The following is a 97,730-nucleotide window of genomic DNA, read 5'->3' as shown; positions in this document are numbered from 1 at the left end:
TTGTGCTGGCGACAATAGCAAGAGTGAACCACCTGATCCCTTCCCGAACTCAGAAGTGAAACCTCTTTGCGCTGATGGTAGTGTGGGGTTACCCATGTGAGAGTAAGTCATCGCCAGCTCATTAATTCTAAAATCCCCCTGACTCCAAGAGCCAGGGGGATTTTTTTATGTGCGGGGAAATAGAAAATAAAAAAATCGAATCGAAAAAGGAAAAATAGTCATTTTATCGTCATAAAAGATGAATGTTTTAGTTGAAAAGATGACTAAATCCTAGAATATTTTTAACTTAATATTTTAAGTTACTTCGCTACATTCTGTATTTTCTTTGTTTCGAAATGCAGTTTTAGATTAAATCAATGATCAGCAGCAAAAATAATGATTTTTGAAAAAGAGTTATTCAGTTATTTTATCTTCAATTTCTTGATCAGTATTGGGCCATTCAATTTTCCTTCCTTACACGATCGTTCACAATGGTGATGGTATACATCATATTTTCTATTTCATATTTATAGTCCATTGCTAAATCAAGATTTTCCCCTTCTTTGAATTTACGTGTAATCATTGAGTTTGGAGACAACTTCAGACGATTTTGAATATCTGTAAAAGTATCGCCTAAACTGATTAATTGTCCTTCCTGGGTGCGTATAGAAGAAGTTTCATTTGCTGTATGGGTAAATGACATAGCAGTCAATAAAATGCATGGAAGTAATTTTTTTTAGCAAAATATGATCCCCGAAAAAAATTGTTATGATAAAAATAATAATGTGCAGCTAATATAAAGAACAAAATAAAGATATGTCCGCATAATAATTGTTACGAAAAATAATTGTTATTTATATTGGTAAACCAAGATGTAATTTTTTGAACTGTTTTGGATCTATCTGCTTTAGCTCGTGCTAGTCGATGATTTAATACAAGTATATTTATAGCGGGTTCAATAAAAAAGACGTAATATCATCTTTAAAATAAAGAGTTAAGCCCTAAAACCTACTGATAGGGTCGGATTTTTAGCAACATTCATAAAGCAAGCTAGAACTTTACTTAACCTTCGTCTCATTTAAAGCTAAACTATGATATTCAGCTGTATGTTCGTACTTGGAGTAAACTTATGTCGTGGCTTTCTTCGCTTAAATCTGTTTTTTCACCCTCACAGGAGGTGAAGGAGGAAGAAATCCAGAATGTGCTACAAGGCTATTTATTGCCAAATTCAAACCATGCACTGAAAGACCGAATTACCCAAGTCAATGTCGAAGGGCGAGTATTGCAAATAACCATTAATACTTATCCTGAGGAAGCAGATCATTTACAAAAAATACATGATGATTTGGCAGATGCCTTAGAAAAATGTGGTATCCAAGAACTCAATATGCATGTGATTCAGCAAAAACACGCACAAGGTGAAAGCTGTTCTAATCATGATCATGGAAAAGAAGGACATAGCTGTTCAAGCAATCCTCAAGGTGAAAAAGCAACTCCACAAGCTCAAAAACTTCCGCCTGTAGTGGATGCTTCAGGCAAAACAGCTCAAGCTGAAACAAAAAATGATGAAGATCCAAACAATCCACCCATTCAAAAACCGGCACCACAACAAAGAGATGTACCTAAACATCCACGTATTAAAAATGTGATTTTGGTTTCATCGGGTAAAGGTGGTGTGGGTAAATCGACCACCACTGTAAACCTTGCATTGGCATTGCAAAAATTAGGTTTAAAAGTTGGTGTTTTAGATGCTGATATTTATGGTCCAAGTATTCCAACCATGTTAGGTAATGCAGGGCGTACCCCGATGATTGAAGCGGAAAATTTTGTTCCAATCGATGCGTATGGTATGGCGGTTTTATCGATTGGACATCTAACGGGCGATAATAATACCCCGGTGGCTTGGCGTGGTCCAAAAGCTACAGGTGCATTGATGCAGTTGTTTAACCAAACCTTGTGGCCTGATCTGGATGTTTTGATGATTGATATGCCACCAGGGACAGGTGATATTCAATTGACCCTTGCACAGCGTATTCCTGTGACTGGTGCTGTCATTGTGACTACTCCACAAAATGTAGCACTTTTAGATGCAACAAAAGGAATTGAACTGTTTAATAAAGTTCAGATTCCTGTCATGGGAGTTGTGGAAAACATGTCGACACATATTTGTTCGAACTGTGGTTATGAAGAGCAGATTTTCGGTACTGGTGGTGGCGACAAGTTATCTGAACAATACAATATTCCTTTACTGGGTCGTTTACCTTTAAATGTTCAAATTCGTGAAAATGCCGATGCAGGTAAACCTTCTGTACTTGTAGGTGATGATGCGGCCGAAAGCTATATGTCGATTGCTCAAAAAATTGCAGACCAATTACCGAAAGTAGAGAAGCCACAAAATAGAATTTTCTAATCGCTGATTGAGTAGTCAGATTTAAAAAGCTCCACTTCTGTGGGGCTTTTTTATCGAGTGGGATTATGTTTTTTTTTGAAGTATAAGGTAATAGGATAAAGCTGTTTAGAAGCAGAGTTGATACTTCAATAATGCTTAACAAAAATGTCAAAATTGCGTTGTGGAAGATCATTAATCGCAGAGCGAAAACAAGTTGGCTCCGTCAGGAAAAATATCATAAAGTAAATTTTATAGGTAAAGTCAGTTGCAATAATGCGTCTAGTGACATTCTTATATTTAAAGGTGTGATGATTATTTGATATGACGACGACGGTTATAATGTTGAATAATATTCCAGCGCCAAAACAGCCGTGTAATTACAAATAATATCACGGCAAAAATTAAAGCTTCCAGCACTAAACCGGATAATAAAATTTTAGCTAAACTCAGGTCAATATGTCCTTCACCAAAGTGAGTGATCCAATAACTGATCTGATGCAGAACACCCAGTATCATATCTTGATTGATCATATTGACTTGAAACACTTGAGTACCTAACCAAAAACCAAGATATAAAATGGGAACAAGCGTAAAGGGATTGGTTAGCCAAGCGAGACATAAACTCACAGGTAAGTTGACTTCAAACAGTAAAACCGTCAGAACAATCAAAATACTGTGAAAAGGCAAAGGCAACATGCCCCAAAACGTGCCAATAAAAATGGCTTTTGAAATAGACTTTCTGTTCACATACCACAGCAAAGGATTTAAGGTACGTTGACCAAAAATCTTCATCAGTTTCATCTCCGCGACTTTATGAGGAGAGGGAAGCCATGATTGAAAGAATTGTTTTGCCATAAATATATGATACTTAGATAATAATGTGTTGTGCCTGAATAGACTACTTCAAAGCGGACCAAGTATGACTGAATGATGAAATGAATGCTAAAAAAATATTGTCATTGAAATTATTTTTAACAAATGACTATCTAGTTATATTGGTAATATACTTATTAAATATTTGATATATATTAATTATTTTTAATATTTTTAGATTTTTGAAAAGATATAAAATTGCATATTTGCTAAGTACAATAAACTAATTTACTCTTCGCGCACTCTATAGAGAGGTCGCATATGATTTCATGGCTGTTCATCGGTTTAGTGGTCACTATTTTATTGACACCGGGCCCAACAAATACCTTGCTTGCATCATCTGGAATTCAGGTCGGTGTGCGCCAATCATTGCAACTTATTCCCGCAGAATCATTCGGTTATTTAATATCTATTACTGTTTGGGGAGTTATTATTGGTACAGTTTCAAGTCAATTTCCTATTCTCCCGATACTTTTGAAGTTATTAAGTGCGCTGTATATTATTTTTCTCGCTATTAAACTCTGGAAAACAGCAGATATTGAAGCCAGTTATCATCTGCCGACCATTCGTGCACGTGAATTATTTTGTGCAACCTTATTGAACCCTAAAGCATTACTGTTTGCCTCTGCTATTTTTCCAAGTTCAGCGTGGTTAACACTGAATAATTATTTGGTTCATATTGGCATGTTTCTCATTTTAATTGTGCCAATTGCTTTGTTTTGGACTTTTATCGGTTCTATCTTGGCCACTAATAAAGTACGTTGGCTGAATCAATCTAACTTGCAAAAAACCGCTTCTTTGGTTTTGGTCAGTTTCTCTATTCCACTCGGATATTCTGCTCTTTTAAGTCTTTGAGATCAGGCGATGAAAATACACATTTTGTAAAAAATGACATCATCGCCTGATCATCATTTCCATTGCAGCCAATTTCAGTTAAAGTACAGCGCAATAATTGATTTAACTATTTTTGGATTGAAAGAATGGCAATTAAGTCTGATCGTTGGATTCGTGAAATGAGCGAAAATCACGGCATGATTGAACCGTATGCAGAAAACCAAGTGCGTTATGATGAAACAGGTGAGAAACTCATTTCTTATGGCGTTTCAAGCTATGGTTATGATGTTCGTTGTGCGCGTGAATTTAAAGTATTTACCAATGTCCATTCAGCAATTGTCGATCCCAAAAACTTTGATGATAAAAGCTTTATCGATATTGAATCGGATGTATGCATTATTCCACCAAACTCATTTGCTTTAGCACGTACAGTTGAATATTTCCGTATTCCACGTAATGTTTTGACCGTATGTTTAGGCAAGTCGACTTATGCGCGTTGCGGTATTATCGTGAATGTGACCCCGCTTGAGCCTGAGTGGGAAGGTCACGTAACTTTGGAATTTTCGAATACAACCAATTTGCCGGCGCGTATTTATGCGGGTGAAGGTGTTGCTCAAATGTTGTTCTTTGAATCTGATGAAGTATGTGAAACTTCATATAAAGACCGTGGTGGTAAGTATCAAGGTCAAACTGGTGTGACTTTGCCAAAAGCATAATCAGTATAAATAATTGAACAAGCGGATCATTTTGATCCGCTTATTTTTTGTGAGATTCATTCATCGGAAACTGGGTTCATTCGCCCAGTTTTTTTTGCAATTGGATTAATATTCAGCATAATAAAAAGTTATACAAACTTGGTAAGAACATTGTTGTAATGACAAATAAATAAAATAGATATACCAAGCTTAGGATGAACTAAAAAATAATGATGCGGAGCATCTGATAAAAAGGAAGGTCGTGATGACTCAAAGTTGGAATAATGCAAGATTTAAAAAATCTTGTTTGGCGAGTTTAATCGCAGTTTTGCTTAGCCCATCAATTTATGCACTTGAATCTTTATCGGATGACCATCTTGCTGAAACGACAGGTGAGGGAATTGGTTTAAGCCTTGAAAACTTCAAAATGGTTTTTCAAGCACCAAGTGACCGTTCAACTGCATTGAATAATAATGCAACAGGTTATTACGACACATCTACCGGATCAAGTTATTCACGAGGTATTGTGAATCCTTGGCAGAATGATACAGGTCTTATTCGTATTATTCCCACTGGTGAAAACTACCAGCAATTGTATGATACAGCATTCGAAAAAAATTATTCTGCAGCCTACAATAGTACCTATCAAAATACAGTCACTACAAATGCTACAACATATACAGCAATTCAAAATAGCGTGAATAACGATCCAGTTTTATATGCTGCTAAATATAATGAATTTTATTCAAGCAAATATGCAATTTATGAAAAAGCAGAAATAGATAAATATTGGGATAGAAGTAAACCTTTTAATGAGTATCAAGCCTACTACAATGCAACAGTAATTTGGTATGGGGCTGCTGAAACTGAACGCATGACAATAGCAAAGATAAAAAATGAAAAACCGGTTGTTGCTGATGCAACAGCTAAAGTTGTCACAGATACCAGAACATGGATCACTGCTGAAGCAATTAGGCAAGCTCAATTGTCTCAGAAAGATCCCATTGCTGAAGGGATTAAGGCGGGAAATGCTTCGGCTGTATCCTTAACAGCAGCACAAATCAGCAATAAAAGAACCAAGGCAGATATTTTCATTTATGGCTTGGCTTTATCCAAAAGTGATGGCTCATTAAGTACGCGTTATAGTAATCAGGGTTTTAACTGGGGCTCGACGGTTAACCCATGGCTATTCCGCGCAGGTACGGAAAAAGTAAGACAATTCAGTGCTGCAGAAAAAGACCTCGGATATATCGCTTTAGAGGCGCCATTGGCTACCGTAGTAGCAAATGAAGCAGACAATAACATTAAGCTGGGTTTCTGGACGGATATTTTTGCGCGCAGTTTTACTTCATCTAATTATGTCGATCCAAAGACTGGAGCGCCTAATGTGCCGGGAGATCTGCTGGTTTCAGAGCGTTTAAGACTGCAATTTGTTGCCAATGGTTTAAGTCTCAATGGCTCTCAATTCCGCCTGTTTCAAACCTTCACTTCTCCGACAAAGGATTATAGTCAAACTTTAGGTTTAGCCAGTCTTATTCGAATTAATACCAATGATACACCCGAAAATTTAACTACGGCTTCTACGAATCTAGATAGCAAGGGAATTCGTATCAGTACCGCGGCGAAGAATGATCAATCGGATGGTACTGCCTCAACACCAGCGTTAAATTCGTCTGCCGCACCGACCTTCCACGACTTGGAGGGTCTGTATATTTATAGCCCAAATATTAACTTGGTCTTGGGTACGATGGATCAGCCATTTATCGTGGCCTCAGATGGTAATAATATTATTCTGGAAGTCACACGTATTCCAAATGTAGCTGAAATTTATAATAAAATTTATCAAAATTATGGTTCTACCTTAGGCTCAACGTCTTTAAAAGGTTCAACTTGTAATGTTTATCAATGTGGCGAGGCGATCAAAAATGTATCGACTGATGCTTCTGCACTTTATCAAGGTCGTACAGCAACGCACAGCAGTATAGCTATTGGAAGTACCGAACGTATTCCGGGAACCAATCTATTGCGTGCGAAACAAGACAATAACTCAACCGGTATCATGTTTAAAAACGCCAATGGTGATATTAAAAATTATGGATCTGCCGTTATTGATGGTGTTCTGATTCAACACCTTAAAATTAAAACAACCGGTCTGTAAGGGAGTACAGGAATGCTTAAGAAAATCACACTTTTTATGCTGTTGAGTTCTGCATTTACTGTACATGCAGGTCTTGAAGCCATGAGTCCACAAGAGCTTAAAAATGCTGTGGGTCAAGGTGGGGCTGAACTGAGTTGGACTTTATCGTTAAACCATTTATATGCCACAGATATGACGAAAAATTCGATTTCCATCTTGGATGGTAATGGTAATCCAACCACAGTTTATTATTCACTTGATCCAAATGTATGTGGCGCAAACAAACAACTCTGTCGTTTAGCGATTGCACCGAATAATCATGTAGATGCTTTGGGCAATAAAAGATGGTTGGTGTTCAAAGGCATTCAAGGTACCTTGCAAATTGATCAATTTTCTATTGATGCTGTAACAGTCGGCAACAGCAGTAATGCAGCGCAAACTGCCATGCAAGTTACATTTTATGATAATAAGCCATTAAAAATACGTAACTTAGGTTTTGGTACGGTCGGTGTTGAAACGGGTACAGGCACAGGAGCCAATGAAGGCTATGCCAATACATCTACTTATACCACTTATACAGCCAAGACGATTCAAAATGATGGCTCTATTACTAATGTTGAGACGAATGTTCCAACATTTGATAGGAATGCAGAGAAAGGATTCATGGGGCTAAATATGCATGGCAACTTACATATGTCGGGTAATTTAAAAATATTTAGCTATAACTGTACTGGTGGTGTAGGCATTCGCTGCTAAAAGCTTCAGTGCATAATAAGGATATAAATATGATAAAAACGACAATGAAGCTAAATGTGCTGACGGTATGTATATGTCTTGCGCAACAAGGATACGCACTAGAGCAAATTGACGAGAAAGAACTGAGTAATGTGACGGGCCAGGACGGTATTGTAATCACGCATGAAGTGTCGCGTGTCAAAATTGAGCAAGCAAATTGGTATGATCCAAATCCGGCAGCAAATGTGCAAATGGGTTTAGGGCTACATAACGTGCAGATTGATGGGGTGAATAATAAGCCTATTATCAGCCAGGTTGAACTTGATGTGGATGGTGGAACATCTGGCGGTGCAGGGATTCGTCTTGCAGCAAGTGTAGCTCCATTTACAGCAACAGCAGATTTAGTACTGGTTAAAAACACCTGCACTACCAATCCATGTCAGCAAGCAGCAAATAGTTTACGTACTCCAGGGGTTAAATCTAATCAAAGTTTAGGTACGCTCGGAATCAGTACATCTACACCATTGAATTTTGTTTTGCAAACAACAGGCGGATTGTTTAATAAGTATGCGAAAGCAAGTGTCGATTTTCAATTAAAAAATGCTACGATTAGCCATAAATTAGGCCTTAATAGTCTTATTTTTAATGATTTTAATTTTAATTTTGCCGGTGACGGTTATATGTACATCGACCAAGACGAAGGGCTTGTGTTAAGTACATATAATGAAAATCAAAATCACTATGTTGATCTAAAACGTGTTACCGATACGACAGATGTTGCCACCGGACGTATTGATGCAACGAATCCAGGGGTAAATATTGATTTACGTTATAATACTCCAAGCAATGAACGTAAAAATATTATGCGTTTAGGTGCTTCCGGTGCAGTAACGAATGCCAAGTTGGCTTTGAATGGCAACCAAACAAAGGTTGCTAATTTTGAAGTCAATAACATGGTCAATGGCGTACTAATGAAAGAGACTAAAATAGCATCAGGCTATAATAGTGCGGGTAATGACCTTGGACTTCTTGGCTCTGGTGGGTTGCATTTAAGTTTAGCCGCTGACTTCACCAATGCATCTGATACAAATCTTCCTGCGTCGATGTCACCGACAACGCTTGAAATTGGGCATACGGGCAAAGGTAGTTATGCTATTGAGTTTTCAAATTTAAGACAGCTTACTACTCGGATCGCAGATGGCACATTACATAAGAAAAATGCGTATATCGACTTTGGTGACATTTATATTAATACCATAACAACAAAAACCCTTGATTTCATTGTTAATGAAAATATTCAAAAAACGCTTGCTGTTACCAGTCCCATACTGAAACAAACTTTAACCACCGCAGCTAATCCTAAAGATGCTATTTTAATTGCCGTTCGTGGTATGGATTTCCAATCCATTGCAGCAAAAGCGCGCATTATTTCAGATAATTCGTTGCAAAAATTGAATGGGAATGGGGGAACATGGGGGATTGGTATTCCAATTTATAATCTGAATACCAATGTTGCATTGTCTGCGGGTACCTATGGGGCAGCCAACAAAAATGGAATTGCTTACAATGTTATGGCATCTACAGAGGGCTATGGCATAGATTCCAAAACAGGTTTACCAAGTACCACGTCTATTATATTAATTGATGGTCAAAATGGGGTTCATAATGAACCTGTTAATTATTATGCTGGTTTTCGAAATATAGATGCTTTTTTCCAGTCTGACGGCGTTATTGGGTATGAAGATGAAGGAATTTATATTCGTGCCGATAAGTTATTAATTGCCGCAAAAGCGGAACTTGCGATTGGTCAATTACCTGGTTCAAAATATAATTGTGCGTCAGGTACTTACACTAAATGTGGTACTTATGTGCCGCATGATAATTTTTCGAAGCGTGAAGATGTAATCACGAATATTGCTTTTAAGCTTGATGGCAGTGGGGAGCTGTTAATTATTCCAGGCATAGACCCAACAACTGAGAATCCCGATAGTAATTTCTTAGCCTTCAATGCAAATTTTAAATTTAGACCCTTAAGCACAGCTGAGGTCGCTGACGTCACAAACTTAGGTAGTTATTTTAGTTTGACCAATGAAGATATTGATATAGACGGGAAATTAAAGACCTCTGCGATTCATTTTAACCGTATTGAAGGGGATCTTGCGATGAAGGCGAAAGTTCGTGTGAGTGCAGATACTATAACCTTTGATAACCAAGTTAAATTAAATGCTGGCAATAACATTGCAACACCATTTAGAACCAATTTTGCCATGTCGACAAATGGCAATATGCAAAATATCGCATCAGTCGCACTCACGGGTGGTACAATTCGTAGCACTTTGGGCATTACACCACGTTAAAATCAGGAAGATATAATAATGAAAAAGAAATTATTAAGTGGTTTAATTTTTGCTGCATTGAATCTAACCCATTATAGTCATGCAATGATTGCATTAGATGACAGTGAACTGTCGAAAGTTGATGGACAAGCATTATTAAATTTAGAAAATAGTTCAGATGTATCTCAAGGTTTAAATTTCCATAAATTAAGTATTGCGGCATTAATGGAATTGAACGTCAATATTAAAACCTTGCAGTTGGGCTGTGGTGGAACCAATAATAGTTATAAAGTCGGTTGTGACATTGATATTTCAAATGTTTCACTAAGTGGCTTAAATACCGGTAGCGATGCCAATGGTAGTCCTACATTTGGTAGTGATGGTCGTGCAGCAACCAGTGCGTCAATTACCAACCCATTTATTGAGTTTGCGATTAAAGGTACTAGTGCTGCGACACGTGAAGTTGCAGGCTTTCGTCTAGGTGCACAAAATATTATTGGCTTACTGACTTTAGGTACTGAAAACTCACAAAATCCAAGTGATGGGATTCAAAGTTTTACCGGCTATATGAAGATGGCGCAAACGGCAGGCGAATCAAGAACCAAAGCCACCAAATTTGGCTTGACAGAAAGTGAAAAAATTTCAGGTAATTTAAAGGCATTAGGACAAACACGTAAATTTACCAGTAAGCCAATTACAAATGGTCAGCAGACAGAAGGTCATACGGGCATTACCGTGCCATCAATGCGAGTAGAGTTTGTTATGCCTGAAACGATTGTGACGGGTACACGTATGAAAGCTGCTACGGTTTCAGGTATTCGTTCAAGTATTGCCTCCATTCCTTTAGCAGCGCCGACTGCAGGTTTACCTGCCAATGTAATTGGTACTCCAAATTTTGCTAATGACCAGCTTTTTGTGACCTTTGACCCATTGATTAGTCTTTTGGGCCTGAATGTAGGTGAGCATTCTTTCTTCAAAATGGATACAGGTTCTTCGCTTGATAACTTAAATATGGATATTACTTTCGTTCAAGCACTGAGTATGATTCACAATATTCCATTGAATGGAACAGGGGGATATCTATCATTACAGAATCAAAATATTCGTTGGCAAGGTGCTGATGCCGCAGATATAGCAAGACCAGGTTGGTGGATGTCATTTAAAGACCCAATTCAATTGGGCTATTTGCAAACACAAGATGAAGTTGATATTTCTTATGTACTGCCGCAAGTTGCTACAGCAATTTCAGATTTCTTATTAAAACCTGAAAACTTGATCAATGTGAGTTTGACTGAGGCTTTGGGAACTATTGCAGACGTTCCTGTGGTTAAAAAATTGAACATTAATGTGGGTGGTTTTACCAGCTATGACACTGGTCGACCTGCAAGTTTAACATTGCAGGATAAGATATTGAAAAACCAGGCAGTTCCTACAAACTGCTTTGGTGGACATAAATTCTGTTAATTTCTTTGTCTCATAAAAAATCCCGCCTTAGCGGGATTTTTTATCTCAAATCAAAATTATTTCGCAATTTTCGCTAATAATTCCTCTTTAGAGATATTCACGGATTCAGCGTCAGTACGACCTTTATATTCAAAGGTGCCTGCATCCAAACCTTTTTCACCAATCACGATACGATGTGGAATACCGGTTAATTCAAGATCCGAGAATTTTACTCCTGGACGTTCATTACGGTCATCTAAAATAACGTCATAACCCGCAGCTTGTAGTTCAGCGTATAGCTCTTCTGCCGCAGCTAAAGCACGTGGTGATTTATGCGCGTTCATTGGCACAATCGCAACATCAAAAGGTGCAATCGCAGCAGGCCAGATAATGCCTTTGTCATCAAAGTTTTGTTCAATGGCAGAAGCAACCACACGTGTTACCCCAATACCGTAGCAACCCATCGTTACAACTTGCGGTTTACCATCTTCACTCAGAACTTTACAGTCTAATGCTTCAGAGTATTTTTTACCGAGCTGGAAGATATGACCAACTTCAATACCACGTTTAATTTGCAGTGTACCTTTACCGTCTGGTGATGGATCGCCTTCAACCACATTACGTAAGTCATAAACTTCTGTGAATTTTGCATCACGTTCCCAGTTTACGCCAGTCGCGTGTTTATCTGCTTCGTTAGCACCTGCAACAAAGTCAGATAGTACAGAGGCTGCCCGATCCACAATCACGGTTAAGCCTTTTTCAACTAAACCTTGAGGGCCAATGAAACCTGTGGTTAAACCCAGTGCAGAAATTTGTTCTTCAGTTGCAAAAGTTAAAGGTGCAGCAATAGCGGCATGTTTTTCCGCTTTAATTTCATTGAGTTCATGGTCGCCACGAAGGAATAAGGCAACGACTGGAACATTGCCTTTTTCGTCCGCAATCCCTTGAACCAATAAGGCTTTAACTGAATCTTTGGTTTCAGTTTCAAGGAATGCTGAGACATCAGCAATAGTTTTTTGATTTGGCGTATCCACCAAAGTTAATTCTTTAGTCGGTGCAGCACGTTCACCAACAAGTACTGCTTCAGCCATTTCAACGTTGGCTGCATAGTCAGATTCTGTTGAGAAAGCGATATCATCTTCACCGCTTGATGCCAATACGTGGAATTCATGTGAACCTGAACCACCAATCGAACCGGTGTCTGCTTGTACTGGGCGGAAATCCAAACCTAGACGAGTAAAGATACGGCAATAGGTGTTGTACATCACGTCATATGTTTCTTGTAATGATGCTTGATCTACATGGAAAGAATAAGCATCTTTCATGATGAATTCACGTGAACGCATTACACCAAAACGTGGACGAATTTCATCGCGGAATTTGGTTTGAATTTGGTAGAAATTGATTGGAAGTTGTTTGTAACTTTTCAATTCGTTACGCGCAAGATCGGTAATCACTTCTTCATGGGTAGGCCCAAGCACAAAATCATTATTATGACGGTCTTTGAAACGTAGCAGTTCAGGACCATATTGTACAAAGCGACCTGATTCTTCCCATAAACTTGAAGGTTGAGTCACTGGCATGAATACTTCAAGTGAGCCAGCACGGTTCATTTCTTCACGTACAATCGCTTCAACTTTATTTAGCACACGTACGCCCATCGGCAACCAAGTGTATAAACCCGAAGCCAATTTACGAATCATCCCCGCACGTAACATGAGCTGATGTGAAATGACTTCAGCATCGTTTGGGGTTTCTCTTAACGTAGCAAATAAAAAGCGACTCGCGCGCATGGAAGCTGTCCTAAAAATTAAGCCTTGAAAGCCAAGATTATACAATAAAAAATGAGGTGAACATTTCTGAATGTCACCTCATTGTGATGTCATAAATTATGCCATGATTTTTCGTATTTGGCGCGTCATAAAATTCTTAAAGTCATCTAAGTAGGTAAAGATCACCGGTACGACCACTAAGGTTAATAGGGTAGAAGTAATTACACCGCCAATCACGGCATGGGCCATAGGTGCACTTTGTTCACCGCCTTCGCCTAGACCCAATGCCAGTGGAATCATGCCCATCACCATGGCACTGGTGGTCATTAAAATAGGACGTAAACGGGTTTTTCCTGCAGCAATAATGGCATCGTAACGATCTTCACCTCGATCCATGGCTTTCTTGATGAAGTCGATCAGCAGGATGGCATTTTTAGTGACTAATCCCATTAGCATGATAATGCCAATGATGGAAAATAGATTCATCGTTGAATTAAACAGGAACAAGGCAAGAAAGACCCCAATCAGTGATAGGGGGAGGGACGCCATAATGGCAGCGGGATGAATAAAGCTATTGAACTGTGATCCAAGCACAATATAGATAAATACAATGGAAAGGGTAATCGCAGTCATGGCGTAACCTGCAGATTCAGCCATATCTTTATTCGCACCTTGGGTGACGAAACTATAACCCGGTGGTAAATCAAAATTATCCTGAATCTTTTTAAGATCTTGCCCAATATCACCCGCAGGACGACCTGCAGTATTGGCTTTAACCAATACCTCACGTGCTAAATCGCGACGGTTAATTTGTGATGCACCTATACTTTCTTTAAACGATGCCACACTTGCCAATGGCACTAAAATAGGCTGACCCAAAGCATCGGTTTTTTGTGAGTTTAAATAAAGACTTTCGATGTCACTCGGTAAGCTGCGTTTATTTTCGGTCAGGCGAAGATTGACATCATACGTTTCCCCTTTTTCATCTTGCCAAGTCGTTACATCATCGCCCGCAAGCAATGGGCGAACCACATTGGCAATTTGATTGACTGAAAGACCTAAATCACTTGCAAGCAAGCGGTTAATATGAACAGCTAAGGTCGGTTTCGGTTCTTTAAGTGAGCTTTCAAGATCGACAATTCCGTTCACTTTAGAGATTTCTGCAAGAAAGCGATCCGAGATTTTTTGTAATTCATCCAGTTCCGGGCCTTTGATGGAAATAAGAACCGGCTTTTGCCCACCCGAAACCGTTTCATCGGCAGAAGCAACGGAGGTAATGGTAATACCGGCTACGCTTTGCAAGCGTTGACGAAACTCATTGTTGAGCTGTGTCAGGGTCTTATTACGCTCTAAACGAGGGGTTACACTCACCCGGATACTGACATGGTTTTTACCACGGTCAGTCACGCCGTTAATAATACTGTAAGTACTGCGTACATCCGGATGTTGGCGAATAATATGCTCAACTTGCAATAACTTGGCTTGTGAATATTCCAAAGAGGCATCCACTGGGGTTTCAAACTTAATCCGAATTTCGCTTTTATCTGGAACCGGAACAAACTCTGTACCCACCAGCTTGGAGAGTCCTAATGCACCAAAAAGTGAGGCGACTGCAATCAGGAGGGTAAGAATGCGGAAACGTAGTGCCAGTTTTAACAATTTTTCGTAGTAATGACTTAAATTATCCAGCTTGTTGGAGATCCAGTTAAAAAAGCGTTTGATTTTGCCGGGTTGCTTATTTGGATCATGTTTTTCAACCCAATGTGCAGAAAGCATAGGGTCAAGCGTAAAGCTGACAAACATTGATATCAGCACGGCAGCACTGACCGTTACCCCAAATTGATAGAAGAATTTACCAATAATTCCGCCCATAAATGCAACGGGCAAGAATACTGCAACAATGGTGAGTGTGGTGGCTAAAACTGCAAGCCCGATTTCTTTGGTGCCATCCAACGCTGCAGTAATGTGATCTTTGCCCATATCTGCATGACGGACAATATTTTCCCGAACCACAATCGCATCATCAATTAACAGACCAATACTGAGTGAGAGCGCTAATAGCGTCATCATATTGATCGTGAAGCCAAACGCCCAAATAAAGGTGAGTGCTCCGAGTAAGGCGATTGGAAGGGTTAAGCCGGTAATTGCAGTAGAGCGAAATGAGCCCAAAAACAGCAACACAATCAGAACGGCTAAAACAGCCCCTTCAATAATCGTGCGCGCAACATCTTTAATACTGCCGCGAATACTTTTAGAGCTATCCACCACGACTTTGGCAACGGTGCCTTGAGGTAATTGTTTTTCAATTTTCTCCATGGCTTTATAGGTGGCATCCACCACTTCAATGACATTGGAATCAGAGCTGCGCAAGATATCAATCGCTACGGCTGTTTTACCATTTAAATAGGCACTGGATTCTAAATCCGCTTGGCTATCTTCAATTTTCGCCACTTGTTTTAGGAAAATAGGCGCACCATTTTTATTGGCAACAATTAAATCGCCAAACGATTGTGGATGAAGCACCTTGGATTTGATTTCAACCACCAGTTCTGAGGTGGGTTGTTTCAAAGTTCCGCCCGGAACTTCAATATTTTCACCTTTTAAGGTGTTGATGAGCTGGTCTATCCCAATGCCGAAGCTTTGTAGTTTTTGTGGTTCGACTTCAATACGGATTTGACGTTGTGCATCACCGAGTAAATTGACAGCGCCTACGCCAGCCACAGTTTGCAATTGCGGAACAATGCGTTGATCCAAATAGGAACTTAAGTCGCGTAACGGCATGGTGTCCGATTCAAAAACAATCGACATCACCGCATTGGCTGTTGGGTCATAACGCTCCACCACAGGGTCCTGAATTTCATCGCGAAACCCGGCTGTGACGGTGGAAATTTTATCGCGAATATCCTGTGCTGCGACAGTAGACGAAACATCGAGATTAAACTCGACAATAATGGTCGACAGTCCTTCACTCGATTGTGAAATCACCTGTTTTAAGCCTGAAATGGTGTTGATTCTTTCTTCCAATTTTTTGGTTACTTCAGATTCAATCATTTCAGGAGATGCGCCGGGATAGCTGGTATACACCACCACAAATGGAAAATCGACATCCGGGAATTCTTCAACGCTCATCCGTTGCCAAGACGCGAACCCCAACACCAGTAAACACAACATCATCATGATGGTGAAAACAGGATACTTAACACTAATTCGGGTAAACCACATAACAGCAATCCTGTGCTTATTTTTATTTTTGAGTGATTATGACTTCTTGATGAAGGTCTTGGTCATTAAATTTAATACGGCTGATTTGGTCACCGGGTTGCAGTCCTTGAACCACGGCTAAATTGTCGCGATAGCGCTGTTCTAAAATGACCAGATTTACTTTTTCGATTTTTTTCTGGCGGATCACCCATACATAAGGTTTATCTTTCAGATTCTGGATCACATCCAACGGAATCAACTGGCCGTTAATTTGGGTAGAGGAAAGAATGCTACCTTCAACAAAGGAACCAATGCTGAGTGAGTTGATGGTTTCATTCGGTTTGGCAAAGAATTCAATTTGACGACTTGCAGGATCGGCAATTGGGGAAATACGGGTCAATACCGCCGTCAGCTGGGCAGGGTTCCCTTGAATGGTATATTCAATTTTTTGACCGACTTTTAATGCGGCCTGCATGTCACTGGGTAATTTGGCCTGTATTTCTAAATGATCAGGATCGACTATTTCAAATAGGGTTTGGCCAGCCGCAACCGTTTGTCCGGATTCAACCTCACGTTTGGTGATGACACCTGAGATCGGACTCAAGATGGTTCCATCACGATCGGCTTTTTGAGCAATATTGACATTGGCCTGTTGTGCGTGCACGTTTTCAAGTTGCGCCTGATAATCAACTGCTGCCTGTTCATATTCGACCTTGGAAATAAAACCTTGATCCAGTAAGCGCTTTTTTCGCTGCATCATGTTTTTTGCAAGACTGGCTTGTGCCTGAGTCGCGCTAAGATTGGCTTGAGCTTGCGCAAGACGTGCAGCATTATCTTGATTATTTAAGCGAACTAAAACCTGACCTTTTGAAACGGCTTGTCCCACTTGTGCATTTACAGCCGTTGCGGTCGCAGTCACTTGCGCCTGTATGCTGCTTTGATTTACTGCACGAAGTGTGCCGGTAAATGTGGTTTTAGCAACAGAGACCCCATCCTTGACTAAAACTAAATCTTGTTGAATTAATTCAATTTTATTCGTGGTTTGAACCGGCTGTTCTATTTCATTTTTTTGACAAGCACACAGCAGCAGGCTCAAACAGAGGGTGCTATAGGTTAAATATTTGTTGTTGTGGCTTAATTTAGTTCTTTTTATAATACGCTGTCCAAATAGCATGCAGGCAAATCCTTTTTATTTATCGTGGCATAAATTATGCCGTGTTATAACAAATGCAATTTATTCAATAGCTTTTAAACGATTGATGATTCTGTCGTATTCTAGCTGTGTATTTCGATAGTGCATTTGTAACGACTGAATACTTTCTTTTTTTGCTTCAATATTTTTTTGGTTGTTATCGAGGCTGTTTTTTAAAGTTGTTGGAAGGCTTTCGGCTTTACGTAAATATTCAATTTGCTGACGTTTGAAGTAAATCCGGTCATTTTGCAGCTGTTTAAGCTGGTCTTGTTGAAAGGAAATTTGTTTTTTAACGTGTCGCAATGCGTCATCGCGCTTGGTTGCAGCAATCTGACTGTTGGTATATGCCGTTTTAAGTTTTAAGTCAGCTGCATTTTGTCTTGCTTGTGCGGCACGTAGCGGTGCTTTTTTGATATCTGCTTCGGTGTTGTAAGCACGGTTACGTTGAATCACCTGCATGTTCTGGTCTAAGGCTTCATAACCATGGCGAATGTGATTTGGGGTTACATTGCTACTAATATTGGCAACGCCTTTACTGTCATAGTAACGATACCATGTCGCTTTAGCTGGAGCTTCGGCAAAAATAGCGATGGATTGAAAAAGCATCAAGACTAGAAACGTGAATTTTCTAGTCATTTTTTTTTGCGCAATGAAAGCAAGTTTTTGTTTAAACTGACTTTGCATTGAAACCCCCAAATTTAAAGTTGACTAAATTACTTATTTTAAAGTAATAAAAATGCTATATTAGACTCAAAATCATGAATAAAAAACCTCTCTTAGTCAAAAAAAAATCATTGATCGACGGAAAGTGTGAAGCTGTTGTTGAAAACCTTGAAAAATGAGTCTTTGGGCAGAAAATGTTCGTTGAAAACGCAAGTAAAGATATGTTAAAAATGTTTGTAACTTGTAATCAAACTTTCTACTCAAATTGTTTGTACATTCTAAAAATGGGAAGGGTCATTAAATGGACGATAAATTCCAAAATCTAAAAGTGATGGTGATTGATGATTCAAAAACCATTCGTCGTACAGCAGAGACATTACTTCAGCGTGAAGGTTGTGAAGTCGTAACCGCAGTAGATGGTTTTGAAGCATTGGCAAAAATTGCTGAAGCAAATCCGGATATCGTGTTTGTCGATATTATGATGCCGCGTTTGGATGGTTATCAAACCTGTGCCTTAATCAAAAACTCACAAAATTATCAAAATATTCCGGTCATTATGCTGTCAAGTAAAGATGGTCTATTCGATCAGGCTAAAGGTCGTGTTGTTGGTTCAGATGAGTATTTAACTAAACCTTTTAGTAAAGATGAATTGTTAAACGCAATCCGTAATCACGTAACAGCATAAGTTTATTTTTTGGGGAAAAGAAAGCATGTCACGTATCCTTATTGTTGATGATTCACCAACAGAAACATTTCGTTTTAAAGAGATTTTAACTAAACATGGCTTCGATGTTATTGAAGCAGCGAATGGTGCTGATGGTGTCACAATGGCACAAGCAGAGTTGCCGGATCTTGTGTTAATGGATGTGGTGATGCCTGGGGTAAATGGTTTCCAAGCAACACGTCAAATTGCACGTGGTGCTACGACAAAACACATTCCGATTGTGATTGTCAGCACCAAAGATCAAGCAACTGACCGAGTTTGGGGGAAACGTCAAGGGGCAAGTGATTATTTAACAAAACCTGTAGACGAAAAACAATTAATTGATGTGATTAAACAACACCTCAATGCAGGATAAGCTCTATGGCAGCTAATGGATTTATCGAATTACTTCGGCTTGCTAAACGTGGTAACAAAAACTACGTTTCAACTGAAAATGAAGTAAACCGATGGTCAGGCATTGCTTTTGAGATGATGGGGCAATATTTTGTTGCCCCTTTAGGTGAAGTATCTGAAGTGATTTATCCACCTAAATATACGCCGGTTCCGAATACTCAATCATGGGTAATGGGCTTGGCTAATATTCGGGGGCGGTTACTTTCAGTGGCTGATTTGGCTCAATATATTTCCGGGCATCGAAGTCAGTTTTCACCCACTCAAAAAGTACTGTGTATTAGTCATAATGACCATTATGTCGGTTTGGTTGTAGATCAAGTTTTGGGGATTCAACACTTTAATAAGAAAAGTTTCTTTTCTAAACACAGTGAGCTAGACAGCAATTTACAAGAATATTGTCAGGGATATTTTTATCAACATAATCAACACTGGCATGTTTTCTTATTTAGTCGTTTATTGCAAAACCCAAAATACATGAATGCATCTATAAAATTTATAAACTAATAGTCGCGCGCTGAAGAATGCTGGCGAAAGTCGGGGAGAAGCTGGATGGGCTTTAAACTTAAAAAGAAAAATACAAGTGAAGGCAGCAACCGTAAGGTTGGTAATGCTTTATTGTCAAAGATTCAATCACAAACTGATCAATTATCACGTGTATTTGGTGACAGTGAGAAGTCCAAACCCTTAATTTTGGGCGCAGCATTCTGTCTGGTCGTCGCAGTATTCCTGTTGCTGTACTTATTCTATAGTGTGCCGCGTAATAATGAATTAACACGTAGCGTCGGTGATTTACGTCTTTTGTCGCAGACGATTTCTCGTCAGGCAACTGAAGCGACGGCATCGGGTACTAAAGAATCGATTGATCAGTTAATTGAATCTCAAAAAAGTTTCGCAGAAAACCTTGAAACAGTAAAGGATATTCATCCGCAGACTCTAGCGTTGGGTGAAGTTGAAAAGCAGTGGAAAACAGTATCTGAAGGGATTGACTTAATTTCTTCTCAACAAAAAATGATTAACCAGCTTTATGATACCAATATTGCCATTGGTGAAACGATTCCGGGGATTCAGGCTGAATATAACTTGATGGTTGACCAAATGGCACGTCAAGACATGCCAAGTAACCAGGTAGTGATTGCGAAAAACCAGGTATTCATTGCAGAACGTATTCTTCGTTCAATCAGTTCGGTATTAACCGGTAGTGATAACTCGCGTGAGTCAGCAGACGACTTTAGTGCCGATACCGAAACATTCGGTTCTTATCTTGAAGCACAGTTGAATGGTAGTGCTGAACTTGGTGTGGAGCGTATTGCTGATCCAGCTTTGCGTGAGTCACTCGCAGGGATTAAATCTGAATATGATGATGTATTAAAATCAGCATCTGCGACGATTCTTAAAAACTCGACGCAAATTGTAAAAGTACGTCAAGCCTCATCTTCAATTTTTGCCCAAGCAGATGAATTGTTGGCCAACCTGAATAAGTTATCTGTCGGTTCAAGTTTGTCGATTGCTATTCCTGCACTATTTTTAATCTTGTGTTTAGTTGGCTTTTTGATCTGTGTATTTAAATTGCTTACATTACGTGGTCAAACAGATAAACAGCGTGTGGCTAACCTGCAAGAAGAGTATGACCGTAACCAGAATGCGATTTTACGTTTACTGGACGAGATCGCTGACTTGGCAGACGGTGACTTACGTTCATATGCAACGGTATCGGAAGACTTTACCGGTGCGATTGCCGACTCGATTAACTTCGCAATTGACCAGTTACGTGACCTTGTATCGCGTATTACCGAAACTTCTCACGAAGTTGCACAATATACGGCGAACACGCAGGGCATTACTAACCAGCTGGCTGAAGCATCAGAACACCAGGCGCAAGAAATTGCCGGTGCATCTGCCGCGATTAATGAAATGGCCATGTCGATTGACCAAGTATCTTCAAATGCTGAAGAATCAGCTGTGGTTGCGGAACGTTCCGTAAAAATCGCTGCCAATGGTGCAGATGTCGTACACCGTTCAATTGAAGGGATGGACACGATTCGTGAACAGATTCAGGAAACCTCGAAACGTATTAAACGTTTGGGTGAGTCTTCTCAGGAAATTGGTAACATCGTTGCCTTGATTAACGATATTGCCGACCAAACCAACATCTTGGCATTAAACGCTGCAATTCAGGCGTCGATGGCAGGTGAAGCAGGTCGTGGTTTCGCCGTGGTAGCCGATGAGGTACAGCGTCTTGCAGAACGTTCAGCATCTGCAACCAAACAGATTGAAGGCTTGGTAAAAACCATTCAGACGGATACCAACGAAGCCGTAATCTCGATGGAACAAACCACTTCCGAGGTTGTACGTGGTGCGAACTTGTCTAAAGATGCCGGTGTGGCACTGGATGAAATTCAAACCGTATCAAGCAACCTGGCGAAATTGATTGCCAACATTTCGGATGCTGCAAAACTACAGTCTGCTTCTGCAGGTCATATTGCAACCACGATGAATGTTGTACAGGAAATTACCTCACAAACCACAACGGCAACGTTTGATACCGCACGTTCAGTATCTGAATTGGCAAATATGGCCGAATCGTTACGTGAATCTGTAACTGACTTTAAATTACCTGACTAAGGTAATACGAAAGCTTTGGGGTGATGCGCCTTACTCTCGGGTATGGCGCATCAATAAATCACAGATAAAGCATCGACAAGATGAACTTAACCTCGAAGTTAGGTCTCGCGTGATGGTGACAATTAAGTTTGAGCGCCCTTCTTGGTGGCAGATAAACGTAAGAAGCCTAAGCTATGAAAGAAATATTAAAAAATTTAGTTGAAACGACTACGCTTCCTGAAGATAGTTATCTTGATCAAGATGCAGAAATTCTCGAAATTTTTGTAGAAGAAATCGAGGAAATCTTCGTTGAATTAAGTACTTTATTTCCGACTTGGTTTGAAAATCCCAATGATCAAGAAATTTTGACCACCATTCGCCGTCATTTCCATACGCTTAAAGGCTCTGGACGCATGGTAGGGGCTAAATCTGCCGGTGAAGTGGCTTGGGCAGTGGAAGACACTTTAAATCGTGTCATTTCAGGCGCCGTGCCCTTAGATACAACGGTTCAACGCTTCGCTCAAACCGTATTTAAAATTTATCAATATAAATTATATCCAATTTTTAAAACTGTTCAGCTGGCTGATATTGATTTGCGTCCATTGGTTTTACTGGGTCAGCAAATACAGCAAAGATTAAGTTTAGAACCTGCTCTGGAAGAATTACTGGCGCTTTCTACCAGCTTGACTGCTGAAGATGGTGTTACTGGTTTAGAGTTGAATGATGAAGCAGCAACTCAACGAGACACTGCAACAGAAACAAATAATGATATCGAAGAAACGGTTGCCATCTTCATTGAAGAAGCTGAAGAGCATTTAGCAACGATTGATCAGTTCTTGCAGAATGAGCATGAAAATAAACAAGATTATAATGCTCTCATTCGTGCTTTACATACCTTGCGCGGCAGTTCATCAATGGCTCAAATCGAGCAGATTTTTGAAGCCAGTACCAAGGCTGAGAATTTATTTAAAACCTTGTTGCAAGAAGAGATTGTTTCGACTTCGAAGCAAACGGCTTTGCTGATTCAGTATGCCGAATTTGTGCGTGATTATTTGCATACCCTTAGACAAGGTGAAATGCAGAAACTTGATGCGATTTATGAAACCTTTAATACTGCATGGAACAACTATGGCTTCACTTCAGCTGAACTAGATGAAGATGTGAATCCTCAAGGTCTGGTTTCCAAGCTGATCGCCTTGAATATTGATTTGTTACTTGATGCTGAATTCGAATTTGAAAAACGTGCCAAAGTTGAATATCCAGAATATATTCAGGCCTTAAGCGATCAAGCTCAACAGTTATTGGATCATACTGATAATCGTGCTGCGGTGGGTATTCACCAATTTACCAATGAATTAAAGTCAAGTTATGAAGCGTTGGTATTAAAGCCAGAGTTGCTCAATATTGACTATGCATATGAGTTGTTTGGACAAGCACACCAAGAATTTATTCATTTGTTTGATACCTTGGCCGCAGGGCAACGTGTCATATTAACCGATGAAGTTCAGAAAATATTGAGTGATCTTTCTGCCTTTGTTCAGCAAGACCTTGAACAGTTTGAAAATAGTAAATCTATCGTTGAAGAGCTGCTTGCCACAATAACAGATACAGCATCTACGACGGTTGATCTGGCACAGATTTCACAAAGAATGCGTTCTGATCGTGCTCAAATGCATGCAGCGGATGCAAACAGTGATTTCGATGCGGATTTACTGGATATTTTCCTGGAAGAAGCAGAGGAGTTGTTGGGTGGTATTGACCAGGATTTAAATACTTGGAGCAAAGATCCAGCCCATACCACTGCATTGAATAATTTAATGCGTTATTTGCATACCTTGAAAGGGGGTGCAAATATGATTCAAGCGACTCATATCGGCTTGATTTCACATGAATTAGAGTCAATTTATGAGCGCGTGATTCGTCAACAAATTACGGTTACGCCACAACTGATTAGTATTATCCGTTTAGTCCAGGATGACGTGTCAGATCGAATTCAAACCATTCGTGAAGATCATATTGACTACTCTGGTGCTCAATCGATTGAAATTTTGCGTAATATCCAAGAGATTGCGCAAGGCACGTTTGCGAGCACTGCCGTGCCTGAAACGGTTGCAGTAGAGAGTGTTGCAGTAGAAAATGTTGCTGTTGAAATCGAGGTCAATGAATTAGCAGAACCCGTAGCTGAGACATTCGCTTCAGAATTTGAAACAGAACAAGATGTTGTTTCTCAAAATGTTGAAACTGTTGAAGATCCTGAGGATAGTATTCGCTTAATTGCAGAAGAAACATTCCTGGAAGAAGCGGAAGAAATTCTAGAATCTACTGATGATTTATTAAAACAGTGGTTTGATCAACGAAGCGATCGTAGCTTACTGCTTCAATTACAACGTGCTGCCCACAGTCTGAAAGGTGGCGCGCGTATGGTTGAAAATGAACCGGTAGCTGCCATTTCGTATCAATTGGAAACCACCTTCGAGCAGTTCGCGGTTCATCACTTTAATTCAAATGCTTACGACTTATTATTACAAACCACGTTTGCATGGTTAAAACAGGCCATCTTTGAACGTGATTACAGTAATTTTGATAGTCTGAAATTAAGTTTAGAGTCGATTGGATTTGTTGATGTAACCGTACAATTGCCAAATCGTGTGACGCAATCTGATCTGTTAACTACACCGAAAACCTTTGAATTTGTTCAAGGTGATGGTGCTGAACCACCTGCAATGCTGGGTGAGTGGGACTTAAGTTCGCAACAAGACAACAGCAATGAAATGATCCGTATTTCTGCCGACTTGGTAGAGAAGATGATCGATTTGTCTGGTGAAAATTCAATTAACCGTTCGCGTATCGAAATGGACTTGGGTCAACTCGGCAATACCTTGAACGAGATGGAATTGGCGATGAAGCGTTTAGCTGACCAATTACGTCGAATGGAAGGTGAGTTAGAGTCACACATTATTGCAAAACATGGTTCAGAAAATTCACGCTATGCCGATTTTGACCCATTAGAGATGGACCAATATTCATCTTTAAACCAGTTGTCAAAATCATTGGCGGAATCTGCATCCGACTTGGTTGACTTTAAAACAACGTTGGCCGATAAAATTCGTGATACAGAAGGTCTACTGTTACAACAATCACGTATTCAAGCCGAGATTCAAGAAAGCCTGATGCGTACGCGTCTGGTACCATTTGATCGCCTATTGCCACGTTTACAACGTATCGTGCGTCAAACGTCGTCCACATTGAACCGTCCAGCAGAGTTGATTGTTCAAAACACTGAAGGTGAATTGGACCGTACCATTCTTGAGCGTTTGGTGACACCATTTGAGCATATGCTGCGTAACGCGATTGACCATGGTCTGGAAGACACTCACGTACGACAAGAAGTACAGAAGCCTGAAGTTGGGCGAATTGTCTTAAATATCAGCCGCCAAGGTACCGATGTACTGGTCTCGTTTAGTGACGATGGTAAAGGGATTGATGAGTCGAAGATTAAAGAGAAGGCTTTAAACTTAGGTTTAATCAAGGCTGATCAATTACTCGATAAACAAGAAATCCTGCAACTGATTTTCCATCCCGGATTCAGTACTGCGAAAGAAATTACCCAAATTTCTGGTCGTGGCGTAGGTCTGGACGTGGTTCAAAGTGAAATTAAAGCACTTGGTGGGCATGTCTCTGTAGACTCAGAGTTGGGCAAAGGAACAACATTTACCATTCGTGTACCAACTACAGTAGCGGTAAGTGATGCCTTGATGGTGAAAGCGGGCGATCAGCAATTTGCGATTTCACTGGCTCAAATTGAACGTATTGTCCGAATTGCACCTTCTACCTTGGACGAGTATTTCAATAGTAAAGAGGACTTCTTTAAAATTGACAATACCAATTATAAACTGCGTTATTTATCCGAGTTTGTTTCAAACCAGCCATTACCGCGTTTAAGTAGCATTGCGCATTCTTTACCGGTGTTGCTCATTAAAGGCAATAGCGGTCAAACCATCGCATTATTGGTTGACCAGTTGATTGGTTCGCGTGCACAAATTGTGGTGAAACCGATTGGTCAGCAATTCTCTAGTGTGGGGGTTGTTGCCGGGGCAACCATTTTAGGTGACGGTCAAGTTTGTTTGATTCTAGATGGTCAAAATATTGCTCGACAAATTCAGACTACACAGCGTCTTAAACATGCATTAGATCAGCGTGATCTGTCGCGTCATCATAATGCACGTCGTTTAATTATGATTGTGGATGACTCTGTGACTGTACGTAAGGTGACGTCACGTTTACTTGAACGTCATGGTTATGACATTGTGACGGCCAAAGATGGTGTCGATGCGATGGAACAACTTGAAAATGTCAAACCGGACTTGATGTTGCTGGATATTGAAATGCCACGTATGGATGGCTTTGAAGTGACGAATCTTGTTCGTCACCATGAAGTGCATCGAGATTTACCAATTATCATGATTACTTCAAGAACAGGTGAGAAGCACCGTGAACGTGCCTTCAGCTTGGGTGTAAGTCATTATATGGGTAAACCATTCCAGGAAGCAGAATTGGTGAGCAATGTTGAAAACTTGTTAGAGACCAGTCAGGGGTAAATAAATGAGCCAAAATCCTGTTTCAAACTCTGCTGTGAATCAAATGACACAACAAGAGTTGCATCACCTTATTACCGTATCGACTGGATTTATCGATGCGTATATTATCGATTGTCATGGTAAAGAGGCGATGTTGTTACCACAAAATATCGTTTTGTCCGCACTGGATAGTGCCACGCAAGTTCCATTTGTGGAATGGCATGAACTCAAGCTACCTGTCTATGCGGTGAATAATCCAGAACAGAAAACAGGGGTGGCTCTGGTCATTGAAGGCGATGACGTGAGTCAACGTTTTGCCCTGATGTGCAATAAAATGCCAAAAACCATTCGTCTACGTATTTCTGAAGTGGTCGATGAAGAACAGGCTTTAAATGATCCGGCGGTATTCCAATACGTACGTATGGCCGATCAAGTTTTTCATATCCCTAATCTGGCGCAAATTCAATCCTCTTTAGGATTGTAATTTTAGCGATAGCTCAAATATGAGTCACAAAAAAAGGAACTTAAATAAGTTCCTTTTTTTGTTTGACGGAGTTCTAGTTAGCCAACAAGCCTTCTAAAATCTGTTCGTAAATTTCAGCAAGCGGTTCCAAATCGGCCACATTTACATGTTCGTCAATTTGATGAATGCTGGCATTTAAAACGCCCAGCTCAAGTACTTGTGCGCCGGTAGGAGCAATAAAGCGACCATCGGAAGTACCACCACTGGTCGAAAGTTCAGTTTCAATCCCGGTGACATTGCGAATCGCATTTTTAGCCGCATTAACCAGTTCACCGACTGGAGTAAGGAACGGTAAACCTGAAAGCGTCCAGTCAATATCATAGTCAACATTGTGACGATCCAGAATTTCCAAGGTACGTGCTTTGAGTTCTTCAGCCGTGACTTCAGTTGAATAACGGAAATTAAACAATAAATTCATGGTGCCCGGAACAACGTTGGTTGCACCAGTACCAGCATTGATATTTGAAATTTGGAAAGAGGTGGCAGGGAAATATTCGTTACCATTGTCCCAAACGGTATCACACAGTTCAGCTAAGGCTTTAGAAGCAGTATGAATCGGGTTAATCGCAAGGTGAGGATAGGCTACATGCCCCTGTTTGCCTTTAACGGTTAAATTGGCATTTAACGAACCACGACGACCATTTTTAACAATGTCACCAAGTTGATTGGTGCTTGATGGCTCACCCACCAGACACCAGGTCATTTTCTCATTGCGTGCTTCTAAAGCTTCGACGACTTTTACCGTGCCGTTAATTGATGGACCTTCTTCGTCAGAGGTAATCAGGAACGCAATCGAGCCTTTATGATTGGGATGTTTAGCGACGAAGCGTTCAGAGGCAACGACCATGGCTGCAAGTGCAGTTTTCATGTCTGCACTACCACGACCGTAGAGCTTGCCATCACGAATTTCGGGTACAAACGGGTCGGAGTTCCAGTCGTCTAAACTGCCTGTTGGAACCACATCGGTATGACCTGCAAAACATAAAACTGGCGCTTCAGTTCCTTTACGTGCCCATAAATTATCGACATCTTCGAAACGCATCGGTTCAATGTTGAAGCCAATTTTTTCTAAACGTTCCGCCATAATGTTTTGGCAGCTATGATCGATCGGTGTTACAGAAGGCTGACGTAACAGTTGCAGGCTTAAATCAAGGGTAGCGGAAGATGTCATGCGATTTTCATCAGTCGATAAATTTGTTAGCTATAATAGGCGAATATGCCCTTGAATGTGAACGACTGCGATAAAATTGCCATAAAAAAACCCTATCTTGGACAGGGTTCTGTGTGCGCTAAAGACAAACTAGTTTTTGCGGATTTCTTCAGAAGTTTTTTCAGCAGTATTGGTTACGGCATCTCCGGCTTTGGATACATCTTTACCCATGCCTTTAAATGTATTACAACCGGTTAAAACAAACGCCAGAATAAGCGAAGCAGCCAGAATTTTTTTCATCATCATCTCCAAGTATTTCATTATTTTGATGTGGATTTAGGTTAATTAATACCCAACGTAAAAAATATGAGTTTTTGATGGTAGAAAAGTAATCAATTGTTATAAAAGTAGACATTTCTCATAAAGTTAACCATTCACTCTTTGAGAAAGCAGTGATGCATGTTTGAACATATAGAAATTGGACTTATCTTTTTGCAGATATAAACCATTGCTCCACCACTGTGCCGTATCACTACTGATCTGCAGTTGCGGGCAAATCCATTCTTGTCGTTGTAAACGATAAAAATGTGCATTTTGAGGAGGGACATGGCTTCCCCAATAGCCTAAACGTCGCTTGAGATTCACCCAAGTCGGAATAACTTGCTGGGTATGTTCAACAGGAAGATAGAGTTGACCTTTTAATATGGCAAAACGCTGATCAATTTGATGATCAAGTGCTTCCTCAAATTGAAATTGTTTTTGGCTAAAGTGATTTAATTTTCGAATTAAGGTGTCGCTACGGTTTAAGCCATACCAATACGCTAAAGAGAAATCCCGTTCAGCCAAATAATATTTTAAAGCGACCTCCCAGTGTTCAATCTGATTGGTTTCAGTATTGAGTAATAGAAAATCGAGTTCACCTAAGGTCTTGGGTCCCGCTATCTTTTGAATGCTATGACCGAGTAATTGATAAGAATGATAGGCTTGATCGAGCAGCCAAAACCAGATAAACATTTCAAAGCGTAGACCTAAACGGGTACTTTTAAGCTGTTGTAAAAAGACTTCTAATTCTTGAGGATGTTGATCTAAATAAAGCAGTCGTGAGCGATAATTCTGAAAATGCCTTGCCCATGTTGCATTGGAATGTAATTGAAAAGAATGCTTGAGTAGCAGTTCTGGTGGAATCGTCGCTAAAATATTCGGACTGGATACACAAAATGCCAGTTGTCGAACCAGTAAATTTTTAAATTGAAGCCAAGGTTCATCCAGATCAGAGGCTTGATTTAAAGCAAACATAGAAACACCCAGCGCAAAATTAAAAGTGCAGAATTACAACTGATAATAGGTAAAAACGCTTTATACTACCGCAATTAGTCGTGTAGGGCAGTGCTATGAAGATGTTGTTTTGGCGAAGTTTGGTGATGATTTTTGTCATCCTGGGCTTTATCGGTGCACTTATACCGGGTATGCCAACAACAGTCTTTCTTATTTTAGCCGCCTGGTCCGCCTCTCAAGGCTGGCCGCAAATGGATGCATGGTTACTCAATCATCCTAAATATGGTGCGACCTTGCGATCATGGCGTGAAAACGGCACTGTACCGCGTAAAGCCAAATGGTGCGCCAGTATCATGATGCTGATCAGCGCCATGATTATGCTGTTTACCCATGCGCCGTTATTGGTCAAGGTATTTACTGACTTAACCATGCTCACAGTTTCAATTTGGCTGTGGCTACGTCCTGAACCGTCGACTGAACAGATCAAATAAACAGAGTGATATCCATCATGTCATATACCTTAGAACAAGCAGATGTCTGGATTGATTTGGCTGAACAAAGTTTAACTTTGCCAAAGCATAATAAGTTTTATGTGATTTCTTCAGGTAAGAATGGGATCGGGGAGCAGGAAAATTCAGGCAAGACCCCTAGAGGTTGGCACAAGGTCGCACTCAAGTTTGGTCACGGTGCAGCTAAAAATGCAGTTTTCAAAGCAAGACAGGAAACTGGCGAAGTCTATGATGAAGCATTAGCGGCACAGTTTCCTGAACGTGATTGGATTCTATCCCGTATTCTCTGGTTAAGCGGTTTGGAAGAGAACTTTAATCAGGGTGAGGGCTGCGACACATTTAAACGTTATATCTATATTCATGGCACACCCGATACCGAACCGATGGGCATCCCAATGTCACATGGCTGTATCCGTATGCGTAATGATGATGTGGTTGAATTGTTCAACCTTATTCCTGAACAAGCATTGGTGTATATTTCTGAACACAGTTTGAATTTAATTGACTGTAAAACAAGCACAAACATCTAAAGCAACATCTCAAGAGATGAAAAGTGAAAACTCCGCTATCGATGTTGGCTAAAAAATAGCATTATTTCCCCATTGTTCAAAAAACATGAAATTTTTGAGTCAAAACTACAGTATGAATTTGTGGTTTTTTGCATAAAATTCTAAATAAATTACAGAAATTGTTTGTTTTTATAGCGATTAACCTATTTTTTAATCACTCAAACGTAAAAAACCAAAAACAGGCAGAAAAGCGTTTGACAGGCTGCATAGATTCTCTATAATGCACCACACAAACGATGAAGTCGTAAAGGGCGCTTAGCTCAGTTGGTAGAGCGTCTGCCTTACAAGCAGAATGTCGGCGGTTCGATCCCGTCAGCGCCCACCAAGCCTTTACGTTAAATGTTTTAAGTGCAGCGGTAGTTCAGTTGGTTAGAATATCGGCCTGTCACGCCGAGGGTCGCGGGTTCGAGTCCCGTCCGCTGCGCCATTTTCTAGATTCCTTGTTCTAGATTATGGTTACATCAAGCAAGATTTCTTTCTTGCGTCATAAAAATAGCCATGCTATTTTTATTCCTCAAGGGCGCTTAGCTCAGTTGGTAGAGCGTCTGCCTTACAAGCAGAATGTCGGCGGTTCGATCCCGTCAGCGCCCACCATATATTCTCCTTGCTCCAATCCTGTTTTTTTCATAGAATCTCAAGACTATAATAATTTTAAATATTGAAAAACTATGAGAAATCCATATCAACGCAAAGCTGCGTCCAAAAATCTAAATACCACCTATAATGCTCAAGACATCTATAAACAATTCATTGAAACAATTATTGCGCAAGGCTCTGTGAGCGCTTTATATGATGACGGTTGGGCTTTATGTGCGACTCCTACAGGTCAGCGCGCTTTAGCAGTTTGGCAACATAAAAGCCTGGCAAAGTTGCTGATTAAAGACAATTGGGAATATTATCAAATTCAGGATATTTCACTCAAAGATTTTGTTGAAAAAGTCATCCCTTTTTTACGTCAAGAAAATACCTGTGTATCGATGGATTTAACGCCTGAAGGACAGAATGTCCTGGTTGCCCCTGAAAAATTATTATTAGACATCAAAAATTATCTGTATCAGATTTATTTGCAAAAACCAGAATTATTTAAAGACACCAAATTGCCTATGCCACGTAGCATTCGTTTGAATTAATGTTTCTTATCCATTATTTTTAAGGTTGTTTACCGGTTTAATATTCATTAAGTAGCCATCCACTAATAAAGGCAAAGTATTCTCTCAACCAAGAGTTGTAGCGAATATACAATGGTGTTGGGGCGCTTATAGTGAGGATCTGCGGGTAGCCTTGATGTTTGGCTATGGCTTTGGCACGCAAAATATGAAAATCACTGGTGGCAATAACAATAGGCTGGTTCAGGCTAATCTGATGTTCTTTGAGCAGAGATTGGACATTAAGCAGATTTTCTTCAGTACTGGTGCTTTGATCTTCTAATAAAATTCGTGATGGATCTATTTGGTGTTGTTTTTGCAGATAGGCGGACATCACCTCTGCTTCAGTCATTTGCTCTTTAAAACCTAAACCTCCAGTCATGATCAGGATAGCTTCCGGATATTGCTTGGCATAGGCTGCCCCAACATCTAAACGCTGTTTTAAAGTTAGAGAGGGCTGACCATTTTCTATGCCACCACCCAGTACAATAATTGCGGCTGCCGGTTGGGATGTCGTGTTCTGCTGAATCGTATATTGCAGATAAGCGAAAAAAATCAGTAATGTGCTGAGCCATAGAAAGAATGCTGCCCAAGCACAACGCCACAAAGTCAGTCGTAATTTACTGGCTTGGATAAATCTTTGAATCCACTTAAAAAATATGGCATACAGGATTAAGCCGATACCGATAATCATCGGAAGAATAATGCCTAAATGGATTTTATCGAGTGAAAGTAACCATAAGCCATCGAGTGCCAATAAACTGCCTATGATAAAACTGAAGCTACGTTTTAGATGGTCCGACATAAGCTGGCTCTGGGTGAATGTTGCTGTTAGTTTAAACAATTTGTATGTTTTAAGTATAAAAAACCGAGCACTAAGGCTCGGTTTTTTATTGGCTTTAATATTTAGTAAACGTCACGACGGTAACGACCTGCTTGACGAAGCTGATCGACGGTTGCCTCACCTAGAATATCAATCAGTGCTTGATCAACATCACTGGCCATACCATCGATGCTACCGCAAACATAAATCACAGCGCCATGATCGACCCAGACTTTTAGTTCTTGAGCTTGTTCGCGTAGTTTGTGGTGCACATAGACTTTTTCTTCTTGATCACGGGAGAAGGCTAAATCAAGGCGCTGTAGCATGCCTGTGGTTTGCCAGGCTTCAATCGTGCTTTGATAGAAGAAGTCATGTTCACGTTGACGTTCACCAAAGATGAGCCAGTTTTGCGTATAGTTCTGACGGGTACGCGCATGTAACAAGCTCATTAATCCGGCAAGACCTGTGCCGTTACCAATACAAATGATTGGGCGATTGTCATGAATCAGATGGAAAGATTCATTGGTGCGAATACGCAGTGCAATCTGGCTATTTAATGCTGCATGTTGAGTCAGCCAACCTGAACCCAGACCCAATTGGCCTTGTGCATCTGACTGTTGACGAACTACCAAGCGCAGCACTTGTTGCGATGGAATACTGGCAATTGAATATTCACGCGAAGGCAACGTAGGAAGTTGTTCCAGTAAATGTTCCATGTTGGCAAAAGGTTCAACCTCAACAGTTAAATCTTTATCCCATAGCGCTTGTTCAATGCTGAGTTGTAACGAATCCACTTGCGTATGCGGCTGGATTTGATGCTTTTGCATAAAAGCTGTAATACGTTCAGCACTGTTGCCCGGTTGAATCTCTGCAATATCGCCGGCTTGCCAAAACACTTCATGGCTTGGTTTTAATTCGATATTAAAGGCAGGCGCACCTAAACTATTTGGATTGAGTAGATCACGTTTTGTGAGTGTCCAGGTATCGAATGTTTTTTCGATATTCATGGCTTGTAAGTCTAGTTTGGTCACTTTGGCTAAAGCGCTGTTCCATGCCTGAATCTGCTGATTATTGGCATTATCCACATCAATGGTGGCAAATAATTGCTGCGCACCATTTTGCTTTAACCAGGCATCAATTTCATGACCAAAACTACAGAAGGTATCTGGATATTCGCTCGAACCCAAAGCTAAGACAGCATAGTGCAGATGGTTTAAATCAACCTGTGATGAAAGTATTTTTTTGGCAAAACTTGAAGCTAAATCCGGGGCTTCACCTGTACCGTAAGTACTTGCCACAAACAAGACTTGTTCAGCATTTTTTAAATCATCTAGACTTAAGTGTTGTACGGATTTCACGGTTACAGGTTGATGAGCTTCTTGCAAGCTGGTTGCTGTACGCCAAGCCAGTTGTTCAGAAGTGCCGGTTTGAGTGGCATAAGCAATCAGCCAAGGTTTGGCATTTGGATCAATATTGGCAGCAGTTAAGCTATTACGCGCAGCTTGGGTCAGTTTCTTTTGTTTACGGCGTTTAAGATACAGCATCCAGCCTGTGACAAAGAACAATGGCATAGACAGAGCAGCTAACATGGCCAAGAATTGGTACACTGGACCAAAGAAGCTACCGCGGTGAACCGGCAACATACTGCTCATGATTTTTTCATTTAACTTTTTATCTTCATAAATTTCCATGTCTTTAATGGATGAAGTTTTATAGTCAAATGTGGCTTTATTCCGTGCACGTTCATGTTGTGGAATAGCATCAACAAAACTCAGTTCAACTTCGCCATTGGCTTTTTTCGGCAAATTGACGGTCAGGCTTGAATAATCACGACCGACTTGTGCATTAAATCCAGTCCAGGTTTGGCTTAGGGCAAGATTGATTTGCTCAGGGCTTAGACCAAGTTTATCACCACCTTCACCACGAGAACCTGGTTTAGAACCTTCTCGATCTTGGTTACTTGATTGTGTCTGTTCAGCACTACCACGTCCTTCACCGCTTGGGGTATTTCCGCCACGTTCACTGCGACTTTCTTTAGCACCACGCTGTGGAGCTTCACCTTTTGATTCTTTTTGTTGTTCGACGCCCATTACGCTATACAGGCCGCTACGCCACCAGCCATAAGACCAGGTTAAACCGGTACACGCGATAATCAGGAAGAAAATAACCACCCAAGTACCCACAACCGCATGTAAATCCCATAAGAAATTACGACCTTTAAGTTGCGGCTTAATCATCAGCCATTGTTTAAAAGAATGTTTTTTCGGCCAGCGCAGATATAGACCACTTAATACAAAAAAGATCAGCATCAGGGTACAAGCCCCGGTGATCTGTTTGCCGACTGGTCCGATGGTTAAATTGCGATGCAACTGCTCGATAAACTTAAAAAACTCTCGCCCTTTGATTTCTGGCAAAACTTCGGCAGTGTAGGGGTTAATCATCATGTTATAGCCCTTACGTGCACCTTCTTTGACAATATTTAGGCTAGAAGATGCAGTGGGGTCTTTGGCTACAGTGATGCTGTTAATTTTCATCTCTGGAGCAGCTTTATTAAAGTGCTGATACAGTTCTGCAGGTGTTAACTTGTCACGATTTTCAGCTTGTACGGTATAACTATCTGGATTCAGCCATTTTTGAATCGGTTGTTCATATGAATAAATGGCACCGGTAACCCCCATAATCGAGAGGATTAACCCAGCGCTAATTCCGAGGAACCAATGGATCTGAAAAAATATTTTTTTTAACATAGCTGAAAAAAGATGTGGGGGTGAATGGTATTAGCGCAAATTATAACTGAATTTTTGGCAAATCATATGGATTTTGCAGGTAATATTCATTCTCATTATCATTTATAGTTGGTTTATTAAAAAACCCCCAATAGTCTGGAGGTTTTTATACAAATATTTTTGATTACAGCAGGGCTTAAACCTGTTTAGCTTCGCCCACTGTTTCAGTTAAATGCTTACGAATGGTGTTGAATGAAAAATTCTTTGAATCCATACGTTTTGGCAGAATATAAGCACCTTGCTGACCTTTAACCTTGAAATTAATCAACATAAAGTCAGGTGTGTTATACCATTCATAAATATCTTTCCAGCCGATTGCACCCACACCTTCTTGCGCACCCATTTTTTGACGCATGATAATGCCGTGTGGTTGTACGCCTAAACGAATGCCTTTGATTTCCTGTACCGGGAATTCATTCATTTTACGTTTAACGTACCATTCCAAACCGAATTTACGGATTAGGAAGTATGCCACGACGCAGACCAATGCAACCCAACAAAAAATAGTCGAATAGTTCTTTAATAAGATAATACCAACAATAGATAGAGCAGCCACGACAGCCATAATGATCCATGTTTTCGTGCCGATTTTGTTGGTGCTACGCCAAATAGCAAGTTGAGCTTGACGTTGTTCAGCCTCTGAAATTTCATAGTTCACAGGCTGTAGGGTATAAGCGTATAAATTTTTCGTGGTCATAGTGAATTAACAAATTTAGAACTGTAAAAAGTTTAGCATTATTTATACCCATTCAGTGAGTATATTGTTCCAAAATCATGCGAATTATAATGAGCCTAATTCGGTGGCTTTCTCATCCCGGTCATAACTCAAACTTTGCTTTAAGCGACTGAGTTGATTCAGAATGCTTAACATCAAAGAGAGTTGCTGTAAAACAATCAGCGATTTCTGATCATCTTCATTATTGTGGGTTAAGCGTTGACGAATCGTGTTCAACATATTTTGTGCTGTCAGATCGGGAAATTCATCTTTTAATAAAGAACCCTGAATATCCTCTAAAGCCAAGTCTAAAAGCTTTAACACTTCTTGATCTTGGATTTTTTCACGATGCGCCCCGAGTGCGGCAATATAGCTGAGCAGGGTGTGATTCAAGCACAAGAATTCAAAAGCTAAAGTTTTTTGGGTCGGATCGAAATCAGGCTCAGTGGCTAAGGTTGAAATCAGGGAGGCAACTTCAGCATCATTATTATGTGCGGCACGACGGACTACACGATATTTCAAACCGTTATTACGGCCTTGTTTATATTGTTCAATCACTTCGGCTAAATAGTCACATTGTGCCGTGAGAGAGCGCTTGATGGTGCGCGACAGGCGACGGAACTTCCAGTCCGGGAAAATAAAACTGACCCCAAACCAGGCCAAAGCACAGCCAATTAAGGTATCAATCATGCGAGGTAATGCTGCTTCAAAGCCCATTCCATCCAGATTAAAGTTAATCAGCGCAAGAATGGTAATAAATGCGGTAGCTTGCGCATATTGTTTACTGCGCAATTCGAAGAACAGCACACCACTGAACACCAGTAATAACAATTGTCCTTCAATTGACGGGATAAAGTATAAAACTGCATAACCCAGAATAATGCCGACTAAAGTGCCGACAATACGCAAGCGTAAACGGCGTTTGGTGGCGTTGAAATTCGGCTGGCTGACAAAAAGAGCCGTCAGTAAAATCCAGTAGCCATATTCAATATTGGTCACTTGCACAAAAATATAGCCAATCAGCAAGACCATAGAGACACGAATTGCATGTCTAAACAGCACAGATTCCGGGGTTAAATGCTGTTTGATACGGATCACCACATCATTCCAGCCTTTTAAGTCATCATCTTTCAGCTGGTTTTCAATATGTTTGGCTTTATCAAACTTGATATGACGTTCTGTTTCTACATTGCGTAGTTGCGCATCAATCGACTTTAAATTTTGATACAGGGAAAACAGGGCATTGACCCAGACTGGGTCATATTGTTGTTCAGCGCGTAATTTCTCTAAAGAGAGTTTTAAATTGGCAAAAGCATGCTTAAAGCGCTGGTTATGCTGATAGGTTTCACGGTGCAAAATGCTGTAACTTAGATCTTTGCAGGCTTTTGCCTGAAGGTATAAAATCCGTTGGAAGCGGAATAAAATATCACTATGTTCAAAAATTTTAACCAGTTTTTGATATTCAATGTGCGCTGAATCGGCGCGTTCATGAATATCTTGTGCGACAAAATAATACTGCAAGCTGCGACGGGTATCTTTTTGCCCACGGTCACCCTTTAAACGGGTCAGGAGCGCAGTTTTCATTTCATTGAAAATGCCGACCAGTTTTCCATTTTCCAAAGACAGCTCAATCATGCTTTGTTGATAGCTGCTCGGCGTCATATCGACATCAAACAGGTTTGATTTAGCAAACAGAAAATCGCCGAGTGATGAATAACACTGCGACAATTTATCTTGCACTTGGCGAACAGGGAACAATAAAAAGCTGATCGTTGAAATCAGGCCATACCATGCAGCACCCGCAACAAGCAGCAAGGCTTGGGTATACCAGTTGTCGAATAGCTCAACACCCAACATAGAGTAAACGGAAACCACCAGACAGCCATAGGAAATGGTGGCATAACGGCGTCCTAGTGACCCCAGCAGAATCCAGCCAATACAGGAGACAATCAAGCCTAAGGCAAATAAAATCGGGTAAGGAAACAAGAAATAAATAGAACTGGCAGTAATAAAGAAACCGATATAGGTATAAATCAGGTTCATGATCCGAACCGAGAAACGGTCATCAATATCACTTAAACCTGCAGCCACTACACCCAGAGTTAAAGGAATAGTCGCCAGTTGTTGCCCCATAAAATAAGGCACAAAAGCCGTACCCGCAAATGCAATCACCATGCGCAGGTTATACATAAAGGTGGTGTTATACGTCGCTTGTTTAAGCCGCGTCAGCCAAGATTTCAAAGTTTATTCCTACCGCAAGGTGATCTGTGCATTGTGGAGTTGAATTATGTGATTTTTCACTCTCAATTCTGAGAAATAATACTATGTACAGTGTAAGCTTGTCTTCAAGGTAGCCATTTAAAAATTAAATATCAATATGTCTGAACAACAGTCTACTCAACAATATTCTACGGCATGGATTATGCTGTTGGCGTTACTGACTTCATTGGGTCCACTTTCCATTGATATGTACTTGCCGGCATTGCCACAAATGGCCAATGACTTTGGGGTCAGCACACAAATGGTGGCCAATACTTTACCTGCCTATTTTTTAGGTTTGGCATTGGGACAGTTGATTTATGGGCCTTTGAGCGATCGAATTGGCCGCAAAAAGCCACTTTATTTTGGTTTGGTGCTTTATATCGTGGCAAGCATGCTATGCGTTTTTGCGACCAATGAATGGAGCTTAATTGCGGCACGTATTTTACAGGCTGTTGGCGGCTGCGTCGGGGTAGTGATTGCTCGGGCGACCATTCGTGACCGTTTAGACATGCAAGCTTCGGCACAGGCCTTTGCCAGTATGATGATTGTGATGGGGATTGCACCGATTATTGCACCAAGCTTGGGTGCAATGGTATTAAAGTTCTTTTCGTGGCATGCCGTGTTTGTGTTTTTAACGCTGATAGGCTTGATCTGCTTGCTGTGCGTACACTTCTTCTTTAAGGAAAGTCTAACGCCTGAACGCCGTTTAAAATTGAATCTCAACCAGATCGGCAATTTATATGCTGCCATTTTTACTGACCGCAGTTTTAGATGGCCGATGCTGGCCGGCTGTTTTTCGGGCGGGGTGTTGTTTTGCTATATCAGTTCCTCAGCTTCGGTATTGATGGATAACTATGGCTTAGACCAACAACAATTTGCTTATGCCTTTGCTATTAATGCTTTTGGTATTGTGTTGTTGTCGACTGTAAATAAACGACTCGCGCATCAATTTTCAGTACTCAGCCGTTTGAAAATAGGCGCTGTGCTTCAGCTGATAGGCTCATCTATTTTATTCGTTGCCGGTTTAATGGGACAGATCCCGTTGTGGATTGTACTTGCAGGCATGTTTTTGGCGGTGTCCGGTATTGGCTTTACTGGACCAAATGCCATGGCTTTGGCGATGTCGGAACAAGGTTCGCGCGCAGGAACAGCCAGTGCCATTATGGGCAGCATGCAGTTTGCCTGTGGCTTGCTCGGTGGCGTGATCTTGAATTTCCTGATTTGGAGTGCACTCGTAAACATGGGCTTGGTGATGATCATGTTTGTAGCTGTAACTTTAGTGGCGATTATGAAATTAAGCCCGCCCAAACATTATGAGGAATCAAGCACCTAATATTGGAAAGAAAAGCAAAAATCGAATTAAAAAGAGACCTGAATGCAGGTCTTTTTTTAGATGAAGTGAATTAATTCATTCATCCAGTTTATTCGTCCAATTTATTCATCTAAAAACACGGTAAATTCTTCAACTGCAATACGCGGGGTAATAAAGGTATTTATCATATCGTCCGTATCAGCATAACCGAGCGCAACTGTACAGGCCAGTTCTTCATCTTCAGGAGCATTGAGTACATCCAGCACGATCGGGTGGAAATGATTCCAGGCTGCTTGAGGGCAAGTATCTAGACCACGCGCTTTGGCCGTGATCATGACATTTTGAATCATCATGGAAATATCCATTTTAGCACCAATGCCCATGACCTTATTCACGGTGAAATACAGGGCAACAGGTGCATCAAATAACTGGAAATTACGCAGTTGTTGGTGCGCCATTTTTTCTTTTTCGCCTTTCTGGATATTTAACAATCCGTATAAACCCCAGCCATTTTCACGGCGACGCTCAATAAAGGGTGAAATCCACGTTTCTGGATAATAGGCAAATGTTTCCTGGTATTGATTAGCAAGTTCTGGCTGGGTAAACAGTTCAATTTGTGCTTTACACACTCGCTGAACCATTTCATCACGTTTTTTCCCAGTCACCACATACACTTTCCAGGGTTGTGTATTGGTTCCTGAAGGTGCTCGACTTGCGACAGTTAAAATGTCTTTAATGATTTGCGGATTAACCGGTTTATTCAAAAAAGCCCGTACTGAATGGCGTGAAGTAATGGCATCATCAACATAACGAACTTGTTCAAAATTCATAAAAAATCCTTTTGAAATGAGTTTTTTAGCGCTTATGACTATATACATTAGTCGAATATTTGTACGTAAGACTTTGTGTAAATTTTTGCTAAGTTAAAGAATATATTCATAATTTTGTAATATAAATCTAAAAATAAGATTATTTTTTAATCATTGTTCAATAAAACTGATTTTAATCAAGTAGAGAACTTGGTAGATTGATGGCTACATATGGGTTACATATGTTGTACTTTTATAAAATTTTAAACTTTTTTCACTTTACTGATAAGCAGAAAATGCAATGATTTTTGAAGCTTTTTAAAATTTTAAATCATGATTTTTTATTGATTTGTTGAGTTTTTAAGGGTCATTTATGCACGGATGCGAAATATTTAAATAGGAGATTAGAATGAGTCGTTTACTCAACGGTAAATTTATGGCTAAAAGTTTAGCATTGGCAGTCACAGCTGTAATGGTAAGCACAGCGCATGCAGGTAAAGCTGAGCAACAACAAATTCAAGAACTACGTCAAGAAGTTGAAGCATTAAAATCTTTAATTCAACAGCAACATCAAGTTCAACAACAGCAGCAAACTCAAATTGAGCAAGTCAAAGCACAACCTGTTCCAGCACCAGCAGCTAAACCTGAATCAGCATTAACCGGCTTTAAAACTAAAGCGGGTTCAAGTGTAAACTTATATGGTTTTGTTCGTGGTGATGCGAACTACATCATTGAAGGTGCTGATGATGACTTCGGTAATGCTTCTAAAGCCGGTACTGTGGGTACAGGTTCATCTACTGTAAAAGATAAATTACGTGCAACGGGTAAAACGACACGTTTAGGCCTTGATTTCAATACACCTGTTGGTGATGCTAAAGTCGGTGGTAAAGTTGAAGTTGATTTTGCAGGGACCAATGAGGCATTGCGTATTCGTCATGCTTATTTAACCTATAATGATTGGCTGTTTGGTCAAACTACATCTAACTTCTTGTCGAATCATGCGCCAGAAATGATTGACTTTGCGACGAACATTGGTGGTGGTACAACACGTGTTCCACAAGTACGCTATGGTCTAAAACTGGCTCCAGCTACTCAGTTACTTATTTCTGCCGAAAAAGGTGATAGTAAAGCCTCTAAAAATATCATTGCAAATCCTCCAACAGATAATGTGACAGATTCAACAGTAAAATATAGCCTTCCTGCATTAACTGCAAAAATTACTCAAGGCTATGCTGAAGGAAAAGGCAATGCAACTGGACGTGCTTTAGTTGAGCATCATAAGGTTCAGGATGGAAATGATGATAAAACAGGTTGGGGTTTAGCCGCAGGCACTACTTTTGATGTAACTAATCAGCTTAAATTCACTGGCGATGTTTCGTACGTGGAAGGAAACAGCAATTATTTATACGGTGCTAATACCGCATATGTTGTAGATGCAAATGGCAACATTGAACAGAATAAATTTACTGCAGTTCAAGTGGGTGCGACCTATAAGTTTAATGAAAAATTACGTTCTACTTTAGCGTACGGTGCATTATTTGCTGATGATGATACTAATTATGCAAAAACTTTTATAGCTGCTGGAAATACAACAGCAAACAAAGAAGTTCAGCAGGCTTGGTTAAACGTTATTTATTCACCAGTTAAGCCTGTTGATTTAGGTTTGGAATACGTGAATGGTAAGCGTGAAGCATTTACAGGTAAAACATTTAAAGATAACCGTGTAGGCTTGATGGCAAAATACAATTTCTAATCTAGAAGTTTAGAAATACAGAATAAGAAAAGAGGCGAATAAATCGCCTCTTTTCTTATTTAAAGTTTGACAATATGAATAGTTATTTATTTAAAAAATTAAAACGTGAAAACCTAATTTTTAGTAATAGGCAAAATTGTAAATAAATAGAGACATTAATCCCCAAATCTGGATAATATATGCTCTTTTGAACATTGCCTGGCGTGATAGTATTATCATTGCTAAAAATGTATGTTTATTTCTGCATATCCTGCAGAAATAAACATGATATGGACTAGAAGCTTTAATTGAGACGATCTCTCATGAGTAAGCGGGTTAGTAGGGATTTAAGGAAATGTTCTTTCATTGAATTCCAAGAATATAATAACTTGCATCGTCTTTTTTAATATTTTTCATCTATATGAAAAAATGATCTCCTTGTCCGTAGTTTTATCAAAAATGAATTTTCTTTATTCCTTTTTGTTGTACAGCTTTTATTTTATTTGATCTTTATCAAATGGTTCTTGAGCTTCTTTGTTTCAAGAAAATAACAAGGCTATAGAACAAAAAGAATCCAACCATTTTATGGACAATGATGATGGAATTTACTTTTAATGCCTTTTATACGCTCATTGCAGCGGTAATCGTTCTTTTATTAGGACGGTTTCTTGTCAATAAAATTGATTTTTTAAGACGCTACAATATTCCCGAGCCCGTGGCAGGTGGCTTAGTCGCGGCGATTGCTTCACTATTTGTGCACAATATTTGGGGTCTCAGCATCTCTACAAGTAGTGAACTACAGACTAGCTTTATGCTGATTTTCTTTGCCTCTATTGGTTTAAGTGCAAACTTTGCCAAGTTAAGACAAGGTGGTTTGGGGCTGGTAATTTTCCTGGTTTGTGTGGCTTCATTTATTGTCGTACAAGACTTTGTCGGGATTAGTTTAGCAACTTTATTGGGAATTGATCCTTTAATTGGCTTAATTGCTGGTTCAATTACCCTGACTGGTGGGCATGGTACAGCGGGTGCCTGGGGTGAAATTCTAGAAGTTGAACACGGTATTCAGGGTGCTTTAGCCTTGGGTATGGCCAGCGCAACTTTTGGTTTGATCATTGGTGGCATCATTGGCGGTCCTTTAGCCAAAATGTTGATTAACCGTTATCAACTTGCTCAGCCGCGTAGTAATCAGCAAATTGAAGCCCGGGACTCAACACTCAATGCTGATACCGATTCAACTGAATTTACTCAATTTGAATATCCGCATCAGGTGCGTTTAATTACGGCTGATAATGCGATTACCACTTTGGGCATGTTCGCAGCATGTTTGGCCTTTGCTGAATTTATGACCGGCTTTAGTAAGGATACCTGGTTTGAGCTTCCGACCTTTGTATGGACTTTGGCCGGTGGTGTAATTCTGCGAAATGTTCTGGAAGGGGTATTTAAAGTTGGAATTTTCGATCGTGCCATTGATGTGTTCGGAAATGCCTCGTTATCGCTTTATCTCGCTATGGCCTTACTTTCTTTGAAGTTATGGCAATTGTCAGATTTGGCTGGCCCATTGGTGGTCATTCTGGGTGCGCAAACCTTAACCATGGCACTTTATGCGGCATTTGTGACTTTCCGCGTTATGGGTAAAAACTATGATGCTGCCGTACTTTCTGCAGGGCACTGTGGTTTTGGTATGGGCGCAACACCTACTGCCGTAGCTAATATGCAGGCCATTACCAATATGTATGGTCCTTCGCATAAAGCTTTCTTGATTGTTCCATTATGTGGGGCATTCTTTGTCGATTTAATTAATGCGACCGTCATTCAGCTGATTCTTAAGTTTTTTGTATAAGTCTGAATATATGTCTAAAAAGCCCTAGCTGACTAGGGCTTTTTTATCCCTCAATATTATAAAAAAGTCAGAATAAGTTGGTAGCCTATACAGCTGCCAATTAGGCACAACCAGACGGGAAGTTTGGTTTTAAGTAATCCAATGACCACTATAACAAATAAAAGATCAGTCAGTTGTACAATATAATGCTGCGCCATTTGTATGACCATACACAGCAGCAATCCCACCACAGCCGCATTGATTCCCACAACCGCATGCCGAATATAAGTTTGATTCATCAGCCACGACCAATAAGGCAGGGTTCCAAAAATCAGCAAAAAGGAAGGAATAAATATAGCCAAGGTAGCGATACATGCATTGAGTGCGGGAAATGGAGTTAAAGGTATTAACGCACCAATATAGCTGGCAAAACTAAATAAAGGACCTGGCATCAGCTGGGCAAAGGCATAACCTAAATCGAATTTTTCTGCTGAAAGTAAACCTGTGGCAACGAAATCCTGATGTAAAAAAGGCAGAATGATATGGCCACCACCAAACACCAGCGAAGCTGTACGATAAAAACTTTCAACACTTTGAGTGAACATACTGCTGTGTAGCCAGTTCATAACGGGAAAGATAAAAAAAGGCAGAATAAAAAGTATTAACCAAAGATAAGCATATGATTTTTTTGTAGAAGAAATAGCATCTGTTAAAGAAGAGGTTTCCACTTTATTTACTTTTGTGGGAGCAATTTTTTGTGCGAAGAATATCCCTAATAATGCCGCGATAAAAATCACAATGATTTGATTCATCGGCAGCGAAACCGTATAAATAAAGAGGGTGGAACAGAGCATTAAAATGTATTGCCAAAGTTGGGTACAAAAGCTGCGTAGCATTTGCCAGAATGCCCAGGCGACCACAGCCAAAACAATCAATTGAATACTATGAAAAAATGCTGAAGAAAGCAGGGGGAAAAATTGTTTGCCCAATAGTGCCACTATGGTCATCAGTAGTGCAGAAGGTAAAGTGAAACCCAGCCATGCGAGTATGGCACCCCAATAGCCTTTTTTTACATAGCCAATCGCCAAGCCTACTTGACTGCTGGTCGGGCCAGGTAAAATTTGTGCCAAAGCCACCAGTTGGGCGTATTGCTGGTCATCTAACCAATTTAACTGCTTCACAAAGGTGTGATGGAAAAACACCAGATGCGCCGCCGGACCACCAAATGCGAGGCAACCTAATTTTAGAAAAGTCAGGAAAATAGTGCGATAATGAAGAGATGGCATTGGCAATTTCACTAGGGTTAATTTTTTAAAGTCTAATATTTTTCGATGGCAGTTTAACGAAATACTACAATGTGAAAAACATATAGTTCTTAAACTGTACGACTTTTAAAAGATAAGCTTATTAATCTTTGGGTGGCTCATGATAAATATCAAATTTGGTTATATTGCTTTAGCGGTAGTGAGTGTAGTGGGATGCCAAAGTGTTCCACACGCTAAGCTTACTGTTGGCTCTACAGGCTTATCTGAGTCCCCAAGTGTAGATGCACAAGTACATGCTGATCGCATTGATTTTAAAAAATTAAAAAAACAGCAAAATCGTCCGGTTGTAGCCTTGGTACTGGGTAGTGGTGGTGCGCGGGGCTATGCACATATTGGTGTCATTCAAGTATTGGAACAACAAGGCATTCATCCTGATTTTATTGTGGGTACCAGTGCAGGAAGTATTGTGGGTTCAATTTATGCCAGCGGCAAAACTGCGGATGAATTGCGTGATATTGCTTTAAATATGAAAGCCAATGATGTCCGTGATGTAAAACTGGATATGAAAGGTTTTTTTGACGGTAAAAAAGTTGAAAACTACGTTAATCAGCAAGTGAATAATACACCGTTGGAATTGCTTAAAACGCCCATGTATGTAGTGGCGACAGAATTAAAAGAAGGCAAAAAAGTGGTCTTTAATTATGGCAACACTGGGCAAGCAGTACGTGCTTCCGTATCCATTCCAAGTATGTTTGTGCCCACTAAGATTGGTCAAGATGAATATGTAGATGGTGGTTTGGTCAGTCCTGTACCTGTGAATGTCGCGCGCGAGCTAGGTGCAGATATTATTATTGCTGTAGATATTCTGGCTCAACCGATATATACGGAAACCAGCAATGTTTGGGGCTTGTTCAACCAAAATATTAATATTATGCAGAACCATTTGGCCAGAGAGGAACTTAAACATGCAGATATTGTGATTCAGCCCGATTTAAGAGAAAAAGCACATATTTTTGATGTTAAAGGTCGTGAAATGACCATGCGAGCAGGTGCTGAAGCAGCACGAAATCAATTAAATTCCATTTCAACAGTATTCAATCAAAAGCATTATTATTCACCCGTGAATAAAATTCAGCAATTGAGTGCGCATGATTGAAGTTGTAAATAAACTGAAATAATGAGTGAGCCAAGAACAAGGCATCCATGTTTTTATCTAATTAAGTCTTGTTCCTGCTTGCAATAGTGTCATATGGAGTTGGATTTTGATTGAAAAACAATCCAATGAAGACTCATTCTATTGTAAAGATAAATTAATTAATTGATATTGCTAAATAAAATTAATTAAGTGGTTAAAAGTTTTATATTATATTATTTTTATATTAATATGTTTTTGTTCAATGATTTAAGTTTACCGCTGGGTGAAAAGTCAATAAACTTCATTTCATTAAAATCGATATGAAAACATATTTCTGTAAGGATCGTTAAATGAATAGCAGCAGTATGAATATAGAAAAAATTAGCATCGGGCATAAAGTCAAAATGGCCACTATGGAACATCTTGTTTTTACTGTGATTGCAGAAAATGCGGACGGTACATTAAGTATTGAAACACAGCTTGATCAGCAAAATGTACTCAGTTACGGTAATATTTCCAAAGAGATGTTACGTAAAATAGCTTCTTAATTTTATTTAATAAGCTGTATTTTATTTTTAAGCAATTAAATACTTAAAAGAATATCTGCAAATGGATTTGCATTGAGTTTTCATCAAACTGACAACATTTTTATTTTAAGATGGAATGTTTTTAAATGAATGTTGATGTGTTTTTTGTAATCAGGTTTTTGAGTATTTATTCTATAAAAACTACGATAAATTAAAAAGATAGAAAATACAGTGTGTTAAATAGATTGATATATATTTTTTTGAATGATGGTGAAATCACTATAAATAATAATGATGATTTTATTGCCGATTTGGACATTCTATTTCGTCGAAAAACGATATAATAATGACTAAATACTATTGTCTATCCAAGAGACTAGAGAACGCGATGTCCCCATTAGATCAAATTGCTCCAGCATTAGATGACCAGTCTGAATTAACTATGTCGGTTTTAATGACTCCAGATATGGCAAATTTTTCAGGTAATGTTCACGGTGGAACAATTTTAAAATTGTTGGATCAGGTCGCATACGCATGTGCCAGCCGTTATTCAGGTAGCTATGTGGTCACTTTGTCGGTCGATAAAGTCAATTTTAAAGAACCGATTCATGTTGGTGAATTAGTCACTTTCCTTGCCAGCGTGAACCATGTTGGGCGTACTTCTATGGAAATCGGGATTCGTGTAGAAGCGCAGAACATTCAAAAGCGTACAGTACGTCATACCAATAGTTGTTATTTCACCATGGTTGCTGTGGATGAAAATGGCAAGCCACAACAAATTCCAGCTCTAAATTTAGACAATGATTGGAAACGCTGCCGTTTTGAAGCGGCTGAACATCGCAAAGTGGCACGTCTACAAGAAAGTCATCATCCATCATGCAGTATTTATAAAAAAACTTCACAATGCTAATCAGCATTGAATGAAAAAGACCGCTTTGAAGCGGTCTTTTTTTTTAATATGAAAATGTGATTCTGGTCTATACAGCAGCCCTAAATCGGCATAATATAAAAAACGATACGTATCGTTTCGTTTTTGGGTGGTGCTATGACTGAAGTCGAGGTTGAGAAAACTTCACGCCGTAAGCAATGTATTTTGAAAGCTGTGATCGCAGCATTAGAAGAATATGACTACAGTCATTTAACTGTAGAAGATATTGCGGCACGGGCAGGGGTCGGGAAATCCACGATTTATCGCTGGTGGAAGCATAAGTCTGATTTGGTCTTTGATGCCTTCAAAGAACAGACCGCTTCAGTATTTGAATTGGATTTTCAGCAAAGTCTGCAATTTAATTTGAATCAGCAACTTTTAAAGTTATCGCATGCATTGAATCATCCGGTTGGGCGCGCCTTACTGGTGGTGATGGCTGAGCATCGTGAAGCTGCGGGTGAATTCTTTGAACAGTATTTATTACCGCGCCGTGAGCAAACCCGTAAGCTGATTCAAATTGCAATTGAGCGTCATGAAATTATTGCTGACTATCCTTTTGAACTGATGCTGGATGCGCTTTATGGGCCGATTCATTATCAAATTATTTTCTTCAATCGCATGCCCGATGCAACCTACATTCAAAATTTGGTACATCTACTCATGCAACCCGCACTTGTTCAAAAGTAGCCATGGCTACACAGAAAGTTGATCGTTATGACTACCACGAATACCGAGCGCTTATGGAACCGTTCTTTCATATTGTGTCTGTTCAATAACCTGTTTTTATTTACTTATTATTATGCGCTACTGACCGTTTTACCCATCTATATCATGAAAAATTTAGGTGGAACGGTCAAAGAAGCAGGTTTGGCACTGACTTTATTTCTGCTGTCTTCAATTGCAGTTCGCCCATTTTCCGGATTGATTGTTGAAAAACTCGGGAAAAAAATATCCTTTCGCGGTTCCGAATTTTTATTTGTTCTTTTTGCTTTTAGCTATTTGTTTGCCGATAGCATGTGGGCTTTATTGGTGATTCGTTTTATCCACGGTATTTGGTTTAGCATATTGACCACGGTAACCGTGCCGATTGCCAATGATTTCATTCCTGATCATCGTAAGGGCGAGGGGATGGGCTATTTCGTGATGTCGACTAACCTTGCCGTGGTATTTGGACCATTGATTGCATTAACCGTGCTGCAATTTACTGACTTTATCAGCTTGTTTGCAATATTGACTGCCGTGATTTGTCTGGGCTTTATTTTCTGTTTAATGGTTCCTGTACAAGAAAATAAACTCGATAAGTTAACCAATAAAGTAGAAGAAAAACCTTTAGGTTTTCATGACATTATTGAAATGCGTGCCGTTCCGATTGGCTTTGTGGCCTTACTGACTGCATTTGCCTATTCCAGCATTATGAGCTTCATTACCGCATATAGTGAATCCAAGGATTTACTGGCCTATACCAGTTTATTTTTTATTGTATTTGCAATTTCCATGATTGTGGTACGGCCCTGGGTCGGGAAAATTTATGATCGTAAAGGTGCCAGTGCCGTCATTTATCCTTCGTTTATTTTCTTTGCTTTAGGCTTGGTGGTGGTGAGTTTTATCTCAAACCAATGGATTCTCTGGCTATCTGCTATATTTATTGGGATTGGCTATGGTTCACTCTTTCCATGTTTTCAAACTTTGGCGATTCAGTCTGTGTCTAAGCAGCGAATGGGACATGCAATTTCGACTTTCTTTACATTATTTGATTTAGGTATGGCCCTTGGTTCAGTGATTCTGGGTCTGATCATTGCCTATTATGGTTATCAAATGACTTATCTATTCTGTGCGGTCATTACTGTGGCAACTTTATGTGTTTATAAATACACCGTTTCAGCATCACTTAAACAACCCAAATAAAGAGGTACGGCTGTGGAATTACGTCATTTACGCTATTTTGTTGCAGTGGCAGAAGAGCTGAATTTTACCAAGGCTGCACAACGGATGTGCACGGTACAGCCCTCTTTAAGCCAGCAGATTAAAGACCTTGAACAGGAAGTTGGAGTTCAGCTATTGGTTCGATCGAATCGAAAAGTTGAACTGACAGAAGAAGGTAAAGCATTTTTAAAAGAAGCACTGTTAAGTTTGGAACATGCTGAAAAAGCCATTCAGGATGCACGTCAAATTGCCAACTTAAACAAAGACCAGTTGAATATTGGTTTTGTGCCTGTGGCTGAAATGAAAATTTTCCCCTATATCATGCCGAATATTCGGGTGCATTTTCCAGAAATTAAAATTAACTTTCATAGTATGACCGATGCAAATCAATTTAAGGCACTCAAGAAAGGTGATATTGATATCGCCTTTACTCGCTATATTGATGAGTCCAGTGAACTTGAGCATGTACAAATTTTTAGTGAGCCTTTGGCTTTAATTGTGCCTAAAGATTCCGCGATTGCCGAGCAGCGTCACGTCAGTATTAAGAGTTTTAACAACCAGGATTTTATTATCAGTGATGAAATTGCTTCACCTCAGTTGCATAAAATTATTACCGATTTCTTTAAGCAATCCAAATTGAATGTCAATGTGGTACAGCAATCGACCAATATTTTATTGAATGTCAATTTAGTCGGAATGGGCGTGGGCTGGAGCTTAGTGCCTACTTATGTCATTCCATTGTTGGGTGACAAAATTGTCGTGAAAAATACCATTGAGCCTTTACCGATGATTGACCTGTACGTAAGTTACCGTAAAGGTCAAAAAAATGAAGTGATTGAACTGATTTTAAAAATCTTGAAAGAACAGTTTTATATGGGCTTTTTTTAAAGAATTGTCATGATTAACCGATGCTTTTTATAAAGTAGAAGCATCGGAGTCAACGTCATGCCTCACATCACAATAATCAACACATCATCTAAAACGATTTATACTTAAAACCTAAAACAACAAGACAGGTCGAATAAAAATGATGAAGCTGTATAACAATATCCAGTCCCGTGGTATGACCGTGATGCTTTTAGTAAAAGAGTTGGGTATAGAAGACCAGATTGAAGAAATAAACGTGCCCTATGAAAATATGCATCAGGCTGAATATTTAAAGATTAATCCCATGGGAAAAGTACCTTGCCTGATCGATCAAGGGGTCATGATTTCCGAAGTCGCGGCCATATTTACCTATCTGGCCGATAAATATAGTGAAAAAGGTTTAGCGCCCGCCCTGGATGATCCCAAGCGTGGTGCCTATCTGAAATGGATGTTCTTTGCTCATGGTCCTTTAACTGAGTTTATGGATTTAAAAGGGCTTAACGTGCCGGACGAGCAAATTGAACAAAGAAAACGGAGCCTGACTTTTGGTCATGAAGAGAGCGTATTGGCATTTCTAAAAAAGGGGATGCAAGAAGCAAATCCGTATTTGCTGGGTGAGAAAATTTCAGCAGCAGATTTATTTCTGGGTTATTGGGTGATTTTTGCCATCTATCTGAAAATATTGCCTTATCTGGATGAGTTCAAGCCGTTTATTCAGCTTCTGGCCCAGCGTGATTCCATGAAAGGTGTACCATGGTTGCAAAAAATCAATGATTAATTGACTTCTTTCATAAATCAAAAATATTCAATATTAGATTTTTTAAAATCAGCACGGCCTCATTTGATTGATTTAATTTTTTTGCCTTCGCGTAGGCAATCTTTCTACTTTTGAAAGGTCAAAAGTAGACAAAAACCTTTTGTTTCCCATACACGACTTCCTTGTCGTGATGGGAAACGTGTGGCATCCATGCCACACTCATGAATCCAATACCTACTAAAATCTATTTTTATTTTGGCATGATGAATAACTTGTAGTCATTGAAAATGATTTATGAAAAAAATCTAATATTGAAATTATTTGATCTATAAACAGGATCTAATTTAAATACTTAATAGAAGTTGAAATAAAAAAGACCACGCTTTCACGTGGTCAGGCCTCTGAATATGATTCAGGGAATGTATTTTTATATCTGCATTATTTTACATGCAGCTTTTTAAACAGTTGCTGGCTGACATGATCCAGAGTTTGTGGAATCGCAAGCGCTGCCACAAAACGGTCAGGACGTAAAACAACAACTGATTCAGACGTTTTACCAAACCAGGTACGGATATCGGTACCAATATCGCCAAGGGTAATTACGCCGTCAAATTTCTTGCGGTTTTCATTGCCAAACTGGACTTCAGGAATGACCTGAATAAATTTAACGCCTAATTTTTTCCAGACCTGCATGGTGCTCTCGCTGAGTCCCCATTGAGGATCTACACCCCAGGCAATAATTGCGAAGTCGTTGCCAATCACGTCATCCAGTAAAACCTTTTCACCAGACTCAAGTTTTACATGCGGCTGAATGAACATTTTACCGACTGGAGATTCCTTTTTACCATCCGCAAGCAAGGCGCCATCGTTATATTTCGGCATCGGTTTGAAACGCATTTCAAGCAAATACTGTTTAATTGGCTTGATGTAATTCAATGCGTAGGCAATACCATCACGAACAAAACCTTGCCATTTTTTAGGTGGCGCAAGTACGTGACCCGCCATCACAGAAAGATCAATCATCGCCTTGGCATGATCTTTACGTTCAATCTGGTAAGAATCCAATAAATCTGCAGTTGCTTTACCTTGTACTACTAGCGCAACTTTCCAAGCCAGGTTAAAGGCATCACGCATACCGCTGTTATAACCTTGACCTTGCCATACTGGCATAATGTGCGCAGCATCACCGGCAAGTAAAATACGGTCGACACGGAATTTATCCGCAATACGTGCATTATGAGTGTAAACACGTTGACGAATTACTTCAATATTTTCAGCATTCGGTAAAACTTTAGACAGCAATTTTGCAATATTTTCTGGTTTGCTTAACTCTTCCTGAGTTTCACCCGGCATAACCATGAATTCGAAACGACGGATACCATGCGGAAGTGCCGCAGATACATATGGACGAACTGGGTCACAGCACAAGTAAATGTGTGGTGTGGCTAATGGATCATTTTCAATGTCGATAACGATCCATTGGTTCGGTGCTGTTTTACCCTCAAAACCAATATTCAAAGTACGACGTACAATTGAGTTACCACCATCACAGGCAATTAAATATTTTGCTTGAACAGTTTCTTCTTTCTGGTTTTTATCTTGAATCTTAAGTGTTACGCCATTTGCATCCTGGGTAAAGTCATTGAGCTGACGTGAAAACAGGACTTCAGTTTTTTCGTATTGTTTTAAACCTTGTAGCAAGACATTGTCTACTTGAGGTTGAATAAATGCATTACGACGCGAGAAACCAAATTCACGGGTAAGTGGCTGAATATCTGCGAAACAGCGACCTTTAGGGGTCAAGAAACGCATCGCATGGTTCGGAGTGGTATGCGGCAAGACCTGATCGACTAAACCGAGTGATTGAATGGTACGTAAAGATTCATCATCAATACCAATAGCACGCGGGTAGTCAATCAAACTGTCCAGCTGCTCGATAATAGTGACTTGAACACCTTGTTTACTCAAATAGTTCGCAATTGTTAAACCAACAGGACCTGCGCCCAAGATTGCCACTTCAGTGGTGTAATTTGTTTTGTTGCTCATAGCGAATGTCCATTCAATCAATTCACATTTAAGTGTATTAACGGTGAAATTGAGGGGCTAAACAAGCTATGCCATAGTAGATATCTTGAATGAAAAGAAAACAGACGAAATGCTTATAATATTTTAAATAATTGAAAAATAATAAATATATGAATATTTAGTTATACGGTTTTTTAAATGAATGATCATTTTTTTCTATCATTCATAGGAGTCTTTGTTAAAAATAAAAAAAGCTGAATTATTTACATCATTCCGCTTATTTCACTCAATCATGAAATAAAAATTGCATGATGCAGGCATCAAACATAGGTGATGTATTGCTAAGCAACATAGAAAAAACTAAAGTGAGTATCATTCCATAAATTTGATTCATGAGTTTTGCTCACTGATGAATTGATCATCTCCACCTGAATAGCGAGTCTATTTTGAAACTGATTGCTCCCACTCAAGCTGTCCCTACGCATATCATTTCCGGATTTTTAGGGGCTGGAAAAACCACCTTGCTCAAGCATTTACTCAGTCAAAAGCCAGAAAATGAAGTTTGGGCGGTCTTGATGAACGAGTTTGGACAAATTGGTGTCGATCAGCAGATGTTACCGCAAACTCAAGGCTATGAAGTTAAAGAGCTGTTGGGAGGCTGTCTTTGCTGTAGTAGTCAATTACCGATGCAAATTGCTTTATCTCGATTATTGTCTGAAACTAAACCGGATCGATTATTTATCGAACCGACGGGTTTGGGACACCCTGCACAATTACTGGAACAGCTCACCGAACCACATTGGCAACAAAGTATTGCAATGCGGGCTTTAGTGACGGTGGTGGATGGCTCACGTTTGCATGATGCGGATTGGAGCACGCAAAACCTGTATGCAGATCAGTTAAAAGCTGCGCAGGTTATTGTGGTTTCTCATGCAGATCGCATGGATTTCGCAGATGATCAGGCTTTAGCAGCATTGAAGACTGAATATCAAGCCTATCAACAGGTCTGGCTGATGAGTGGACAGACTGAAATTTTGCTTGAGCAAATTGATCTGCCGTATGTAGGCACTGAACGCAAGATTCAGCCCTTACTTAAAATTCAAAAAACATTTTCTACCGGGCAAAGTCTGCCTGGGATTAAACAGTTGCCTTATCATTATGTCGAGACCGCGCAAGGCTATAGTGTGGCGGGTTGGAAATTACCCAAGCGTTGGCAATTTGATTTTTATCCTTTATTGGATTTACTTTGTGAACAAAAGAATTGGCTGCGGATTAAAGCAATTTTTAATACCAATCAGGGGTGGAAAACCTTTAATTTTAATCCGGAGCAATTTAATTATCAGTCTTCAGAAGAGGGCATTGATAACCGTATTGAAATCATTGTGCAAGATCAGCGCTATTGGCAACACTTTGAAGATCAATTATTTCAGTGTCAGCTGAATTTGGATGAAACGGATAAAACAACTCAGCAAAAGTAGTCCAAATCTTATATGCTAAGCGCCAAATTTGAGGACTTTTTTATGGCGCTTAAAGCAACGATTTATAAGGCTGATTTGAATATTGCCAATATGGATGATCATCAATATGCTGATTATCAATTGACCATGGCTCTACATCCCTCTGAAACCATTGAGCGCTTAATGGTGCGTATTTTGGCCTATGCGCGTTTTGCTGGTGAAGCTTTAGAATTTACCAAAGATCTGTTTGAAACTGATGAACCCGCTTTGTGGGAAAAAGACTTAACCGGTCAGCTGATCAAGTGGATTGAAGTGGGTAGTCCAGATGAAGACAAAGTCAAAAAAGCCAGCGCCCGTTGTAAGCAAGTTGCAGTGGTCACCTATGGTTCATCGGTTGATGAATGGTATAAACGCAACAGCAAATTAAAAACCTTAAGTAATGTTCAAGTCTGGAAGCTCTCTACAGCAACCACAAATGCGCTACCACAATTATGCGAACGCACCATGCAGCTACAGTTAAATGTCATGGATGGTGAATGGACGTTGATCGGTGAGCATGCGCAAGTCGTGGTTGAATGGGAACAGTTACAGTAAATCTAAGCAGGATGCGGGTTTTAGGCTTGCATCCTGAACACAAAATTGCGTATACCTGAAAATAATAAAAATGAAGAAGGGGAAAATACATGTCTCCTGATTTATATCGTTTGCTTATAGCCCTGGGGATTGGCGCCATTATCGGTGCAGGCTATAAACTGTTAAGTCTATTTGCCACCTTGATTGTGTTGAGTGCTTATTTTTCTGATCCATGTTCAAGAGCGTATAGAAGCCCTGAGTCATATACGCACCTATCGAATTTGTCCTGATTAATGCAAGACTTTAGATCAATATGAAGATCTATTTAAGGCTTATGACATGAAGGTGGTTCAGAGTGTGCAACATAAAACCGAACATCGAATGATTGGACGCTGGATTTTAATGGGTTCAGCTGAAAATCATAAAAAACTGACCGCTTATTTACTCAACCATTCGAATACTCAAGAGCTGAGTTTTTAAATCTGCACATTTTAAAGCATGAAGAATTCACCTGAATCCAGTTTATAATAGCCATTGAAAAATTTAGTACTCAGTTCAGGTAAATGACGATGACAAATGAATTAGAAATTATTGATTTAAAAGTGGGTGAAGGTAAAGAAGCCGTTAAAGGCGCGCTGATTACCACACATTACACAGGCTGGCTGGAAGATGGAACCAAATTTGATTCATCTATCGACCGTGGCAATTACTTTGAAACCGTGATTGGAACTGGTCGTGTGATTAAAGGTTGGGATCAGGGCATTATGGGCATGAAAGTTGGTGGCAAGCGCAAATTGCTTGTTCCTGCACATTTGGCGTATGGCGAACGAAAAATGGGTAAAATCATTCCTGCTAATTCAAACCTTATTTTTGAAATTGAGTTATTCGACGTAAAAACCCGTGATTAAAACTTATTAATTCTGATTAATAAACATCCTGCAAGATACAGGGATGGATCTTGCAAATACATGAAAAATTGTTTGAGTTTTCTTTTTTTATCGTTACATTCAGTAATAGCTAAGCGTAATTTAAGGATGATTCGCTTTTGTATAAGATCAACAGATTGATCCATTTTCTAAAGTTTTTCTTGGTATGTTTGTGCATATGCATGGGGCAAAAACATGCTTGGGCACAATATGATGCCGCATCTGAATCTTCTTTACAGCAAAAATTATTAAATGAAGTTCAATTTACAGAAAAGAGTACCAGCCTACTGAAGGGCGTATGGCAGTATCATCCTGAGCAATTTATCACTCAACCCAGTGCTGTTTTAAAATCTGAAACGGTAAATTTACCGATTTCCTTTAAACAGCTCACCGGCACCAATCAAACCTACGGTACTTTTATCGGCCATTTTAAAATTCCGAAGGAATATATTGGGCGCCGTATTGCTATTTTTATTCCCAATCAATATGGCGCTTACCGACTGTATTTGAATGGAGATTTCGTGCTGCGCTTAGGTGAAATTGGTAAAGATACAAAAACTCATCTCACAGAAAATGCACCCCGAATTGCCTTTATGGTTGTCAATAAAGAATATTTCACCCTGACCATTCAAGCCTCAAATTTTGATCCTTTACATGGTGGATTAGAAAATCCTATGCGGATTGGTATTGCGAAAACCATTACTCGACAGTTTGAACAGCTGATGATGAGTATTAGTTTGGTTTGTGGTGCAGTATTGGGCGTTGGCATATTTACTTTAATGTTTTCCATTTTTCAAGGAAAGATTGGGCGCAGCAGTATTCGGGTATTTGTGTTTGGTATTTTTATTTTATTCTTGGCCTTACATAATTTATTTTCTGCACCTTATGCCTATACGGTATTTACAGATATTAGCTGGATATGGGGAAGACGATTAGAGTTTCTATTTACTTATTTTGCAGTGGTATTTTTTCTGAGTTATATGATTTTACTCAATCAGCGTTATTTATATCCGATGATTTATTTTGTAGCAATGCTGGTGCTTGGAATAGATATTGTTGTAACTGTATTTACTCCCCCTGAAATTTTTGAACGTTTTGCATTTTATAGTTCAGTATTTAGTCTGGTTGTGATTTTAAATTTTGCCTATGGCTTTTATCTGACTCTAAAAAAGAAAGAGCAATATTCTACGATTAATTTATGGGCGGTGATTTTATTATGCGTTACTTTCGTCCATGATTTTTTATTGACACTCAATTTAATTGAGTCCTTTAATCTCTCATTTATCTCTACCAGTTTTTATGCATTGTTGGTTATGTTTCAGCAGTCAAAAAATTATGCTCAGCATACTCATCATATCGAGCAATTGAATAATAATTTACTTGAACTGAATAGCTCTTTAGATCAAAAAGTACAACAGCGAACCTTGCAGTTACATCAGTTGAATGAACAGTTAGAATTACAAATTCAAATTGATGCACTAACCGGAGCATTTAACCGTCGTGCATTAAATATTGAAATTCAGCGTTTATTTAGCCTGACAAAAAACCACAGTAATAGCACCTTGGCATTTGCCATGTTAGATGTGGATTATTTCAAAAATTATAATGATTGCTATGGGCATTTAAAGGGCGATGTGATTTTGCAAGATTTGGTTAAAATTATACAACAGGCCTTACCACCTTCAGCTTATGTGGCACGCTATGGGGGAGAGGAATTTGCGATTATTTTGCATAATGTTCCCAGTGAAGTGGTTTTAAAGGTATTGCAGCAGGTTTTAAATGCAGTAAGACAAGCACAATTGGAACATTTAAATAGACCCGACCAAAAACAATATGTGACCTTAAGCATGGGGGTATCCTGGATGGATCGAAATCATCCTTATGCCGATATTCATGAACTCATGAAGGCTGCCGATGTCCAGCTTTATGCTGCAAAGAATGCAGGTCGAGACCAGTACCAAGCACTTCGAGCTTAGTGATTTAAGTGAAGATAGAAATTTGACTAAAGCAATCGGTAGTTAATTCGATACGATGCGTATGTAAGTTTTAAAGCCATATTTTTGATAAAACCTTTATTATAAAATCTGCTTTTAATTGATCTTTTCTAAGCAAATTTGCATACGGCTTTCACATCGCTGATGCTCTTTAATACCCGATTGAATACCCGTAGGAATGACCTGAATCATGTTGCGGGGATATCTGGAAGATCTTTATTTTTTGCAGCTCTAATCCAGTATGGTTTTTTGTAAATTTAAGCAGTTTATTTAAATGTAATTATCTTGCTGAAAAAACAGACATATTGATGTGTTTTTTAAAACTTTTATTTCTAATTCATGCGTATTTTTAAGATTCATTTCAGTTTGATTTGATAAAAAGGCAAGTTGAAATAACTGAATGCCATACATCAGGAAAGGCAAGAACCACATTTTATTGATGGAAAATGTGTGATATTCAGAGAATAAAATGATTTTTTGAGCACCATATTAATGACTACTCGCTTGCTTTCAACATTGCTCTCCACGTCTCTTTCTGCAGTTTTGTGGCAGATTCCTCATTTAGCCTGGAGTCAAAAGCCAGCGCATAATCCGACACTGACCGTGATTGGTTATCATGAAATTATCAACACTGAAAATGCACTGATTCCTGAATATGCAGTGAGTACCACCCAATTTCAGCAACATATCGATTGGCTGAAAAAAAATGGTTTTCACTTTATTAATGTCGATCAGCTCATCCGGGTGCATCAAGGGAAATATAGCCTACCGACAAAACCGGTTTTATTGACGGTGGATGATGGCTATGCCTCTTTTTATCAAAATGCCTATCCGATTGTTAAAGCGAATAAAATTCCTGTAGTTTTGGCGGTGGTGGGTTCATGGTTGGAGCCCAAAGAAGATCAAAGCATCGATTTTTCAGGTGAGCAGATTCAGCGTAATGACATGCTGTCCTGGTCAGAATTGAAAGAGATGCAAGACAGTGGTTTAGTGGAAATTGCCAGTCATAGTTATAATTTGCATCGCGGTATTGTAGGCAATCCACAAGGCAATCTGGAACCTGCAGCTGTCACACGCTTATATGATGCTAAATCTGCGAGCTATGAAGATGATAGCCACTATCAACAGCGTATTTCTAATGATTTAAAACAGAACAACCAATTGCTGATTGCGCATGGTTTGAAATCACCACGGGTAATGGTTTGGCCTTATGGTCACTATAATATGCAAACCGTGAAAATTGCCAAACAACTGGGGATGCCTGTTGCCATCAGTCTGGATGATGGTGCGGATTCGGCGAAAAGTTCACTGGGTCAGCTCAATCGTATTTTGATTGAAGGCAATATGACCACAACGGATTTAGCGCGAGAAATTCAAAATCGTCAGCAACATTTGGGTGACAATAACCGTCCGCAAAAAATCATGCATATCGATCTAGATTACATTTACGACAAAGATCTGATTCAACAAGAACGGAATCTTGATCATCTGCTGGACCGGATTGTAGCGATGAAAGTGAATACCGTGTATTTACAGGCCTTTTCCGATCCTGATGCCAACGGTTCTGCAGATATGGTGTATTTCCCCAATCATTATTTGCCGATGCGTGCAGACCTGTTTAACCGTGTCGCCTGGCAAATTCAGACCCGGACTCAAGTGGGGCGTGTCTACGCGTGGATGCCATTACTGGCTTGGGAATTACCTAAAAATAATCCAGTTGCACAACATCTGGTTGAAACCCAGCAAAGCCAAGACTCAGAACATCTGAATATGGGCTATCGCCGTTTAAGTCCATTTTCACCCGATGCACGAAAAACTATTAGCGGGATTTATCAAGACTTAGCCAAGTCCGTGCCTTTTAACGGTATTTTATTCCATGACGATACCACTTTATCTGACTATGAAGATGCCAGTCCCGAAGCTTTGAAAGCCTATGCGGCGATTGGTTTGCCGACCGATTTAGCCGAAATTCGTAGCAATGATGCCGAGTTGCAAAAATGGACCGCTTATAAGACCAAGTACATTGATGACTTTGCATTGCAATTGGCACAACAAGTCCGTCAGTATCATCCTTTTTTACTCACCGCACGAAATTTATATGCGCAAGTTGCGCTCAAACCCTATGCGGAAAATTGGTATTCACAGTCTTTAGAACAGTCCATCAATCGTTATGATTTTACTGCCATCATGGCGATGCCCTATATGGAACAAGCCCCGAATAGTGATGTTTTTTATCGGGATATTGTCAATCGCGTGAAGCAATTTCCACAGGGAATCAAAAAAACAGTCTTTGAATTGCAGGCAGTGAACTGGCGAAGCAATCAAAAGGTTCCCTCAGATGAAATGGCAAGCACCATTCAATCTTTATATCAACAAGGTGTAATGCACGTGGCTTACTATCCCGATGATCCGATTCAAGATCATCCCAATACGCAAGTGTTACGTCAGGCCTTTGATTTGAAATCAAGCAAACTTGTTCCTTAAAGGAATTTTATATGTCAACGCTGCAGCATTTTTGGCATTCTGCTTTGCACTTTGTCTTTTATTATCCATTGTTTATGTCGTATTTATGGATGATGGGTGCACTGATTTTCTATTGGAACGAGCGACAGGATCCACCATATCAACAGCCTGAAGCACTGCCTTATTATCCTAAGGTGGCAGTGCTGGTGCCTTGTTTTAATGAAGGGGATAATGCTGAAGAAACCTTAACGCATGCCTTGGCACTAGATTATCCAAACTTTGAAGTGATTGCGATTAATGATGGCAGCTCAGACAACACCGCAGACGTTCTAGATCGATTAGCTGCACAGCATGAAAAGTTACGTGTGGTGCATTTGGCACAAAACCAGGGCAAAGCCATGGCATTGCAAGCGGGAAGCTTGCTGACTGATGCCGAATATTTGCTTGGCATCGATGGTGATGCCTTGCTCGATCCGCACGCAGCAACCTGGATGCTACGCCATTTTCTGCAAGATGAAACTGTCGCTGCTGTCACCGGAAATCCACGGATTCGTACCCGTTCCACCTTGATAGGTCGGATTCAGGTCGGAGAGTTTTCCTCTATCGTGGGGATGATCAAACGTGCGCAACGCAGTTTTGGTCGACTGTTTACCGTATCGGGTGTGATTACGGCATTTCGTAAAAGTGCGGTGCATGAAGTCGGTTATTGGTCACCGGATATGCTGACGGAAGATATTGATATCACCTGGAAACTGCAACGTGCAGGCTGGAATATTCACTTTGAACCGAATGCCTTGGTCTGGATTTTAATGCCTGAAACCTTCAATGGTTTGTGGAAACAGCGGCTGCGTTGGGCGATGGGTGGGGCACAAGTGCTGATTAAAAATATGGATGTACTGTTTAAACCGAAACTGAATTTTTTATGGCCATTACTGTTTGAACTGATCCTGACGCTGGTCTGGTCTTATTTAATGCTGTTTATGGCGATGATTTGGATCATTCACTTTATCATTCCGCTTGGAATCAGTGGCACGAGTTCACCATTTCTGCCTTATGGAACCGGCATGCTATTAGGGGCAACCTGTTTACTTCAGTTTGCGATCAGTAAATGGATGGACAGTCGTTATGAACCCGGACTCGGTAAAAATTACTTCTGGATGATCTGGTATCCATTTGTATTCTGGTTAATTACGCTGTCTGCCAGTATTGTGGCATTTCCAAAAGTGTTGTTGCGTCGTGACGGTAAGCGCGCACGCTGGGTGAGTCCAGACCGCGGGATGCGCAATTCAACTGTCCATAATGAGAGCATCAGCCATGAAAAGTAATACTTTAATTATTGATTTACGCCGTTTATTGCCTTGGCATAAACGCTATGCATCTAATACTTCTACCGCGATGATGTGGGCAGTATGGTTATTTTTATGGCGTCCATTGTTAATTGTAATTGGTGTAGTCAGTCTGCAAAAACAGCATGTCATTCATCAACTGTTTTCAGCTTTTGGTTTGGGGATTGAACATGGTGTGAGTGCATTATTGGCATGTGTGGTCGCATTATTATTGTGGACGAATTTTGTTCCTGCAAAAACAGTAAAGCCAAGCTCTGCCAAAAATATCTCCGATTATGAACAGCATTTTGATTTGCCTGTTCAGGACATTGAGCAGGGACGTCAACAAAAAGTTAGTGTGGTTCATCATGATGATCACGGTAAAATTATTCGGATCGAATAATGAAAGGTTGTTTGAGTTAAAGATTTTAAAAATCCCGAGTGAGTATCACACCCGGGATTTTTTTATTTGCTTGATGCATTTATACGGATGGAATAAGAATATAAAGACAATCCCACACATATTAAAAACAGTCCAAGAATTAAATCTGCGCCTAAAGTTTCATGATTGAGCCAGGTGCCCCACAGCGTGGCAAGTACAGGTGTCATGATGGTGATCAGCATCAGTGTAGTTGGATTAACGGTGTTGAGTAATTGATAATAAAAAATCATCGCCAGTACCGAGGAAAATAAAGCGCTATAGATCAGTGCAACATTGGTTTGCAATGAAGGGAGATCTGAGGGCATTTCTGACGAGAAAAAAGGCAATAAAGCACAATAGCCCAGCCATGATATCAGGGTTGCACCGGTCATTTGACTGATTGGATGGATGTTGGCAGCCACACCACGAACTGCAAATGCAGACAGTACATAAAGCATCATGGCGATGACTTCTAAAGCTATCCCGAGATGATTCAGGCGTATGTTTTGCGAACTTAAGCCCAGAGCAAAATACAGACCGAGCATACCCATCATTAAACCTGTGCATTGATAAAAACTCAACTTTTCACTTTTAAAAATACAGGTCGCCAGCAAGCCGGATACGAATGGGGCAATGCCGTAGATGATTGAAATAATAGCTGAGGGGACTTTTGATGCACCCATATAGCAGAAGGTCATGGAAGTAAACAAGCCCAGTGCGCCTGCCGCATAGCTGAGTAAAGCCTGCGGGTGCAAGGGTACTTTGATTTTAAAGTAAGCCTGACAGACTAAAGCAACTGGAATAGCCAAGCTAAATCGGATAAATAAGCCCCACGCCCAATGAATTTCATGCACTGTCCAAACGGCTGCCAATGGGGTCAGTGACCAAATCAGCACCACAGTAACAAATTGACCGGCTGTAGCGAAGCGTGAGGATCGGGTAAAAGAAGCTACAACCGGCTCAGACACTGGCGAGGGGAAGTCATTTTTATTCGATGGAAGATTCATTATTTATTTCCTTATTTTTAGGCATTAAAAAAGGTCGCTGTTGAGGCGACCTTTAGATATTTATTTTAGTGATTATTCAAAGAAATGATCACGGTACATATTCCAAGGCACCTCATGCAAAAAGTTCACACGTCGTGAAGCGGCTTTGTTGACTTGAATGTCCAAAGCGAGCCAGATCACAAGCGGATATTGAGGATATGGAATAGGTAACATAAAAGAAAAAGTCTCTGAATGAACATTTTTTATAGCATATAAATTTAAAAATTGTATGATTTTTATTCAAATTGTTTTATAAATATAAAGATAACAATTATTTACTCGTGAGAGTGTCGCTATGATAAAAATACTCTTGTGGTTGTGTCTTTTCATTGTGTTTATTGGGCTTTGGAAATTCATTTTTAAATTTCAGATCAATCAACATTTTCAGCAATTCAAAATCAAGCAGTTAGCAGATTTAGATAAACAAGCCGCTATATCAACAAAGCCATTATCTGCCCATGAAGCACGTATCGATGAAGTGGAGGAATACGAACAACAATTATTTGATGATATTTGCCAAATATTTTTTGAGCGCGAATTGGCTGAACGAAATTTGAGTCAGGCGCTTGTGGTTCAAGAAGATGTATTAAGAAAAATGCCAGCCAAAACCCAAACCCAAATTCGCAAGCTGGATTTGGCAGAATGGTCTATTTACTGGACTTTCTATGATCAGTCTTTGGAATATTATGTCGGACGTTATGGAGTGTTTTATACTCATGTTGACCGTTTTGGGGATGAGCATAAATTTGAAATGAAAGATGCACATAGCCACGTTTGATCAAAGTGATTCTCTTGAGTGCCAAATACTTTTAGCTAACGGATGATGTGCTCTACATCTTTATGCGCTTTGTAGCTGTTTTAAAATGCGTTGCTTCACTTGATCAAGATAGAATGGATCATCATTCAGGCGATACATTAAAATCGCCCCTTCATAATCTGCCAGACTTTGTTTGGCTAAAATTTTGGCTTCATTTTCTGTAAGCTGTATTTTAAATAACTGATAAAAAGCCATTTCCCAATCCTGAAAAATAGTACGAATTTTTTCTAAAATAGCGTTCGATTGATACAGGGCTTCAATAGAAAGGATTCCAACTAAACATCCTTTGACTCCATAACTAAAGAACTGTGCCACTCGTTGATGTAGATACTCAAAGTGTTGCGCGACTGACATTTCAGGACTTTCACTCAGTTTAAATAAATGCGTATTTAAGGATTTTTGGGTCAGTTCCAATACATCCATAAGTAAAGCTTCTTTACTCGGATAGTAATAGTAAAAAGAGGTTTTGCTGAGCCCACAGGCTTTGGCCAGCATCTCCATACTGGTGCCTGCATAACCCTGTGTCTTAAATTGTAAGGCACATAAGTGAAGAGTTTGCTCTCGGCTAAGTTTCTGTGGGCGCATTTGTATTAATCTCTATCCATTTTTTTGAGCAAGTAAATCATCAAAGCTGTGTAGAATCTCATCCCAGATTTTTTCCGAACCTTTACGGAAATAACCCATATGCCCAATCTGCTTAAGACCATAATCTTGTGCTGCAATATCAATAAATTGCATCGGAGCTTGGCTGTAATGTTGCATAAAAGCATGCCGTGAATTGGGTAAAGCCCAGTTGTCATCCATTGCAGATACTGCATAAATTGGCGTTTTGACCTGTGCATATTGCTCAATCAACGCGTGCTGTTCAGGGTCGGCAAAGAAATAGGTCGGATTTTTACACCATTTTCGCCACTGTTTATAAACATCAATCGGTAAATCTGAACCCATATTCAGTTTGCTCCAAGGCAAATAGCCTTTGATTGCAACCATCGGCGGGAAGATAATATTCCAGATCACCTGAACTTTGATCTTTTCTTTCAACGGCATATAGCCATGCCAGCCTGCACCTGTGCCAAAACAGTACATGGCAGTCACTTTATGATGATTGGGTGCCAAACCGAGTGCTTGCCCACCATAAGAATGCCCGACCATAAACAGCGGGATTTGATCTTGTGCCAGATAGTCAATCGCTCCAGCAAGATCCAAAGCACCCCAATCTAAATAAGACATCTTAAAACCTTTTAAATTTTGAGGTGCAGACTGTCCCACGCCACGATAATCAAAGCTTAAAACCTGGTAACCAAACTGAGTCACATATTCTGCAAAGCGGCGATAGAAGGCTTGTGGAACACCGGTTGCACTTGACAATACAATATTGGCTTTTAGGTCATGTTCAGGTGTGTAAAGTGTTCCAACAAGGGGATAACCATCGGTTGCCATGAATGATTGGGTACGGACGCTAAAGTGATTATTTTGTGGCTTCTGATTTAAATACGGCATAGCAAACTCGTTTTTATTGGATTTAGATGATTCACTTTTAAATTATTGACCTTTAAATTCGGGCGCACGTCGTTGCAGCATCGCCATGACACCTTCCTGAACATCTTGAGTTTTTAACAATGGGGTGAGGTGCTGTTGTAAATGAGCAAATGCTGTTTCTGTACCATGTACAGTGGCTTCTTTGGCAGAGGCCAGCGTGGCTTGTACCGCGAGTGGTGCAGCTTGAGCAATCCGTTCCGCCAGTTCAATCGCTCGATTGAGGGGAGCTTTAGTGGTAATTTCATTGATCAGGTTTAAATCCAGCGCGGTTTGTGCATCGAAGGTATCACCGGTGAGCAAGTAGCGCATGGCTTTAGCCCAGCCTGCCGCCTGTACAAATCGCACTGTTGCACCACCAAAAGGTAAAATTCCACGTTGCACTTCCATTTGTGCAAATTGGCTATTGTCCTGAGCAATCACAATATCGGCATTCAGCATCAGCTCGATCCCTGCGGTATAGCAATACCCCTGTACTGCAACAATCACCGGTTTTTTTCGCTGACGTCCACTGGTTCCCCATGGATTGATCTGTTGTTCATCGTAGCTAAATATGCCACTACTCAGCTTAGGTTGTAATTCCACCAAATCCAAACCTGCGGTAAAGTGATCTCCATGAGCGAAGATCACGGCACAGCGTAACTCAGGATGATCTTCATATTCGGTTAAGGCCAGTGATAAGTCATGAATCAGATGGCTATCAAAGGCATTTCTTTTTTCAGCACGGTCGAGTCCGATCAAGAACAGAGATCCGCGAATTTCCCGGCTGACTTTTCCTTGTTGTTGGGACATTTTTATTTTTCCAGCATGATCATTTTTTATATTCTTAAATGGTTGTTAGAAAACTGTCAAATCTGGGCAATCTATTTTTCAATTTGCATTGAAGTGACAGATCACAGTTCGAGACAGGGAGTGTGTCCGTCAGATTGTGCGATTGAATTGGTACAATTTATCTTGCGTTCAGCGCTATTTTTTCCATAATAGCAGCACTCTTTACCTGCCTGTTTATTGCTATGTCACCTTTAGAAATTGTTGCCGTCATTATCAGTCTTATTGGGGTGACATTGACCATTAAACGCAATATGTGGTGTTGGTGGTTTAATTTCGCAGCCTTTGTTTTATATGCTTATTTATTTTATGAATTTAAGCTGTATGGCGAAACCATCTTGCAGTTCTTCTTTATGGTGGTGAACTTTTATGGTTTCTACCACTGGTTGAAGGGAAAACAGCAAGATCATGAAATTCGGATTGAACCGATTGCCAAAAAAATCGTGATTTTCCAAATGTCACTTGCAGCAGTGGGCGGTTTAATTTTTGGGTTAACTTTAAAAAATTTTACCGATGCTGCGGTGCCGATGCTGGATTCGCAACTGGCAGCTTTTAGTTTACTGGCCACCTATTGGACCAGCCGTAAACATATTGCCACCTGGGTATTGTGGGTTTTCGTCGATATCATTTATGTCGGCATGTTTATTTATAAAGACTTATTCCTGACTGCGGGTTTATATGCGGCCTTTGTCGGTTTGGCCGCTTTTGGTTGGTGGCAGTGGGAACAAGTGAAAAAGAAACAGGCAATCACACATTTTAAGGGTGTATAAATATCTTTTTATAGCGCACTTGGACTGACTGCTATGCTGATTGATTTCATTCAACATCAATTGAAGCAATTTGATGAAATGGCAGCACGGATTCAAGCTGCGCCTGAAGATTATATTAACTTCGATTCAGTCTCTGATTTTTATAAGGCCGAATGGTTGAATGATTTTCCAAAAGGCACCACGTGGGCAGCGACAGGGCTGGATGATGGTGCTGAACAATTCTATGCGATCATTGAATACAGAAGCCATTTCCTCAGTATTTCCTGTTCCGAGCAAATTGAAGTACGTTATGGCGTACATGGTCAATAGTTCGGTATAGATGGTCAATGACAGCATCACTAAAATTCAATTAAATAAAAAGCGACAAAATGCCCTAGATCAGTGATGATCAAATGGTTTATAAGTATTCAAAACGACCAATAAAAAAACAAAGGATAGAAAAATGGCACATCGTTTTACTGTAAACTCTACAATTCAGGGAGTTTCAATTGATGAATTTAAACGGCTTGCATCAGATACAGCTTTGCACGAAGCAGTATGCAGACGTATTCCAGGTGAAAAATTAGAAATTATTGAATCTAAGATTCAGGGCGATACCTATACTTTACGCCGTGCATATAATTTAGATGTGAAGATTCCGGATATCGCAAAAAAATTAATTAAAGATGCTTTCCGTTTGAAGCGTACAGATATCACCAATTTAGAAGCTTTAACTTCGACTATAGAATTGGGTGCGAATCTGCCTTTACATGCGAACTGTGAACGTTCAGTAACAGGGGACGATCTGCAGATTCACATTACCTTAAATTGGCAGGTTAAGATTAAAGTCCCTTTGATTGCAGGCATGTTAGAAAAACATGCTGAAGGGGAAATTCGTAAATTCAGTGATCTGGAGATCCAGATTGTTGAAGATGAATTAAAGAAAAACCGCTCTGCTTAATAATAAAAAAACCTTTAATGAAGTAATGCCAGTCATTTACGAAATTGACTGGCATTTTTTATTTTGAATCCATCCTGTTATTTGATACGCGGAAACGTCATTCGCAACTGTACTTTAATGAAGAGTTTTTTCTTTTATTGTTCTTTCATTAATGATTAATCTTGCACTGGATTGTGCGGTGTAGAAATTGCAGATGCTACTAAATTCTGTTTTTCAAATTTGGTTCTATAAAGCATTGCAGTAAAGAACGAGACCAGGCACACCACCCAAATGTAATACATTGCGCCAATAGCGCGTGTACAAATAGTGCTAAAGTTTTGAGTTTAATCAATTGCTATCTATATGAAAAATCATTCTTTCTTCTGAGTGCGACAACTTAAATTTATGAATAATGACTGGTGATCTGTATGGATATTAGAGTCTTACAAAGTAAGGCAAAATAGAGAGGATGATGCCGGTGGTTGTTAGCATTGCGGTATTTTCTACAAAATAGGGGAAAATCATCAGTACTAAGCCACAAATCAAGGGCATAGTGACTTTTTGCTTTTTCCCATACAGAAAATAGCCTAAGCCTATAGAACTAAAAAGAACACCAAGAAGAAGTTGAGCTGTGGTCATTATTTTATATTTATAAAGGATTTGAGCTGATTATAACCAAGTAAAATTAAAATAGGCTTAAAAGATTTTACTTAAGAATCGCTAATCTTGATCTGCAGGAAAGGTGAAATACAAGGATTAAAATTGCATATGATCGATATGTTTTTAGCGTTAAAATTTATACAGAATCTGTGATTTAAAACAGTATTGGATTTGGCTTTATATCTCAGGCTATATCTACTAGGGAATGAATTTATGAGTACCATTTTACCTGTAGCACAGCGTGGGGAAACCATTTTGACCTTAACAGCGGCTGAGGTGGCAAAGTCTGAGCTGGATAGTGAATGGTTAAATCAACTTGCTGTAGCCATGCATGACACCATGACGGAACGAAATGGTGTAGGTATTGCCGCCCCTCAGGTTTATGTCTCTAAACGGGTGATTATTGTCGCTTCACGTCCTAATCCGCGTTATCTCGATGCGCCTGAAATGGATGCAGTGGTGATGGTGAATCCTGAAATTTTAGAAAGGTCTGAAGCAACTGTTCTGGGGGAAGAAGGGTGTTCCGGATGAACGTGGGAAAGTGGCACGAGCGGAAACTGTTAAAGTGCGTTATTTAACGCTGCAAGGTGAACAAATAGAAACCATCTACACGGGTTTTCCTGCAAGGATTGTGCAGCATGAAGTGGATCATTTGGATGGAGTGTTGTTTATTCAGCGGATATAAGTCTCAATTGTTTAATTTTTGTGCTATAAATATAAAGCAATAAAAATTTTAGAAATTATAAATATAGTAATTAAGTTTATGAACTTGTTTAGAAAAATACAGACACTGATTTTTCATTATTGGGGCAGATTTAGGTTTCATATACTCGAATCTGATAATTTAATTATTAACTGGCCTAATTTTGATAAAGGGGTATTGCTCCTGATTTTTGGGGCATTTTGTCAGGTCAGTGCAATTAAATGGTATCTGGTCAGCTATTTCTCTGCTGAAAATGCTGTCTGGATCAATGCGGACTTTTTTTTCATCCGTATTATCAGTGTATTTATCACTTTAATCATTTTTATCACTATAGTTGGGTTTAGCTTCAGATATAAAAGAAATAAAAAATTCCGGAGATTTATTTCTTATTTTTCACCCATGTTTTTTGGCGCCACCATGATTTATGCGGGCTATACCGTCGGTATTTATAGCCCCGCCACCATTGCAGGATTTGTCAATATTGTCCTGATTGGCTTGGTATTTTATTCACGAAAAATTATTTATAGTATTGCGATTCCTGCTCTTATTTTTATCGTCATTATTAGTTACTTAACTTTTAATGGGGTGATTCGTTACGCGCCTGTGTTTAGTGATGCACTTACGAATGGCGCGTTTTATCATAATGAATTCTGGATCGGAAGTATGGCGGAAGTTTATCTGCCGATCTTGCTGGTTTCGATTTTGTTTTTTGAAATTTTACTTTCACAATGGCGTCGGCGTGAAAGAAATATTAAAAGAATGAGCCAAACTGATGTGCTGACGAATGTGTTTAATCGTCGTTATATTGGCGAACAACTCACAGCTTTAGAACGCAAGAAAAAAACGGCTTATGCGGTAATTTTACTGGATTTGGATCATTTCAAACTCATTAATGACCAATATGGCCATGAAGTTGGAGATATGGTTTTGCAACGCGTTGCTACCATTTTATCTACCATTACACGGGAACAGGATATCGTTGGGCGTTTTGGTGGTGAAGAATTTATTCTGATTTTAAAAGAACAAAATTTACAGCAAGCGATTGAGATTGCAGAACGTTGTCGTAAAATAATTGAGCAGGAAAAAATTCCCTTAGAAACGGGAGATATTTTAAATATGAGTGCCAGTTTTGGTGTCGCCTTATCTGAAACCCATTTAAATAAAGAACAGACCATTCGTATGGCAGATCGGGCCTTATATTTGGCTAAACGGCAGGGCAGAAATCAGGTAAGAAACTATCTGGAGTTAAACTTAGATCCTGCTATTTAAAGATATATTTCTTGGGATTGCTGTCATGGAACAAATTCAATTTTCTTTGGGTCGAGATGCTGTCCAGTTTGACGTTAACGGACAGCCGTTTAAAGTTGCTAAAGGTTTACATGATATTGAGTCAGAAAGTATCCGATATAAAAAGCTAGATGCTTTGGCTTTAGAAAATATGATTTATAGGGTTGAGGAAATACTGGAACAGCTTAAATTTGATTATAAAATTCAGCGGGTAGCGGACACTTCTGATGAATTTATGCAACAGTTATCAGAACTGTTCTTTAACAATGAAACAGTCATAGACCGAATACAGCTTGAACATGCCTTTAATGAATTTGTCGACCATACCGAATATTATGTACAGCAGCTCAGTAGCGAGCATTTTTATCTATTTGTGTATTTCGTTTTTATACGAGAAATGATGCACCATTGGAATGTGGTGGAAATAAGAGTGGGTAAATTAGCAACAGCATTTCATTAAAAATAACCTCTTCCTTGCGGTGTAATATTCTTCATCTTTTTGATGGAAAGGTAATCCTATGATTAAAGTTAGGTGTACATTGAATTATAGCAGGAATAAAAAAAGCACCGAAATCAATCCGGTGCTTTTTGATAGAGGCTTTTCAATGGATGCTTTTCAAAAGTTATTTAATATGTTCTGCAATATCGGTAAAGATCACACCTAAACCATGCGCACCAGCATCTGGATAACCTAAGCTTCGCTCACCGACTGTTCCGGCACGACCCATACGCGCGACGATGTCTTTGGTTGATTCTGCACCTTGAACGGCAGCTTGCGCACCTAAGATAAAGTTTTCTTTAAAGGTTTTATTCATATTCGCAGACCACGAATCTGCACAAGGAACCAATGCATCGATTAGGGTTTTGTCGCCAACCACAGCCCCACGACCAAATGAGCGTTCACCTGTGGTTTGAATGCCTTTAACAGCGTCTTGTAGCAGGGCAGCAAAGTCGGCAACCGATAGTGTTTCTTTGCCATTAATTGACTTGCTTGCTGCACGGAAGGCTGAGCCCCAAATTGGACCTGAAGCCCCACCACAATGTTCCATAATGATCATGGAGCAGTTGAGTAAAAAGTCATCCATATGTTCAGCTTGCAAAAGCTCATTCCATTGACGTTTAAGCTGTTTAAAGCCTTTGGCAACACTCATACCGAAGTCACCATCACCCGCATGGGCGTCCAGCTCACAAAATGGCACTTCATTTTTAATGATGCAGGCACTCATCACATTGATCACATAGCGCATATTTTCAATCGTAAATTGTTCATTCACAATTTCAGCGTGTTCTGTATGGGTTTCAATTCCTGTATTTAATGTACGTTCCGCTGTTGAATCGTTGGTCGAAAACTCAATGGCTAAGGCAGCGGAACCATCCATTTTAAAGGCCGGGGTATTAGCTTCTGCATCTAAATAGGTTTTAAGTTCATCATCCAAAGCAAGTAAAGATACTGATGCACCAGCCATATCGATACTGGTCATATAGTTACCGACAAAGGTACGGTAAATCTGAATCCCTTTGTTTGCCAAGTGTTGGCACACGTCTTGGTTGAACAGATACAGTTCTTGTGTCGGTGTTGCCCCAAAGCCGTTAATGAGTACGGCAACTTCGGTTAAATCAGGACGATCGAGGAGTAGATCATCGACAATTCGTTGCGCCAATTCATTAGAAGGCAGGATTTTTTCACGACGGATGCCTGGTTCACCGTGAATGCCCACGCCGTATTCCATTTCGTCATCAGCCAATGTAAAGGTGGGTGTTCCTTTGGCAGGTACTGTACATGAGTTAAAGGCAAAACCTAAGCTGGTGACATTGTCCGCGGCTTTTTGCGTGATTTCTTTGACACGTGCCAAGTCATAGCCTTTTGATGCAGCTGCGCCAGCAATCTTATGCACAAATACTGTGCCGGCAACACCACGACGACCCACAGTGTATAAGCTGTCTTTAACTGCAATATCATCGGCAACTTTGACGTAGTCGACTTTGATGCCATCATCGACAGCAAGTGCAGCACCATTCTGGAAATTCATCATATCGCCAGAATAGTTTTTGATGATCATCAGTACGCCTTTTTCAGTCGCAACTTGCTGTAAGGCTTTATAGATCTGAATTTGCGAAGGGGATGCAAAGACATCACCGCAAACGGCAGCATCCAGCATGCCTTGTCCCACAAATCCTGCATGTGCAGGCTCATGACCGCTGCCACCGCCACTGATTAAGGCCACATTTTGGTGTTTTGTTTTACGTGAAATAATTTTAGATGATTCATTGAATGCGAGTTCTGGGTGTGCCAGAACAAAGCCTTTGCACATTTTGACAACGATGTTTTCAGCACCGTTCATTAATTTTTTCATTGAAACACCAATAGTTATGAATTTGGGAGATAAATTTATGGATCTATTATTATGGAAAGTTAGAAAGTTTGCAGACCTAAAACTGTAAGAATGCGCGATTTGGAGTTAATGGATTAGAAAAGGGGCGGTTTTAATTTGTAGAAAATACCTCTCCCTAACCCTCTCCTAGAAGGAGAGGGAACTTCCATTATTAAAGTCATGTAAGTATTTAAATCAAATGTAACACCCTCTCCCTTTGGGAGAGGGCTGGGGTGAGGGATATTATGGCAGTCAGCACTATACGGATGAAGGATTGGAAGCTGATCGGGTGAGGGATGAAGCTTTGGCGCAATTGGGATTAATTGTACTGAGGTTTGATAATGGGCAGGTGATGAAGCAGATTAATGATGTGGTTGAGAGGATTTATCAGCATTGTTTGAAAGAATCTCCCTAAATTCCTTTTGATGAAGAAAGCATATTAAAAAATTGATAACACTGAAAATTTTTAAATAGTGATTTATATAAAAATAAATTATTGTAAATTAATTGTTTTTTAATTTAAAAGTTGGTCTAAGTGTTACTTTGTAAAAACTGTTTAGAGAAAAAATTACCTCCATATACATATGATAATGCAGATTTTCAAAGTCAGTTTTGTGAAATATGTCAAAGTGAAAATCCTTATTTAGATTATGAGATTTTTAAAAATAAGTTATTTGAGGTGATATCTACTAATTATAAATTTTTGCGTGATTTGATATACGCTGAATTATCAGGAGACTTTCCCTTGGGAGATTCTAGGCAGCTAACTTATAAAAGTCTTCGGCCATTTGATTTGGTGTCTTAAAATCCAAACCCTTTTGAATTCTTCGCTGATTATAAAATAACTCAATGTATTTTATAATATCTGCTCTGGCTTCTTCTCTAGTTTGATAGTTGTAATGATGCACTAACTCATTTTTCAGTATTCCCCAAAAGCTTTCAATCGGTGCATTATCGTAACAGTCTCCGCGCTTGCTCATTGAACCTTGAAAACCATATTGCTCAAGTATATTTCGATATTCACGGCTGCAATATTGACTCCCTCTGTCTGAATGCACAATAAGCTCCTTGGTTGGTTTTTGATTGTGAATAGCCATATTTAGCGCATTACAAACAAGCTGTGCTGTCATGCGCTCATTTAAGCTATAGCCAACCACTTGCTTCGTGTAAAGGTCTTTTACTGCTGCTAAGTACAGCCATCCTTCAGCAGTCCATATGTACGTAATATCACTCGACCATGCTTGATTTGGTCTAGTCATTGAGAATTGTTGTTCCAACAGGTTTTCATAGATCGCTCGATTATGGTCACTATTCGTAGTCCTTTTAAAACGCTTGTGTCGCTTACAATACAGATGGTTCAGCACTTTTATCTGACGTACAGCATACATACTCATTTTTATGCCCTGAGCTTGTAAGTGCTTGGTTAATCGAATATAACCATAGCTCTGCTTGGTCTCCTCATGGGCTATTTTCACCAATATCGTCTGTTGATTTCGTTGAATCGTTCTTTTGCTCACACCTATCTTAAGCCAATCATAAAAACGTGAAACTGAAACATGAAGTAATCGAGCCATTAAGGTAATTGGAAAGGAACATCTTTTTTGTTTCATATAGGCGTACCTTACTGACTTTCTTTGGCAAAGTACGCTGCTGCCTTTTTTAAAAATTCACGTTCCATTTCAGCTACTTTGAGCTGTTGTTTGAGTTTTTTATTTTCTTCGAGTAGAGCGTTTAGATCAGGTGAATACTGTTTTGTGCCTGCTAAAGTTCCAGCCTTGGCTTTGGTATTCCAGTTTGAAAGAGTTTGCATTGAAATGCCAAGTTGTCTAGCTGTTTCCGAGACATTGCCTTGATTGGCTTCAATTGCTTTTATGGCTTCAGCTTTAAATTCTGCTGTATACGTTTTGTGTTTCTTGCTCATGGTAAACTCCTGATGAGTGTGTTTAGTTTACCAAGTTAAAACCTCCTGTTTTTTCAGCGTATATCAATTTACCAGGGAGAGCCGGATGGTTTTATGAAGGACATGATGAGGAAGGTGTAAGCAATTTTTACAATTTAATTGAATGGCTTGAATTCGAAGATGAACTAACAGAGAAATTAGCCAAAGATGGAAATGATGTATTTGGTGATAAATTATTAGTACTTTACGATGATTCCTTAGAAGAATATGAAGGCTGTAACAAAGAATTTGAATGGGAGAGCATTCAGAAAAGCTTTAAACATGAATTTAGATTCTTTAACTCGAAATTGATGGATTTTTTAGATCATACATTCGCATACTTGCTAGATAGCCAAAATATCAATCAATCACTTTTGAATATTATCACACCAAATTCAATTTTATATCGTGGGAGAAGTTTCGATAGCTTTAAAGGTCTACTGAAAGAAATTAATGAAGATAATTTAGCAATTGAATTTGAAACAGAAAATGAAGTAATAGCAAAAAATATTAGAGATAAATTTGGATTAGTGCCTTCGTTTTTAGCTAGTGATCAACGAATGACACCTTTTGGTATATCCGCTCTTTATTTGTCCACAGATAAAATGGCTTGCGTGGCTGAAATTAGAGCTTTAGTAGGGCAATATGTTGGCATTGCTCAATTCTGTAATAGAGAAGAACTAATACTATTAAATCTAAATAAATTGGCAAATGGTTTGTATCCTCATCATTTAGATGAAAACTATATAGAAAAATTGGATGTTTATATATTTTTTAAAAAATTAATCGCAAGTGTGTCCAAGCCAAAGCTTGAAAGTGGGAAATTTGATTATTTGATAAGCCAGTACTTTTTTGAATATCTAAGAGTTAAATTTGGTGCTCAGATTCATGGAATTTATTTAAAATCAGTTCAGTTGCCTTCTGCTGATAATATTATTCTATTTCCAGAAGTTACTAATCAAGGAATTGATAGATCTTTTTCAACAGGTAACAATAAGGTGTATTTTTCTTGGAATAAAGATTCAAGATATGGGTTAAGCATTTCACAAGTTAAATCAATTGCTATTACTACTGAGATTGAATACATATCTCATCCAAGATTGAGAGAGTCAACTGATTGGATTTAATCCCTCCCAGGAGGAGCTGTCACATAATTCAATGGATACGCGAAAATTCCCCTCTTTTCAAAGAGGGGTTAGGGGAGATTAAGAAATAAAAAGCCCTCATTAAGAGGGCTTTTTTACTCCCTTTTTTTTCAAAGGAGGGTTGAGGAGGATGATTTAAATATCTATCGAATCATCTAAGTTTGGCATTAACCAACGCTTCGCTTCATCCATCGACCAGCCTTTACGCTCTGCATAACTGTCCAGCTGATCCTGCGCAATCTTACCGACATTAAAGTATTCAGACTGCGGGTTGCTGTAATAGAAGCCGCTGACACTTGAAGGTGGCCACATTGCAAAACTAGAAGTCAGTTCGGTACCAATGGCATTGGTTGAATCTAACCAGTTAAATAAGGTCGCTTTTTCAGAGTGTTCAGGGCAAGCAGGGTAACCCGGTGCAGGACGAATCCCGACATACTTCTCTTTAATCAGCTCATCATTCGACAACTGTTCAGAAGCTTGATAACCCCAGAACTCTTTACGAATACGCTCATGCAAATGCTCAGCAAAAGCTTCAGCAAAACGGTCACCTAAAGACTGTGCCAAAATTGCAGAGTAGTCATCGCCTTTAGCTTTATATTCATGCGCCAATTCTTCCGCACCAAAAATTGATACCGTGAAACCACCCAAGTAATCTTCAAGCTTGGCATCTTCAGGTGCAATAAAATCTGCCAATGAGAAGTTCGGTTTACCTGAAACTTTGTCAGACTGCTGACGGGTATGTTCAAATTTGTGCGTTGCAGTTTGATTTTCATCGTAAATCGAAACGGTATCTGCACCGGTACGTTTTGCAGGAGCAAGGCTGAATACGGCACGTGCGTCAAAACGTTTGTTTTCTACAATATCTTTTAACATGATTTGCGCTTGTTCATACAAATCAGTTGCCGCTTCACCGACCACTTCATCCGTCAGAATCGCAGGGAACTTGCCCGCCAAACTCCATGAAATAAAGAATGGTGTCCAGTCAAAATACGGCACCAATGTTTCAAGCGGGTAATTTTTCAGAACTTGCTGACCCAACACATTTGGCTTAGGCGGAACATAGTTCGCCCAGTCAATTTTCACGCCATTGGCAATTGAATCTGTATAAGACAGTTTTGCCGCTTTGGGTTGCTTGTTGGCAATACGCTCACGCACTTTGGCATATTCTTCACGATAACCTTTAATGAACTCAGGCTTCATTTCAGGTGAAAGCAGGGAAGTTGCAACACCGACTGCACGTGAAGCATCGGCAACATAAATCACCGCATCATTTGAATATTGCGGATCAATTTTTACTGCGGTATGTGCTTTAGAAGTCGTCGCACCACCAATCATCAATGGAACATGGAAACCTTTACGTTGCATTTCTTTGGCAACAAAGACCATTTCATCCAATGACGGTGTAATCAAACCGGATAAACCAATAATATCGACTTTTTCATCAATCGCGGTTTGCAGGATTTTTTCAGCAGGTACCATCACGCCCAAGTCGACAATGTCATAACCGTTACAGCCCAACACCACGCCGACAATATTTTTACCAATATCATGTACGTCGCCTTTTACGGTCGCCATCAGGATTTTCCCTTTGGTCTGACCTTCGGTTTTTTCCGCTTCAATGTACGGGTTCAACCAAGCCACGGCTTGTTTCATTACGCGTGCTGATTTCACCACTTGCGGCAAGAACATTTTACCTGCACCGAACAAGTCGCCAACCACGTTCATGCCAGACATGAGCGGACCTTCAATCACATCTAAAGGACGGGCAGCTTTTAAGCGTGCTTCTTCAGTGTCGATATCAATATACGCGGTGATGCCTTTAACCAATGCATATTCAAGACGCTTTTCAACTGACTCTTCACGCCATTCCAGGTTTTCAGCTTCGCGCTGCGCACCGCCTTTGCCACGGTATTGTTCCGCAACTTCAAGCAGTTTTTCAGTAGCATCCTGACCGCTTTCACCTTGATTTTGGTTCAGAACAACGTCTTCAACCGCAGCTTTTAATTCGGCAGGAATGTCATCATAAATCGCCAACTGACCTGCATTCACAATCCCCATGGTCATGCCTTGTTGAATGGCATGATAAAGGAAGACGGCATGAATCGCTTCACGAACCGGTTCATTACCACGGAAAGAGAACGATACGTTGGATACACCACCAGAAATCATGGCATGTGGAAGGTTCTGTTTAATCCAGCCGGTTGCTTCAATGAAATCGACTGCATAGTTATTGTGTTCTTCAATACCTGTTGCAATGGCAAATACGTTCGGGTCAAAAATGATGTCTTCAGCAGGGAAGCCGACTTCATTGACCAAAATATCATACGAACGTTTGCAGATTTCACGCTTACGTGCCGCTGTATCGGCCTGACCATCTTCGTCAAACGCCATGACAATGACTGCAGCACCATACTGACGGCAAAGGCGCGCTTTTTCGACAAACTCATCATAACCTTCTTTTAAGGAAATCGAGTTCACCACTGCTTTACCTTGTACGCATTTCAAGCCAGCTTCAATAATTTCCCATTTTGATGAGTCAATCATGAGCGGTACGCGGGAAATATCCGGTTCAGAGGCAATCAGATTCAGGAATTTCACCATGGCTGCTTGCGAGTCCAGCATGCCTTCATCCATGTTGATGTCGACAATTTGTGCGCCACCTTGCACTTGATCCAAAGCCACTTCCAAAGCTTCGGTATAGTTTTCTTCACGAATCAAACGGGCGAATTTTTTTGAACCGGTCACGTTGGTACGTTCACCGACGTTTACAAACAAGGAATCTTTGGTGATGTTAAATGGCTCTAAACCTGAAAGACGGCAAGCCGGTTCAATCTCAGGAATCTGACGCGGTTTAATGTCTTTGACTGCATTATAAATGGCACGGATATGATCTGGGGTGGTACCACAGCAACCACCGGTGATATTGATTAAGCCGCTTTCTGCAAATTCTTTAAGGAATGCTGCAGTTTGTTCAGGGGTTTCATCATAACCACCAAACGCATTTGGTAAACCTGCATTGGGATGCGCGGAAATAAACACATCAGCGACATCACCCACAGTTTTGACGTGTGGACGCATCGCATCTGCACCCAAGGCACAGTTAAAACCAACTGAAAGTAAATCACCATGACGAACCGAGTTCCAGAACGCTTCAGCAGTTTGACCGGTTAAGGTACGACCTGAAGCATCGGTAATAGTGCCGGAAATCATTAATGGCAATTCATAACCTAACTGGTTAAATACTTCTTTCACTGCAAAAATCGCAGCTTTACAGTTTAAGGTATCGAATACCGTTTCAATCAGCAGAATATCTGCACCGCCTTCAATCAAGGCATGTGCAGCTTCAATATAGTTTTCTTTCAGTGCATCAAAAGTAATGTTACGAAATGCCGGGTCATTTACATTCGGTGAGATTGAACAGGTACGAGATGTCGGTCCAAGCACACCGGCAACAAAACGTGGTTTGTCTGGTGTTGAATATTTTTTACATGCTTCCTTGGCAATACGCGCAGCTTCAAAGTTGATTTCGTGAACCAAGTCTTCCATGTGGTAGTCAGACATCGAAACACGTGTGCCATTGAAGCTGTTGGTTTCAATAATGTCGGCGCCGGCATCGAGGTAAGCTTCATGAATGCCTTGAATAATCTGCGGTTGAGTGAGGACTAAAAGGTCATTGTTGCCTTTCAGGTCAGATGCCCAGTCAGCAAAACGCTCACCACGATAATCCGCTTCTTCCAGTTTATGGCGTTGAATCATGGTACCCATGGCACCGTCAATAATCAGGATGCGTTTGGCGAGAAGCTCTTTCAGGGTGGCAAGCGTGGACATAAATAACCCCAATCCGATGGAATACAAAATGGGCATTATTTTAACAGAATTAGACTGCATTTGAGGAATATTCAGCCGACTTCGTTAAGCACTGCTTAAAATAAGCCCATTTGTGCCGAATTTTTCATCGAATTGAAATATGACACCCTTAACATTCAGCATGGAAAAGAAAAAGTTGAGTGGTTGGTTGATCGGAAAGATTTTTTATACATGTATCCAGGTACTTTGAAATATTGAGGCACAAACTATTTTGGGCTTTAAATATTTTTAAATTATGGATTTAAAACAGTTCCACTCCCCAAGAGAAGGCCGAGTGAATTAAATTAAGTCAATTATTAAAAATTGGCTTTATATGACAGCTTTTTGTCATATAATTGTCACAATTAAATTGAACAATAAGGGGATTTTATTATCCCCTTGAACCGTCTGCATGAATTCTAATATTCCTCCCGTCCAAGATCAGGCGCATTCAGCACCCGCGAAATCGACGAATGTGCATGTTCCTACACCTAAATTTTTTATGCCGGTGTTTCTTACGGTTATTATTTCTACTTTGGTGTACATCGGCTTTCAAGTTTCTGCCGATTTGACACATGTTCCTGCATTAAGTTTATATTCCGTTATTCTGTTAGCGACCGCCTTGTTAATCGCTTTAGGCTTTGAATTTGTTAATGGTTTTCATGACACTGCCAATGCGGTAGCGACAGTCATTTATACCAATGCCTTGTCTGCACCTGTTGCTGTGATGTGGGCAGGTTTTTGTAATTTCCTTGGGGTAATGGTGGCAAGTGGCGCAGTAGCCTACGGCATCATTGCTTTATTGCCTGTTGAACTGATCATGAATGTCGGTTCAGGTGCAGGTTTTGCCATGGTTTTTGCCATGCTGATAGCCGCTATTTTATGGAACTTGGGTACCTGGTTCCTGGGTATTCCAGCGTCTAGTTCACATACTTTAATCGGTTCGATTTTAGGTGTGGGCATCATGAACTACCTGCTGAATTCGGGTAATGGTGCCAGTGGTGTCGACATGGACCAAGTGCTTAAAGTCGGTAAAGCACTGTTGTTTTCGCCTTTGATTGGTTTCGCTTTTGCTGCAATTTTATTTTTGTTGGTGAAGAAAGTCTTTAAAAGACAAATGGAATTGTTCCAACCTCCAAAAGGCAATCAACCACCACCACCTTTAATTCGTGCCATCTTGATTTTTACCTGTACCGGGGTAAGTTTTGCGCATGGTTCAAATGATGGTCAAAAAGGTATGGGCTTAATCATGCTGATCTTGATCGGTTGTGTACCTTTGGCTTACTCATTGAATAAAAACTTGGACGCGAAGCATATCCAATCATTTGAACAGTTATCTGAGCAAACTGCGGCAGTTATTTATCCAAATCATCAGGATATTCCTGATACACAAGCTCGTGAAGTGTTGACCAAGTATATTCAAACTAAAGAGATGTCACCTGAAGTGGTGCCTGCTTTGGCAAGTTTGACCGATCACTTGGGTAATCACGTTGCCGAATATGGTGATCTAAAAGATATTCCAGAAAAAGAAGTTTCTACTATTCGTAATGATATGTACTTAAGCACGACGGCATTCAAGCGTTTAGATAAAGCGGAACAGTTTCCTGCAATGTCAGAAAGTCAAGCCAAGACAGTCAAGGAATACCGTAAAAACCTCGATTCATTCCTGCAATATATTCCGACCTGGGTAAAAGTGGCAGTAGCGCTTGCGCTTGGTCTTGGAACCATGGTGGGCTGGAAACGTATTGTGGTAACAGTGGGTGAGCGTATTGGTAAAAGTCATATGACTTATGGCCAAGGCATGTCAGCCGAACTTGTTGCTATGACCACTATTGCCGCAGCAGATGGTTTGGGTATGCCAGTATCGACAACACACGTATTAAACAGTGCTGTTGCAGGTACCATGGTGGCCAATAAATCTGGCTTAAACTTCCAGATGGTACGCACCATTCTTTCAGCATGGATTTTCACGCTACCTGCTACGATTTGTTTATCTGGTGGTCTGTTCTGGTTGTTCTTACAGTTTGTTTAAGATATTTGTTTGAAATAGAAAAAGCTGCAATTGCAGCTTTTTTTTATGCTCATAAAAAGTAATAGTAAAAACTATTTCTTAAATACTTTAAACATCTTCTTAATTGGCAATTTTTCATTGGCAAGGCCATACAGTGCAGCAAAAGGCAGTGCGGTACGGGCCAAATAGGCCACACGCCATAAACCCCCATGGTTGGCACCTTTCATCATTAACTCTAATGGATGATCCAAAGGCGTTTCTGGATTCGCTACCGATTCTGGATGACGCAAATCATAAATCCATAATGCGGCCATCAGCGCATTGGTCGTTTCCGGATGAAAAGATTCAACATCAAACAAGCTTGCACCATTAAATGCGGCTTTCAATAACGGATTTTTAGTCACCGAATGCGTAGTGGTAGAGGGCGCAATATTGATGCTGACACGCTGTCCATAATGACGGGCCAATATTGCACGCCATTGTTGAATTCGTTTTGCCAACGCATAGTTTGGACCTTGCTCCACCACCAGGCAGTCTGCAATCCCGTATTCGTGGCCATTATCAGAGCTGATCAATGCATCCAGATTTTTCTTGAAAAAGTGCTGAGCAGAAATCATCGAAATGCTTTCACTGATGATACGTTGCGATTTTGAGCGCTGTAGTAACTTCAGATTTGAAGCCTCTACAATTTCTTTAGGAATGGCATAGACATCGGTTGGGGTACACATGAACATTAGACTGGTGTCAGCCTTTTGCTCACTGACGTACTGCATAATGCTGTCCATTGCCATAGATACCCGGACGTGTTTTTCACCATCTAAGTAGGCAATGGCTGCAAGGTCTAGCTGACGTTCACTTTGGATTAGCCAATGGGCAATTTCAGGGGTTTGAGTGAGTAAATCGGCCCCCAATTTCTCTTTGAGTGTGGCCGTTGGCGTATCGTCTGCCAAATTTTCCGCACAGGGTGCATATAGGGTTGCATTGCCTTGTTGGATGGTCGTTAAAATTCTGTCCCAAACTCGACTGTTGGGTAAATCGACGGCCACAATATTGGCTTTCCATTTAGACAGCCAGCTCAGTGGGCCGGCTTCAGAACCTGCACCAAATAAGACCATGGTGCGATCAGAAAGATCAAACCATTCAGGATGTGCATGTGCAGCACGTAAAGCATCTGCATGGCTTGGTTCTATAATGCCTGCATTTTGCCAGGTTTGAATTTGATCGAGTAAAGCCTGACCTTGTAATTTTTGTCCTTTATATGGCACATACCACTCAGGGGCAGTCTCACTTTCACCTTTCAGCTGAACCGTATATAAGTTTGCTGTATCGATATCCTTCATGATGTCTTTAAGTAAATAGCGTTGCCCATTTCTGTAAAAGTCAAAGCTATGATGGGCCTTATGTAAGCCTTGTTTTGCAATGGTAATCGGATTGTTGAGGTTACGGATACCTTGTTCAACCAAGGCTTTAAAATAGATAGGATAACGCTTACGCCAGTTTTTTTCCGCAAGGGCATTCATTGATGACTTGTTGTCAACAATCGATAAAGCTTCAGCAATAATTTCTTTGCCTGTCTGGGAGCTGCTGGGTTTATTGCTGGTGGGATTGATAGGGAATTGAAGACCATCTAATGAAGTGGACATGCAAAAAATCTCGTTTTTTTGATCATTAATATACAGATGTCTACATTATCTATGCCAAATTGATTTGATGGGTAGCATTTAATGACAAAATTGTGTAAATCTTTTTCAAAAAAACGGCAAAAAAGGAGCCGAAGCTCCTTAAGGTGTAAATATGATCATTTTAGGATTATTTAGAAACGCCTTCCGCATCTTGGAATATTGATAGGTGAACCATAAACTCTAGAAAGGCAATTGTACCAACTTGTTCAAAAAGTGTGGAATAACACGCGGTTCAAGAATGATCGTCATGATCACCCCGTATGCAGCTCCCCAAAGATGTGCACTATGGTTGATGTTGGAATTGCCACGTTTGCCTGACCAGATACTGTAAGCGATATATAAAATTGCAAAAATAATCGCCGGTACAGGAATAAAGAAAACAAAAATCAGTTTCCACGGTTCAAATAGAATATAAGCAAACAAAACTGCCGAAACTGCACCGGAAGCGCCTAAACTTGCCCATCGGTGATCATTTTTATGTTTGAGATAACTTGGAATAATGGCAACAATCAAGCCGCCTAAGTAGAACAAAACAAAGCCAAGATCAAAAAAATACTGTCGGTAAAAACTTTCAATCACACTACCAAAAAAGAATAGCGTAATCATATTAAAAATCAGATGGGCGCCATCAGCATGGACAAAACCATGAGTAATAAAGCGGTCATATTGCCCACGTTGCATTGCAGGGGGCCAAAAAATAAGACGGCTCATGACCTTCTGATTGGAAAATGCAATCAGTGAAACAGCCACTGTAATCAGGATCAGGCTAACAGTATGGTTAAAAGGTAAATCTAGCATAAAGTGACAGTTCAATTTTTAAATATTTATAGCTAATAATGCCATTAAATGAAGTGTTAAGACGAACTTTTATAATAATTCCGACAATTTTAGTTGATTTTTTTTTATTACCCCGCATCTTCAGTTAAAATGATCACTTCAGCTTGAGGAAATATGATTATGTCGACTGAGAACATCAGCGCTGCAGTTGCAGAAGAAATTCCAAATTTATTGATTACGCCAACGGCACAAGAGTATTTGTTTGATTTGCTTGAAAAACAAAACACTCCAGGGATTGCTGTACGTATTTTTGTGGAAAATCCTGGTACGCCACGTGCTGAATGTTGTATGGCATATAGTGCACCTGAAGAAGTGATTCCTACAGACTATAAACAAGATTACCCAAATTTTGCGGCTTATATTGATGCTCCATCTATCCCATATTTGTTAGATGCGGTGATTGATTACAATAAAGACCGTTTTGGCGGTCAATTGACATTCCGCGCACCCAACTCAAAAGTGCCACGCGTAGGTGCGGATGCTTCGATTGAAGAGCGTATTACCTATGTATTGCAAGCCGAAATTAACCCGGGTCTTGCAGGTCATGGCGGTAACTGTGCCTTAGTTGAAATTGTTGAAGATGAAGAACATGGCCTAACTGCTGTATTAAAATTCGGTGGTGGTTGCCAAGGTTGTTCATCGATTGATTTGACCTTGAAACAAGGCGTTGAAACAACCTTAAAACAACATGTTCCTGAGTTGGCACGTGTGGTTGACCAAACTGACCACAGCAATACTGAAGGTGCTTACTTCAAGTAAGTTCTGAAAGTACTTTAAAAATAACCTCCTATATGGAGGTTATTTTTTGAATATGAAAGAACAGAGCCGCTTCACGCGGCTTTTTTTATTGTTCAATCTTTAAAATTTTCTGTGCTGTTTCAGCATAATAAAACTTTTCTAAATAGGCTCTTGCACGTTCTCTTAAATATTCGGATGAAACGAGCTTTTGAACAACAGGTGCTAACAATTGCTGTAATTCCTGTTGAATTAAGGCTTCATCAATATTCAAGTCGCGGAGTAACAGGTCAAAACTACGCTGCTGATTCCGGGTATACCAGGCATAAACACCATCATGAACTTGTTGTTTTAAATATTCTGTTTGACGCAGATGATCCCAAATTTCATGCCCTAAGCCCACAGTGTTAGGCAGGTCTTGAACTTCGATATAGTTCTTTAATACCGTTAAAGGCATATCTTTAATTTTATGCCACAAATTGGCCTGGAAGTGATACAGCTTTTCATCATCAAAATGTTGATTTAAAACATGCTCACTCATTTGGCTGAGCTTTAAAATATTCTTTTGCAGATAATGGCCAATGGTCTCATCCAGATTGGAGTCAGTCACGGTTTCTAAAACCGATTTCCCCATTTTCATAAAACGTGAAACACCCGGAACACGTTTTGCCATCACCGAATTATCTAAATAATCCTGAATTGAATGTTGAATCAATTGCGTGATCATGGCTGAAAAAGCAGGGTTGTTGACTACGGTTTTAATCAGGCGTTGACGATGTCCACTTTTACTCGCGACATATTGCGCAATTTTATCGACGGTTAATACCGGAATCACATCCGCAATTTGTGTGTTTTCATTGGCTGGATGAATTAAAGCAAAACGAAGATGTTCGGTAATTTGCTCAATTAAAAAAGTACTCGCAGGGGTGGCTAAAATCTGCTTTTGAAATAGCGCGTTGATTTGTTCAAATGACCAGATATCCTGCAAGGTTTGTTTTCTAAACCAGTGATAAAAATTCAAAAACTCATTTTCAATCGTGGCAGTATGTGAAAACTCCTGCTCTAAAAAGTCAAGATGAGCTTCGATCAATTGCTCAATCATCGGATGTTTTTGCATACTGTCTCTGCAAGCTAATTTAATGGGATAAGTTTATCAGCAAGTGGGTTTTTTAACTTTTGGGTTTTTGCTAGAAAAGGTAAATAGTGGTTCGCCACTTGTTGTTCTGCTTCTAAAATAGGCATGTGCCCGACATTATTTAAAATAATAGGCGTTTCGGCCCGCTTTAATAAAGATTGTAATTCATTTGCCGCTTCAACATTAATGATCTTATCTTGCTTGCCCCAAAGGATTAGCGCGGGTGCTTCAATGGTTCGTGTCAGTCGGGCAAATGATTCAGGCGTATAAATACGACTCAGGGTGATCAATTGTTCAATCATTTTACGGGTTTGCACTGATTGCGAAATCAGTCTTTTTTCTTGTGCTTTTTTAAAATAAAGTGGTAAGTCTGGTGGGGTTTGCATCACTTGACCTATCACATCGTCTAGATCGCCCGGTTTAGACACAATCAGATGCTTTAAAAAATAAGGGTCTTTGGTATAGGCGGTATTGGCCTGTTTATAGATGCCTACGCTATTGAGTAAAAACAGACTTTGCGTATCAAATGGATATTGTGATGCATAAACAGTTGCAATGGAGCCACCCAGCGAGTGTCCGGCAATATTCAGTTTATCTTCAACTTTAATGGCTTCAACAAAACGGCGTAAGCGTTGCGTGACATTGGGAACAGACAGATCAAAATTATCTGCAACTTTGCTTTCACCATTGCCAGGAAGGTCTGGAATAATCACATGGTAATAAGGTGTTAAAAAATGTGCCACCCCATTCCAATTATCTCGATTTCCCGCCAAACCATGAATGAGTAATACGGCAGGTTTATTGCTGGAGCCACCTTCACTATAACTCCAGCTAATATCATCAATTTTAATGGTTTTACTGCGTAAGCCGGCTGCATTACGTTCTTTAACTAAATAATTTTCTAATGAGAGTTGAGCATCACGGGGTGTTTTATTTATTGCTGCATAAGAATAAAGAGGCGTGCTGATAGAAAGTGCTAAGCACGTCATTTGCAAAAAGCGGGATAAAATCGAGTGAAGCGGTGTCATTGATCATCATCCTAATGTGTTAATGACGATAATTCTTTATACGCAATCATATAAAAATCATCTGATTTTTACTGCATTTTATTTTTTTAAAAATGTCTGTAGTTTATTGTAATTATTATTAAATAATTGTCACTGAATAGTTTTTTGAATTCCGTTACGTGAATCCTGAAAAGTGTGCACCAGATCAAATTTATGAGCTAAATAAAATATTTTGTAACTTTGTTATTAATTAATCAGCTATTCTTTTTGCAAGTGACTTTCCAATTTCATCGCATTAAAATATTGTAACTTAAAACATTGGAAGACCAGCATGCTAACAGCAGAAGAAGCTTTAGATCGTTTAAAAAAAGGGAACCAGCGTTTTGTATCGGGGGAAACGACACACCCCAAACAACTTTCACATCAGCAACGGGCAGAAATGGCAGGAAATCAAAATCCTTTTGCCATCGTCTTGGGTTGTTCAGATTCTCGTGTTCCTGCTGAAATGGTGTTTGATCAGGGTTTAGGTGATTTATTTGTCATCCGTGTGGCAGGTAATGTGGTTGCACCTTCACAGGTCGGCAGTGTGGAATTTGCTGCAGAACGTTATGATTGCGCTGTCGTGGTGGTATTAGGGCATAGTCATTGTGGCGCTATTCAGGCGACCATTGATACCTTGATGAATCCAGATCATCCACCTTCATTAAACCTGATGTCTATTGTCAACCGTGTTCGCCCATCGGTTGAAACATTGATGCAAACTGAATTGAAAAACGATTTGGCTAAACTGTCGAAACATGCAGTTCGTTCTAATGTTTTTGCCTCTGTGAATCAGCTGCGTCATGGTTCTGCGGTTTTAGAATGCCTTATTGCCAAAGGCCAGTTGAAAATTGTTGGTGCAGAATATTCTCTAGAAACGGGTGAAGTTTTGTTTTTTGATTTTTAAAATAAAATTAAGCTTCAAACTGAACAAAAGGCGCTTTATAAAGCGCCTTTTATATAGGGATAAGCATTGTTTAGTAAAATGCTTTGTGCGGTTGCATTGGGATGAACTAAATCCTGTTGCATCAAGTTTTTCTTGCCTGCAATTCCTTCTAAAAAGAATGGCATCAATTTTACTTTGTACTGTTGACTCACAATCTTGTAATTTTTTTCAAAAGCTTTGCTATAGGCGGTACCGTAATTCGGTGGAATTTTCATTCCAAAAACCAGCACAGTGGCTTTAGCTTTCTGACTTTGTTGAATTAAATTAGCCAGGTTTTTTTGAATCAATAGCGGTGATTGACCGCGTAAACCATCATTTCCACCTAACTCAATTACCACAATATGCGGTTTATGAATTTGCAATAATTTAGGCAAGCGTGCCAAGGCACCGCTGGTGGTTTCACCACTGACACTGGCATTGACCACTTTATGTCGTTTCGGATACTGTTGCTCTAGACGTTTTTGTAATAAATGTACCCAACCTTGCTGTGCTTGTATGCCATAGCCTGCGCTAATACTGTCACCCAGAATCATAATGGTTTTAGCAGACACCACCACTGGAGCAAGACACAGGCTGAACAGCGCCAGGCAAGCAAATACACGAGTTTTTAGATTGCGATTTTGCATATAGGGATTTTATGATCCAAGTGACGAGTGACCATTCCATCATGCCACAAGCAATAATTTCTGCACAACAACTGACACAAAAGATAAAACTTCCTCAAAAGGAATTTATTATTTTCGAAAATTTCAGTCTGGATATTTTGGCGGGTGAACAGGTTGCCATTACCGGGCGTTCAGGTTCAGGAAAATCGACCTTGCTTGGAATACTGGCGACCTTAGATCAAGCCAGTTCAGGGAAATTGGTGGTTTGTGGTGAATCGATTGCAGAACTGAATGAAGAACAACGTGCACTGGTACGTTTAAAATATATTGGCTTTGTATTCCAGTCTTTCCAACTGTTGCCGCATTTAACCGCGGTAGAAAATGTGATGTTGCCGCTGCGCTTACAGAAGAATTTTAATTTTGCAGCCGCTGAAAAAAAGGCATTGGCTTTGCTTAAAAAAGTCGGTTTAGAACGCCAGGCGACACAAACGCCCAAAGTGCTTTCTGGTGGGGAACAGCAACGTGTTGCCATTGCGCGTGCTTTAATTAGCGACCCGAAAATCATTTTTGCCGATGAACCTACAGGTAATTTAGATACCCAAACAGCTAAAGAAATTGAGCAACTGTTATTTCAGCTGAATCGTGAATTTGGCACGACCTTGGTTTTGGTGACCCATGATCCAACATTGGCTGAACAATGTCAGCGTCATTTTGAACTGCTTGATGGTCGCTTGATTGAACATCGTAACGGTGAGGGCTGAAATGAATCCGCTATTTCGACCCTTGCTGACCCAGAGTTTTAAAAGTACCGGCGTTTACTTACTGATCATTGCTTTGACTTTGGCCATTAGTGCGACCACGGCACTGAAATTCAGTAATGAACAGATTCAAAATGCCGTTGCATTACAAGCGGCTGAAATGCTGGCAGGGGATTTAGTCCTGAGCGACAATCAGCCGCTTGAAAAAAAGTGGCAACATAAAGCTGATCAATTAGCGTTACAACAATCTGAAGTCACCACATTCAGTTCGATGGCGCATACCAATGATCAATTTGTGATGGTCAATGTCAAAGCCATTGATGATGCTTTTCCTTTGCGTGGTGAAATTCGGGTTTCCCCAAAGGCACAGAAAATTCAGGCAGGAGAAGTCTGGCTGAGTAATCGTGCTATGGATTTGTTGCATGTCAAAGTCGGGGATAGCGTCAATATTGCTGATGGAACCTTTAAAGTCACTGCTAAAATTGAACATGATTCCAATCAGGAACTGGGCTTTTCCGGTTTTTCGCCCACGGTAATTATTTCCCAAGCCGACATTGCCCGAACCAATGCCATTCAAATTGGCAGTCGGGTTGAATATCGTTTATTGATGGCAGGGGCTGCCCAACAGACCAAACAGTTTGAACAGGATTTCAATCAGCTGCATAAATCTGCGCAAAGCAAAATACAGAATGAACAAACCAGCCTGAAGCTGCGTAATGCCAGTGAAGGTAATACTCGTTTAATGAAGCCGATTGCCAATCTAGATACCTTTCTGCAACTCACCAATATTTTGACCATTTTGCTGTGCGGTATTGCGATTGCATTAACCAGTCAGCGTTATGTGCAACAAAATCAGGATAGCATTGCACTGATGCGTTGTATCGGGGCAACAAAAAGACAAATTCTTAGCGCGTACTTGGCTTTATTGAGCGTGGTCCTAATTGTCGCAATGGCGATTGGCAGTCTTGCAGGGGTCGCGCTTGGATATGGTTTGTTGCAACTGATGCTGCAACTGATTCCACATCTGCAAATTGAATTTTCTGTATGGGATATGCTGTTTGGGCCATTGCCGATTGCGATGCTGACCAGTGCAGTGGTGTTACTGGGTTTTATCGTGCCAAGTTTATGGCAGTTGCTGAATACACCGCCTATTCGTGTGATTCGCCAGCAAGAAAAATCAGTACAATCCATGCTATGGATGTTGCTGATGGGAACAGCCAGTCTGGTGCTGTTTAGTGTGGTACTGACGGAAAATATTGTGCTGACTGCTTGGGTGATCGGTGCAATTATCATCTTGTGTACGGTGCTGTATATGCTGATTTGGGGCTGCTTAAAACTGATTAAAAGCTTGAAGTGGTCCATTTCAGCTTATATTCGCGCGCCTTATCAAACTGCCTTTCAAATTACCGCTTTGGCACTCGGTCTAAGTTTGATTACCGTCTTGGCGGTACTGCGAACGGATTTGCTTGAGCGTTGGCAGCAACAATTGCCAGAAGGTACACCGAATCAATTTGTTTATGGCTTGCCGCCGTTTGATATGCCTTTATTTAAAGCACAGCTTGAGCAACGGGGTTGGCATAGTACGCCACTTTATCCCAATATCCGTGGGCGACTGGTGGCAAAAAATGATCAGCCTTTTTCGGAAAACTTGCTTAAAAGCAATGAGTCTTTGCGCCGTGAACTTAATTTAACCCAAACCGCAGAATATCCTACGGACAATAAAATCGTGCAGGGCACAGCAGCATTGCAACGGGCAGGTGATGTTTCAGTTGAAGTAAAAACAGCTGAAGAACTGGGCATTAAAATAGGTGATCGACTGACCTTTAGTTTGCCTGAAGGTTTAATCCAAGCCAAAGTCATTAATTTGCGTAGTGTCGAATGGGAAAGTTTTAGTCCGAATTTTTTCTTTATTTTTGCACCCAAGACTATGGATGAAAATGCGGGTAGCTATTTGGGTAGTTTTTATGTGCCCGAACAGGATAAAAAACAACTGATTTCCGTGATTCAGCAATTTTCCAATACGGTTTTTATTGATGTCAGTTTGATTCTGGATGAAGTGAAACGCCTGGTAAATGTGCTGGTGCAAATTATTACCATACTCGCGCTATTGGTCAGTGTCTCTGGGATTTTGGTTTTAGTGGCCTGTTTGAACCTGTTGATGGATGAACGCAAACGGGAAGTGGCTTTGCTGCGCTCATTTGGCAGTTCCAAACAAAAGCTAAAACAAATGATGAGTGTGGAGATCGGTTTTATTGGATTCATGGCCGGTGTGGTTTCATGTCTGTTTGCAGAAGTGATTAGCGCGATCGCCAGCTATAAAATGAATTTGACCATTCAGGCGCATTGGGAAATTTGGCTGATTTTACCGATTTTAATGACCGTGGTTTGTGCCCTGATTGGACGTTATCGCTTAAGTTATCTTTGCGATATCCCACCATTACAAAGTTTGCGAGAGATGAATCAATAATAGATTCATCTCACAAACAGGATTCATTAACATTAAAACTGCAGTTGTGCGCGCATGGCTGCAAGAATTTGACGCCAAACTGGTTCAAGGATTTGCACTTGTTGCATGCAGTAATCATAAAATACAGAGCAGGTCACTATACCCACACCCAAACCTAGAAGAAAGCCTAAACGGGGTTTATGAATGTGTTGTCCCAAGTACCAAATAGCCGCTAATACTGCGCCCATCAGCATACCGCCAATATGGGCAGCATTATTAATCCCAGGCATAGTGAAGCCAATAAACAGGTTAATCCCCATCACCATGACCAAGGTTTTTTTATCTAAAATAAAACGCTGCTTGGGTAAGATGGGCAATAAAGACAAAACCGTTAATGCGCCACCAAGACCCATCACCGCTCCAGATGCACCAGCACTGACGGTAGGGAAAAGTTTAGGATCATGGGTTTGCAGCAGTTCAAAGGTATTTTGAATATCGATAAAGCCACTGAGCAAACTTCCCATCAGGCCTGCAAGAATATATAAACCTAAATAATAGAATCGACCCAAAAGTTGTTCTGCCACACTGCCGAAAATATACAAGGCCCACATATTGAGCATTAAATGGATCAAGCCAAAATGAAAAAACATGCTTGTAAACAGGCGGGTGGGTTCCTCTAAAAAGGTTAAAGGTGCATAATCAGCTCCCCAATGAATAGCGTCGACCAGACTTGGGCTGGTAATATTGACCCCTGTGAGCACTTGCCAGAGAAACAAACCGATATTGATGGCAATAAAAAGTGCAGTCAGCCACCAAAGGTGAACCTCAGGTTTACTTTGAATGGGGGGAGGTGAAAATTCAGCCATGCTATTCTTTTATAATCTTTGCTATATTCAGCTTCAAGCTTAGCACGAAAAAACAGATATTTTGGAGTAACTCACTGACATGAAAGCTTTTATTGTTCGTAGTTTGTTAATACTTGTCAGTTTGGTGCTTTTAGTACAACTTTGGATATTTTCAAGTCTGGTGTGGTGGAGAACCCATCCGGTTGACACGACCATGATGATGCGTCTGGATTATTGGTCAGAGCCGTCTAAGCCGATCAAACATCAATGGCGTGATTACGATCAAATCAGTGACTACCTTAAGCATGCAGTGGTTGCAGCAGAAGATGGTAAGTTTTTACAACATCATGGTTTTGATTGGGCGGGCATGCAATTTGCCTTAGAACGGAATAAAGACAAAGGCAAAGTGGTGGCTGGCGGTTCAACCATTTCCCAGCAATTGGCGAAAAATCTATTCTTATATAATAAGCGTTCATTTCTGCGTAAAGGTCAAGAAGCTGTTGCAACGTGGATGATGGAGCGCGTCTGGACGAAGCAACGTATTTTAGAAGTGTATTTAAACTCGGTTGAATTTGGCGATAATATTTACGGTGTAGAAGCAGCTACCCAACATTATTTTGGCAAAAGTGCGAGAAGTTTGAGTCGTGAACAAGCAGCTTTTTTAGCGGCCATTTTACCTAATCCAAAATATTACCAAGACCACCGTGATGACCGAAAACTACAATACCGTAAACGTATGATTCAAAAATATATGCGTTATAGCAATATTCCCTAATTCAAGACCATAATAAAAAGCCCAAATTTTTGGGTTTTTTTATGAAATTGTCATGATTTTGAAGCATACTTATGAAGATATGGATCACTTTCGAATAATCATAGGTTAGGTATGAATACTGCAGCAGGCACATCTCCTACACAAACAGAATATGCATATAACGATCGCTATATTAATCGTGAACTTTCTATTTTAGATTTTCATCTGCGTGTATTAGAACAGGCGGTTGATCCACTACATCCTTTACTTGAACGCATGAATTTCTTGCTTATTTTCTCGCGTAATCTGGATGAGTTTTTTGAAATTCGTTTTGCAGGACTGATGGAGCAACTCGATTTAGGCAATGAAAGTCATAGTCCGGATGGGTTAACCCCAAAGCAAGTGTTAGAGATTATTTCTAAAACAGCACATGCTGCCATCGAACGCCAATACCGTATTTTAAATGAAGAAATTCTGCCAAAATTGCGTGAAGAAGATATTTGCTTCTTGCGTCGTGGAGAACTCACACCTGCTCAATCGGTCTGGATTAAAAAGTATTTCCAAGAGCAAGTGGCTCCAGTGCTGACTCCGATTAGTCTAGATCCAGCCCATCCATTTCCACGTTTAGTCAACAAAAGCTTAAACTTTATTGTGACCTTGGAAGGGAAAGATGCTTTTGGTCGTCAAATTGATTTGGCGGTTGTGCCTGCACCGCGTTCATTACCGCGAGTAGTCCGTTTGCCGGATGAACTCACCGATGGCAAAGAGCATCATGTCATGCTATCTGCGATTATTCATGAGCATGTTTCCGATTTATTCCCAGGTATGACTGCCACAGGTTGCTATCAATTCCGTGTCACACGTAATGCCGACTTGGCTTTAAACGAAGATGTCGAAGATTTAGCTAAAGCTTTAAAAGGGGAGCTGAATTCGCGTCGTTTTGGCCGTGCAGTACGTCTGGAAGTGACTCAAAACTGTCCTGAACATATCTATGAATATTTGCTGGATGAATTTGATCTCCACCAAGAACAGCTTTACAAAGTAGCGGGTCCGGTAAACCTGGCGCGTTTATTGTCGAATTTTAAACGTCCACATTTACGTTATGATTCCCATACCCCGATTATTCCGACAGTATTGAAGAAGTCTGAAAATATTTTCTCTGCCATGCAGAAACAAGACATTCTTTTACATCATCCGTTTGAATCCTTTGCACCAGTCATCAATTTGTTGCGTGAAGCAGCACGTGATCCGCAAGTGCTCGCGATTAAGCAAACTTTGTATCGTAGTGGAGCAGATTCTGAAATTGTTCAGGTACTTGCAGAAGCGGCACGAAATGGTAAAGAAGTCACAGCGGTCATTGAGCTGCGTGCACGTTTCGATGAAGAATCCAATATTGAAGTCGCGAATGTGCTTCAAGAAGCCGGTGCCGTGGTAGTGTACGGTATTGTCGGTTATAAAACCCATGCCAAAATGATTCTGGTGGTGCGCCGCGAAAATAACAAACTGGTGCGTTATGTACATTTGGGTACAGGTAACTATCATGCAGGCAATGCCCGTATTTATACCGACTATGGCTTGCTGACCACCGATAAAGAACTGTGTGAAGATGTGCATCGCATTTTTCAGGAATTGACCGGTATGGGGAAAATGGCGAAGTTGAAAAAACTGCTGCATGCGCCATTTACCCTGCATGCTCAACTGATCAATTTTATTGATGAAGAAATTGCCAATGCCAAAGCAGGCAAGCCTGCGCAAATCATTGTCAAGGTAAATGCACTCACTGAAATGCAGCTGATTAACAAGTTATATGAAGCTTCGCAAGCCGGTGTAAAAATTGATTTGATTATTCGTTCAATTTGCTGTTTACGTCCTGGTTTACCGGGGCTTTCCGAAAATATTCGTGTGCGTTCAATTGTCGGTCGTTTTTTAGAACATACCCGTGTGTATTACTTTGGCAATAATGGCAATGCCCGAATTTTCTGTTCCAGTGCAGACTGGATGGATCGTAATTTATTTAACCGTGTTGAAGCCTGCTTCCCCATTGAAGACCCAGCACTGAAAAAACGTATTTATCAGCAAGGTTTGCTGACGTATTTGAAAGACAATCAGCAAGCGTGGCTGTTGCAAGGCGATGGAACCTGGTTGCGTGCAACAGTCGCAGAAGGTCAAGAGCCGCATAATGCACAAAGAATATTATTGGATATCATCAAATAATTCCTTCCAGTATCGAGGAAGAGATAAGGGAGTCTTTGGACTCCCTTATTTTTATGCGATGGAAAGATTGAAAATAAAAAGATCTAATTTTTTAAGCAGGCAATTTTCCGATAAGTGCTTTTAATATTACCTTCAATTTTATAAAGAGAGGTGAAAGTCTGCTCTGCGACTTGCTGCAGGTTAAGACCTGCTGATACTAAAGTTAAAATTTCATATTCAATTGCGCTTAAATGTATTGGCGTGTTGAGTTGAGCAGTGGATATTATTGGGTTAGATTCTACTTGATGCGACAAAATATATTGCGCTAAAACATGATGGATAGGTGCTCCACCGCGCAGAATGCTTTTAATGTTATTTAAAATTTCTGCTTCAGTATTTTCATGAAAAATATAACCCTGTGCACCTGCTTGAATAGCATCAAACAGTAAAGCTGTCTGGTGTTGCGTTAAGACTGCAATAACATTTGCATCGGGATGGATTTTTTTGAGTTGCCTGATCAATGTAATAGTGGCGGTTTGATCAATAGATAAATCGATTAAAATCAGGTTGGGTAAATGTTGTTGTAAGAGTTGTTCAGCTTCAGTAAGATGATCAGTACTAATAATTAATTCAGCAGGATAGCCTATTCCAACAAGAATGCTCTCTAATAGATGATTAAAGGCGGGTAGATCCTCTATCAACAAGATAGGAACAGGCAACATCAGTTCAGCCACTAGGCTATTCTCACACTGGTTTAGATTTTATTGAGTAACTTTGCTATACAACCCCTCAAAGTACTATCCCAAGAACTAGGGAATTTATCGAATTAAAGTAAATTTAAGTATCTAAAGAATAATAAAGAATTGAAAAACTTGGTCTTATGATGATCTGGAGGTTATTGAGTCTTTTTGTTCAAAGCGTATTGATTTTTACCCATTAAGAAAAAAGCACTATTTATAAAAATATTCTTCAGTATGAAACATATTTCTGATTATTGGCTGGTTAAGAGTGATATTCCAAATTTTTAAGGGTCTCAATATTTTAATTACGCTATAAGTAATAAGTTGTCTTTTAGCTTTAATCGCTAATCTGTATGGAAAAACTATTTTTTGGATAATTAGCAATGGAATTTATTCGAGCAAAAAAGTGGTCAGGAAGAGAATTGGGCAATAAAAAAAGGAGCAATTGCCACTGCTGTCCCATAGTTTGATTTAAATAAAAAAACCTGAGTCCGAACAGTTAAAATATGAGTGCAAACAAACACTTTAACGACCAGGATTCAGGTTTTGTCACATCAGAATACCGTATTT

Annotated in this window: 79 protein-coding genes, 3 tRNA genes, 1 rRNA gene and 3 pseudogenes; 54 read left to right on the top strand and 32 right to left on the bottom strand. The window is 40.0% G+C overall.

Annotated elements, in window-relative coordinates:
- Positions 1–4: 4 nt before the first annotated feature.
- Positions 5–119: ribosomal RNA gene (gene rrf / locus HLH16_RS00690) — 5S ribosomal RNA — on the top strand.
- A gap of 320 nt (positions 120–439) precedes the next feature.
- Here rrf and HLH16_RS00685 read toward each other — a convergent pair.
- Positions 440–691 (bottom strand): hypothetical protein, encoded by a 252-nt coding sequence (locus tag HLH16_RS00685; protein WP_171527829.1) that lies wholly within the window; start codon positions 689–691, stop codon positions 440–442.
- Between the two features lie 417 nt (positions 692–1,108).
- Between HLH16_RS00685 and apbC the strand changes: the two genes are divergently transcribed.
- Positions 1,109–2,389 carry an iron-sulfur cluster carrier protein ApbC gene (apbC, locus tag HLH16_RS00680; RefSeq protein ID WP_171527828.1) on the top strand — a complete coding sequence of 427 codons (1,281 nt, stop codon included), beginning with the start codon at positions 1,109–1,111 and terminating at the stop codon, positions 2,387–2,389.
- Between the two features lie 291 nt (positions 2,390–2,680).
- Here the strand turns inward: apbC and HLH16_RS00675 are convergent, their stop codons facing one another.
- Positions 2,681–3,229 (bottom strand): DUF2062 domain-containing protein, encoded by a 549-nt coding sequence (locus HLH16_RS00675; protein ID WP_171527832.1) that lies wholly within the window; start codon positions 3,227–3,229, stop codon positions 2,681–2,683.
- A gap of 273 nt (positions 3,230–3,502) precedes the next feature.
- On the opposite strand from HLH16_RS00675, the gene HLH16_RS00670 reads away from it, so the two are divergent.
- The 6 genes from HLH16_RS00670 (at position 3,503) to HLH16_RS00645 (ending at position 11,442) form a co-directional block, all read left to right on the top strand.
- Entirely contained in the window at positions 3,503–4,096 is a 594-nt protein-coding gene (locus HLH16_RS00670; RefSeq protein WP_171527827.1) for a LysE family translocator, read from the top strand.
- A 125-nt stretch (positions 4,097–4,221) separates the two neighbouring features.
- Positions 4,222–4,791, top strand: coding sequence for a dCTP deaminase (dcd, locus tag HLH16_RS00665; RefSeq protein WP_171527826.1), 570 nt, complete (start codon positions 4,222–4,224; stop codon positions 4,789–4,791).
- A 244-nt stretch (positions 4,792–5,035) separates the two neighbouring features.
- Complete coding sequence (locus tag HLH16_RS00660) at positions 5,036–6,928, top strand: hypothetical protein (protein WP_171527825.1); 1,893 nt, start codon at positions 5,036–5,038, stop codon at positions 6,926–6,928.
- Positions 6,929–6,940: 12 nt separating this feature from the next.
- Positions 6,941–7,663 (top strand): hypothetical protein, encoded by a 723-nt coding sequence (locus HLH16_RS00655; RefSeq protein WP_171527824.1) that lies wholly within the window; start codon positions 6,941–6,943, stop codon positions 7,661–7,663.
- A 29-nt stretch (positions 7,664–7,692) separates the two neighbouring features.
- Positions 7,693–9,999, top strand: a complete 2,307-nt coding sequence (locus HLH16_RS00650) for a DUF6160 family protein (RefSeq protein WP_171527823.1) — start codon at positions 7,693–7,695, stop codon at positions 9,997–9,999.
- Positions 10,000–10,017: 18 nt separating this feature from the next.
- Positions 10,018–11,442, top strand: a complete 1,425-nt coding sequence (locus HLH16_RS00645; RefSeq protein WP_171527822.1) for a hypothetical protein — start codon at positions 10,018–10,020, stop codon at positions 11,440–11,442.
- Positions 11,443–11,498: 56 nt separating this feature from the next.
- On the opposite strand, the gene HLH16_RS00640 is transcribed toward HLH16_RS00645, so the two are convergent.
- The 4 genes from HLH16_RS00640 to HLH16_RS00625 all read right to left on the bottom strand — a co-directional run bounded on the left by HLH16_RS00640 (position 11,499) and on the right by HLH16_RS00625 (position 18,270).
- A complete protein-coding gene (locus HLH16_RS00640) occupies positions 11,499–13,214 on the bottom strand; it encodes a proline--tRNA ligase (RefSeq protein WP_171527821.1) in 1,716 nt (571 codons plus the stop codon).
- Positions 13,215–13,310: 96 nt separating this feature from the next.
- Positions 13,311–16,415, bottom strand: a complete 3,105-nt coding sequence (locus HLH16_RS00635; RefSeq protein ID WP_171527820.1) for an efflux RND transporter permease subunit — start codon at positions 16,413–16,415, stop codon at positions 13,311–13,313.
- Between the two features lie 22 nt (positions 16,416–16,437).
- The gene (locus tag HLH16_RS00630) at positions 16,438–17,568 is read right to left on the bottom strand and encodes an efflux RND transporter periplasmic adaptor subunit (RefSeq protein WP_171527819.1); all 1,131 of its coding nucleotides are present in this window, start codon (positions 17,566–17,568) and stop codon (positions 16,438–16,440) included.
- A 60-nt stretch (positions 17,569–17,628) separates the two neighbouring features.
- Entirely contained in the window at positions 17,629–18,270 is a 642-nt protein-coding gene (locus HLH16_RS00625; RefSeq protein ID WP_171527818.1) for a hypothetical protein, read from the bottom strand.
- A gap of 280 nt (positions 18,271–18,550) precedes the next feature.
- Between HLH16_RS00625 and pilG the strand changes: the two genes are divergently transcribed.
- The 6 genes from pilG (at position 18,551) to HLH16_RS00595 (ending at position 27,028) form a co-directional block, all read left to right on the top strand.
- Positions 18,551–18,934 (top strand): twitching motility response regulator PilG, encoded by a 384-nt coding sequence (gene pilG / locus HLH16_RS00620; RefSeq protein WP_067723812.1) that lies wholly within the window; start codon positions 18,551–18,553, stop codon positions 18,932–18,934.
- A 25-nt stretch (positions 18,935–18,959) separates the two neighbouring features.
- Positions 18,960–19,328, top strand: a complete 369-nt coding sequence (locus tag HLH16_RS00615; protein WP_067723813.1) for a response regulator — start codon at positions 18,960–18,962, stop codon at positions 19,326–19,328.
- A gap of 5 nt (positions 19,329–19,333) precedes the next feature.
- Positions 19,334–19,870, top strand: a complete 537-nt coding sequence (locus tag HLH16_RS00610) for a chemotaxis protein CheW (protein WP_131291610.1) — start codon at positions 19,334–19,336, stop codon at positions 19,868–19,870.
- 45 nt (positions 19,871–19,915) lie between these two features.
- A complete protein-coding gene (locus HLH16_RS00605; protein WP_171527817.1) occupies positions 19,916–21,988 on the top strand; it encodes a methyl-accepting chemotaxis protein in 2,073 nt (690 codons plus the stop codon).
- Between the two features lie 173 nt (positions 21,989–22,161).
- A complete protein-coding gene (locus HLH16_RS00600; protein WP_171527816.1) occupies positions 22,162–26,565 on the top strand; it encodes a hybrid sensor histidine kinase/response regulator in 4,404 nt (1,467 codons plus the stop codon).
- Between the two features lie 4 nt (positions 26,566–26,569).
- Positions 26,570–27,028, top strand: coding sequence for a hypothetical protein (locus HLH16_RS00595; RefSeq protein ID WP_131291604.1), 459 nt, complete (start codon positions 26,570–26,572; stop codon positions 27,026–27,028).
- Positions 27,029–27,101: 73 nt separating this feature from the next.
- Here the strand turns inward: HLH16_RS00595 and dapE are convergent, their stop codons facing one another.
- From dapE to HLH16_RS00580, 3 genes are all read right to left on the bottom strand, one after another.
- On the bottom strand, positions 27,102–28,238 hold the full coding sequence (gene dapE, locus HLH16_RS00590) for a succinyl-diaminopimelate desuccinylase (RefSeq protein ID WP_131291602.1): 1,137 nt from the start codon (positions 28,236–28,238) through the stop codon (positions 27,102–27,104).
- A 129-nt stretch (positions 28,239–28,367) separates the two neighbouring features.
- Complete coding sequence (locus HLH16_RS00585) at positions 28,368–28,517, bottom strand: entericidin A/B family lipoprotein (RefSeq protein WP_131291600.1); 150 nt, start codon at positions 28,515–28,517, stop codon at positions 28,368–28,370.
- A 126-nt stretch (positions 28,518–28,643) separates the two neighbouring features.
- Positions 28,644–29,513 carry a DUF1853 family protein gene (locus HLH16_RS00580; protein WP_131291598.1) on the bottom strand — a complete coding sequence of 290 codons (870 nt, stop codon included), beginning with the start codon at positions 29,511–29,513 and terminating at the stop codon, positions 28,644–28,646.
- 95 nt (positions 29,514–29,608) lie between these two features.
- Between HLH16_RS00580 and HLH16_RS00575 the strand changes: the two genes are divergently transcribed.
- The 6 genes from HLH16_RS00575 to HLH16_RS00550 all read left to right on the top strand — a co-directional run bounded on the left by HLH16_RS00575 (position 29,609) and on the right by HLH16_RS00550 (position 31,700).
- Entirely contained in the window at positions 29,609–29,983 is a 375-nt protein-coding gene (locus HLH16_RS00575) for a YbaN family protein (RefSeq protein ID WP_131291597.1), read from the top strand.
- A 17-nt stretch (positions 29,984–30,000) separates the two neighbouring features.
- Positions 30,001–30,531, top strand: coding sequence for a cell wall-recycling L,D-carboxypeptidase ElsL (gene elsL / locus HLH16_RS00570; protein WP_131291595.1), 531 nt, complete (start codon positions 30,001–30,003; stop codon positions 30,529–30,531).
- A gap of 288 nt (positions 30,532–30,819) precedes the next feature.
- Positions 30,820–30,895: transfer RNA gene (locus HLH16_RS00565), tRNA-Val, on the top strand.
- A 25-nt stretch (positions 30,896–30,920) separates the two neighbouring features.
- Positions 30,921–30,997: transfer RNA gene (locus tag HLH16_RS00560), tRNA-Asp, on the top strand.
- A gap of 91 nt (positions 30,998–31,088) precedes the next feature.
- Positions 31,089–31,164: transfer RNA gene (locus HLH16_RS00555), tRNA-Val, on the top strand.
- A 74-nt stretch (positions 31,165–31,238) separates the two neighbouring features.
- Complete coding sequence (locus tag HLH16_RS00550) at positions 31,239–31,700, top strand: DUF2750 domain-containing protein (RefSeq protein WP_171527815.1); 462 nt, start codon at positions 31,239–31,241, stop codon at positions 31,698–31,700.
- Between the two features lie 37 nt (positions 31,701–31,737).
- Here the strand turns inward: HLH16_RS00550 and HLH16_RS00545 are convergent, their stop codons facing one another.
- The 4 genes from HLH16_RS00545 to yccS all read right to left on the bottom strand — a co-directional run bounded on the left by HLH16_RS00545 (position 31,738) and on the right by yccS (position 38,280).
- Positions 31,738–32,520: a YdcF family protein gene (locus HLH16_RS00545; RefSeq protein ID WP_171527814.1), complete on the bottom strand. Its 783-nt coding sequence runs from the start codon at positions 32,518–32,520 to the stop codon at positions 31,738–31,740.
- A gap of 101 nt (positions 32,521–32,621) precedes the next feature.
- Positions 32,622–35,285 (bottom strand): PepSY domain-containing protein, encoded by a 2,664-nt coding sequence (locus tag HLH16_RS00540; RefSeq protein WP_171527813.1) that lies wholly within the window; start codon positions 35,283–35,285, stop codon positions 32,622–32,624.
- Positions 35,286–35,460: 175 nt separating this feature from the next.
- Positions 35,461–36,021, bottom strand: a complete 561-nt coding sequence (locus tag HLH16_RS00535; protein ID WP_131291587.1) for a YcxB family protein — start codon at positions 36,019–36,021, stop codon at positions 35,461–35,463.
- Between the two features lie 84 nt (positions 36,022–36,105).
- Complete coding sequence (yccS, locus tag HLH16_RS00530; RefSeq protein ID WP_171527812.1) at positions 36,106–38,280, bottom strand: YccS family putative transporter; 2,175 nt, start codon at positions 38,278–38,280, stop codon at positions 36,106–36,108.
- 136 nt (positions 38,281–38,416) lie between these two features.
- On the opposite strand from yccS, the gene HLH16_RS00525 reads away from it, so the two are divergent.
- Complete coding sequence (locus HLH16_RS00525) at positions 38,417–39,634, top strand: multidrug effflux MFS transporter (RefSeq protein WP_171527811.1); 1,218 nt, start codon at positions 38,417–38,419, stop codon at positions 39,632–39,634.
- Between the two features lie 101 nt (positions 39,635–39,735).
- On the opposite strand, the gene HLH16_RS00520 is transcribed toward HLH16_RS00525, so the two are convergent.
- Entirely contained in the window at positions 39,736–40,443 is a 708-nt protein-coding gene (locus HLH16_RS00520; protein ID WP_171527810.1) for a nitroreductase, read from the bottom strand.
- A gap of 388 nt (positions 40,444–40,831) precedes the next feature.
- Between HLH16_RS00520 and HLH16_RS00515 the strand changes: the two genes are divergently transcribed.
- Complete coding sequence (locus tag HLH16_RS00515) at positions 40,832–42,175, top strand: DcaP family trimeric outer membrane transporter (RefSeq protein WP_171527809.1); 1,344 nt, start codon at positions 40,832–40,834, stop codon at positions 42,173–42,175.
- 577 nt (positions 42,176–42,752) lie between these two features.
- Positions 42,753–43,994, top strand: coding sequence for a sodium/glutamate symporter (gene gltS / locus HLH16_RS00510; protein ID WP_131292317.1), 1,242 nt, complete (start codon positions 42,753–42,755; stop codon positions 43,992–43,994).
- 56 nt (positions 43,995–44,050) lie between these two features.
- On the opposite strand, the gene chrA is transcribed toward gltS, so the two are convergent.
- Positions 44,051–45,259 (bottom strand): chromate efflux transporter, encoded by a 1,209-nt coding sequence (gene chrA / locus HLH16_RS00505; RefSeq protein ID WP_171527808.1) that lies wholly within the window; start codon positions 45,257–45,259, stop codon positions 44,051–44,053.
- A 139-nt stretch (positions 45,260–45,398) separates the two neighbouring features.
- Here chrA and HLH16_RS00500 point away from each other — a divergent pair, with 139 nt between their 5' ends.
- The 7 genes from HLH16_RS00500 (at position 45,399) to HLH16_RS00470 (ending at position 51,396) form a co-directional block, all read left to right on the top strand.
- Complete coding sequence (locus tag HLH16_RS00500; protein ID WP_171527807.1) at positions 45,399–46,394, top strand: patatin-like phospholipase family protein; 996 nt, start codon at positions 45,399–45,401, stop codon at positions 46,392–46,394.
- A 329-nt stretch (positions 46,395–46,723) separates the two neighbouring features.
- Positions 46,724–46,921, top strand: coding sequence for a hypothetical protein (locus HLH16_RS00495; RefSeq protein ID WP_171527781.1), 198 nt, complete (start codon positions 46,724–46,726; stop codon positions 46,919–46,921).
- A gap of 367 nt (positions 46,922–47,288) precedes the next feature.
- Positions 47,289–47,810: an acyl-CoA thioesterase gene (locus tag HLH16_RS00490; RefSeq protein ID WP_131292311.1), complete on the top strand. Its 522-nt coding sequence runs from the start codon at positions 47,289–47,291 to the stop codon at positions 47,808–47,810.
- A gap of 135 nt (positions 47,811–47,945) precedes the next feature.
- The gene (locus tag HLH16_RS00485) at positions 47,946–48,515 is read left to right on the top strand and encodes a TetR/AcrR family transcriptional regulator (RefSeq protein WP_171527806.1); all 570 of its coding nucleotides are present in this window, start codon (positions 47,946–47,948) and stop codon (positions 48,513–48,515) included.
- Between the two features lie 27 nt (positions 48,516–48,542).
- The gene (locus tag HLH16_RS00480) at positions 48,543–49,733 is read left to right on the top strand and encodes an MFS transporter (RefSeq protein ID WP_171527805.1); all 1,191 of its coding nucleotides are present in this window, start codon (positions 48,543–48,545) and stop codon (positions 49,731–49,733) included.
- Between the two features lie 12 nt (positions 49,734–49,745).
- Positions 49,746–50,639, top strand: coding sequence for a LysR substrate-binding domain-containing protein (locus tag HLH16_RS00475; RefSeq protein ID WP_171527804.1), 894 nt, complete (start codon positions 49,746–49,748; stop codon positions 50,637–50,639).
- A 142-nt stretch (positions 50,640–50,781) separates the two neighbouring features.
- Positions 50,782–51,396 carry a glutathione S-transferase family protein gene (locus tag HLH16_RS00470; RefSeq protein WP_171527831.1) on the top strand — a complete coding sequence of 205 codons (615 nt, stop codon included), beginning with the start codon at positions 50,782–50,784 and terminating at the stop codon, positions 51,394–51,396.
- 417 nt (positions 51,397–51,813) lie between these two features.
- Here the strand turns inward: HLH16_RS00470 and HLH16_RS00465 are convergent, their stop codons facing one another.
- Positions 51,814–53,421, bottom strand: coding sequence for a bifunctional 3-(3-hydroxy-phenyl)propionate/3-hydroxycinnamic acid hydroxylase (locus HLH16_RS00465; protein WP_171527803.1), 1,608 nt, complete (start codon positions 53,419–53,421; stop codon positions 51,814–51,816).
- Positions 53,422–53,846: 425 nt separating this feature from the next.
- Between HLH16_RS00465 and HLH16_RS00460 the strand changes: the two genes are divergently transcribed.
- The 8 genes and pseudogenes from HLH16_RS00460 (at position 53,847) to pgaD (ending at position 62,541) form a co-directional block, all read left to right on the top strand.
- Positions 53,847–54,878, top strand: a complete 1,032-nt coding sequence (locus HLH16_RS00460; RefSeq protein WP_171527802.1) for a CobW family GTP-binding protein — start codon at positions 53,847–53,849, stop codon at positions 54,876–54,878.
- A 42-nt stretch (positions 54,879–54,920) separates the two neighbouring features.
- A complete protein-coding gene (locus HLH16_RS00455) occupies positions 54,921–55,451 on the top strand; it encodes a YaeQ family protein (RefSeq protein ID WP_131291282.1) in 531 nt (176 codons plus the stop codon).
- Between the two features lie 318 nt (positions 55,452–55,769).
- Positions 55,770–55,910, top strand: coding sequence for a hypothetical protein (locus HLH16_RS15600; protein WP_214646581.1), 141 nt, complete (start codon positions 55,770–55,772; stop codon positions 55,908–55,910).
- A gap of 89 nt (positions 55,911–55,999) precedes the next feature.
- Positions 56,000–56,338 (top strand): FKBP-type peptidyl-prolyl cis-trans isomerase, encoded by a 339-nt coding sequence (locus HLH16_RS00445; RefSeq protein ID WP_067724328.1) that lies wholly within the window; start codon positions 56,000–56,002, stop codon positions 56,336–56,338.
- A 200-nt stretch (positions 56,339–56,538) separates the two neighbouring features.
- Complete coding sequence (locus HLH16_RS00440; RefSeq protein WP_171527801.1) at positions 56,539–58,332, top strand: sensor domain-containing diguanylate cyclase; 1,794 nt, start codon at positions 56,539–56,541, stop codon at positions 58,330–58,332.
- A gap of 609 nt (positions 58,333–58,941) precedes the next feature.
- Positions 58,942–60,834 (top strand): annotated as a pseudogene (gene pgaB, locus HLH16_RS00435) (poly-beta-1,6-N-acetyl-D-glucosamine N-deacetylase PgaB); the annotation flags it as partial.
- An 11-nt stretch (positions 60,835–60,845) separates the two neighbouring features.
- Positions 60,846–62,138 (top strand): poly-beta-1,6-N-acetyl-D-glucosamine synthase, encoded by a 1,293-nt coding sequence (pgaC, locus tag HLH16_RS00430; RefSeq protein ID WP_171527799.1) that lies wholly within the window; start codon positions 60,846–60,848, stop codon positions 62,136–62,138.
- Complete coding sequence (gene pgaD / locus HLH16_RS00425) at positions 62,128–62,541, top strand: poly-beta-1,6-N-acetyl-D-glucosamine biosynthesis protein PgaD (protein ID WP_171527798.1); 414 nt, start codon at positions 62,128–62,130, stop codon at positions 62,539–62,541. The genes pgaC and pgaD overlap by 11 nt, the downstream gene beginning before the upstream one ends.
- A gap of 62 nt (positions 62,542–62,603) precedes the next feature.
- On the opposite strand, the gene HLH16_RS00420 is transcribed toward pgaD, so the two are convergent.
- The gene (locus tag HLH16_RS00420; protein WP_171527797.1) at positions 62,604–63,566 is read right to left on the bottom strand and encodes a DMT family transporter; all 963 of its coding nucleotides are present in this window, start codon (positions 63,564–63,566) and stop codon (positions 62,604–62,606) included.
- A gap of 72 nt (positions 63,567–63,638) precedes the next feature.
- Positions 63,639–63,779 (bottom strand): hypothetical protein, encoded by a 141-nt coding sequence (locus HLH16_RS00415; protein ID WP_171527796.1) that lies wholly within the window; start codon positions 63,777–63,779, stop codon positions 63,639–63,641.
- Between the two features lie 121 nt (positions 63,780–63,900).
- On the opposite strand from HLH16_RS00415, the gene HLH16_RS00410 reads away from it, so the two are divergent.
- On the top strand, positions 63,901–64,383 hold the full coding sequence (locus tag HLH16_RS00410) for a hypothetical protein (RefSeq protein ID WP_171527795.1): 483 nt from the start codon (positions 63,901–63,903) through the stop codon (positions 64,381–64,383).
- Between the two features lie 60 nt (positions 64,384–64,443).
- Here the strand turns inward: HLH16_RS00410 and HLH16_RS00405 are convergent, their stop codons facing one another.
- Genes HLH16_RS00405 through HLH16_RS00395 form a run of 3 tightly spaced genes read right to left on the bottom strand, consistent with a single transcriptional unit; the run spans position 64,444 to position 66,750 of the window.
- The gene (locus HLH16_RS00405) at positions 64,444–65,007 is read right to left on the bottom strand and encodes a TetR/AcrR family transcriptional regulator (RefSeq protein WP_171527794.1); all 564 of its coding nucleotides are present in this window, start codon (positions 65,005–65,007) and stop codon (positions 64,444–64,446) included.
- Positions 65,008–65,019: 12 nt separating this feature from the next.
- Complete coding sequence (locus tag HLH16_RS00400) at positions 65,020–65,922, bottom strand: alpha/beta hydrolase family protein (protein WP_171527793.1); 903 nt, start codon at positions 65,920–65,922, stop codon at positions 65,020–65,022.
- A gap of 42 nt (positions 65,923–65,964) precedes the next feature.
- The gene (locus tag HLH16_RS00395) at positions 65,965–66,750 is read right to left on the bottom strand and encodes a crotonase/enoyl-CoA hydratase family protein (protein WP_171527792.1); all 786 of its coding nucleotides are present in this window, start codon (positions 66,748–66,750) and stop codon (positions 65,965–65,967) included.
- A 221-nt stretch (positions 66,751–66,971) separates the two neighbouring features.
- Between HLH16_RS00395 and pnuC the strand changes: the two genes are divergently transcribed.
- The 3 genes from pnuC (at position 66,972) to HLH16_RS00380 (ending at position 68,496) form a co-directional block, all read left to right on the top strand.
- Positions 66,972–67,556, top strand: coding sequence for a nicotinamide riboside transporter PnuC (gene pnuC / locus HLH16_RS00390; RefSeq protein WP_131291286.1), 585 nt, complete (start codon positions 66,972–66,974; stop codon positions 67,554–67,556).
- Between the two features lie 33 nt (positions 67,557–67,589).
- Positions 67,590–67,865 (top strand): hypothetical protein, encoded by a 276-nt coding sequence (locus HLH16_RS00385; protein ID WP_171527791.1) that lies wholly within the window; start codon positions 67,590–67,592, stop codon positions 67,863–67,865.
- 133 nt (positions 67,866–67,998) lie between these two features.
- On the top strand, positions 67,999–68,496 hold the full coding sequence (locus HLH16_RS00380) for a DUF2505 family protein (protein ID WP_171527790.1): 498 nt from the start codon (positions 67,999–68,001) through the stop codon (positions 68,494–68,496).
- Between the two features lie 414 nt (positions 68,497–68,910).
- On the opposite strand, the gene HLH16_RS00375 is transcribed toward HLH16_RS00380, so the two are convergent.
- Positions 68,911–69,114, bottom strand: a complete 204-nt coding sequence (locus HLH16_RS00375; protein WP_171527789.1) for an amino acid transport protein — start codon at positions 69,112–69,114, stop codon at positions 68,911–68,913.
- A gap of 234 nt (positions 69,115–69,348) precedes the next feature.
- On the opposite strand from HLH16_RS00375, the pseudogene def reads away from it, so the two are divergent.
- From def to HLH16_RS00360, 3 genes and pseudogenes are all read left to right on the top strand, one after another.
- A pseudogene (def, locus tag HLH16_RS00370) lies at positions 69,349–69,820 on the top strand (peptide deformylase).
- 435 nt (positions 69,821–70,255) lie between these two features.
- Positions 70,256–71,107 (top strand): GGDEF domain-containing protein, encoded by an 852-nt coding sequence (locus HLH16_RS00365; RefSeq protein ID WP_171527788.1) that lies wholly within the window; start codon positions 70,256–70,258, stop codon positions 71,105–71,107.
- A gap of 25 nt (positions 71,108–71,132) precedes the next feature.
- Positions 71,133–71,585, top strand: coding sequence for a hypothetical protein (locus HLH16_RS00360; RefSeq protein WP_171527787.1), 453 nt, complete (start codon positions 71,133–71,135; stop codon positions 71,583–71,585).
- A 163-nt stretch (positions 71,586–71,748) separates the two neighbouring features.
- On the opposite strand, the gene dhaK is transcribed toward HLH16_RS00360, so the two are convergent.
- The gene (gene dhaK / locus HLH16_RS00355; RefSeq protein WP_171527786.1) at positions 71,749–73,479 is read right to left on the bottom strand and encodes a dihydroxyacetone kinase subunit DhaK; all 1,731 of its coding nucleotides are present in this window, start codon (positions 73,477–73,479) and stop codon (positions 71,749–71,751) included.
- A 265-nt stretch (positions 73,480–73,744) separates the two neighbouring features.
- Between dhaK and HLH16_RS00350 the strand changes: the two are divergent.
- A pseudogene (locus tag HLH16_RS00350) lies at positions 73,745–73,912 on the top strand (endonuclease domain-containing protein); the annotation flags it as partial.
- Between the two features lie 340 nt (positions 73,913–74,252).
- Here HLH16_RS00350 and HLH16_RS00345 read toward each other — a convergent pair.
- Positions 74,253–75,418 (bottom strand): IS3 family transposase gene (locus HLH16_RS00345; protein WP_171527784.1). Its coding sequence is split into 2 segments (ribosomal slippage): positions 74,253–75,160 and positions 75,160–75,418, totalling 1,167 coding nucleotides; the frame shifts between segments, so codons are not numbered across the junction.
- A 329-nt stretch (positions 75,419–75,747) separates the two neighbouring features.
- Here HLH16_RS00345 and HLH16_RS00340 point away from each other — a divergent pair.
- Entirely contained in the window at positions 75,748–76,563 is an 816-nt protein-coding gene (locus HLH16_RS00340) for an RES domain-containing protein (RefSeq protein WP_250850199.1), read from the top strand.
- A gap of 153 nt (positions 76,564–76,716) precedes the next feature.
- Here HLH16_RS00340 and metH read toward each other — a convergent pair whose 3' ends face one another.
- Positions 76,717–80,409: a methionine synthase gene (metH, locus tag HLH16_RS00335; RefSeq protein WP_171527783.1), complete on the bottom strand. Its 3,693-nt coding sequence runs from the start codon at positions 80,407–80,409 to the stop codon at positions 76,717–76,719.
- A 430-nt stretch (positions 80,410–80,839) separates the two neighbouring features.
- On the opposite strand from metH, the gene HLH16_RS00330 reads away from it, so the two are divergent.
- On the top strand, positions 80,840–82,459 hold the full coding sequence (locus tag HLH16_RS00330) for an inorganic phosphate transporter (RefSeq protein ID WP_131291240.1): 1,620 nt from the start codon (positions 80,840–80,842) through the stop codon (positions 82,457–82,459).
- A 71-nt stretch (positions 82,460–82,530) separates the two neighbouring features.
- Here the strand turns inward: HLH16_RS00330 and HLH16_RS00325 are convergent, their stop codons facing one another.
- A complete protein-coding gene (locus HLH16_RS00325; protein WP_131291238.1) occupies positions 82,531–84,081 on the bottom strand; it encodes a hypothetical protein in 1,551 nt (516 codons plus the stop codon).
- Between the two features lie 219 nt (positions 84,082–84,300).
- The gene (locus HLH16_RS00320) at positions 84,301–84,918 is read right to left on the bottom strand and encodes a rhomboid family intramembrane serine protease (RefSeq protein WP_131291236.1); all 618 of its coding nucleotides are present in this window, start codon (positions 84,916–84,918) and stop codon (positions 84,301–84,303) included.
- Between the two features lie 159 nt (positions 84,919–85,077).
- Here HLH16_RS00320 and nfuA point away from each other — a divergent pair, with 159 nt between their 5' ends.
- The gene (gene nfuA / locus HLH16_RS00315; RefSeq protein WP_131291234.1) at positions 85,078–85,716 is read left to right on the top strand and encodes a Fe-S biogenesis protein NfuA; all 639 of its coding nucleotides are present in this window, start codon (positions 85,078–85,080) and stop codon (positions 85,714–85,716) included.
- 85 nt (positions 85,717–85,801) lie between these two features.
- On the opposite strand, the gene HLH16_RS00310 is transcribed toward nfuA, so the two are convergent.
- Together HLH16_RS00310 and HLH16_RS00305 are read right to left on the bottom strand one after the other, a co-directional pair.
- Positions 85,802–86,809: a hypothetical protein gene (locus HLH16_RS00310; RefSeq protein ID WP_131291232.1), complete on the bottom strand. Its 1,008-nt coding sequence runs from the start codon at positions 86,807–86,809 to the stop codon at positions 85,802–85,804.
- A 14-nt stretch (positions 86,810–86,823) separates the two neighbouring features.
- The gene (locus HLH16_RS00305) at positions 86,824–87,855 is read right to left on the bottom strand and encodes an alpha/beta fold hydrolase (RefSeq protein ID WP_131291230.1); all 1,032 of its coding nucleotides are present in this window, start codon (positions 87,853–87,855) and stop codon (positions 86,824–86,826) included.
- A 310-nt stretch (positions 87,856–88,165) separates the two neighbouring features.
- On the opposite strand from HLH16_RS00305, the gene HLH16_RS00300 reads away from it, so the two are divergent.
- Positions 88,166–88,780, top strand: a complete 615-nt coding sequence (locus tag HLH16_RS00300; protein WP_067724303.1) for a carbonic anhydrase — start codon at positions 88,166–88,168, stop codon at positions 88,778–88,780.
- Positions 88,781–88,815: 35 nt separating this feature from the next.
- Here the strand turns inward: HLH16_RS00300 and HLH16_RS00295 are convergent, their stop codons facing one another.
- Entirely contained in the window at positions 88,816–89,445 is a 630-nt protein-coding gene (locus HLH16_RS00295) for an arylesterase (protein WP_131291228.1), read from the bottom strand.
- Between the two features lie 11 nt (positions 89,446–89,456).
- On the opposite strand from HLH16_RS00295, the gene HLH16_RS00290 reads away from it, so the two are divergent.
- Both HLH16_RS00290 and HLH16_RS00285 read left to right on the top strand, forming a co-directional pair.
- Positions 89,457–90,185: an ABC transporter ATP-binding protein gene (locus tag HLH16_RS00290; protein ID WP_131291226.1), complete on the top strand. Its 729-nt coding sequence runs from the start codon at positions 89,457–89,459 to the stop codon at positions 90,183–90,185.
- A gap of 1 nt (position 90,186) precedes the next feature.
- A complete protein-coding gene (locus HLH16_RS00285) occupies positions 90,187–92,649 on the top strand; it encodes an ABC transporter permease (RefSeq protein WP_171527782.1) in 2,463 nt (820 codons plus the stop codon).
- Between the two features lie 32 nt (positions 92,650–92,681).
- Here the strand turns inward: HLH16_RS00285 and HLH16_RS00280 are convergent, their stop codons facing one another.
- Positions 92,682–93,494: a rhomboid family intramembrane serine protease gene (locus HLH16_RS00280; protein ID WP_131291222.1), complete on the bottom strand. Its 813-nt coding sequence runs from the start codon at positions 93,492–93,494 to the stop codon at positions 92,682–92,684.
- Positions 93,495–93,573: 79 nt separating this feature from the next.
- Here HLH16_RS00280 and mtgA point away from each other — a divergent pair, with 79 nt between their 5' ends.
- On the top strand, positions 93,574–94,248 hold the full coding sequence (gene mtgA / locus HLH16_RS00275; protein ID WP_067724298.1) for a monofunctional biosynthetic peptidoglycan transglycosylase: 675 nt from the start codon (positions 93,574–93,576) through the stop codon (positions 94,246–94,248).
- Between the two features lie 111 nt (positions 94,249–94,359).
- Positions 94,360–96,441: a polyphosphate kinase 1 gene (gene ppk1 / locus HLH16_RS00270; RefSeq protein ID WP_131291220.1), complete on the top strand. Its 2,082-nt coding sequence runs from the start codon at positions 94,360–94,362 to the stop codon at positions 96,439–96,441.
- A gap of 83 nt (positions 96,442–96,524) precedes the next feature.
- Here the strand turns inward: ppk1 and HLH16_RS00265 are convergent, their stop codons facing one another.
- Entirely contained in the window at positions 96,525–97,154 is a 630-nt protein-coding gene (locus HLH16_RS00265; RefSeq protein WP_131292201.1) for a response regulator, read from the bottom strand.
- Positions 97,155–97,730 lie beyond the last annotated feature (576 nt).

The sequence above is a fragment of the Acinetobacter sp. ANC 5378 genome (genome assembly GCF_013004315.1).
Classification (GTDB): domain Bacteria; phylum Pseudomonadota; class Gammaproteobacteria; order Pseudomonadales; family Moraxellaceae; genus Acinetobacter.
This window is presented reverse-complemented; position numbering and strand designations above follow the sequence as displayed.

What these genes read in the sequence shown, in the direction of transcription:
- HLH16_RS00595 (WP_131291604.1), top strand. Translation starts at nt 26,570, where the DNA reads ATGAGCCAAAATCCTGTTTCAAACTCTGCTGTGAATCAAATGACACAA.
- HLH16_RS00440 (WP_171527801.1), top strand. Translation starts at nt 56,539, where the DNA reads ATGGGGCAAAAACATGCTTGGGCACAATATGATGCCGCATCTGAATCT.
- HLH16_RS00330 (WP_131291240.1), top strand. Translation starts at nt 80,840, where the DNA reads ATGAATTCTAATATTCCTCCCGTCCAAGATCAGGCGCATTCAGCACCC.
- dcd (WP_171527826.1), top strand. Translation starts at nt 4,222, where the DNA reads ATGGCAATTAAGTCTGATCGTTGGATTCGTGAAATGAGCGAAAATCAC.
- HLH16_RS15600 (WP_214646581.1), top strand. Translation starts at nt 55,770, where the DNA reads ATGAAGGTGGTTCAGAGTGTGCAACATAAAACCGAACATCGAATGATT.
- ppk1 (WP_131291220.1), top strand. Translation starts at nt 94,360, where the DNA reads ATGAATACTGCAGCAGGCACATCTCCTACACAAACAGAATATGCATAT.
- pgaC (WP_171527799.1), top strand. Translation starts at nt 60,846, where the DNA reads ATGTCAACGCTGCAGCATTTTTGGCATTCTGCTTTGCACTTTGTCTTT.
- HLH16_RS00640 (WP_171527821.1), bottom strand. Translation starts at nt 13,214, where the DNA reads ATGCGCGCGAGTCGCTTTTTATTTGCTACGTTAAGAGAAACCCCAAAC.
- HLH16_RS00395 (WP_171527792.1), bottom strand. Translation starts at nt 66,750, where the DNA reads ATGTCCCAACAACAAGGAAAAGTCAGCCGGGAAATTCGCGGATCTCTG.
- HLH16_RS00295 (WP_131291228.1), bottom strand. Translation starts at nt 89,445, where the DNA reads ATGCAAAATCGCAATCTAAAAACTCGTGTATTTGCTTGCCTGGCGCTG.
- dapE (WP_131291602.1), bottom strand. Translation starts at nt 28,238, where the DNA reads ATGACATCTTCCGCTACCCTTGATTTAAGCCTGCAACTGTTACGTCAG.
- HLH16_RS00625 (WP_171527818.1), bottom strand. Translation starts at nt 18,270, where the DNA reads ATGCAAAGTCAGTTTAAACAAAAACTTGCTTTCATTGCGCAAAAAAAA.
- HLH16_RS00385 (WP_171527791.1), top strand. Translation starts at nt 67,590, where the DNA reads ATGCTGATTGATTTCATTCAACATCAATTGAAGCAATTTGATGAAATG.
- HLH16_RS00545 (WP_171527814.1), bottom strand. Translation starts at nt 32,520, where the DNA reads ATGTCGGACCATCTAAAACGTAGCTTCAGTTTTATCATAGGCAGTTTA.
- HLH16_RS00400 (WP_171527793.1), bottom strand. Translation starts at nt 65,922, where the DNA reads ATGCCGTATTTAAATCAGAAGCCACAAAATAATCACTTTAGCGTCCGT.
- HLH16_RS00375 (WP_171527789.1), bottom strand. Translation starts at nt 69,114, where the DNA reads ATGACCACAGCTCAACTTCTTCTTGGTGTTCTTTTTAGTTCTATAGGC.
- mtgA (WP_067724298.1), top strand. Translation starts at nt 93,574, where the DNA reads ATGAAAGCTTTTATTGTTCGTAGTTTGTTAATACTTGTCAGTTTGGTG.
- HLH16_RS00615 (WP_067723813.1), top strand. Translation starts at nt 18,960, where the DNA reads ATGTCACGTATCCTTATTGTTGATGATTCACCAACAGAAACATTTCGT.
- HLH16_RS00300 (WP_067724303.1), top strand. Translation starts at nt 88,166, where the DNA reads ATGCTAACAGCAGAAGAAGCTTTAGATCGTTTAAAAAAAGGGAACCAG.
- chrA (WP_171527808.1), bottom strand. Translation starts at nt 45,259, where the DNA reads ATGCCATCTCTTCATTATCGCACTATTTTCCTGACTTTTCTAAAATTA.
- dhaK (WP_171527786.1), bottom strand. Translation starts at nt 73,479, where the DNA reads ATGAAAAAATTAATGAACGGTGCTGAAAACATCGTTGTCAAAATGTGC.
- HLH16_RS00610 (WP_131291610.1), top strand. Translation starts at nt 19,334, where the DNA reads ATGGCAGCTAATGGATTTATCGAATTACTTCGGCTTGCTAAACGTGGT.
- apbC (WP_171527828.1), top strand. Translation starts at nt 1,109, where the DNA reads ATGTCGTGGCTTTCTTCGCTTAAATCTGTTTTTTCACCCTCACAGGAG.
- pgaD (WP_171527798.1), top strand. Translation starts at nt 62,128, where the DNA reads ATGAAAAGTAATACTTTAATTATTGATTTACGCCGTTTATTGCCTTGG.
- HLH16_RS00635 (WP_171527820.1), bottom strand. Translation starts at nt 16,415, where the DNA reads ATGTGGTTTACCCGAATTAGTGTTAAGTATCCTGTTTTCACCATCATG.
- HLH16_RS00410 (WP_171527795.1), top strand. Translation starts at nt 63,901, where the DNA reads ATGATAAAAATACTCTTGTGGTTGTGTCTTTTCATTGTGTTTATTGGG.
- HLH16_RS00670 (WP_171527827.1), top strand. Translation starts at nt 3,503, where the DNA reads ATGATTTCATGGCTGTTCATCGGTTTAGTGGTCACTATTTTATTGACA.
- pnuC (WP_131291286.1), top strand. Translation starts at nt 66,972, where the DNA reads ATGTCACCTTTAGAAATTGTTGCCGTCATTATCAGTCTTATTGGGGTG.
- metH (WP_171527783.1), bottom strand. Translation starts at nt 80,409, where the DNA reads ATGTCCACGCTTGCCACCCTGAAAGAGCTTCTCGCCAAACGCATCCTG.
- HLH16_RS00420 (WP_171527797.1), bottom strand. Translation starts at nt 63,566, where the DNA reads ATGAATCTTCCATCGAATAAAAATGACTTCCCCTCGCCAGTGTCTGAG.
- HLH16_RS00500 (WP_171527807.1), top strand. Translation starts at nt 45,399, where the DNA reads ATGATAAATATCAAATTTGGTTATATTGCTTTAGCGGTAGTGAGTGTA.
- HLH16_RS00415 (WP_171527796.1), bottom strand. Translation starts at nt 63,779, where the DNA reads ATGTTACCTATTCCATATCCTCAATATCCGCTTGTGATCTGGCTCGCT.
- HLH16_RS00365 (WP_171527788.1), top strand. Translation starts at nt 70,256, where the DNA reads ATGATTTATGCGGGCTATACCGTCGGTATTTATAGCCCCGCCACCATT.
- HLH16_RS00405 (WP_171527794.1), bottom strand. Translation starts at nt 65,007, where the DNA reads ATGCGCCCACAGAAACTTAGCCGAGAGCAAACTCTTCACTTATGTGCC.
- HLH16_RS00520 (WP_171527810.1), bottom strand. Translation starts at nt 40,443, where the DNA reads ATGAATTTTGAACAAGTTCGTTATGTTGATGATGCCATTACTTCACGC.
- nfuA (WP_131291234.1), top strand. Translation starts at nt 85,078, where the DNA reads ATGTCGACTGAGAACATCAGCGCTGCAGTTGCAGAAGAAATTCCAAAT.
- HLH16_RS00280 (WP_131291222.1), bottom strand. Translation starts at nt 93,494, where the DNA reads ATGGCTGAATTTTCACCTCCCCCCATTCAAAGTAAACCTGAGGTTCAC.
- HLH16_RS00585 (WP_131291600.1), bottom strand. Translation starts at nt 28,517, where the DNA reads ATGAAAAAAATTCTGGCTGCTTCGCTTATTCTGGCGTTTGTTTTAACC.
- HLH16_RS00525 (WP_171527811.1), top strand. Translation starts at nt 38,417, where the DNA reads ATGTCTGAACAACAGTCTACTCAACAATATTCTACGGCATGGATTATG.
- HLH16_RS00600 (WP_171527816.1), top strand. Translation starts at nt 22,162, where the DNA reads ATGAAAGAAATATTAAAAAATTTAGTTGAAACGACTACGCTTCCTGAA.
- HLH16_RS00285 (WP_171527782.1), top strand. Translation starts at nt 90,187, where the DNA reads ATGAATCCGCTATTTCGACCCTTGCTGACCCAGAGTTTTAAAAGTACC.
- HLH16_RS00515 (WP_171527809.1), top strand. Translation starts at nt 40,832, where the DNA reads ATGAGTCGTTTACTCAACGGTAAATTTATGGCTAAAAGTTTAGCATTG.
- gltS (WP_131292317.1), top strand. Translation starts at nt 42,753, where the DNA reads ATGGAATTTACTTTTAATGCCTTTTATACGCTCATTGCAGCGGTAATC.
- HLH16_RS00485 (WP_171527806.1), top strand. Translation starts at nt 47,946, where the DNA reads ATGACTGAAGTCGAGGTTGAGAAAACTTCACGCCGTAAGCAATGTATT.
- HLH16_RS00535 (WP_131291587.1), bottom strand. Translation starts at nt 36,021, where the DNA reads ATGACCACGAAAAATTTATACGCTTATACCCTACAGCCTGTGAACTAT.
- HLH16_RS00445 (WP_067724328.1), top strand. Translation starts at nt 56,000, where the DNA reads ATGACAAATGAATTAGAAATTATTGATTTAAAAGTGGGTGAAGGTAAA.
- HLH16_RS00380 (WP_171527790.1), top strand. Translation starts at nt 67,999, where the DNA reads ATGGCACATCGTTTTACTGTAAACTCTACAATTCAGGGAGTTTCAATT.
- HLH16_RS00470 (WP_171527831.1), top strand. Translation starts at nt 50,782, where the DNA reads ATGAAGCTGTATAACAATATCCAGTCCCGTGGTATGACCGTGATGCTT.
- HLH16_RS00310 (WP_131291232.1), bottom strand. Translation starts at nt 86,809, where the DNA reads ATGCAAAAACATCCGATGATTGAGCAATTGATCGAAGCTCATCTTGAC.
- HLH16_RS00290 (WP_131291226.1), top strand. Translation starts at nt 89,457, where the DNA reads ATGATCCAAGTGACGAGTGACCATTCCATCATGCCACAAGCAATAATT.
- HLH16_RS00455 (WP_131291282.1), top strand. Translation starts at nt 54,921, where the DNA reads ATGGCGCTTAAAGCAACGATTTATAAGGCTGATTTGAATATTGCCAAT.
- HLH16_RS00660 (WP_171527825.1), top strand. Translation starts at nt 5,036, where the DNA reads ATGACTCAAAGTTGGAATAATGCAAGATTTAAAAAATCTTGTTTGGCG.
- HLH16_RS00325 (WP_131291238.1), bottom strand. Translation starts at nt 84,081, where the DNA reads ATGTCCACTTCATTAGATGGTCTTCAATTCCCTATCAATCCCACCAGC.
- HLH16_RS00645 (WP_171527822.1), top strand. Translation starts at nt 10,018, where the DNA reads ATGAAAAAGAAATTATTAAGTGGTTTAATTTTTGCTGCATTGAATCTA.
- HLH16_RS00580 (WP_131291598.1), bottom strand. Translation starts at nt 29,513, where the DNA reads ATGTTTGCTTTAAATCAAGCCTCTGATCTGGATGAACCTTGGCTTCAA.
- HLH16_RS00495 (WP_171527781.1), top strand. Translation starts at nt 46,724, where the DNA reads ATGAATAGCAGCAGTATGAATATAGAAAAAATTAGCATCGGGCATAAA.
- HLH16_RS00655 (WP_171527824.1), top strand. Translation starts at nt 6,941, where the DNA reads ATGCTTAAGAAAATCACACTTTTTATGCTGTTGAGTTCTGCATTTACT.
- elsL (WP_131291595.1), top strand. Translation starts at nt 30,001, where the DNA reads ATGTCATATACCTTAGAACAAGCAGATGTCTGGATTGATTTGGCTGAA.
- HLH16_RS00360 (WP_171527787.1), top strand. Translation starts at nt 71,133, where the DNA reads ATGGAACAAATTCAATTTTCTTTGGGTCGAGATGCTGTCCAGTTTGAC.
- HLH16_RS00575 (WP_131291597.1), top strand. Translation starts at nt 29,609, where the DNA reads ATGAAGATGTTGTTTTGGCGAAGTTTGGTGATGATTTTTGTCATCCTG.
- HLH16_RS00305 (WP_131291230.1), bottom strand. Translation starts at nt 87,855, where the DNA reads ATGACACCGCTTCACTCGATTTTATCCCGCTTTTTGCAAATGACGTGC.
- HLH16_RS00465 (WP_171527803.1), bottom strand. Translation starts at nt 53,421, where the DNA reads ATGAGCAACAAAACAAATTACACCACTGAAGTGGCAATCTTGGGCGCA.
- HLH16_RS00340 (WP_250850199.1), top strand. Translation starts at nt 75,748, where the DNA reads ATGGATTTTTTAGATCATACATTCGCATACTTGCTAGATAGCCAAAAT.
- HLH16_RS00480 (WP_171527805.1), top strand. Translation starts at nt 48,543, where the DNA reads ATGACTACCACGAATACCGAGCGCTTATGGAACCGTTCTTTCATATTG.
- pilG (WP_067723812.1), top strand. Translation starts at nt 18,551, where the DNA reads ATGGACGATAAATTCCAAAATCTAAAAGTGATGGTGATTGATGATTCA.
- HLH16_RS00605 (WP_171527817.1), top strand. Translation starts at nt 19,916, where the DNA reads ATGGGCTTTAAACTTAAAAAGAAAAATACAAGTGAAGGCAGCAACCGT.
- HLH16_RS00550 (WP_171527815.1), top strand. Translation starts at nt 31,239, where the DNA reads ATGAGAAATCCATATCAACGCAAAGCTGCGTCCAAAAATCTAAATACC.
- HLH16_RS00650 (WP_171527823.1), top strand. Translation starts at nt 7,693, where the DNA reads ATGATAAAAACGACAATGAAGCTAAATGTGCTGACGGTATGTATATGT.
- HLH16_RS00630 (WP_171527819.1), bottom strand. Translation starts at nt 17,568, where the DNA reads ATGCTATTTGGACAGCGTATTATAAAAAGAACTAAATTAAGCCACAAC.
- HLH16_RS00490 (WP_131292311.1), top strand. Translation starts at nt 47,289, where the DNA reads ATGTCCCCATTAGATCAAATTGCTCCAGCATTAGATGACCAGTCTGAA.
- HLH16_RS00320 (WP_131291236.1), bottom strand. Translation starts at nt 84,918, where the DNA reads ATGCTAGATTTACCTTTTAACCATACTGTTAGCCTGATCCTGATTACA.
- HLH16_RS00540 (WP_171527813.1), bottom strand. Translation starts at nt 35,285, where the DNA reads ATGTTAAAAAAAATATTTTTTCAGATCCATTGGTTCCTCGGAATTAGC.